Annotated in this window: 111 protein-coding genes, 7 tRNA genes and 2 pseudogenes (2 of these 120 cut by a window edge); 65 read left to right on the top strand and 55 right to left on the bottom strand. The window is 58.3% G+C overall.

All coding sequences use genetic code 11. The features are described 5' to 3' along the window. Window positions 1-87: the 5' end (the start) of a Cof-type HAD-IIB family hydrolase gene (locus AC3YUO_RS01900; RefSeq protein ID WP_489961341.1), read on the bottom strand. 687 nt of this gene lie to the left of the window's left edge; only the first 87 of its 774 coding nucleotides appear in the window; the start codon lies at window positions 85-87; its stop codon lies off the left edge, out of view. 210 nt (window positions 88-297) lie between these two features. Between AC3YUO_RS01900 and yabP the strand changes: the two genes are divergently transcribed. Then, window positions 298-585 carry a sporulation protein YabP gene (gene yabP, locus AC3YUO_RS01895; RefSeq protein WP_489961340.1) on the top strand — a complete coding sequence of 96 codons (288 nt, stop codon included), beginning with the start codon at window positions 298-300 and terminating at the stop codon, window positions 583-585. After that, window positions 582-842, top strand: a pseudogene (gene yabQ / locus AC3YUO_RS01890) (spore cortex biosynthesis protein YabQ); the annotation flags it as partial. The gene yabP and the pseudogene yabQ, both read left to right, overlap by 4 nt. Before the next feature lie 72 nt (window positions 843-914). Here yabQ and AC3YUO_RS01885 read toward each other — a convergent pair. After that, window positions 915-1,085: a hypothetical protein gene (locus tag AC3YUO_RS01885; RefSeq protein ID WP_489961495.1), complete on the bottom strand. Its 171-nt coding sequence runs from the start codon at window positions 1,083-1,085 to the stop codon at window positions 915-917. Here AC3YUO_RS01885 and AC3YUO_RS01880 point away from each other — a divergent pair. The 5 genes from AC3YUO_RS01880 (at window position 1,075) to AC3YUO_RS01860 (ending at window position 5,001) form a co-directional block, all read left to right on the top strand. Continuing rightward, entirely contained in the window at window positions 1,075-1,350 is a 276-nt protein-coding gene (locus tag AC3YUO_RS01880; RefSeq protein WP_489961339.1) for an FtsB family cell division protein, read from the top strand. The two genes, AC3YUO_RS01885 and AC3YUO_RS01880, sit on opposite strands and share 11 nt — an antisense overlap. 69 nt (window positions 1,351-1,419) lie before the next feature. Continuing rightward, window positions 1,420-1,869 carry a S1 RNA-binding domain-containing protein gene (locus AC3YUO_RS01875; protein ID WP_489961338.1) on the top strand — a complete coding sequence of 150 codons (450 nt, stop codon included), beginning with the start codon at window positions 1,420-1,422 and terminating at the stop codon, window positions 1,867-1,869. Window positions 1,870-2,070: 201 nt separating this feature from the next. Beyond that, window positions 2,071-3,231, top strand: a complete 1,161-nt coding sequence (locus AC3YUO_RS01870; RefSeq protein ID WP_489961337.1) for an amidohydrolase — start codon at window positions 2,071-2,073, stop codon at window positions 3,229-3,231. Between the two features lie 138 nt (window positions 3,232-3,369). Further along, window positions 3,370-3,921 carry a ribosome hibernation-promoting factor, HPF/YfiA family gene (gene hpf / locus AC3YUO_RS01865; protein WP_118644247.1) on the top strand — a complete coding sequence of 184 codons (552 nt, stop codon included), beginning with the start codon at window positions 3,370-3,372 and terminating at the stop codon, window positions 3,919-3,921. 87 nt (window positions 3,922-4,008) lie between these two features. Then, on the top strand, window positions 4,009-5,001 hold the full coding sequence (locus AC3YUO_RS01860) for a biotin--[acetyl-CoA-carboxylase] ligase (RefSeq protein WP_489961336.1): 993 nt from the start codon (window positions 4,009-4,011) through the stop codon (window positions 4,999-5,001). Between the two features lie 69 nt (window positions 5,002-5,070). Here the strand turns inward: AC3YUO_RS01860 and prfB are convergent, their stop codons facing one another. After that, window positions 5,071-6,192: a peptide chain release factor 2 gene (gene prfB, locus AC3YUO_RS01855; RefSeq protein ID WP_489961335.1), complete on the bottom strand. Its 1,122-nt coding sequence runs from the start codon at window positions 6,190-6,192 to the stop codon at window positions 5,071-5,073. A gap of 484 nt (window positions 6,193-6,676) precedes the next feature. Here prfB and AC3YUO_RS01850 point away from each other — a divergent pair. Continuing rightward, window positions 6,677-6,763: transfer RNA gene (locus AC3YUO_RS01850), tRNA-Leu, on the top strand. 4 nt (window positions 6,764-6,767) lie between these two features. Beyond that, window positions 6,768-6,843: transfer RNA gene (locus AC3YUO_RS01845), tRNA-Met, on the top strand. A gap of 110 nt (window positions 6,844-6,953) precedes the next feature. Here AC3YUO_RS01845 and AC3YUO_RS01840 read toward each other — a convergent pair. From AC3YUO_RS01840 to AC3YUO_RS01830, 3 genes and pseudogenes are all read right to left on the bottom strand, one after another. After that, window positions 6,954-8,339 carry a tyrosine-type recombinase/integrase gene (locus tag AC3YUO_RS01840; protein ID WP_489961334.1) on the bottom strand — a complete coding sequence of 462 codons (1,386 nt, stop codon included), beginning with the start codon at window positions 8,337-8,339 and terminating at the stop codon, window positions 6,954-6,956. After that, window positions 8,332-8,616 (bottom strand): hypothetical protein, encoded by a 285-nt coding sequence (locus AC3YUO_RS01835; RefSeq protein WP_489961494.1) that lies wholly within the window; start codon window positions 8,614-8,616, stop codon window positions 8,332-8,334. Before AC3YUO_RS01835 ends, AC3YUO_RS01840 begins: the two co-directional genes overlap by 8 nt. A gap of 51 nt (window positions 8,617-8,667) precedes the next feature. Next, a pseudogene (locus AC3YUO_RS01830) lies at window positions 8,668-8,871 on the bottom strand (helix-turn-helix domain-containing protein); the annotation flags it as partial. A gap of 135 nt (window positions 8,872-9,006) precedes the next feature. Between AC3YUO_RS01830 and AC3YUO_RS01825 the strand changes: the two are divergent. From AC3YUO_RS01825 to AC3YUO_RS01815, 3 genes are all read left to right on the top strand, one after another. Continuing rightward, window positions 9,007-9,219 (top strand): hypothetical protein, encoded by a 213-nt coding sequence (locus tag AC3YUO_RS01825; RefSeq protein WP_489961333.1) that lies wholly within the window; start codon window positions 9,007-9,009, stop codon window positions 9,217-9,219. 392 nt (window positions 9,220-9,611) lie between these two features. Beyond that, window positions 9,612-9,881 (top strand): DUF6291 domain-containing protein, encoded by a 270-nt coding sequence (locus AC3YUO_RS01820; RefSeq protein WP_489961332.1) that lies wholly within the window; start codon window positions 9,612-9,614, stop codon window positions 9,879-9,881. 569 nt (window positions 9,882-10,450) lie between these two features. Further along, window positions 10,451-10,795: a PDDEXK family nuclease gene (locus AC3YUO_RS01815; protein ID WP_489961493.1), complete on the top strand. Its 345-nt coding sequence runs from the start codon at window positions 10,451-10,453 to the stop codon at window positions 10,793-10,795. Window positions 10,796-10,929: 134 nt separating this feature from the next. On the opposite strand, the gene AC3YUO_RS01810 is transcribed toward AC3YUO_RS01815, so the two are convergent. Further along, window positions 10,930-11,319, bottom strand: a complete 390-nt coding sequence (locus AC3YUO_RS01810; protein WP_489961331.1) for a hypothetical protein — start codon at window positions 11,317-11,319, stop codon at window positions 10,930-10,932. Window positions 11,320-11,708: 389 nt separating this feature from the next. Between AC3YUO_RS01810 and AC3YUO_RS01805 the strand changes: the two genes are divergently transcribed. The 6 genes from AC3YUO_RS01805 (at window position 11,709) to AC3YUO_RS01780 (ending at window position 14,013) form a co-directional block, all read left to right on the top strand. Continuing rightward, the gene (locus tag AC3YUO_RS01805; RefSeq protein WP_489961330.1) at window positions 11,709-11,867 is read left to right on the top strand and encodes a hypothetical protein; all 159 of its coding nucleotides are present in this window, start codon (window positions 11,709-11,711) and stop codon (window positions 11,865-11,867) included. A 99-nt stretch (window positions 11,868-11,966) separates the two neighbouring features. Continuing rightward, window positions 11,967-12,101 carry a hypothetical protein gene (locus AC3YUO_RS01800; RefSeq protein ID WP_489961329.1) on the top strand — a complete coding sequence of 45 codons (135 nt, stop codon included), beginning with the start codon at window positions 11,967-11,969 and terminating at the stop codon, window positions 12,099-12,101. Window positions 12,102-12,469: 368 nt separating this feature from the next. Continuing rightward, window positions 12,470-13,069, top strand: coding sequence for a hypothetical protein (locus AC3YUO_RS01795; RefSeq protein WP_489961328.1), 600 nt, complete (start codon window positions 12,470-12,472; stop codon window positions 13,067-13,069). A gap of 2 nt (window positions 13,070-13,071) precedes the next feature. Further along, window positions 13,072-13,242: a hypothetical protein gene (locus AC3YUO_RS01790; RefSeq protein ID WP_489961327.1), complete on the top strand. Its 171-nt coding sequence runs from the start codon at window positions 13,072-13,074 to the stop codon at window positions 13,240-13,242. A 147-nt stretch (window positions 13,243-13,389) separates the two neighbouring features. Continuing rightward, window positions 13,390-13,587: a hypothetical protein gene (locus AC3YUO_RS01785; protein WP_489961326.1), complete on the top strand. Its 198-nt coding sequence runs from the start codon at window positions 13,390-13,392 to the stop codon at window positions 13,585-13,587. A gap of 90 nt (window positions 13,588-13,677) precedes the next feature. Further along, entirely contained in the window at window positions 13,678-14,013 is a 336-nt protein-coding gene (locus tag AC3YUO_RS01780; RefSeq protein ID WP_489961325.1) for a hypothetical protein, read from the top strand. A 210-nt stretch (window positions 14,014-14,223) separates the two neighbouring features. Here the strand turns inward: AC3YUO_RS01780 and AC3YUO_RS01775 are convergent, their stop codons facing one another. The 4 genes from AC3YUO_RS01775 to AC3YUO_RS01760 all read right to left on the bottom strand — a co-directional run bounded on the left by AC3YUO_RS01775 (window position 14,224) and on the right by AC3YUO_RS01760 (window position 18,185). After that, window positions 14,224-15,375, bottom strand: coding sequence for a tyrosine-type recombinase/integrase (locus AC3YUO_RS01775; RefSeq protein ID WP_489961324.1), 1,152 nt, complete (start codon window positions 15,373-15,375; stop codon window positions 14,224-14,226). Next, entirely contained in the window at window positions 15,368-15,592 is a 225-nt protein-coding gene (locus AC3YUO_RS01770) for a hypothetical protein (RefSeq protein ID WP_489961323.1), read from the bottom strand. Before AC3YUO_RS01770 ends, AC3YUO_RS01775 begins: the two co-directional genes overlap by 8 nt. Before the next feature lie 809 nt (window positions 15,593-16,401). After that, complete coding sequence (locus AC3YUO_RS01765) at window positions 16,402-17,805, bottom strand: catabolite control protein A (protein WP_489961322.1); 1,404 nt, start codon at window positions 17,803-17,805, stop codon at window positions 16,402-16,404. Window positions 17,806-17,858: 53 nt separating this feature from the next. Next, a complete protein-coding gene (locus AC3YUO_RS01760; protein ID WP_489961321.1) occupies window positions 17,859-18,185 on the bottom strand; it encodes a MerR family transcriptional regulator in 327 nt (108 codons plus the stop codon). A gap of 363 nt (window positions 18,186-18,548) precedes the next feature. Here AC3YUO_RS01760 and AC3YUO_RS01755 point away from each other — a divergent pair, with 363 nt between their 5' ends. The 3 genes from AC3YUO_RS01755 to AC3YUO_RS01745 are packed head-to-tail and all read left to right on the top strand — an operon-like array spanning window position 18,549 to window position 21,470. Continuing rightward, window positions 18,549-19,952: a hypothetical protein gene (locus AC3YUO_RS01755; RefSeq protein ID WP_489961320.1), complete on the top strand. Its 1,404-nt coding sequence runs from the start codon at window positions 18,549-18,551 to the stop codon at window positions 19,950-19,952. Between the two features lies 1 nt (window position 19,953). Continuing rightward, window positions 19,954-20,670, top strand: a complete 717-nt coding sequence (locus tag AC3YUO_RS01750) for a DUF4230 domain-containing protein (protein WP_489961319.1) — start codon at window positions 19,954-19,956, stop codon at window positions 20,668-20,670. Then, window positions 20,667-21,470, top strand: coding sequence for a DUF4230 domain-containing protein (locus AC3YUO_RS01745; protein ID WP_489961318.1), 804 nt, complete (start codon window positions 20,667-20,669; stop codon window positions 21,468-21,470). Before AC3YUO_RS01750 ends, AC3YUO_RS01745 begins: the two co-directional genes overlap by 4 nt. Before the next feature lie 647 nt (window positions 21,471-22,117). On the opposite strand, the gene AC3YUO_RS01740 is transcribed toward AC3YUO_RS01745, so the two are convergent. Genes AC3YUO_RS01740 through AC3YUO_RS01730 form a run of 3 tightly spaced genes read right to left on the bottom strand, consistent with a single transcriptional unit; the run spans window position 22,118 to window position 25,011 of the window. Next, entirely contained in the window at window positions 22,118-22,834 is a 717-nt protein-coding gene (locus AC3YUO_RS01740) for a hypothetical protein (protein WP_489961317.1), read from the bottom strand. 13 nt (window positions 22,835-22,847) lie between these two features. Continuing rightward, the gene (locus tag AC3YUO_RS01735) at window positions 22,848-23,564 is read right to left on the bottom strand and encodes a DUF5058 family protein (protein WP_489961316.1); all 717 of its coding nucleotides are present in this window, start codon (window positions 23,562-23,564) and stop codon (window positions 22,848-22,850) included. Window positions 23,565-23,577: 13 nt separating this feature from the next. Then, window positions 23,578-25,011: an amidohydrolase gene (locus AC3YUO_RS01730; protein ID WP_489961315.1), complete on the bottom strand. Its 1,434-nt coding sequence runs from the start codon at window positions 25,009-25,011 to the stop codon at window positions 23,578-23,580. A 293-nt stretch (window positions 25,012-25,304) separates the two neighbouring features. Here AC3YUO_RS01730 and AC3YUO_RS01725 point away from each other — a divergent pair, with 293 nt between their 5' ends. Beyond that, on the top strand, window positions 25,305-26,654 hold the full coding sequence (locus AC3YUO_RS01725; protein ID WP_489961314.1) for a winged helix-turn-helix transcriptional regulator: 1,350 nt from the start codon (window positions 25,305-25,307) through the stop codon (window positions 26,652-26,654). Window positions 26,655-26,763: 109 nt separating this feature from the next. Here the strand turns inward: AC3YUO_RS01725 and AC3YUO_RS01720 are convergent, their stop codons facing one another. Beyond that, a complete protein-coding gene (locus AC3YUO_RS01720) occupies window positions 26,764-27,315 on the bottom strand; it encodes a TspO/MBR family protein (RefSeq protein ID WP_489961313.1) in 552 nt (183 codons plus the stop codon). Window positions 27,316-27,370: 55 nt separating this feature from the next. Between AC3YUO_RS01720 and AC3YUO_RS01715 the strand changes: the two genes are divergently transcribed. Further along, window positions 27,371-28,669 carry an FAD-dependent oxidoreductase gene (locus tag AC3YUO_RS01715; RefSeq protein ID WP_489961312.1) on the top strand — a complete coding sequence of 433 codons (1,299 nt, stop codon included), beginning with the start codon at window positions 27,371-27,373 and terminating at the stop codon, window positions 28,667-28,669. 77 nt (window positions 28,670-28,746) lie between these two features. Here the strand turns inward: AC3YUO_RS01715 and AC3YUO_RS01710 are convergent, their stop codons facing one another. Genes AC3YUO_RS01710 through AC3YUO_RS01700 form a run of 3 tightly spaced genes read right to left on the bottom strand, consistent with a single transcriptional unit; the run spans window position 28,747 to window position 30,804 of the window. After that, a complete protein-coding gene (locus AC3YUO_RS01710; protein ID WP_489961311.1) occupies window positions 28,747-29,154 on the bottom strand; it encodes an RbsD/FucU domain-containing protein in 408 nt (135 codons plus the stop codon). A gap of 18 nt (window positions 29,155-29,172) precedes the next feature. After that, the gene (locus AC3YUO_RS01705) at window positions 29,173-29,787 is read right to left on the bottom strand and encodes an SIS domain-containing protein (protein ID WP_489961310.1); all 615 of its coding nucleotides are present in this window, start codon (window positions 29,785-29,787) and stop codon (window positions 29,173-29,175) included. Between the two features lie 21 nt (window positions 29,788-29,808). After that, entirely contained in the window at window positions 29,809-30,804 is a 996-nt protein-coding gene (locus AC3YUO_RS01700) for a ribokinase (protein WP_489961309.1), read from the bottom strand. A 331-nt stretch (window positions 30,805-31,135) separates the two neighbouring features. Between AC3YUO_RS01700 and AC3YUO_RS01695 the strand changes: the two genes are divergently transcribed. Together AC3YUO_RS01695 and AC3YUO_RS01690 are read left to right on the top strand one after the other, a co-directional pair. After that, window positions 31,136-31,597 (top strand): NanQ anomerase/TabA/YiaL family protein, encoded by a 462-nt coding sequence (locus AC3YUO_RS01695; protein ID WP_489961308.1) that lies wholly within the window; start codon window positions 31,136-31,138, stop codon window positions 31,595-31,597. After that, window positions 31,594-31,791, top strand: coding sequence for a hypothetical protein (locus tag AC3YUO_RS01690; RefSeq protein ID WP_489961307.1), 198 nt, complete (start codon window positions 31,594-31,596; stop codon window positions 31,789-31,791). The genes AC3YUO_RS01695 and AC3YUO_RS01690 overlap by 4 nt, the downstream gene beginning before the upstream one ends. Here AC3YUO_RS01690 and AC3YUO_RS01685 read toward each other — a convergent pair. Next, entirely contained in the window at window positions 31,782-32,510 is a 729-nt protein-coding gene (locus AC3YUO_RS01685) for a helix-turn-helix transcriptional regulator (protein ID WP_489961306.1), read from the bottom strand. The two genes, AC3YUO_RS01690 and AC3YUO_RS01685, sit on opposite strands and share 10 nt — an antisense overlap. 664 nt (window positions 32,511-33,174) lie before the next feature. Here AC3YUO_RS01685 and AC3YUO_RS01680 point away from each other — a divergent pair. The 6 genes from AC3YUO_RS01680 to AC3YUO_RS01655 all read left to right on the top strand — a co-directional run bounded on the left by AC3YUO_RS01680 (window position 33,175) and on the right by AC3YUO_RS01655 (window position 41,064). Continuing rightward, window positions 33,175-34,131: a dihydrodipicolinate synthase family protein gene (locus AC3YUO_RS01680; RefSeq protein ID WP_489961305.1), complete on the top strand. Its 957-nt coding sequence runs from the start codon at window positions 33,175-33,177 to the stop codon at window positions 34,129-34,131. A gap of 61 nt (window positions 34,132-34,192) precedes the next feature. Then, window positions 34,193-35,305 (top strand): TRAP transporter substrate-binding protein DctP, encoded by a 1,113-nt coding sequence (dctP, locus tag AC3YUO_RS01675; protein WP_489961304.1) that lies wholly within the window; start codon window positions 34,193-34,195, stop codon window positions 35,303-35,305. Window positions 35,306-35,405: 100 nt separating this feature from the next. After that, a complete protein-coding gene (locus tag AC3YUO_RS01670) occupies window positions 35,406-35,921 on the top strand; it encodes a TRAP transporter small permease (protein WP_489961303.1) in 516 nt (171 codons plus the stop codon). Next, the gene (locus AC3YUO_RS01665) at window positions 35,918-37,207 is read left to right on the top strand and encodes a TRAP transporter large permease (protein ID WP_489961302.1); all 1,290 of its coding nucleotides are present in this window, start codon (window positions 35,918-35,920) and stop codon (window positions 37,205-37,207) included. Before AC3YUO_RS01670 ends, AC3YUO_RS01665 begins: the two co-directional genes overlap by 4 nt. A 99-nt stretch (window positions 37,208-37,306) precedes the next feature. Then, a complete protein-coding gene (locus tag AC3YUO_RS01660) occupies window positions 37,307-40,411 on the top strand; it encodes a glycosyl hydrolase (protein WP_489961301.1) in 3,105 nt (1,034 codons plus the stop codon). Further along, complete coding sequence (locus tag AC3YUO_RS01655; RefSeq protein ID WP_489961300.1) at window positions 40,408-41,064, top strand: GDSL-type esterase/lipase family protein; 657 nt, start codon at window positions 40,408-40,410, stop codon at window positions 41,062-41,064. The genes AC3YUO_RS01660 and AC3YUO_RS01655 overlap by 4 nt, the downstream gene beginning before the upstream one ends. A 65-nt stretch (window positions 41,065-41,129) precedes the next feature. Here AC3YUO_RS01655 and rhaD read toward each other — a convergent pair whose 3' ends face one another. Genes rhaD through AC3YUO_RS01640 form a run of 3 tightly spaced genes read right to left on the bottom strand, consistent with a single transcriptional unit; the run spans window position 41,130 to window position 44,481 of the window. Then, a complete protein-coding gene (gene rhaD / locus AC3YUO_RS01650) occupies window positions 41,130-41,942 on the bottom strand; it encodes a rhamnulose-1-phosphate aldolase (RefSeq protein WP_489961299.1) in 813 nt (270 codons plus the stop codon). Then, complete coding sequence (locus AC3YUO_RS01645; RefSeq protein WP_489961298.1) at window positions 41,939-43,201, bottom strand: L-rhamnose isomerase; 1,263 nt, start codon at window positions 43,199-43,201, stop codon at window positions 41,939-41,941. The genes rhaD and AC3YUO_RS01645 overlap by 4 nt, the downstream gene beginning before the upstream one ends. Beyond that, window positions 43,198-44,481 (bottom strand): rhamnulokinase, encoded by a 1,284-nt coding sequence (locus tag AC3YUO_RS01640; protein WP_489961297.1) that lies wholly within the window; start codon window positions 44,479-44,481, stop codon window positions 43,198-43,200. Before AC3YUO_RS01640 ends, AC3YUO_RS01645 begins: the two co-directional genes overlap by 4 nt. A 205-nt stretch (window positions 44,482-44,686) precedes the next feature. On the opposite strand from AC3YUO_RS01640, the gene AC3YUO_RS01635 reads away from it, so the two are divergent. Continuing rightward, a complete protein-coding gene (locus AC3YUO_RS01635; RefSeq protein WP_489961296.1) occupies window positions 44,687-45,640 on the top strand; it encodes an AraC family transcriptional regulator in 954 nt (317 codons plus the stop codon). A gap of 13 nt (window positions 45,641-45,653) precedes the next feature. Here the strand turns inward: AC3YUO_RS01635 and AC3YUO_RS01630 are convergent, their stop codons facing one another. The 5 genes from AC3YUO_RS01630 to AC3YUO_RS01610 are packed head-to-tail and all read right to left on the bottom strand — an operon-like array spanning window position 45,654 to window position 50,579. Beyond that, complete coding sequence (locus tag AC3YUO_RS01630) at window positions 45,654-46,424, bottom strand: HAD family hydrolase (protein ID WP_489961295.1); 771 nt, start codon at window positions 46,422-46,424, stop codon at window positions 45,654-45,656. After that, the gene (gene pgmB, locus AC3YUO_RS01625; protein WP_489961294.1) at window positions 46,421-47,080 is read right to left on the bottom strand and encodes a beta-phosphoglucomutase; all 660 of its coding nucleotides are present in this window, start codon (window positions 47,078-47,080) and stop codon (window positions 46,421-46,423) included. The genes AC3YUO_RS01630 and pgmB overlap by 4 nt, the downstream gene beginning before the upstream one ends. Window positions 47,081-47,092: 12 nt before the next feature. After that, window positions 47,093-47,839, bottom strand: coding sequence for a response regulator transcription factor (locus AC3YUO_RS01620; protein WP_489961293.1), 747 nt, complete (start codon window positions 47,837-47,839; stop codon window positions 47,093-47,095). Then, window positions 47,833-49,542 (bottom strand): sensor histidine kinase, encoded by a 1,710-nt coding sequence (locus tag AC3YUO_RS01615; RefSeq protein WP_489961292.1) that lies wholly within the window; start codon window positions 49,540-49,542, stop codon window positions 47,833-47,835. Before AC3YUO_RS01615 ends, AC3YUO_RS01620 begins: the two co-directional genes overlap by 7 nt. Beyond that, window positions 49,539-50,579: an ABC transporter substrate-binding protein gene (locus AC3YUO_RS01610; RefSeq protein WP_489961291.1), complete on the bottom strand. Its 1,041-nt coding sequence runs from the start codon at window positions 50,577-50,579 to the stop codon at window positions 49,539-49,541. The genes AC3YUO_RS01615 and AC3YUO_RS01610 overlap by 4 nt, the downstream gene beginning before the upstream one ends. A gap of 224 nt (window positions 50,580-50,803) precedes the next feature. Between AC3YUO_RS01610 and AC3YUO_RS01605 the strand changes: the two genes are divergently transcribed. From AC3YUO_RS01605 to AC3YUO_RS01585, 5 genes are all read left to right on the top strand, one after another. Continuing rightward, entirely contained in the window at window positions 50,804-52,195 is a 1,392-nt protein-coding gene (locus tag AC3YUO_RS01605) for a hypothetical protein (protein ID WP_489961290.1), read from the top strand. A gap of 138 nt (window positions 52,196-52,333) precedes the next feature. Next, window positions 52,334-54,163, top strand: a complete 1,830-nt coding sequence (locus AC3YUO_RS01600; RefSeq protein ID WP_489961289.1) for an ABC transporter permease — start codon at window positions 52,334-52,336, stop codon at window positions 54,161-54,163. A 4-nt stretch (window positions 54,164-54,167) separates the two neighbouring features. After that, complete coding sequence (locus tag AC3YUO_RS01595; RefSeq protein WP_489961288.1) at window positions 54,168-55,802, top strand: ABC transporter ATP-binding protein; 1,635 nt, start codon at window positions 54,168-54,170, stop codon at window positions 55,800-55,802. 137 nt (window positions 55,803-55,939) lie between these two features. Continuing rightward, entirely contained in the window at window positions 55,940-56,602 is a 663-nt protein-coding gene (locus AC3YUO_RS01590; RefSeq protein WP_489961287.1) for a response regulator transcription factor, read from the top strand. 3 nt (window positions 56,603-56,605) lie between these two features. Further along, complete coding sequence (locus tag AC3YUO_RS01585) at window positions 56,606-58,399, top strand: sensor histidine kinase (protein WP_489961286.1); 1,794 nt, start codon at window positions 56,606-56,608, stop codon at window positions 58,397-58,399. Between the two features lie 61 nt (window positions 58,400-58,460). Here AC3YUO_RS01585 and ftsH read toward each other — a convergent pair whose 3' ends face one another. From ftsH to AC3YUO_RS01550, 7 genes are all read right to left on the bottom strand, one after another. Further along, entirely contained in the window at window positions 58,461-60,341 is a 1,881-nt protein-coding gene (gene ftsH, locus AC3YUO_RS01580; protein ID WP_489961285.1) for an ATP-dependent zinc metalloprotease FtsH, read from the bottom strand. 76 nt (window positions 60,342-60,417) lie between these two features. Beyond that, the gene (gene hpt, locus AC3YUO_RS01575) at window positions 60,418-60,960 is read right to left on the bottom strand and encodes a hypoxanthine phosphoribosyltransferase (protein WP_489961284.1); all 543 of its coding nucleotides are present in this window, start codon (window positions 60,958-60,960) and stop codon (window positions 60,418-60,420) included. Next, the gene (tilS, locus tag AC3YUO_RS01570) at window positions 60,954-62,402 is read right to left on the bottom strand and encodes a tRNA lysidine(34) synthetase TilS (RefSeq protein WP_489961283.1); all 1,449 of its coding nucleotides are present in this window, start codon (window positions 62,400-62,402) and stop codon (window positions 60,954-60,956) included. The genes hpt and tilS overlap by 7 nt, the downstream gene beginning before the upstream one ends. A gap of 60 nt (window positions 62,403-62,462) precedes the next feature. After that, window positions 62,463-63,818, bottom strand: coding sequence for a replicative DNA helicase (gene dnaB, locus AC3YUO_RS01565; protein ID WP_118641531.1), 1,356 nt, complete (start codon window positions 63,816-63,818; stop codon window positions 62,463-62,465). A 54-nt stretch (window positions 63,819-63,872) separates the two neighbouring features. After that, window positions 63,873-64,214 carry a four helix bundle protein gene (locus AC3YUO_RS01560; RefSeq protein WP_489961282.1) on the bottom strand — a complete coding sequence of 114 codons (342 nt, stop codon included), beginning with the start codon at window positions 64,212-64,214 and terminating at the stop codon, window positions 63,873-63,875. Window positions 64,215-64,363: 149 nt separating this feature from the next. After that, entirely contained in the window at window positions 64,364-64,813 is a 450-nt protein-coding gene (gene rplI / locus AC3YUO_RS01555) for a 50S ribosomal protein L9 (RefSeq protein WP_118641530.1), read from the bottom strand. 86 nt (window positions 64,814-64,899) lie between these two features. Next, window positions 64,900-66,882 (bottom strand): DHH family phosphoesterase, encoded by a 1,983-nt coding sequence (locus tag AC3YUO_RS01550; protein WP_489961281.1) that lies wholly within the window; start codon window positions 66,880-66,882, stop codon window positions 64,900-64,902. A 329-nt stretch (window positions 66,883-67,211) separates the two neighbouring features. Here AC3YUO_RS01550 and AC3YUO_RS01545 point away from each other — a divergent pair, with 329 nt between their 5' ends. Then, the gene (locus AC3YUO_RS01545) at window positions 67,212-68,279 is read left to right on the top strand and encodes a branched-chain amino acid aminotransferase (protein WP_118641528.1); all 1,068 of its coding nucleotides are present in this window, start codon (window positions 67,212-67,214) and stop codon (window positions 68,277-68,279) included. 73 nt (window positions 68,280-68,352) lie between these two features. On the opposite strand, the gene AC3YUO_RS01540 is transcribed toward AC3YUO_RS01545, so the two are convergent. Then, window positions 68,353-69,552: an ATP-binding protein gene (locus AC3YUO_RS01540; RefSeq protein ID WP_489961280.1), complete on the bottom strand. Its 1,200-nt coding sequence runs from the start codon at window positions 69,550-69,552 to the stop codon at window positions 68,353-68,355. A gap of 168 nt (window positions 69,553-69,720) precedes the next feature. Between AC3YUO_RS01540 and dusB the strand changes: the two genes are divergently transcribed. The 4 genes from dusB to AC3YUO_RS01520 all read left to right on the top strand — a co-directional run bounded on the left by dusB (window position 69,721) and on the right by AC3YUO_RS01520 (window position 74,621). Beyond that, window positions 69,721-70,692: a tRNA dihydrouridine synthase DusB gene (gene dusB / locus AC3YUO_RS01535; RefSeq protein WP_489961279.1), complete on the top strand. Its 972-nt coding sequence runs from the start codon at window positions 69,721-69,723 to the stop codon at window positions 70,690-70,692. A gap of 48 nt (window positions 70,693-70,740) precedes the next feature. Then, on the top strand, window positions 70,741-71,376 hold the full coding sequence (locus tag AC3YUO_RS01530; protein WP_489961278.1) for a sigma-70 family RNA polymerase sigma factor: 636 nt from the start codon (window positions 70,741-70,743) through the stop codon (window positions 71,374-71,376). Window positions 71,377-71,382: 6 nt separating this feature from the next. Beyond that, window positions 71,383-72,270 carry an anti-sigma factor family protein gene (locus AC3YUO_RS01525; RefSeq protein ID WP_489961276.1) on the top strand — a complete coding sequence of 296 codons (888 nt, stop codon included), beginning with the start codon at window positions 71,383-71,385 and terminating at the stop codon, window positions 72,268-72,270. A 278-nt stretch (window positions 72,271-72,548) separates the two neighbouring features. Next, on the top strand, window positions 72,549-74,621 hold the full coding sequence (locus AC3YUO_RS01520) for an elongation factor G (RefSeq protein WP_489961274.1): 2,073 nt from the start codon (window positions 72,549-72,551) through the stop codon (window positions 74,619-74,621). A 126-nt stretch (window positions 74,622-74,747) separates the two neighbouring features. Here the strand turns inward: AC3YUO_RS01520 and AC3YUO_RS01515 are convergent, their stop codons facing one another. The 3 genes from AC3YUO_RS01515 to AC3YUO_RS01505 form a co-directional block, all read right to left on the bottom strand. Beyond that, the gene (locus tag AC3YUO_RS01515) at window positions 74,748-76,394 is read right to left on the bottom strand and encodes a WG repeat-containing protein (RefSeq protein ID WP_489961273.1); all 1,647 of its coding nucleotides are present in this window, start codon (window positions 76,392-76,394) and stop codon (window positions 74,748-74,750) included. A gap of 41 nt (window positions 76,395-76,435) precedes the next feature. Beyond that, window positions 76,436-77,011, bottom strand: coding sequence for a Crp/Fnr family transcriptional regulator (locus AC3YUO_RS01510; RefSeq protein ID WP_489961272.1), 576 nt, complete (start codon window positions 77,009-77,011; stop codon window positions 76,436-76,438). Window positions 77,012-77,193: 182 nt separating this feature from the next. Then, a complete protein-coding gene (locus AC3YUO_RS01505) occupies window positions 77,194-77,688 on the bottom strand; it encodes a GNAT family N-acetyltransferase (protein WP_489961271.1) in 495 nt (164 codons plus the stop codon). 268 nt (window positions 77,689-77,956) lie between these two features. On the opposite strand from AC3YUO_RS01505, the gene AC3YUO_RS01500 reads away from it, so the two are divergent. The 16 genes from AC3YUO_RS01500 to AC3YUO_RS01425 all read left to right on the top strand — a co-directional run bounded on the left by AC3YUO_RS01500 (window position 77,957) and on the right by AC3YUO_RS01425 (window position 94,180). After that, complete coding sequence (locus tag AC3YUO_RS01500; RefSeq protein WP_489961270.1) at window positions 77,957-78,499, top strand: NUDIX domain-containing protein; 543 nt, start codon at window positions 77,957-77,959, stop codon at window positions 78,497-78,499. 34 nt (window positions 78,500-78,533) lie between these two features. Further along, window positions 78,534-79,238, top strand: coding sequence for a response regulator (locus AC3YUO_RS01495; protein ID WP_489961269.1), 705 nt, complete (start codon window positions 78,534-78,536; stop codon window positions 79,236-79,238). Window positions 79,239-79,314: 76 nt separating this feature from the next. Then, window positions 79,315-81,099: an ATP-binding protein gene (locus tag AC3YUO_RS01490; RefSeq protein ID WP_489961268.1), complete on the top strand. Its 1,785-nt coding sequence runs from the start codon at window positions 79,315-79,317 to the stop codon at window positions 81,097-81,099. Next, window positions 81,092-82,405, top strand: coding sequence for a hypothetical protein (locus AC3YUO_RS01485; protein WP_489961267.1), 1,314 nt, complete (start codon window positions 81,092-81,094; stop codon window positions 82,403-82,405). Before AC3YUO_RS01490 ends, AC3YUO_RS01485 begins: the two co-directional genes overlap by 8 nt. Before the next feature lie 15 nt (window positions 82,406-82,420). Beyond that, the gene (gene yycI, locus AC3YUO_RS01480; RefSeq protein WP_489961266.1) at window positions 82,421-83,236 is read left to right on the top strand and encodes a two-component system regulatory protein YycI; all 816 of its coding nucleotides are present in this window, start codon (window positions 82,421-82,423) and stop codon (window positions 83,234-83,236) included. 107 nt (window positions 83,237-83,343) lie between these two features. Then, window positions 83,344-84,165 carry a glutamate racemase gene (gene murI / locus AC3YUO_RS01475; protein ID WP_489961265.1) on the top strand — a complete coding sequence of 274 codons (822 nt, stop codon included), beginning with the start codon at window positions 83,344-83,346 and terminating at the stop codon, window positions 84,163-84,165. 36 nt (window positions 84,166-84,201) lie between these two features. Further along, window positions 84,202-85,320 (top strand): THUMP domain-containing class I SAM-dependent RNA methyltransferase, encoded by a 1,119-nt coding sequence (locus tag AC3YUO_RS01470; protein WP_489961264.1) that lies wholly within the window; start codon window positions 84,202-84,204, stop codon window positions 85,318-85,320. 78 nt (window positions 85,321-85,398) lie between these two features. Further along, the gene (locus tag AC3YUO_RS01465) at window positions 85,399-86,307 is read left to right on the top strand and encodes a diacylglycerol/lipid kinase family protein (RefSeq protein WP_489961263.1); all 909 of its coding nucleotides are present in this window, start codon (window positions 85,399-85,401) and stop codon (window positions 86,305-86,307) included. A 211-nt stretch (window positions 86,308-86,518) separates the two neighbouring features. After that, the gene (locus AC3YUO_RS01460) at window positions 86,519-86,803 is read left to right on the top strand and encodes a co-chaperone GroES (RefSeq protein WP_489961262.1); all 285 of its coding nucleotides are present in this window, start codon (window positions 86,519-86,521) and stop codon (window positions 86,801-86,803) included. Window positions 86,804-86,865: 62 nt separating this feature from the next. After that, a complete protein-coding gene (gene groL / locus AC3YUO_RS01455) occupies window positions 86,866-88,494 on the top strand; it encodes a chaperonin GroEL (RefSeq protein WP_489961261.1) in 1,629 nt (542 codons plus the stop codon). 381 nt (window positions 88,495-88,875) lie between these two features. Next, complete coding sequence (locus AC3YUO_RS01450; RefSeq protein ID WP_489961260.1) at window positions 88,876-89,304, top strand: NfeD family protein; 429 nt, start codon at window positions 88,876-88,878, stop codon at window positions 89,302-89,304. 22 nt (window positions 89,305-89,326) lie between these two features. Further along, on the top strand, window positions 89,327-90,301 hold the full coding sequence (locus tag AC3YUO_RS01445; RefSeq protein ID WP_489961259.1) for an SPFH domain-containing protein: 975 nt from the start codon (window positions 89,327-89,329) through the stop codon (window positions 90,299-90,301). Between the two features lie 154 nt (window positions 90,302-90,455). Beyond that, window positions 90,456-91,871 (top strand): TraB/GumN family protein, encoded by a 1,416-nt coding sequence (locus AC3YUO_RS01440; protein ID WP_489961258.1) that lies wholly within the window; start codon window positions 90,456-90,458, stop codon window positions 91,869-91,871. A 171-nt stretch (window positions 91,872-92,042) separates the two neighbouring features. Then, window positions 92,043-93,098: a helix-turn-helix domain-containing protein gene (locus tag AC3YUO_RS01435; RefSeq protein ID WP_489961257.1), complete on the top strand. Its 1,056-nt coding sequence runs from the start codon at window positions 92,043-92,045 to the stop codon at window positions 93,096-93,098. A gap of 75 nt (window positions 93,099-93,173) precedes the next feature. After that, window positions 93,174-93,926 (top strand): polysaccharide deacetylase family protein, encoded by a 753-nt coding sequence (locus AC3YUO_RS01430; protein WP_489961256.1) that lies wholly within the window; start codon window positions 93,174-93,176, stop codon window positions 93,924-93,926. An 83-nt stretch (window positions 93,927-94,009) separates the two neighbouring features. Then, window positions 94,010-94,180 carry a hypothetical protein gene (locus tag AC3YUO_RS01425; RefSeq protein WP_489961255.1) on the top strand — a complete coding sequence of 57 codons (171 nt, stop codon included), beginning with the start codon at window positions 94,010-94,012 and terminating at the stop codon, window positions 94,178-94,180. A 40-nt stretch (window positions 94,181-94,220) separates the two neighbouring features. Here AC3YUO_RS01425 and AC3YUO_RS01420 read toward each other — a convergent pair whose 3' ends face one another. The 3 genes from AC3YUO_RS01420 to AC3YUO_RS01410 form a co-directional block, all read right to left on the bottom strand. After that, a complete protein-coding gene (locus AC3YUO_RS01420; RefSeq protein ID WP_489961254.1) occupies window positions 94,221-94,739 on the bottom strand; it encodes a putative ABC transporter permease in 519 nt (172 codons plus the stop codon). Window positions 94,740-94,820: 81 nt separating this feature from the next. Then, entirely contained in the window at window positions 94,821-95,531 is a 711-nt protein-coding gene (locus tag AC3YUO_RS01415) for a permease prefix domain 1-containing protein (protein ID WP_489961253.1), read from the bottom strand. After that, complete coding sequence (locus AC3YUO_RS01410; protein WP_489961252.1) at window positions 95,528-95,860, bottom strand: PadR family transcriptional regulator; 333 nt, start codon at window positions 95,858-95,860, stop codon at window positions 95,528-95,530. The genes AC3YUO_RS01415 and AC3YUO_RS01410 overlap by 4 nt, the downstream gene beginning before the upstream one ends. A gap of 158 nt (window positions 95,861-96,018) precedes the next feature. On the opposite strand from AC3YUO_RS01410, the gene pyrB reads away from it, so the two are divergent. The 7 genes from pyrB (at window position 96,019) to AC3YUO_RS01375 (ending at window position 99,310) form a co-directional block, all read left to right on the top strand. After that, window positions 96,019-97,080, top strand: a complete 1,062-nt coding sequence (gene pyrB, locus AC3YUO_RS01405) for an aspartate carbamoyltransferase (RefSeq protein WP_489961251.1) — start codon at window positions 96,019-96,021, stop codon at window positions 97,078-97,080. 124 nt (window positions 97,081-97,204) lie between these two features. Further along, window positions 97,205-97,278, top strand: a tRNA-Gly gene (locus AC3YUO_RS01400). 3 nt (window positions 97,279-97,281) lie between these two features. Then, a tRNA-Arg gene (locus tag AC3YUO_RS01395) sits at window positions 97,282-97,358 on the top strand. 51 nt (window positions 97,359-97,409) lie between these two features. Further along, window positions 97,410-97,486 (top strand) — tRNA-His (locus AC3YUO_RS01390). Between the two features lie 62 nt (window positions 97,487-97,548). Continuing rightward, window positions 97,549-97,623 (top strand) — tRNA-Gln (locus tag AC3YUO_RS01385). A gap of 36 nt (window positions 97,624-97,659) precedes the next feature. Continuing rightward, a tRNA-Lys gene (locus AC3YUO_RS01380) sits at window positions 97,660-97,735 on the top strand. Window positions 97,736-98,110: 375 nt separating this feature from the next. Continuing rightward, a complete protein-coding gene (locus tag AC3YUO_RS01375; RefSeq protein ID WP_489961250.1) occupies window positions 98,111-99,310 on the top strand; it encodes a GIY-YIG nuclease family protein in 1,200 nt (399 codons plus the stop codon). A 139-nt stretch (window positions 99,311-99,449) separates the two neighbouring features. On the opposite strand, the gene AC3YUO_RS01370 is transcribed toward AC3YUO_RS01375, so the two are convergent. The 14 genes from AC3YUO_RS01370 to AC3YUO_RS01305 form a co-directional block, all read right to left on the bottom strand. Further along, window positions 99,450-100,889 (bottom strand): aminoacyl-histidine dipeptidase, encoded by a 1,440-nt coding sequence (locus tag AC3YUO_RS01370; protein WP_489961249.1) that lies wholly within the window; start codon window positions 100,887-100,889, stop codon window positions 99,450-99,452. A gap of 27 nt (window positions 100,890-100,916) precedes the next feature. After that, on the bottom strand, window positions 100,917-101,258 hold the full coding sequence (locus AC3YUO_RS01365; protein WP_489961248.1) for a hypothetical protein: 342 nt from the start codon (window positions 101,256-101,258) through the stop codon (window positions 100,917-100,919). After that, window positions 101,255-101,617, bottom strand: coding sequence for a PqqD family protein (locus AC3YUO_RS01360; protein ID WP_489961247.1), 363 nt, complete (start codon window positions 101,615-101,617; stop codon window positions 101,255-101,257). The genes AC3YUO_RS01365 and AC3YUO_RS01360 overlap by 4 nt, the downstream gene beginning before the upstream one ends. An 81-nt stretch (window positions 101,618-101,698) precedes the next feature. After that, window positions 101,699-103,636 carry an OPT family oligopeptide transporter gene (locus AC3YUO_RS01355; RefSeq protein WP_489961246.1) on the bottom strand — a complete coding sequence of 646 codons (1,938 nt, stop codon included), beginning with the start codon at window positions 103,634-103,636 and terminating at the stop codon, window positions 101,699-101,701. Between the two features lie 153 nt (window positions 103,637-103,789). Beyond that, entirely contained in the window at window positions 103,790-104,749 is a 960-nt protein-coding gene (locus AC3YUO_RS01350; RefSeq protein ID WP_489961245.1) for a tRNA dihydrouridine synthase, read from the bottom strand. Between the two features lie 21 nt (window positions 104,750-104,770). Continuing rightward, window positions 104,771-105,313, bottom strand: a complete 543-nt coding sequence (locus AC3YUO_RS01345) for a hypothetical protein (RefSeq protein WP_489961244.1) — start codon at window positions 105,311-105,313, stop codon at window positions 104,771-104,773. Then, window positions 105,297-106,214 carry an NAD(P)/FAD-dependent oxidoreductase gene (locus AC3YUO_RS01340; protein ID WP_489961243.1) on the bottom strand — a complete coding sequence of 306 codons (918 nt, stop codon included), beginning with the start codon at window positions 106,212-106,214 and terminating at the stop codon, window positions 105,297-105,299. The genes AC3YUO_RS01345 and AC3YUO_RS01340 overlap by 17 nt, the downstream gene beginning before the upstream one ends. Before the next feature lie 103 nt (window positions 106,215-106,317). Continuing rightward, window positions 106,318-108,705, bottom strand: a complete 2,388-nt coding sequence (locus AC3YUO_RS01335; protein WP_489961242.1) for a ribonucleoside triphosphate reductase — start codon at window positions 108,703-108,705, stop codon at window positions 106,318-106,320. A 209-nt stretch (window positions 108,706-108,914) separates the two neighbouring features. Further along, window positions 108,915-109,607, bottom strand: a complete 693-nt coding sequence (locus AC3YUO_RS01330; protein WP_489961241.1) for an anaerobic ribonucleoside-triphosphate reductase activating protein — start codon at window positions 109,605-109,607, stop codon at window positions 108,915-108,917. Window positions 109,608-109,701: 94 nt separating this feature from the next. Beyond that, window positions 109,702-109,797 carry a sporulation transcriptional regulator SpoIIID gene (locus AC3YUO_RS01325; protein WP_489961491.1) on the bottom strand — a complete coding sequence of 32 codons (96 nt, stop codon included), beginning with the start codon at window positions 109,795-109,797 and terminating at the stop codon, window positions 109,702-109,704. Further along, window positions 109,760-111,463, bottom strand: a complete 1,704-nt coding sequence (locus AC3YUO_RS01320; RefSeq protein ID WP_489961240.1) for a recombinase family protein — start codon at window positions 111,461-111,463, stop codon at window positions 109,760-109,762. The genes AC3YUO_RS01325 and AC3YUO_RS01320 overlap by 38 nt, the downstream gene beginning before the upstream one ends. A gap of 83 nt (window positions 111,464-111,546) precedes the next feature. Beyond that, window positions 111,547-111,684: a hypothetical protein gene (locus tag AC3YUO_RS01315; RefSeq protein ID WP_489961239.1), complete on the bottom strand. Its 138-nt coding sequence runs from the start codon at window positions 111,682-111,684 to the stop codon at window positions 111,547-111,549. Between the two features lie 71 nt (window positions 111,685-111,755). Next, window positions 111,756-112,280 carry an antirestriction protein ArdA gene (locus tag AC3YUO_RS01310; RefSeq protein ID WP_489961238.1) on the bottom strand — a complete coding sequence of 175 codons (525 nt, stop codon included), beginning with the start codon at window positions 112,278-112,280 and terminating at the stop codon, window positions 111,756-111,758. 126 nt (window positions 112,281-112,406) lie between these two features. Further along, window positions 112,407-112,493 carry the end of a hypothetical protein gene (locus AC3YUO_RS01305; protein ID WP_489961237.1) on the bottom strand. It continues 186 nt past the right edge of the window, so only the last 87 of its 273 coding nucleotides appear in the window; its start codon lies off the right edge, out of view — the gene reads right to left on this strand; its stop codon occupies window positions 112,407-112,409.

The following is a 112,493-nucleotide window of genomic DNA, read 5'->3' as shown; positions in this document are numbered from 1 at the left end:
AAGGGCGTCCACCACGGTGGGAGAGATGGTGTGGGTTTGGAAGCTGACCAGGGTGCCGTCCACATCGAAAAAAATTGCTTTTGTCATAGTGTTCCTCCTGGGCCATGAGGGCCGTGCCTGTTTGGCGGAATTCGCCTCTATTTTACAACACAGCCCGGGGTATTTCCATGTGCGAATTGGACAATCCCGCCCCAAAGGGGGACATTCCACTCATAAAACCTGCTGTGAGGAAAAAGTTTCAAGTCTTTTCCGCCTGCCTCGTCCATACAATGGAAGCAGACAGAAGGGGGGAAAACCATGGCATATGAGGAAATGCGGGTCCCGGCCGGGGAGCACCGGATTGTGCTGGAGGACCGGGAGCAGCTGACGATTTCCGGCGTGGAGGAGGTGGAGAGCTTTGACGAGAGCTCCATCCTGCTCACCACCGCCCAGGGGGGACTGGAGATCCAGGGCGAGGGGCTGCACATTGAAAAGCTGTCTCTGGACGGAGGCGACTTGAAGGTGGAGGGGCTGGTCAGCGCCCTGATCTACCAGTCCGAGAGCCGGGAGCGGGGCGGTCTGCTCAGCCGCCTGCTGGGCGGATGACCATCGATGTGGCGGCCCAGGGGCTGGCCCTGTGTCAGGCCCTGGGGATTGGGGCGGCCTTGGGCGTGCTCTATGATCTGTTCCGGATTTTGCGGGTGCGGGTGCGCCGGAAGCTGCTGGAGCCGGTGCTGGACCTGCTGTTCTGGCTGGTGGTGGGGGCGGCGCTGTTTCTCTGGTCCCAGCAGGCTTGGGGCGGGGAGGTGCGGGCCTACGGCGCGCTGTTCTGCCTGCTGGGCGGGGCGGCGTATTTTTGGCTGCTCAGCCCGATTTTCCTGTGGGTGGGCTACCGGCTGGCCGATCTGACCACCCTGCTTTTGGGAATTTTGACCTTACCGCTGCGGATTTTTCGGGGCATTTTGAAAAAAATCAGAAAACTTATGAAAAACACCTTCCTTTCTGCGGGCAAATGGTATAAAATAAAGCGGAAAACCAAGGCGATGGAACAGGCCGTCGTGCGCCGCAGCGCCAGAGAAAGGAGCGAACGGGACCATGCGCTTCAAACGCGCCAGCTTTTTAACCAAAATTGTCGTGCTGGTCCTGCTGATTTATCTGGCCACTTCTCTGCTGGACCTGCGGGGACAAATTCAGAACCTCCAGGGCCAGTTGGACGGGAAGGAGCAGCAGGTGGCCGACCTGCGGCAGGAAAACGAAGAAAAGTCCTACGCCATCGAAAACAGCGATGACCCCGAGGTCATTGAGGAGGTCGCCCGGGAAAAGGGCTACCAGGATAAAGACGCGGTGCTATACATCGACGTGGCAAACTGAGGAAAAAACCCGGACGGCGGATGTGTGTGCGTCGGCGGGAGAAATTAACAAGGGAGGATACAGCGCTCAGTGAGTGAGATCAGTGTTGGGTCCATTTTGGACGGGAAGGTTACGGGAATTACGAAATTTGGCGCCTTTGTGGCCCTGCCGGAGGGAAAGTCCGGTCTGGTCCACATCTCGGAGATCGCCTATTCCTATGTCAATCAGGTCTCCGATCACCTCAAGGAGGGACAGGAAGTCAAGGTAAAGGTCATTGGCATCGACCAGGCCAACCGCATCAATCTGTCCATTAAGCAGGTTACTCCGCCCCCGCAGCGGCCCGCCCGGCCTGCCGGCGGAGGACGGCCCCACCAGGGCGGCGGGCCCAGACCCATGGGCTATGTCCGTCCCGCGCCCAAGGAGCCCACTGACTTTGAGGACCGGCTCAAGCAGTTTATGCAGTCCTCCGACAGCAAGCTGTCTGAGCTGCGTTACATTGAAAAGAAGGGCGGCAACCGCCGGGGCGGCGGCCGTCGGTAAATCCCAGACTGAAAAGAGCTGCCGCCATGAGCGCGCAGCTCTTTTTTTGCAAAAAAAAGACGCCCGGAGGGCGTCCGCGCCCAAGGGCGCACAGAAAGCATATTGGTTGAGCTGCCCTGTTACCATACCACAAAGCTTCGTCCGAGGCAATGGGAACCTTTGTCGAGAAGCGGCGAAGGACAATATTTAGGAGGAAAAACCATGCTCATCACAAACGTGACCGTACACACCATGGAGGGTGTGACCATTCCCAACGGCTACGTGGCCGTGTCGGGGGACAAGATTGCCAAGGTGGGCCCCATGGAGGAGTGTCCCGGCCACTGGGAGGGAGAGACTCTGGACGGGGAGCAGGGCCATGTGCTGCCCGGCTTCGTGGACGCCCACAGCCACCTGGGCATGTTTGGGGACGCCCAGGGCTTCGAGGCCGACGACGGCAACGAGGCCACCGACCCCTGTACCCCCCACCTGCGGGCCATTGACGCCATCAATCCCCTGGACCGCTGCTTCCAGGAGGCGCGGGCGGCGGGGGTGACCACCGTCCTCACCGGCCCCGGTTCCGCCAACCCCATCAGCGGACAGTTTGCCGCCATCAAGACGGCGGGGCGCTGGGTGGATGAGATGGTGATCAAGGCCCCGGCGGCCATGAAGCTGGCCCTGGGGGAGAATCCCAAGTGCGTCTACAACGAGCGTCATGAAACTCCTGTCACCCGCATGGCCACCGCCGCCATCATCCGGGAGAACCTGCGCAAGACGCTGGAGTACGCGGAAAAGCTGGAGAAGGCGGAGGCGGACGAGGAGGAGGACAAGCCCGACTACGACGCCAAGCTGGAGGCCCTGCTGCCTGTGGTGCGGGGGGAGCTGCCCGTCCACATCCACGCCCACCGGGCCGACGACATCGCCACCGGCGTGCGTATTGCCAAGGAGTTCGGACTCAAGTGCGTCATCGTCCACGGCACCGAGGCCCACCTCATTCACGAGCTTTTGGAGCAGGAGGGGATTCCTGTCATCACCGGCCCTGCCCTGGGGGACCGCTCCAAGCCGGAGCTGGCCAACATGACCATTGAGTCTCCAGCGGTGCTCACCTTGCGGGGGGTGAAGACGGCCATCTGCACCGACCACCCCGAGGTGCCCATTCAGTACCTTCCTCTGTGCGCCGCCCTGGCGGTGAAGGGGGGGATGAACCCGGAGGCCGCCCTGGCCGCCATCACCATCAACGCCGCCAAAATTGCGGGGATTGATGACCGGGTGGGCTCCCTGGCCCCGGGGAAGGATGCCGACCTGGTGCTTACCACCGGCCATCCCATCAACCTCCTCAGCCGGGTCAAAGCCGTGTTTATCAACGGCTGCCGGGTGAATGGATAAAATTCCAAGGAGCGAATTTAGAAAAAATTCACAAAAGCCTCTGGTAATTTCCCTCCTGTATGGTATAATAAGTTAACGGAGGGGGAACCCTCCCCCTCCCCCATACCAGCCCTTCGGGGCGAAAGGAGCGGAACAAGTATGAAGTATGTGTTTACGGACAAGAAAGTGAACCTGCCGGGCTCCATCCACGCTTATGCGGAGAAGAAGGTAGGAAAGCTGGACCGTTTTTTCAGAGAGGATGCGACCGCCGCAATCACGTTCAGTGTGGAGAAGGATCGGCTCAATAAGGTGGAGATCACCATCCGGTCCAACGGCACCATCTTCCGGGTGTCCGAGAGCACCTCTGATATGCACGCCTCCATCGACGCCGCCGTCACCACGCTGGAGCGCCAGATCCGCAAGAACAAGACCCGTCTGGAGAAGCGGCTGCGCCAGGGCGCCTTTGAGCGGGCCCTGGATGTGGAGGAATTCTCCTCCTTCGCACCCGATGAGCCCGAGGAAGGCGAGTACCGCATTGTGCGCAGCAAGACCTTCCCCCTCAAGCCCATGACCCGGGACGAGGCCATCCTGCAGATGAATCTGCTGGGCCACAGCTTCTTCGCCTTTAAGGACGAGGAGGCGGGCGGCGCCTTTGCGGTGGTCTACCGCCGCTACGACGGGGATTACGGCCTGATTGAAGACGAGCAGTAAACAGCCATGCAAAGGGGGCGGCGCAGCCGCCCCCTTTTTCCGCTCTCAAAGGGCGGCAAAGACGAGAGATAAAGGAGCGAAACAGCCATGAGCCGGGAACGCGTTTTGTCCCTGCTGCGGGAGAGCGGCGAGGAATATCTGTCCGGGGAGGCCATGAGCCGTCAGCTGGGCATCAGCCGGGCGGCGGTGTGGAAGGCCATCGAGGCCCTGCGCCAGGAGGGATATGAGATTGCCTCCGCCCCCAACCGGGGCTACCGGCTGCAGGCTGCCCCCGACCGCCTGCGGGAAGGGGAGCTGGCCGGACCGCTGGAGGGTTGTCTGGTGGGACGGAAGCTGCTGTGCCTGGACACGGTGGACTCCACCAACACCGAGTGCAAGCGCCAGGCCATGGCCGGCGCGGAGGAGGGGCTGGTGGTCATCTCCGACGAGCAGACCGGGGGTCGGGGACGGCTGGGCCGCACCTTCCAGTCCCCCAAGGGCTGCGGGCTGTACCTGTCCGCTCTCCTTCGGCCCAAGCTGGAGCCCGCCCAGGTGACCGACTTTACCGCCTGGGTGGCGGTGGCGGTGTGCGACGGCATTGAGGCCGTCTGTGGCATCCGCCCCAAAATCAAGTGGACCAATGATATCATTCTGGGGGGCAAAAAGCTGGTGGGTATTCTCACCGAAATGGGACTGGAGAGCGAGAGCAACGCCCTGGAGTACCTGGTGCCCGGCATCGGTATCAACGCCAACCACCGCCCAGAGGACTTTACCCCGGAGATCCGGGACATGGCCACCTCCCTGGCCCAGCAGCTGGGCCACCCGGTGCGCCGCACGGAGCTGGCCATCCAGCTGGTCCGGGCGCTGGACCGGATGTATGCCGGATTCCCGGAGAATAAGGCGGAGTATCTGGCCAAATACCGGGCCGACTGTATTACCCCCGGCAACCAGGTGCAGCTCATTACCCCCGTCTCCCGCCAGGAGGCCTACGCTGTGGAGGTGGATGACGAGTTCCGTCTAGTGGTGGAGCTGCCCGACGGCAGCCGGAAGGCCCTGTCCGCCGGCGAGGTGTCCGTACGGGGTATGTACGGCTACGTGTGAGCGCTGATGACTTTAGAACAGAAAAAGCCCCTGCCCGAACATTCGGGCAGGGGCTTTTTGAAGCAAAGATTACTTGGTGGCCCAGTTGCCGGTGGCCTCACAGGTGAGGTAGGCGTTGACAAAGCCGTCCAGGTCGCCGTCCATGACGGAGTTGATGTTGCTGGTCTCGTAGCCGGTGCGGTTGTCCTTTACCAGCTGGTAGGGCATGAAGACGTAGGAGCGGATCTGGCTGCCCCATTCAATCTTCAGCTGTACGCCCTTCAAATCGGAGATCTTCTCTGCCTTCTCCTGCATCTGCAGCTCCACCAGCTTGGCGCGCAGCATCTTCATACAGTTGTCCTTGTTCTGGAACTGGGAGCGCTCCTGCTGGGAGGCCACCACAATGCCGGTGGGCTTGTGGATCAGACGCACGGCAGAGGAGGTCTTGTTGACGTGCTGGCCGCCGGCACCGGAGGCGCGGTAGACCTGCATTTCAATGTCCTCGGGGCGGATTTCAATCTCCACGTCCTCGGGCAGGTCAGGCATGACCTCCACGGAAGCGAAGGAGGTCTGCCGACGGGCGTTGGCGTCGAAGGGGGAGACACGCACCAGACGGTGCACGCCGTGCTCGCCCCGGAGGAAGCCATAGGCGTTTTCACCCTCGATCATGATGGTGGCGGATTTGATGCCGGCCTCGTCCCCCTCCTGGTAGTCCATGATCTGGTAGGTGAAGCCATGGCGCTCGGTCCAGCGGGTATACATGCGGTAGAGCATCTGGGCCCAGTCCTGGGCCTCGGTGCCGCCGGCACCGGGGTGGATGGTAAGAATCACATTGGAGCTGTCGTACTCGCCGGACAGAAGGGTCTGGAGCCGGGCGGACTCCATGTCCGCCTCCAGGGCGGCGAAGCCCTCTTCCAGCTCGGGAACCAGGGACTCGTCCTCAAACTCGTTGCCCATTTCGCACAGGGCCATTAAATCGTCCCACTGGCGCTGGCGCTTGGCCTGGTGGTCCACCTTATCCTGAAGGTTCTTGATGCGCTGCTGTACCTTCTGCGCCTTGGCCAGATTGTCCCAAAAGCCGTCGGCGGCAGATTCGGCCTGGAGCATGTCCAGCTCCCGGGCTGCCCCGTCCAAATCCAGGGCATCGGCCAGCTCCTTCAGGGTGGGGGCCAGATTATTCAGCTTGACTTTGTACTCGTCAAATTGGAGCATAGGGTCCTCACTCTTTCTTCTAAACTCCCGAAATCGGGGTATTTGATGTCTTAAGCCAAACTATTATATATGAGAAGAGGACAAAAGTAAAGGGAAACCTATTGACGCGGGGCAGCAAAAGGCCGTCTCCCCAGAGGGAGACGGCGCTCAGCGATCGCTGGCCAGCCAGCCCTCTTCCCGAAAGATCAGATCATCCAAATCGTCCCGGGGAGCGGGGCGGCTGGGCAGATTTAAAATGGGCTTGTCGTGTTCGTTCATATCGTTTTAAACCTCCTGGAATAAAAAACTCCGCCGTCAGGCGGTAAGGATAGGTAAAAAGGGATTTACATATCAGTATATGTGGGACAGGCCGCGATATGTTCCGCTTTTTGTGCATCCAAGCAAAAAATTTCTTTGCCGCCAGGATGAAAAAATTCCTTGACAATAGGAGGGAAGTATGGTAATATTAAAAAACCGTCAGGAAAGAGACCGGAAAGCCACCCATGCCGGAGTGGCGGAATTGGCAGACGCCCGGGACTTAAAATCCCGTGGGAGAAATCCCGTGCCGGTTCGACCCCGGTCTCCGGCACCAATATCGCGGGGTAGAGCAGTTGGCAGCTCGTCGGGCTCATAACCCGGAGGTCGCAGGTTCAAATCCTGCCCCCGCAACCAGAAAAACAGCCGTTTTCATTACGAAAGCGGCTGTTTTTATTGCTTTTTTGCAGTTTTTAAAAATGAGGCGGTTTGAAAAATTCAACTTTAGTTCAACTCGCCTCTCAAATTCAAGCCTTTTTTAAAAAGATACTGGATAGAATGTCGGCGTTGCGCTGGTCGGCCTCCTCCATTACATGGGCGTAAATATTAGCCGTGGTACTGACCTGGGCGTGACCCAGCCGTTTGGAAATGCTCACACTGTCCACCCCATTGAAGTACAGCATAGAGGCCATTGTATGCCGGAAGGCATGGGCGTTAATGTGTGGGAGATCGTGACGCTTGCTGAACTTTTTGAGATAGTCGGTCACACTGTCCGGGTGCATGGGCTTACCGTTGTCCTGGGAGAATACGAAATCCTGATTCTGGTAGTATTCCCCAAGCCTCAGCCGCTCCTCCATTTGCCAGGCCCGATACCGCTTTAGCAGTTGCATTGTCTCAGCGGGTAGGGTGATATACCGCCGGGAGCGTTCTGTTTTTGGTGTGCTCTCATAGATTCCAATATCCGGGGAATAGAGGACGCTGTTACAGATGTAAATGCGGCTCCCCTCAAAGTCTACCTTGTCCCATTTCAGTCCCAGCACTTCCCCGCGCCGTGCGCCGGTGATAAGCAGAAGGTGGACAAGCGTTTTCCATTTCATGGGTTCCCGCTCCAGTGCGTCACGGATTGCCGCCACCTGTTCCGGCTGGAAGTAGTTTACTTCCTTGTGCTCTGCTTTTGGCAGTGTGGCACGGCTGGCGACATTGAACGGGACAAGGCCCTCCCTCACCGCCTGCTCCAGCACTGTGGAGATCAGCCGGTGATGCTCCAGAATCGTCTTTGCGGACAGGGTGCGGGTGTTTTCCTCCACCTTGAAAGCACTTACACCCAGGGCGACAGATATGGCCTCTGCTGTCTCTTTACTGACCTGCTCACCCTTCACGGCGGAGTAAACAGCACGGAGCGGGACACCGGTCTGCTGAGATAATTCCGAGCGGGTGAGTTTCTTTTCTTTCAGCAGCACCACAAGGTCAACTTTGGCCATGGCTCTGCTACTTCCCTTCCCCGCTCCTGGTTTGGCAAGCTGGGTATAGAGATCATTCAGATGGTCAGCCCGCAGCTCGCGCAGCTTTATGTGGCCTATCTGCGGATAAATCCGGCTTGTCAGCTCCTTGTACCTCACAATGGTGGAGTGCTTTACGCCCCGTTTCTCCTTTAGCTCAATTACATAATCGCAGTAGGCGGCAAACTTCTGGCGGCTGTCAGAGGTCACGCCCTCTTTGCACTCCTTTTCAAAGGTCGCGGCGAAAGCCTCGGCCTTTTTTCTTGCGCTTTTTTCTGTCCAGGTGGGTGATACCTCAAAAGTGGCTGTCCAGGGCTTGAGCTGCTTACCGTCAGACCCCCGGCCCCGGTGTACCCGGATGGAGTAGGAGATCAGCTTGCCGGCCTTGTCCCGGCGCTCTTGGATGTTAGCCATCTTCACGCACCTCCCGGAGATAGCTTTTGATGCGCTGCTCCACCAACTCCTGGCAGTCCAGGGCCAGCAGTTCAAAGCGCTTTCGGGTGCAGGAAGCAAGCAGCTCGCCATTCTTCCATATCTTGCACCACTCCATTTCCAACTCAGAAAATTCTTGCAAGGTTGTTATAGAACTCAGCTTATCTAAATCAGGAATCTCCAGGGTGTACCCGCACAGGTCAGCCAGCAGTCTTAATGCGTGTACCCGCATATCAACCTTCACCTTATCTTCTGCCAACCCATACAGTGTCTCCTCGGTGCTGGTAGGATAGTCGTTAAAACACAGCAGATAGCCAGGCCGTACCCCCAATGCTATTGCCAGCTTTTCCGCCATTCTGTTTGTCAGGGGTCGCTCTCCCCGCTCCACCTTGCTAATTCCTTCCGTAGAACAACCCGCCTTTTCTGCAAGCTCCGCCTGGGTAAGAGCGCGCTTTCTCCGTATCTCTCTCACACGCTCTGCTGGTGTCTGTGCGGGTTTCTCCCATTTCTCCATCTGTTACTTCCCCTTCTAAAATGAGATTCGTACAAATATTCGTGCGAGTGTACCCTTAAAATTCGCCCATATTGTACTATAATATGGGCGGAAAGTCAACGAACTATTTTGAATTTTGATGAACGGAGGACGCTTATGACTAACTTTAAAACCATTCGACAGACTGCCGCCCTGGGTTTAATCTCAGAGAACCGCCTGCGTATCATGGTAGCCCAGCAACTTGTCCCCGGTATTTGGTCAGGGAACCGGTTCATGGTGAATGTGGATGCTCTGGCGGAGCAGTTGGATCGAGAGAGCCGGGCCAATGTGGGGAAACCTTGTGATGCAGGAACCGGACTGGCAAAGTAAACGGAGGTGATGAAAGAATGGACTCAAAAAGAGAAGCCCGCCGGGATGCTGCAACATCCGAGCGGGCAAAGGCGGAGATCGGCCAAGCGGGCAAAGATCCCCACACCAATTCTACAACATGGAGCGGGCCTATTTCAAGGTTCTTGTCTGAAGGACAGCAAAATGCAGTCCCGCTCCGGGCTCTGGAAGGCTTGGTGGGGGAAAGTGGTCGGGCTGTCCGGCTCTTGATTGAGCGGGAGCGGCGGGCTGGTGTGCCTATTTTATCAGACAATCGGACAGGGTATTTTTTACCGGCAAACGATGAGGAGCGGGACAGGTTTGTACGCTCTATGCTCAATCGTTCCAGGGAAATTGAAAGAACCGCACACGCAGTGGAAAATGGGGGCGATTGAGTGGCGAAGGAAAGACGTGCTACATGGTGGAAAATGTTTTACCATCAGCGGGCGGCAATCGAAAGCGTGTCCGATGAAGACGCAGGAAAAGGCTTAAAGGCCGCTTTCCGCTACTTTGACGGAGAGCCGATAAGTGAAGAAGATCTTACCCAGGCGGCATTTGTCGTTTTCTGTGTTATGCGACCCTACATAGACGAAAGCAAACAGGACTATGCCGCAGCTGTTGAGAGCGGAAAAAGGGGCGGAGATAAACGGTGGGGAAATCCATAGGCCCCCTATACCCCCCCTATACCCCCCTTTAGGGTAGTCTACAGAAGCAGAAGCAGATGCAGAAGCAAGATACAGACACAGAAAAAAGAAGAAACAGACTCTTTTAAAATGGCGGCGGCGACGACGCGCGGCCCCGCCGCGCCATTATAGTGGACGCTGGGGCGCCGTCTTCAGAAAGAAGTGGTTTTTTGTTTGACTTTAGGACCTTTGAAACGCTGGTTGCTCAGTGTTATGAGCCCGGCCCGTACACGCTGGAAGAGGTGCTTTCTGTATTCAAGTGCTATTTCTCCCTCTATGAGCAAAAGACAGGGCACCCACACCCCAACATAAAGATGGACCAGATACGGCGGATCATTCAGAAGATGCCGTATCTTACCCAGAAAGAGGAGCGGGAGCTAAGAGGCACCGGCTTTTCCGGTGTCTTTCCCATACAGTACAAGTACATTATCGCCCAGCATTTCAATACACCATACACGGCTTGTGATTTCAACATAAACCACTTTTTTGCTGGGAGGATCAGAGAACTTAGGTATCATGAGATTGTGCGATAGAAAAGGAGGTAAAAGACCATCGGAAGGTCATCACAGCGAAAAGGCCGCGCCGGAGAGATCGAGCTTGCCAACATTCTCCGGGAACACGGTTACAACGTGGAACCAGGCCGCTCTCAGAGCTATGGGGATGTGCCGGATCTGTCCGGCCTCCCCGGCGTTCACATCGAATGCAAGCGGGTGGAGCGGCTGAACATATCCCAGGCAATGGCTCAGGCTGCCCGGGATGCTGAGAGATTCCAGGACGGCGTGCCCACAGTGTTTCACCGCAGGAACCGGGAAGAATGGCTTGTAACCATGTCCCTGAAGGATTGGCTGGCTCTTTTTAGCGGGATGCCGCCCGGAGAGTCTGTTGAAGAATGTTGAAATTCATTCCGTCGCGCACGAAAAAGGCAACGAAATCTCCGGACAAGATAAAAATCCCTCACTTATCAGAGTGGGGGATTTTCTATGGAACAAGCTGGAACAAATATGACACAAAATCCGCCCAAAAAAGCGACTCACTTCCCGGCCTTCTCCCCGGTTGCTGGATTGATACCCAAGCGCCATGACCGTTTGTCCCGCTCTGCTTGATCAACTACGGCCCGCTCCACAAACTGTTCCAGGGTTTCCCCTGTGGCCTCTGCGGCAGCTGTGGCAGCGTTTCTGGCGTTTTCTGTGATAGGGGACGCATTGGGCAAGACGGCTTCTGCGGGCCTCTCAGGGGGCTTTATGGGGTTTTCTGCCTCCGCCTCCATCGTGTCCACGATGAACTGATTGAGGGACTTCCCCTGTGCCTCTGCGGCAGCTTTCCAGCGGCCTTTGGTGCCACATTTGGCCCGTACCCGGATTTCGTCAAGCCCTTCAAGGTATTTTCTAGTGGCTTTCTTTTGAGCAGCACTTACTGGCATTTTATTCCCTCCTTCCCAGGTTGTTGGGAAATTCCGACACCTTCCCCAGTATGGCTTAATTATACCATGCACGTCTATATGTGTCCATATAAAAACAGCGCAAATATATGTACCCATATTTATACCGTCTGTCAATAGATATATATGGGAACATATATTATAATAAGACCATAGCAAGGGGGAACACCGGCGAAGGTGGACGGGAGTACCGAAAGGGAAAGCAAGACTACCACAGAAGAGCCGCCAGGCCTCCCGATAAAATGGAGGGAGCATCTACAATGAGTACTAACGAACTGGAGATTAAGGTGAGGGAGCTACGGTAGCTCCAGAGTCTGATCGAGGAGCCTCAGGCTGAGGCGGAGTCCATCAAGGATGCTATCAAAGCCCACATGGGCGACGCAGAGGAACTGCGGGCCAGGGAGTACAAGGACACCTGGAAGCCCGTAACATCCACCAGACTGGACAGCAAGGCCCTAAAGGCCGCAGCCCCTGAACTGGTGGAGCGCTTCATCAGAACTACCACAATCCGCCGCTTCTGCGTGGCATGAGAAAAGCCCCTTGTATCAGCACGGACCAAAGCGAGATACAAGAGGCCCAGACACCCTCGAAGGGGTCGAGGTCATTCCAATATGTAAGGAGGAGAACCTGTGATTGACGAAAAGGCGTTGTCTGTGATGGCCAGCATCGTGGACAGGATTGAGCAGACAAACCAATGGGAGGCCCTTCAACCGTCAGAAATAATCCGCTTCTGCCTGGAGCGGCAGAAGGAGGTGATAGTATGACACAGGAGCGGGAGATCCTGATTGAGAACATTTTCCGTATGCTGGCCCAGGCCAACGAGGAGCAGCTGCGGACAATTTATACTTACATTCTTCACCTGACAAAGTGAGAAGGCGGGGGTACCGAGATGGTGCCCCTGCTTTTCATTGACAGCCTTGATAGTAAAGGTATGATGTTGAGCTGCTGATTCGTAACGCCTCCGACGGGAAAAAGGACCTCTACGACATTGTGAATATAAAAGAAAACACCGCCGCCCTGATTGACCTCACCGAACGGGAGGCCAGGTCGGCGGCCCATAAGGCCGCCACAGGACGTGGTGTTTCTGATACTAGTATAGCCGATACCGAAGGATATCAACACCAGGCTCTCCATGAAGTCCTCTTTTGACGAGATGCAGGAAAACTATGACAGCAAGGGACGGCAGCTGACCGCCGAGCAGCAGGAGTATTTCAAGTACAGAAAGGTGCGGGACGATCAAGCGGCTGGCAATATGACCTCGGAACGTGGTACAATGGATGCAAGATACTCTGAAAAGGAGGATAAACGGTATGACCAATCTGGAGGTTCAAGAACTCAAGAGACTTTCCAGCAAAGCAGAGTCACTGAACAAAGAGGAGACGGCGAGATACAGGGAGCTTCTGGCAAAAGAGATGGAGGAGGACCTGTATATGGGAGACCAAACCTCTTAACAGCATGCTTTGGAGAATCCTCTGTTGTCGAATGGGCGAAAAATTCCGTGATAGTACCTGGAACGGGAAGTGTTTCATATTCTGAACAGCAGACCGCACAGGAATACCGTGTACCAAGTTTTGTAATAAGCGAACAGGCAGGGCGTAACAGCGGCAAAAAAGCTCCTTCTTTTTCCAGAAACGGACAAATATTTTTCAGAGAAACGCTGGACGGGAAACATTCCGGTGCGTATGCAACGCATGAGCTCACACATGTGATGAATCTGGAAAGGATGGGATAAAAATGGAGGAGAAAATCAAGCAGAACAGTTCCCGGAAGGAGCAGGACCAAAAAGAGCGGTTTATCAATTCAATGAAGAAGCTGTCCGAAGAGGGCAGACTGTCAGAGTATTTCAGAGAGACGGAAAAGGCGGCGAAGGAACAAGGCCAAGACTTGGACGTTTTACTTCGGTAAAGGATGACGCTGCCTCTGAGACAGCGAAGCAGACAAGTGCAGAGCTGAAAATGGGCATCCCTTCTTTTGTTTACAGAGGGGATCTGGGGGTATCAAGCGGGAACGGGGATATATTGTGCGCCTATTCTGAAAAGGGGGATAACAGCAATGGACGAGCGCGAAGTGATAACCAGGAGCTATTATCACGGGAAGGACAAAAAGAAGGAGTTTACCCCGGAAGAGAGCAAGCGGATCGAGGAGAAGCTGCGTTTATACTCGGAAGCGTATAAAAAGATGCTGCATGCCAAAGACAGCAAGCCGGTAACCGAGAGAACGGCAGATCTGACGAAAGCCGCTGAGAAGTAGAACCGCCCCCGCAGAATCGTTTCCCCACGCCTGAGTACGGGAAAATGAAACCTGGGAAGTTGTAAGGAAAGACATTCCGCAAAGGAGGATATGGGGCATGGACGCGAAGGAACTGAGCAGACAGATGAAGGAAACATTAGAAAAAATTACGCCGGAGGAAAGAAGGAAAGCGGAGGAAACGATGCAGAAGCTGGAGGAGCAGGGGTTCTTTCTTCTATGCGGATGCTCAGTCGGGGAGAAAGACCGGCCCACCAATGGGCAGAAAGGGCTGGAGCAGAGCTCCGAAAACTAGGAGCAGCCGCTTTGAGTTCAACAAAAATTCAACTCCATTATGAAAAGTTCAACTATTTTACCAGACGATACAAAACAGAGAAACCCTTAAAAGCCTTGTGCTGCAATACTTTGACCGATTTTATAAAACAATAAAAAACATCTGAATTTGAACTCATAACCCGGAGGTCGGAGGTTCGAGTCCTCCTCCCGCAACCAACAAACCGCTGAAATCGCACGATTTCAGCGGTTTTCTTCATTTTTCATCACTTTTCTGGCAAGTTTGTTTTCCGTCATTCATTTTGACCCAGATTCTGACCCATACGGGAAATTTTAGCGGAAAGGGCTGGATCACTTTAGAGAGGCTCAGAGACTGCAGGAGAGCACATTCCCCATGGTTTGGGCCGCTTGTCGCTGAGCGGCACTGGTTACATGAGCGTAGGTGTCCAGGGTAAACCCCGCCGAGAAGTGCCCCAGCATGCCGGACACCGTCTTGATGTCCACTCCGTTTTGAAGGGCCAGAGTGGCGAAGGTATGACGGAGATCGTGGAACCTTACCTTGGGCAGTCCCGCCCGCTTCAGCACCCGGTGGAGCATGTGGAGGACACTGTCCGGCGAGATTGGCCCGCCGTTTGGTGAAGGAAAGACCCACGGGCTGCTCCCAACTTTTTTCTTCTGTTCTAACAGAACGCTTACTGTATCCTCTGCCAGCGGCAGGGTACGGTAGGCGTTCTTTGTTTTCAACGGTGCCTCCACTACCTCTCCATTGATTCGAGATATCTGCCGCCGAACCCGGAGGTCGCCTCGTTCCAAATCAATGTCCTCCCACTTGATGCCCAGAAGTTCTCCCCTTCTCAGCCCAGTGGCCAGCTCCAGATAGTAGAGTTCAAATACGCCGCTCTCTCTGGCTTCCCGCAGGAAGGATTGGAGCTGCTCCACCGGCAGTGTTTTCATCTCCCGATGCTCTACCTTTGGCAGGGCACAGCCCTCGGCAGGGTTGGCGAGGATGATCCTCTGCTCCTGGGCCAGCTTTAGGGCAGAGGATAGAATTTGGTGGATGTTCCGCACTGTCTTGGCACTGAGCCCCTTGGGCTGTTCTTTGGCCTCCAGCCGGTCTACCCGACCTTTGGTCAGCAGCTTCTTGTAAAGTTTCTGCAATTCCAGAGAGGTGAGCTTTTCCAGCGGGATGTCCCCTATATTGGGCTTGATATGGTTGTCCATGTAGCCCCGGTAGGTCTGGTGGGAGGAGGGCCGGACTTTTATTTTGGCGTAGTCCTCAAACCATACCTCCATCCACTCCCCTACCGTGTACTTCCCGATCTTGCTCTGATCCAGAGATTGCGTCTCCTTGATGGCAGCCTTCAGCTTTTCCTTGACCTCCGCCTGAGTTCTGCCCAACACATTCTTGTAGATAGCCTTACCGGTCTCCGGGTCATGTCCCGCCGTATACCGGCCTTCCCAGCGGCCGTCCTTTCGCTTGCGGATACTTCCTTCGCCGTTGGCTCGCTTCTTAGCCATCCCTATTCACCTCCCGTTCCATAATCTCACAGGCTCGCCGCTCTTCCTCCTTTGGGAAGGAATACAGGCCATCCGTCTCCAGTTCTTTCGCAATCCCCCAGGCCAGCTTGAATCCAGCGGTGAAGCTGGCCAAAGAAGTTTCCTCCCGCAGCAGGTTTTGGGTATCCACCAGATGCATCAGTCTGCGCCGCTGCATCTTGTCCAGGCAATCCCGCACGTCCTAACGAGTCTGCTCGATTTCCTCCTCCAGTTCTGAGAAGTCTAGCTCTCGGCAGAATCGCTGGTGCAGAGCGGTCATGTAGTCATTCATCGTGTGTCGCCTCCTTTTCAGCAACACACAATACCCTAACTGACAGGCAATAGCCAGGGCAAACGAGCAGAGTTATCAGAACCTTAACAATTCGCTCTTAAACTCTCGGCCTTATCATTGTTAACACCGTACTATTTTCTACAGCCCTTTTCTTTTGTTTTGCGGCGCAATTTTTGAGGTCTCTCCGCACCAACCCCGGAGCAAATCCCTCTGACACTAAGGGCGCAGGGAATCACGACCCCGGAAGAGCAAAATTTTGTCCTTTACGACCCCGCCCCGCAGGACTTGAAACTGCCCGCACTGCGGGCAGAAGTGGACGAGCCGGGGCGTTTACGACCCCGGCTCTTTCTCCTGCTTTTTTTCACACCGGCCCTGCGCCCTCATCCAAGCCCGCCGCCGTCCCAAATTTGCCTCGAAAACCCTTGTTGGGGCAGCTACTCTACCCAGCCCTTCAAGCGGCCACACAGCGGCCCACAGGGGCAACAATAGGGAAATTACTGGTCTTGTGCATCTGGCCGCAACTGTGCGTTGTCGGATTGTTGTTGCCAATAAGTCCTGTGCCAACACCTTGAGCCGCTAAAAGGAAAGTTGACAAAGCCGAATGAGGGCCACAGAAAATCTTGCCCACAGTATGATAGCAAAAAACATCCTGCATGATGCTTTTTGCACCACACAGGATGTTTTTATACAGCGCGAGGTACAAAATCCGTTTCCCCTCAGCTTTGCTCTCCGAACAAGATCGTTAGCGTTGGCTCATCAATGACCGTGTATCCTTCTGCAATCTCAAAGCTCACTTCGATTTCCTCTATATCCGAAGGGGAGGAAATCCTATTTTCTTCCAGCGAGGATTCTCGCAACTTGATTGTAAGCACTGCAGATTCTCCACCTTTTACATCCTGACTATAGTACGAATAGTCGGTCATAAATCCGTTTACGGAAAGAGAATCATATACATCACGGATCGTAAAAAGGTTTCCGCTGTTGTTTTCCGCCAACAGCATTACATAGAAATCGGCGCTATATTCCGAAGCCTCTTCCAACACGGTCTTGGCTACAATTCGCAGTCCATTATCATTGTATATCTCATTACCTGACACATCGAATTGGGCACTTGTTCCGGGTACGGCAATCTCAACAGGGGTTTCCGCCGCAAGCTCATCACCGTCCTCACCGTATTGTCCCAAGTACAGTGAAACGGTCCCGACATCACGAATACCATACACACCCCAGTAGGCAGTGTCAAAAACAGAGGAAAGCTGTACATCTAAAATACAGCGTTTGCCAGGATTGATCGTACTGCTGGACCAGATAGAACTGTTCACCACCAATCCATTTATTCCAATATTAGAGGTGGAAATATATACCACATATTCGTTGGTATTTTCCAGTTCCAGCAGCAGGATACTATCCCCATCTTGATTTGTCATGACTCCACTGGAAAGCAGCTTCACACCGTTTTTATCATAGAGTGCTTCCTTTGAAAAGCAGGACATGTCATACCCATAGGTACTCATGGCCGCATTGCTTGTGATTGCATCCTGGTAAGGGTCTGTTTTATAGTCATGGAGATTGAAGGCAGAGGTTTTTAGCTGTCTGGGGCCGGAATAAGTGTGGTTGTATTCATCATCCGCTATGTCAAAGCCAATCTCAATATCTGCGATTTCATGGATGCCGTAAAGCATCAAGGTATCATAGTTAAACTGAATGACAGCGTTGGCCTTCTTTCCATCGGCTACATCGCAATTCAGATAGCCTTCCCTTATCATATATCCATTAATTGAGTTACAGTTATATCCGACCGAACCACTGATAAATGATAAATCTTTGCCGCTGTTATTTTCAATTAAAAGCTCCAAATTTGCGTAGTACTCGTCGTAAGTCAACCCTTTAGCAGTAATCTTTACGCCATTTTCGTCTACCATTACCGTCTCAGGAAGGACAGGGTCTTTGTTGAACGGTTCCATCTCTTCCTCATTCTTTTCCAGCGGCGTGTAGGAGAATGTGCTTTCGGTAAACGACTGGTTTCCCGCTGATGTGCTATCTAAAGCAGAGGGACCGCCGCAGGCAGCCAGAAGGGCCAATGATATGGCAAGTAGTGTGGATAAAAACTTTGTTTTCACGAGTATGTCCTCCTCTAGTTTTTGTTGGGATGCGATGTTGCGAAAGCCAGCCTTTATAGCGCAGCGATGTATTCGTTTGCTTTCTGGATTAACTCCCGCAGACGGGTGTGTTCTGCCTCTAATTCTGTCACTTTTCTTAGAAGCGCCGCTTTTTGATTAAACTTGTCGGTCTCCAAAAGCACCTTGATTTCTTTCAGATGAAACCCTAACTGCTGATAAAATTGAATGAGCCGAACGCGTTCTTGCTCCGGCTGCCCATAGAGCAGATGTCCATATTTATTTCTCCCGGAAGGAGCTACAAGCCCTGCTTTTTCATATCCCTGGACGGCTCGCCGGGACAGTCCCAGTTGCGTACACATCTGGCGTAGCGTTTGTTCCATCTTCATCTCCTCCTCACCGTAAAACTGCACGTTCCGTGCAGTCAAGGACTTTGCGAAACATCACATCCCGTAACAGGAGTTGTAATTTTCGCGTGGCGGGGAGAATCAGGCGCGCAGGACGCCTTCCAGCCCAAGAAGGTTCTCAGGAATTCTAATGCAATTCCCGGTAACTGCTTGGCGCATTTTCTATTATAAAAGTCATAACACTCGGCTTTTGACCAATAACTGGCGCAGGCCGGAAAAACAGCAGATTCTGAAAAAATGGTTGCCTCCTCTTCTCTTTTTGCAATCCATATGATATAACACCTATAAACGCCCGTTTGGGACAAAATCTCCCAAACGATAAAGGAAGGGAGAAAGTCCATGAAACAGAAGCTACTGCTGCTCTTTGCGGGAGCGACACTGTTTCTCACCAGCTGCGCCCCTTTGGACAAAGCACTGGAGGGACAGTTACTAAAATTTTCACATGTAAAAGAAGAGTCTGATTATCAGCAGTATGCCCAGCTTTTGGAGCAGGGGAAACTAGATGAGGATGGACGATTTACTGCCGAATCAAGTACAGAATCTCCCCCTGAGGGCAGTGTCTATGTCACCTTCGGCCGCAACGCCTACTTGGATGCCAGTTATTACAGTGATGAAAACCTCACCCACCTTTTGTCCGAGGAGGGGTGCTTTCTCTTTCCTGGAGACAGCATCTATGCAGGTGAAGCGATCATCAAAAATCCCAACAGCAATCTCTATACGCTGAAGAATTACCGCGTCACTGTCTTTTACGAAACCGGCTTGTCCGAGGAAATTACTGTTTCAAAAGATGGTACAAATCCCCTGGTTTTTACCATCCCCGAGGATTTTACCGGAACGGGTCTTTCCATTTATCCTATCGGATTCTACCAGGATAGGACCCTGGATCTTTCAGTTTATTGCATGGATGAGGAAACCCGCATCTCACTTGCCAGCGCCGGCCAGTGGTACATAAATGATACCGCCTGTTCCGGGAACTCGGCCTCTATTTCTGCAACAGAAGCATATACCCTGCGTTTGGATTACGATACAGAGGAGTATTTTTTTGTCAGCAGCACCCCACAGTGCTTTACACAAAATCCAAATGCAGATGGCCGGGTTGAGTTTTGGGAGGCAGCATCTACCGATGAGGATTGCCTCTACGAAGTAGAACTTCACCACTATCTAAGCCTTACCTTGCAGTGTGACGACGCCGCAACCATCACCGTCAATGATGAGGAACCGGTAAAACTCTCCAAAAACAAATCCTTTACCAGAGACGACCTGAAATTCGGAGACATACTAATCATTGACACCACCGGGACCTGTTCCATCAAAGAGGGGGATTATCGCTATGTTGCCGCTTCCAAGGATCCCCTTACCAACGGGAATCGGTATCGGCTCACCATCGTTTCTCAGCCGCAGGATGCCGCCGCTGAGGAACTTACTAAGGTGATGCCCGTCACCAGAACATTTCAGTTAAATTTACTGCCAGAAGGCACCTACGGTGAGAGTGTATACGAGATAAATGGTACTACTGTAAACGGGACCGTTGAAGCCGACGAAGGTGATACGCTCACTATTACTTACACACTAACAAATGATTTGTACGCCTTCAAAGCGGAAAACAAGGGCATTATCGGCTTTTTCTCTAACTTCTTCCATAAAAATGTCAAGACAATTACCATTCCCATTACGGCGGATATGAATGGCAGTGTCATTCAGGGCGAGACATATGTAGAACTTGTGAAAAAGGAGGATGCTTAGGATGCAAGTTCTGAAAAAGATTGGTCTTTCCGGTGTATGGACGGCTATCATGATCCTACTTTTCGTGGGAGCAGCAGTCTCCGCCTATTGGCGGTATCATGCTGCGGGCATTGGTACTACCATCGGTTCTACCACCGGAAATATTGTCGGTACTGCAATCGGCTCCTTTCACGGTGCGACGCAAGAAGTACCACAGGGTTATGCAGATGGCGCAGCGGCAGGCCTGAGCGCAGAGGATACCACTACCACGATTCTGGATACTCTGGAGTCTGTGGGTACGCTGGAGGTAATGACCGCAAATGTCACGATCAAGCAGCAACTGAAGATCGGGGACGCCTATCAGGGGTTATTTCTCCTCAACGGTGATTTAAAATTTACCGTGGACTTATCGAAAGGAAATATCATTCTCCCCAAAGACGGTAGTTACCTTTGCCTTGTACTTCCAAATCCCGAGCCAACGCTCATCCTTAACCATGAAAAGACGCAAAAACTTGCAGAGACAGATGCATTTAACTGGAATCTCAGCGCAAAGGATGGTATGACCGCATACCTAAACGCCATCCGGACATTGGACAGCAGTGCACTTAGCAGCATCTCAAACTATGATACACTAAAAAAACTTGCCGAAGAGGCTGCCATCACCCAAGCAAGCCAACTTATTGAAGCATTGCAGGAAAGTGGCAAAAAAATTGAGGTACAATTGGAGGGGCGGCCATGACCAAAAAAAAGAAGTTATTCCACCCATTCAAATGTATACAGCACCAGCAAAACCCGCATAAAAACAAAAGCAAGGCTTTCCGGATCGCTTTATTGGTATCTTTTCTTCTGGTCAGCATCATTTATCTTCAGCTTGAGACATTTCGGATTGGGGTTGCCTCCCTGGAAGAATCCTATACTGCCTCCATCCAGCAGACTTCACAGGAGATTTCTGACAACATGTACCAGGATGCCTTTGCTTACGCCAAGGAAAATCACTATGTGGTCAATCGGGGAGCCATTTCCATTGGCAACTTACAGGAAAAGCAAAATTTGGAGGTACTGCGCGTCAGTGAAACAACCTATCAAATTTCAGAGAAAGAGGAAGGCTTCTTGTCTTCTTTGAGCAGCACTCTGGGATTTGGATCGCTTGACAGTTGGATTGAAGTTCCTGCCACTGGTACCTTTCTGGTCAACCTCCAGCTTGCTGAATTTATCGTAGACAACCAGCGCAACAGTGTGGTGGTAAGAATACCAAATCCTGTACTTTCCGATGTGACAATAGATCACGAAAATGTACAGATTCTTTTTGCGGAAGACGGCAGTCTCGTGCCGCACTCCACTAAAGAGGGAGTAAACCAAGCTGCCAGTGAGCTTCAACAAGCGCAATCAGAGTTACTGAAAAGTATGCGGGAAAACCAGGAATATTATCAAATTGCAAGAACATCTGCCAAAACACTTTTGGAAACCCTCATCCGACAATGGAATCCTGGAGTAGATAACTTGACCGTCACTGTGGAGTTTTTTTCGGACAACATATAAGTATGAAACAGGAAATTCATCAACTGTAAAGTAGTAAGACCTGAAAATGTACCACTATTCTCAAATATTGGCATGGGTACAGTCGTTGAGATAAACTGTAATTCGGGCAAACTCAACATTCCAGGTACTCTGACCCAAACCGTGACCCATACGGGATTTGGAACACACGGAACCAACGGAGCAAAGAGGCTCAAATCGTATTTCCGGTCCCAGCAGAAATGGCACAAAAGCCCTCAAAGGAGCGGAAAGCCTATCCAGACCGCAGCTCATAACCCGGAGGTCGCAGGTTCAAATCCTGCCCCCGCAACCAGAAAGCCGCTGGAATCGTAAGATTCCAGCGGTTTTATTTTGTGTTTGGGACGTCTGTCGCAGCCTTTGCGGAAAGCGGGGCGCAACAGGCGTTTTATTTTCGAGCGTGGGTCTGACTAAATACCCCCACTGTTTGCGGTTTGTTTGGAGGTCGCTGCGGATTTTGCGGGAAAATACACGCGCTATAAATACTTACTCCTCAAAGGCAAGTCATCAGACTGCCTTTGAGGAGTAAGTCCAACCCCGTCAAACTGTTCAGAAGGGAGGAACAGTTTGAACATCTGAATGGAACATATCTTTCCAGGATGAGAAGAGAAGGGAGAAGGTTCCGGGAAAGATTATGTTTCGTTTTTCGATGCCGATACCATTTTTACAATGCCTTTTTTGTAGAGGAGATACGCCCAGCCGATGGCGATGGGAATGGCGCCCAGGACGGCGAAGCCCTGATAACCGGACATGCCGGGGATAAACAGCAGTGCCAGTACCGTGGCTACCGCGGGAGCAAGAACGATGAGATTCTTGTTCTTCACATAGTGGTCGCCGGAGCCCTTGGCAAAGAGGCCGAGGAGCAGGGAACCGAACAGAGCGGGAATGACATACTGGGTGGCGGTCTTCACGGCGGGCAGGGCAAACACCGGCTCCAGAGGCTTCAGCAGGAGCACGCCCAGTGCGATGATGATAATGGTCTCGATGGAGGAGATGGCCACCGCGTAAGAGGAGACGGCGTCCGATTCCTCCGTGTTGGCGTCCACCCCGGCAATCTGCTGGGCGGAAATGACCACGGGCAGCTTCAGGTTCATGACGTTTCCGGTGATGAAGGTGATGTAAGAGGAAGAGCCGAGGATGGGAGCGAAACCGATGATCTCGGAGAAGTCAATGGGGAGCATCATGGCCAGAATACCGATGGCAGCCTGTGCAATCATGGCAAAGCTGGGGAAACAGTCATAAATTGCACACATGATAATGGGAATGCCAACCATAAGAGCCAGAGCAATGAGAGAACCGATTCGGCCTACTCTGTGCACACTGTCCATGTAACTGCTGTTCTTTTTCATGTCAGCCCCTCCTTTAGAGCACCTGAGTCCAGAACACGGCGGAGGCCATGCCCAGAATCAGAGTGAATGCCATATTGAAATCGCCCAGCCAAGTCCAGCCGGTCTTTTCCACGATCTTCTTCAGAATAAACGCAATGATCAAGCTGGTTATCAGGACCAGAGTGCTGATAACGCCCTGGAAAATCTGGAAGATAGCTAGAACGGGCATAAGTGCCAGCATGAAGCAGGAGTTTACAATGGTGCCGAAGCCGGACTTATTCTGCCCCAGCTTGTTGACGCCGCCGATGATCTGTTTGCCGAAGAGAGCGTTGATAAATACGCCGGCAATAATACCGGTGCTCATGACCAGCATGACAGCGCCGAATGTGTCAGCGCCGGAGGCCATGGCCTGGGTCATGTCGGTGAAGCCCAGAGCGGAGGTTGCAAGCTGCGCCGCAATCAGCTCATAGCTGACGGAGCCGACCACGCTCAGACGGAACCAGGCCCAAGGGATACCGATGACGGCGGACAGAGTGATGAGTCCGGCCACAATGGCGACAGAAGGGATGACCGATGCGGAGAGTGCGTTTTTGCGGATTTTCTTCAGGGTTTCCTCCGAGATCCCCAGCTCCAGCGCCCGGGTACGGGATTTTTTCCAGAACACGAGGCAAAGACCAATCATGAACAGAAGTGCGATGATAACCAGAAGATATAGGGTTCCGCTGTTGGCTAACTCAGAAAAACTTTTCATGTTTTACTCTCCTTTAGCTTCGATTCAGCATGGGCTTTACATCGTCAGGAATGGGGCATTCATACCGTTCGCCCACTTCTTTCCGGTGCTCTTCCTTGGCTTTCTCAATCAAATCGGGATGTTCCAACAGCGTGGCCGCGGTGTAGGCCAGAACCTTGCCCGCATAGATAAGGCCTTCGTGGGCAATGGGGCTTTTCGCCTGGGCGGTCTGCTGCCAAGAGTGGGCGGGCGTACCCTGAACGCTGGTGGTTGCCACCATTTGGGCGGTGGGCACCACATGGGACACGTCGCCCACATCGGTGGAACCGGACATGACCAGTGAGCTGGGAATATAGTCAAAGGCGGTACCCAAAAGCTTTTCGTTTGCAAAGGACTCCACATCGGAAAGTCCGGTCTGGACCTTCAGTGTGCTTGCGATGGAGGCGCGGTCCGTCTCGCTGATTGTCTCGTAAATTTCGTCCGCATATTTCTTGGCTTCCTCAGAGAATTGGATGCCGCCCAACTCCACATTGCACCGGCCCATAACCTCGGAGATGGTCCGGTTGGGGGTGAAGTCCGAAATACCGGTATCGATTTCCACAGAGACGGAGGTCTCGGTCATCAGAGCTGCGCCCTGGGCAATTTTCAGGACACGGGGATAAATCTCATCCACCTGGTGCTTCTTGGGGGCGCGCACGTAGTAGTAAAGCGCCGCGGTGTCCTGCACCACGTTGGGAGCCTGGCCCCCCACATCCAAAAACGCGTAGTGGATTCTGGCCTGATCGATGATATGCTCACGCAGGAAGTTGACGCCCACATTCATGAGTTCGGCGGCGTCCAGAGCGCTTCTGCCCAGTTCGGGACAGGCAGCCGCGTGGGCGGTTTTGCCCTTGAAGCGGAACACCACATCAATTTCGGACAGGGAGGAGGGGGCCCAAACAGCATTCATGGTGTTGGGGTGCCAGGTCAGAGCCACATCCATGCAGTCAAAGACGCCGTCCCGGGCCATGAAGGTCTTGCCGCAGCCAGCCTCTTCGGCGGGGCAGCCAAAGTAGACCACGGTGCCCTCCATGCTGCGCTCCTTCAGGAAATCCTTGGTGGCAACCGCTGCCGCCAGGGCGCCCGCACCCAGATTGCAGTGCCCGCAGCCATGGCCGGGAGCGCCCTCTTTCACCGGTTCCTTGTTGCAGACGTATGCCTTCTGGCTCATGGAAGCCAGCGCGTCATATTCGCCCAGAAAACCGATGACCGGTTTTCCTGAGCCATACACCGCTTTGAATGCAGTGGGGATGCCGGCGAGGCCTTCTTCCACTTCAAAGCCCTCCTGCTTCAGAGCCCGGATCAACGTGGCGGCCGACTGAAATTCCTTAAATCCCACCTCAGGGTTTTCCCAGAGAGAATCGCTGACGCCGATGAAAAGATCTTTTTTTGCCTCCACCAGCTGGCTGATCAAATCTTTGCTGTTCATAACCCACTCCTCTTCCTCTGTTTTTATTTAAAGAATACATTAAAGAATAGTCTTTAATGTATGGCTTTATTATACTACCTTTTTAACGAGGATCAATTGTTTTATATTCCAAAATGTTTTTTCACATTTTAGACAGAACGCACAAGTACAAACAGGTGTTCCTGAATTTGATTGGCGGATTCTTCAGGATGTTGACAACGCCTCGTTTCTGACTTATGATGAATAAAATCGATTCATTTGTGCACATTACAGCACCTTCTTTGGTGCTATACTTTATATTGCGGAGGCTTGTTATGAAGGCCAGAATTGCGTTATTGGTAAAAGAACATTTTGCGGAATACTGCCGCAATACCTTCTTAACCGAGACAGAAGATATGGTCCTTTCGTTTTTTACCTATGTAACGCTGGAGCAGATGGTGGCGACTTATCAGGAGCTGGTGGGGAAATACGACGCTGTGATTACCAGCGGTCTGCTGCCCCATACCATACTGCATAACGCTGCGGAGCCGGGGCATCCCATTCTCGAGTGCTTCCGTTACGACGTTGAAAATACGTACCGGCTCGTTTTGCGGGAGAGTGTACGCCGTAATCACCTGGATCTCTCACGGGTGGGGATGGAGGCCCTTCCTTCCGGTGTCTCCCTCCAGCAGGCCATTGAGGAAAATACGTTTCCCCACTATGCAAGGCTCTTTGAAGGACAATTTTTCTCCCTGGATATGGAAGCGCTGAAACAACAAGAGGCGGCTGTCTCTGAACGTTATAAAAAACTGTATCAGGATGGGAAAATTGACTATATTCTCACCTACTTTTACAGCGCGGTGGAAGCGATGAAAGACGTGGGGATTGACTGCTACTACCTCTATCCCAGTGAGAAGGAATTTTACCGGGTCATTGACCTTGTGTGCAGCAAGATTTCGCTTCGGCAGGCGGAAAAACGAGCTCCGGCTGTCATCCATCTCACCCTGCGGCCCGCTCAGGCCGGTGCAGTGGGAAACGAGCTGAAGATAGCGGAGCTCTACACTGCACTGCTGGAATATATTAAGCTCCATCAGTACGACATTTCCGTCAAGCAGGGGGGTCAGTATTTCCAGCTCTATACCGATGCGGAAACCCTGGAACAAATGACCAGTGGGTTCCTTCACTGTCCCTTGTCCCAGCACATTCCGCTGGTAAATCGGCTTTGTTCCTCGGTGGGATACGGCGTGGGAAACAGCTTCTTCCAGGCCACCCAAAATGCTTTGGAGGCGGCGCAATACGCATTGGAATTGAACAGTGCCGATAAAGCCAGCTACTACATTGACAATAACGGCACCATCACCGCCCTTTCCCACAGAGGTCCCTCCCAGCAGTCCTGGATTGCCCAGCTGCCGAAGGAGAGACTGGTATCCCTTGCGGAGCAAGCCAGCCTGTCTGTGGATACCATTGCGAAAATTCTCTCGGTTCTGCACGCCATGGGAAGCCGCCAGCTCACTTCTCAAGACCTGATTGAGCGGCTGGGGCTCTCCCTGCGGACGGCCAATCGCTATCTTGCCAACCTGACAAAAGCCGGTTTGGCCCAGCCCATTGGACAAAAGGCCCTGGTAAAGAAAGGGCGGCCGGTCAACATTTATTCCCTGGAGGAGCTTGCAGAGGGACTGTTTTAAAGCATGAGAACACTGCCCCGGTAAGCCAGACCTTGAACATAAAGAGCCGCCGGAATCCTAGGATTCCGGCGGCTCTTGTTCTATATAATTAGTTCTTTTATCCAATGGATTACCGATTGAGCATCCATACCCCCAGATTTAAATAGGCGGCAAAGGTTACCCACAGGAAATAGGGCAGCTGCAGCCATGCGGCCAAGCGGTCGACCCGGAGGAAAGTGCTGATCATCCACAGGATCATGCCCCACAGTGCCACCAGCCAGAAAAAGGCGAGGCCAAATCGCTGTAAATTGAAGAAAATAATGCTCCAGAAGAAATTGAACGCCAACTGCACAAAGAAGATCCGCAGGCTCTTCGTGCGGTGGGCGGAGGGGGGAGCGAGATAGATTCGCGCAGCGCCGATGCCCAGCAGCAGGAACAAAATTCCCCAAACGATGGGAAACACAGAGCCGGGGGGAGACAGGGGCGGCTTCCGCATCGACTCGCGGTAAAATTCCGCGCCCTCCCGCGTCAGAAATCCGGAAAGAGCGCCCACCGCCTCCACGCCCAGGACCCAGAATACGTACGGCTTCCATGTGGTTTTATGCATCTGAACCTCACCCCCAATAGAATATGCGCACCAGGTGTCCGCTATGCGCAGCCTGCCGGGGAATTCGAGAGGCATACTTTCCTCCAATTGAAAGACACTAATGCCAGAACAATATGTTGGAGGAACTGGTATGGCGTCATTATGGGAGAAGACCTGGAAACACCCCGCTTTTCCGCCTCTGGACGGAGATGCGGACACCGATGTGCTGATTATCGGGGGAGGCATGGCGGGGATTCTGTGCGCCTATCGGCTGCATCAGGCTGGAGTGCCGTACCTGCTGGCGGAGGCGGAGACCATCGGCAGCGGAACCACAAAAAACACCACCGCCAAACTGACCAGTCAGCATGGGCTGATTTATGAACGGCTGATCCGCCTCTTTGGAACAGAGTGGGCAAAGCAGTATTTGACAGCCAACCAGGAGGCGTTGGAGGCGTACCGGGAGCTGTGCCGCGGCATCCGCTGCGGATTTGAGGAGAAGGATGCCTATGTCTATTCCCGGAACGACCGGAAAAAGCTGGAGCGGGAGCTGGCCGCGTTGGAGAAACTGGGGTTTCACGCAGAATTTTCGGAACACCTGCCCTTGCCGTTCCCCGTGGCGGGAGCAGTAAAGTTTCCTCATCAGGCGCAGTTTCACCCGCTGGAGTTCCTTTCGGCCCTCACCAAAGACCTGCACATCTGTGAGCATACCCCAGTACAGGAATTGGTGGGTACCACAGCGGTAACACCCCGGGGCCGCATTACGGCGAAAAAGATTATTGTGACCACACATTTTCCCTTTCTCAACAAGCATGGCAGCTATTTTCTGAAACTGTACCAGCACCGTTCTTATGTTATCGCCCTGGAGCATGCCCAGAATGTGGACGGCATGTATGTGGACGAGGCGCAGAAAGGAATGTCCTTCCGGAATTATGGCAGCCAGCTGCTGGTGGGCGGCGGCGATCACCGTACTGGGAAGCAAGGCGGGGGATGGAGAGAACTGCGGGAATTTGCAGGGCGATATTATCCCCGAGCGGTGGAAACGGCGCACTGGGCGGCCCAGGACTGCATGAGCCTGGACGGTGCGCCCTATATTGGCCCCTATTCCGCGTCCACCGACCATTTGTATGTAGCGTCGGGGTTTAACAAGTGGGGAATGACTTCCTCCATGGTGGCCGCTCGCATTCTCAGCGCCCTGGTTCAGGAGAAGGAAAACCCCTATGGGGATGTGTTTTCCCCCTCCCGGACGATTCTGCGTCCCCAGCTGGTGGTCAATGGATTGGAAGTGGCGGCCGGGCTGCTTACGCCCACCGCCAGACGCTGCCCGCATCTGGGGTGCGCGTTGAAATGGAACCCCCATGAGCACTCCTGGGACTGCCCCTGTCACGGTTCCCGCTTTACGGAGGACGGAGCACTGATCGACAATCCGGCCACGGGAGATTTGAAGGAGTAATTCTCCAAAAGGACAAAAAATCCAGCCGCACCAAAGGCGCGGCTGGATTTTTTACTTTGAATGGTCGGAAGGCTCCCTTACGCCACACCCACCGTGATGAGAATGTTGGCAAAGGTGCGTTTCTCGCCGGTGGAGATGGCCAGGCGAACAGCGGGCTCACAGCAGGCGTCATAAAACTCATAGCGGCCCAGCTTTTCCAGTTCCAGGTCGGGCAGCATAGTCTTGAATTCTTCAAAGATTTCCGGGGTGGTGCCGTCGCCGGTCTCCATGACCTCGGCTCTCTCGATGTTGATCACACTCTGGAGAGCGGCCAGTACATCGGTTACAGTGGGAAGACCGGGGGTCAGGCCCAGATAGACCAGCTCCGCGTCGCCGGTTTTGGAATCCAGAGGATAGTTTCCGTCGGCAATCAGCACCTTATCGCCGTGGCCGCAGAGTGCCAGGGCAGCAATCAGGTCCGGATGAATCAGTTTTCCTTTCAGCATAATAAATTCCTCCTGTTCTTATTTCTCATTCTCACGCAGCTGGCCCAGCTTTCCGCCGGGATGGCAGCGGACGTATTTAACGGGATCCCAGTCCTTTTCTACCTGGAGTGCTACAGACAGAGCCTGCAGAGTGAGCAGTTCAGCCAACACGGAATTCCGGGGAGCTCGGTTCAGCGGACCACCTTCAGCCTTGACACCGGCAAACAGGAAGGCGTCGGTGTTCTTGGCCAGCCAGCTGTCCGCGTTGCCGGACACGCCAATGACCTTGCAGCCATTGTTCTTGATAGCCAGTACGGTGGCCTTCAGCTCGGCCGTCTCACCGGAATTGGAGATGGCGATGACCACATCTCCCTCTACCAGCTGGCCGCAGGAGCCGTGGACGGCCTCAGTGCCGTGGAGATAGTAGGCGGGATTTCCGGTGGAGGAGAACAGAGAGGCGGCGTAGGTGGAGACATGGCTGCACTTGCCGATACCGGTGATATGGAGCCGGCCGCCCTTGGACTGGGAGTCCAGAATCAGCTGAGCTGCGGCCTCATACTCCTCCGGGGAGCGGGCCTTCAAAAAGGCGTTGAATTCGGTGTCAACAGCAGCAAAGAAATTGCTGACAGCCTGCTTGCTTTCTGCTTTCAACATATTCATTACTCCTTCGTGTTTTTATTTCAGATCGTCCAGCAGCGCCGGGTCGAAGCCGGTGTAGCCGCGCTCACGCAGCAGCTCCTGTACCTCACTGACTGTGGGTAAGCTGGGCATGGCACCCATGCGGGATACAGTGATGGCGGCGGTGTGGCTGGCAAACGCCAGGGCTTCGCCCTGAGGCAGACCGGCGGTAAGACCGGTGCAGAATGCGGCAACGAAGGAGTCGCCTGCGGCGGTGGGATCGGCCACATGCTCCATCTTTACACAATGGGTGTGGTGAATGCCGTTCTTGCCGGCCACCACGGAACCGTTCTCACCCATGGTGATGATGAGATTCTCCACACCGCGGGCCTGGAAGGCCTTGGAGACGATGTCCACATCCTCGAAGTTGATGCCGTTGGAGACGTCGATGGAATGGTTGGCCAGGATGGCGGCCTCATGCTCGTTGGGGGAGATGTAGGTGGCGCAGGAAAGCAGCTGATCGGACATGGGAGCGGCAGGTGCGGGGTTAATCATGACGATGACGCCGGCGTCGTGGGCCCACTGGGCCACTGCCTCGATGACCGGCATAGGCAGCTCGAACTGCATCATGACCAGATCGTATTTGCCAATTTCGTCCTTCAGCCAGGCCACGTCCTCCACTGTCAGGGTAAAGTTGGCACCAGGACAGACGGTAATCCGGTTCTGAGCACCGTGCTCTGTGACCTCCAGGGTGATATGACCTACGCCGGAGGACTCATTTTTGTCCACAGAGACGTGGGATACGTCCACACCAGCGGCCGCAGCCGTGTCGGTCATGATTTTGCCGAAGGCATCGTCGCCCACCTGGCCCACCATGGTGACGTGGGCGCCCAGCCGGGCACACTGCACGGCTTGATTGGCGCCCTTTCCGCCGGGAGCTGTCTGGAATTTAAGGCCGATTACGGTCTCACCTGAGTTGGGTGCCCGTTTGGTGGAGGCAATCAGATCCATCATGAAACTGCCTACCACTAGAATATTTGGCTTTTTTAGCATTATTGGAAGCCCCTCCTTCTACAATTCGTGCTTGAGGAAGGTGGATATAGCCGGATAGAGCCGGTGTTCTCCGCGGTCCGGAAGCACAGGTTGCGCATTCGGAATATTTTAATTATATAAAATGCAGTCAGGTAATGCAACAGCGAAAGATTCGGCGTTTTCACGAATCCGGTCTGAAACCGGATGCCGCTGTTCCTGGAATAACTTCTGCATCGGAAAAGAAAAACTGTGCGTCCGGCTTGTCAGTGCTCCGTCCGGTGTGTATAATCATGTATAGACTTGTATAGGAATGGGGCGGCTATGTACGCCAACCGGGAAAGGAGTTATGGTTATGATTTACGATACGCTGGAACATCTGGAGGCCTACCGGGGGATCCATCCCGGCGTCATGCGGGGCCTGGAACTTCTGCGGGATACGGACTTCTCCCAGTGGGAGGTGGGCCGCCACGAAATTGACGGTGACAAGCTTTTTGTACTGGTACAGAGCTACGACTCCAAGGTAGAGAACAATACTCCGGAGGCTCATAAGAAGTACATCGACATCCAGTATCTCGTTTCCGGGCAGGAACTGATGGGCGTTGCGCCCCTGGAGGAGATGACGGAGGAAGTTGAGGCCCGTCCCGAGGGGGATATCTGGTTTTATCATGGTCCCATGAGCAATATTCTGTTGAGTGGGAGACGTTTTGTGGCTCTCTGGCCGGGGGATGCCCACGCACCCTGCATTGCGGTGGATGGAGTACCCATGCCCTGCGTGAAATGTGTGGTAAAGGTTCAGGTGGACTGGGAAGAATGAAACTGGAACTCAAAGAGAATGGCTTCCTTGCAAAGTACATCAAGAAGACGGTGGAGTGGGAAAAAAAGCGAAATCGTGAGAAACCCATGGTACCCTTTGTCAGCGAGAAAAAGCAGATGTGGTACTACCTTATGAATCAAATTGACAAGACTCCTCCGGAGGAGAACGAGAAAAAGGGTGAGACTCAGGAATGAGTCTCACCCTTTGTTTTGCGCAGCTTGCGGTATTGCAGGGGGGACACCCCAGCGTATTTTTTGAACACAGTGCAGAAGTAGTTGCTGGAGGACCAGCCCATCCGGTAAGCCAGGTCTGTAATGGGTTCATCAGTGGTGACCAATAGCTCCTTGGCCTTTTCCACCTTATATTTGTTTACATAGCTTTTCAGGGTGATGCCCATCTCTTTTAAAAACTTGGATTCGAAATAGGACAGGGAGTAGCCGGCCTCCTGAGCCAGGCGCTCCAGGCTGATGGGTTCCCGATAGTTCTCCTCAATGTATTTCAGAGCAAACCAGATACGGCTGTCACTCTGCTCCTCCACAGTGCTTGAAGAGTCCTCTGCCACTGGATTCATCTGAGGAAACTGAAAGAGAAAGCAGGTCAGATATTGTACGCCGATTCTGCGCTGCATGGGGTCTTGAGAAGAAAACAGGTCGAAGGCCTGTTGTACCAGGGAAATGTAGGTAAATGGAACCTTCACATGCCGGTGCTCCATGTTCATCAGCTGCTCCCGAAGCAGATGGGAATATTCCTCATCCAGGCCTAAAAAGCCGTGTTCACCGGACACGCGTACCTGCAGGGCATAAAACTCGCTGAACCCCTGCTGGATAACACCATTATTATGGGCTTCATTTGGAAAGACGACAATTCCTTCTCCACCCGACAGCAGATAATGCTCGGTTCGATTGCCTGTCATGATGTTGGTCAGCCGCGTCCCCTTTAGAATACAGTGAATTTCCAAAAGATCGCTGTGGTAGTGCGTTCTGGATGGGGGCTCAGAGGACAGCTGCTTTTGGTGGGTAAAATTTCCTAATCCTGAAATTCCGTGCACATCCTCGGTGATAATGTGTTTGTTTTTTTCCCAGATATAGTGGTCCTTAATTTCAGTAATGGGAGCATTCTGTATTTTTTTCCATTCTTCCGTTTTGGCGTCCGTAGTGATCACCTCCCAGAACTGTTAAGATATGTTAAGATGATTTAAGAAATTATAAAAAATCACTACGTATAATTTTGAATGCATCGCATTAAAAAATGATGGTATTATTAACAAAAAGATAAAAATAAATGGGTATGAGTTGTCAAAATATACAAAATAAGCATACTAAAAGTTGTGAGATAAGTCAAGAACTTTTTTAAGACCGTTCATTTTCGACAAAAATAGGCAAGAAATTGCGAAGAACCGGTAAAGATTTGCGCTCTGCTCGCTAAAGTATTGTTAAAAATTGCGCTGGATCTCAAAAAGTTCCGCAGTAATTTTTATAATTCTCAGCTTGATGGAATCATAAGGCTGCCGTTTGGTTCCTCAGACCGCGAGAGTCAATTGTTCTGTCAAAAATTTGTTCGTTGTGGAGGTAGAAGCAATGAAGGAAATCAAAAATGGCGTATGGCCGGTGATGATCACGCCCTTTACCGAGGACAACAAAATTGACTATGTTGCGGTACAGGGAATCATCGACTGGTATGCGGCGCATGGCGTGACCGGCATTTTTGCCGTCTGCCAGTCCAGTGAGATGTTCTTCCTGAGTAAGGAGGAGCGGCTTGAGCTTGCCAAGTATGTCATTGAGCACGGCCATGAGAAGGGAATGGGCGTGGTCGTCTCTGGACATGTGGCAGAGAAGGTAGAGGACCAGATTGCCGAGGCTCAGGCGATCATCGATATGGGCCCCGACTCCTATGTGTTCATCTCTAACCAGTTCGCGGCTCAGGATGAGAGCGAGGAGGTTGCCAAGGAGCGCATCTCTTACCTGCTGGAGCACATTCACGCGGATAGTTTCGGTATTTATGAGTGCCCTTATCCCTACAAGCGGGTGCTGAGTCCCGAGTTGCTGAAGTGGTGTGCTGATACCGGCAAGTTTGCCTTCCTGAAGGACACCTGCTGCGACCTGGATCAGCTGAAAGCCAAGTGCGAAGCTGTGAAGGGCACGCCTCTGAAGATTTTCAACGCCAACGCGGCAACCCTGCTGGAGAGCATGCGTTACGGCGTGGCCGGCTATTCTGGTGTCATGGCCAACTTCCATGCCGACTTGTACGCCTGGTTGGTGGAGCACTTCAATGACGCCGACAAGCAGGACAAGGTGGAGCAGATGATGGCCTTCCTGGGCGCCACTTCCATGGTGGAGTGTCAGATTTATCCTGTTAACTGCAAGTACCATATGAATTTGGTCGGTGTACCCATGTCTCTGGTTACCCGTACCCGGGATCCGCAGGAGCTGCTCATGGGTAAGAAGGTCAATGAAGGCCTTCCCAGCAGCAAGCTTATGGAAATTCAGCAGTTCAAAGTCTGCGAGGATATGTTCCGGAAGGCATTTTTTGGTTAATTTCGTACATATTCCCTGAGAGGTAAGGGATATGAAATAAATTGGTTTAGGAGGAAATAAAGTGAAAAAGATTCTTGCTTTGACACTGGCCCTGTGTATGGCCCTGTCCCTGTGCGCCTGCGGCAACTCCAGCTCCAGCTCTGGCTCTACTTCCCAGAGTGGAAGTTCTGCCGGCTCCGATGCATCTTCTGCTACCAGTGAGTACACCAAGACCAGCGACTATGATGCCTCTGGTGACCCCGCCATTGACCTGATCTTTACTGCCAATGCTCTGGGTACCGACTGGCACGGCATGGCCATGACCACCTTCGCCGACGCGGTGAAGGAGCTCTCCGGCGGATCTGTGACCTGCTCTGTGTATTCTGACAGCACCCTGTTCTCCTCTGAGAACGAGTGGGATGCCATTAACCAGGGTCAGAACGGCGGCGGCGCCGACCTCGCTTACATCTCCTTCCCCACCCTGGCCACTCAGCCCGGCCTGGAGTGGTGCGCCATGATCAACACCGCTTACTTCTGGACCGACTATGACCACATGACCAGCGTTCTGAACGGTGAGCTGGGCCAGGAGATGTATGACAGAATCGCTGCTGAGAGCAACATCATTCCCTTGAACGGTTTCTATCTGGGCTCCCGCGTCATCAACACCCGCACCGTCCAGGTGGATTCTCAGGCTGACATGAACGGCCTGCTGCTGCGTATGCCCTCTTCCGAGGCTTGGCTGAACCTGGGCCGCGCTCTGGGTGCTGAGCCCACCTCCATGGCCTTCTCCGAGCTGTATACCGCTCTGCAGACCGGCGCTATCGAGGGTCAGGACAACCCCCTGCCCTCCGACATTAACGGCGCTTTCTATGAGGTCGCTCCCTACTTCGCCATCACCAACCACGTGGTGGACTCCATCCTGCCCTGCATCAACGCCGACACCTGGAACAGCCTGACCGAGGCCCAGCAGCTGGCGGTGAAGGACGCCATCGAGTACGCCCGCGACTTCAACGACACCAACCGTATCGCTCAGGAAGAGGAGTGTGTGGACTTCCTGCTGGAGCAGGGCTGCACCGTCACCTATCCTGACATCAACGAGTTCAAGACCTATGCCTCCAACTGGTATGCCGATCACCCCGACGTGACCGCGGATTGGGACATGGATCTCTATAACCGGATCCAGGAAGCTGCCTGATTAGCCTGACCCTTCGCGTCTGAAATTTCACAGCACGGACCCAGGGAACCGGGTCCAAAGCCCGGTTCCCTGGTCATTTTACTTAAGGGGAGGGAAGTTCATGAAAACATTTAAAACCGTTGTGTGCAAAATCAATGATTTTCTGGGCGTTATATTTCCTTGCATTCTGTTCCTGATCCTGTTTTTCAGCTTTATCGCCACGATTTTTGCTCGCTATTTCTTTGGAAAATCCATTGCCTGGGGCAATGAGGTAGCCATTTTGGCTTATATATGGATCATGTTCTTTGGCTGCGGAAAGGCCATGGAAGCCGACGAGCACGTGGTGTTCGGCTTGGTTTACGACGTGGTGCCCCGGGCCGTGCAGTTTGCCATGAAGGTTGTATATAACGTAGTGCTGGTCGCGCTCATGGTAATCTGCTTCAAGCCCTGCCTGGGCGCTCTGATGAAGAGTACGCAGATCACGGGTGTTTTGAAGCTGCCCTATTCGGTGGTCTTCGCCCCGTTTTTCTGGATGATGCTGAATATCGTGATCTATTCCATTATCAACATCAAGAAGGCCTATTGCGAGTACAAGAGCGGCCATGTGGAAGAAAGTAAGGGGGTAAGAAGCGTATGAACTTAGGAATATTGGTTCTGTTTGTCACCCTGGCAGTATGCTTTATTATCCGCATGCCCATCGCTTTCTCCATGATGTCGGCAGCCATTGTTTACTTCCTGGTCGCAAACCCCAACCGTCTGAATTCCGTTTATACTGTTATTACCGGTAACATGATTGCCGGCTTCACCATGCTGGCCGCACCTCTGTTTGTGTTCATGGCCAACGTGCTCAATGAGTCCGAGATTACGGACAAGATGTTCAACTTCTGCAACGGACTGTTGGGCAGAATGAAGGGCGGCACCGCTGAGGTTAACGTGTTGCTGTCCCTGATCTTTTCCGGTATGACCGGATCCGCCATTGCGGACGCCTCCGGCATCGGCGTGATGGAGATCCAGCAGATGAAGAAGGAGGGCTATGACGCGGAGTTCAGCTGCGCCATTACCGCCGCCTCCGCCACCATCGGCCCCATCTTCCCGCCCTCCATCCCCATGGTTATTTACGGCATGCTCTCCGGCGCGTCCGTGGGCAAGCTGTTTATTGGCGGCATGGTTCCCGGCATCCTGCTGGCTGCCCTGCTGGCTGTGTACTGCTTCTTCATTTCCCGTAAGCGCAACTACCCCGCCGGCGTTATCATGACGGTGCGGGAGTTCCTGCGGGCCACCCTGGTGGCTCTGCCCGCCCTTCTGACCGTGGTCCTGCTGCTGGGCGGCATTTATGGCGGCGTTTGCACCCCCACTGAGGCCGGCGCTCTGGCTTCCGCCTACGCCCTGCTCATTGGTTTCCTGGTGTACCGCTCCCTGGGCTGGGAGAAGCTGAAGGTTATCCTGAAGAAGACCGCGGCCAACACCGCCACCCTGGCTCTGCTGACCGGTACCGCCTATCTGTTCTCCTTCGTGGTTGCCCTGGAGAAGGTGCCCGCTACCGTGGCCACCTTCGTTACCGGCATCTGCCCCAGCAAGGAGATCTTCCTGCTGGTGGTCAACATCGTGTTCCTGCTGCTGGGCTGTGTGCTGGACGTGTCCTGCATCCAGCTGGTGTTTGTACCCATGGTGCTCCCTCTGGTCAATGCCTTCGGCATCGACCTGGTGCACTTCGGCGTCATCATCTGCCTGAACATGATGATCGGCCTGTCCACTCCTCCCTTCGGTATGCTGCTGTTCATCGTTGCCGGTCTGGGCAAGACCAAGATAGCAGGCGTCATTAAGGAAATCCTACCCATGGTACTTATTATGATTGCACTGCTCTTTGCTTGTACCTATATTCCCAGCCTGGTGATGTTCCTGCCCAACATGATGGCGGGATAACATCCACGTAACTTTATCCGGTTATAAACCATGAAAAGCCCTTTTCTGCGGCACATTGTCCATGAAAAGGGCTTTTCTTTATCATTATGGAGAATTTTTATGGAACATCATGAACTTGAGGAATTGTATCGGTGTCTGAAGGCACCAGAAGCATCTCTGCGCAGCGCCCCCTTCTGGGGGTGGAACAGCAAGATGGATCCCAAGGAAATTGCCCTTCAGATTCAGGACATGAAGGAGAAGGGGCTGGGGGGCTGTTTTGTCCATTCCCGGGAGGGATTGGAGACTCCCTATCTCTCTGAGGAGTGGATGGCCGATGTGGATGCCGCTGTGGCTGCCGCCGAGGAGGCGGGACTGGAGCTGTGGATCTACGACGAGGACAAGTGGCCCTCTGGCAGCGCGGGCGGCAAAGTGGCTGCCGCCAACCCGGAGGCCTTTACCGCCAAAGGCCTGACCCTGGAGGTTCGCCCTGTTACCAGCGCCCCGGCAGACGTGGAAGCGGATGACGTGGTGCAGAGCTGCCGCGTAGAGCTGGAGGGCAAGCGAATCCGTGCCTTTGGCCGGGGAGACACCCTGCTGGTGTTGCGTCGGGAACGTTCCGCCGCCAGTGAATGGTATAATGGCTCCGCGCCCAGTGACAACCTGAATGGGGAAGCGGTCAAGACCTTCCTGAACCTGACCCACGAGAAGTATAAGGAACGCTTCGGGGAGAAGTTCGGCGCCGCGATTAAGGGATTCTTTACCGATGAGCCGGATTTCTGCGACTTTTACAGTAGCTTCACCCCCGGCCGGCCCTGGCTGCCCTGGACAGACGACTTTGTGGAGGCGTTTCAGGCCCGCCGGGGCTACGATCCCCGGGTGTACCTGCCTCTGCTGTTCTTTGACGGGGCGGACAGCGCCATGATCCGCCACGACTACTGGCGCACCCTGTCCGAGCTCTTCAGTGAACGGTACATGAAGCAGCTCTATGACTGGTGCCAGGAGCAGAACCTGGCGCTCACCGGCCACATGCTCTATGAAAACGACCTGGGCTACAACATCCGGGTGTGCGGCGCGGCCATGCCCCAGTACCGCTACCTCCACTGCCCGGGCATTGACATCCTGGGGGAGCAGTGCCGGGAGTACCTCACGGTGAAGCAGTGCACCAGCGTGGCCAACCAGTACGGGCGGAAGAGCGTGGTGTCCGAGACCTACGGCTGCACCGGCTGGGAGTTTGATTTTGAAGGCCAGAAGTGGCTGGGCGACTGGCAGTTTGTCATGGGAGTCACCCGGCGGTGCCAGCACATGATGCTCTACTCCATCGCCGGCTGCCGGAAGCGGGACTATCCCCCGGTGTTCAATTACCAGAGCCCCTGGTGGCAGTATAACCGCCGCATGGAGGACTACTTTGCCCGCGTGACCGCCTGCACCACCACCGGAAAGCCGGTGCGGGACATCCTGGTTCTCCATCCCATCTCCTCCCTGTGGACCAAGTGCGCCTGCGCCCCCGACGAGGATCTGGGCCGGGTGGACATGAACACCGGCTGGAGCGATCCCCACATCACGGCGCTGAACGTGGAAGGAGACCAATATAACCGTCTGGCGGAGCTGCTGATGCGGGCCCACCGGGATTTCGACTTCGGCGACGAGACCATCCTGGCCGAACAGGGCAGAGTGAGCGGCAGCGCCCTTACCGTGGGGGAGGCAGAGTACCACACCATCATCGTGCCCCGGGTGTGCTCCCTGTTCCGTTCCACTCTGGAACTGCTGGAGGAGTACCGGAAGCAGGGCGGACAGCTCATCTGGGTGGGCGAGCTGCCCGAGATGATTGAGGGACGGCCGGACCGCGGCGCCCAGACCCTCTGGGAGACCTATGGCTTTGACCGGGTGGAGCGGGATGAGGACCTGGCCGGGGAACTGAACCGCCTGTGTCCCCGGGCGCTCTCCGTCAAAGACCTGCTGGGTAATGAGGCGACGGACATTCTTACTATGCTCCGGAAGGCGGGTGAGGATGAAATCCTCTTTGCCGTCAACCACGACCGGAAAGAGGAGCACTGGGTCAAATTTGCCCTCCCGGCCGCTTATCAGGTGATGGCCTACGACCCCTGGACGGGGGAGTCCCGGCCTGTATCGGTGGAAACAACCGAGGAGGGTATCGCCTTTGCCGACACCCTGCCGCCGACATACAGCAAGGTCTACTTCCTGCGGGCCGGACAGGCGGAAGAGAGCGTGCCCTGCACCTATCCCTATGCCCATCCCCACCGCAGCGAGCCCCTCTTCGGGGTATTGGGCCCCGTCGCCCCCTTTACCCGCACTGCCCCCAACGCCTTGGTGCTGGACAAGTGCGCATACAGCCTCAACGGCGCTCCGTTCTCTGAGGAGACCGACCTGTGGCGGGCCCAGAAGGAGATTCGGACGGCCCTGGGGATGCAGCAAATCTATTATAACGGCGCCCCCATGCGCTACCTGTGGACAGAGGCCGAGCGGAAAAAGCCGGGAACGCCCTTTGAACTGAAGCTGACCTTCACGGTGCGGGACGTGCCCCAGGGCATGTGCAGCCTGGCCATGGAGAAGCCGGGGGATCTGGAGGTGCTGTGCAACGGCCAGTCCTGCCAAATGGACGGCGGCTGGTACGTGGACAAGGCCATCCGGACCATTCCCCTGCCTCCGCTGGTCCAGGGGGAGAACACCATCCTCATCCGGGGCCTGTACCGGGGAGACATGGAGCTGGAGGACCTCTTTGTCATAGGCGATTTTGCCGTGAATCCCGCCCGGGAGCTGGTCCGGGAGCCGGACACGCTCCACTTCGGCGACTGGTGCATGCAGGGCTACTACCACTACGCGGGGGATATGATCTATCACTTCACCGCCCCTGCCTACTGCCCCAAGGACGGACAGGTGTTGCTGACCCTGGGGGACTACTCCGCCGCACTGGCTGAGATCACCGTCAACGGACAGACCGCTGGCCATCTCTTCGGCAAGGGGTACAACACCCTGGACATTACCGCCTTCCTCAAGGAAACGGAAAATTCCATTGACATCCGCCTGGTGGGCACAAACCGGAATTTGTTTGGACCCTTCCACCAGAAGTACACCGACTGCACCCGCATCAGCTGGGCGGACTTCCGCACCGAGGGTATCCTTTATACCCCCGACTATGTGCTCCAGCCCTATGGTCTGGTGAGCCAGGTGAAGCTCATTCAAAACACAGGAGGCGACCGGGGATGAAACGGCACATCGTCTGCTTTGGAGATTCCAATACCCATGGCTTCTGTTTTGACCCCACCGACTGCGCCGATGGAGGCAATCGCTTCAACGAGGAGGAGCGGTGGACCTGCCTGCTGCAGAAAGCCCTGGGGGAGGAATGCCTGGTGCTGGAGGAGGGACTATCTGGCCGCACAACCGCCTTCCCGGATCCCCTCAATGAGGGAATGTGCGGACTGGACGCCATCGGTCCCTGTCTTATGAGCCACGAGCCGGTGGATTTGCTCATCCTCATGCTGGGCACTAACGACACCAAGGAGCGGATGGGAGCTAACGCCGCCTGTATCGCCCTGGGCATGGAGCGGGTGATCGCCAAGGCCAAAACCGTTCCCGCTTGGCGGAACGGCCGTCCCAACATCCTGCTCATCGCTCCGCCCCATATCGAGGAAGGGATGTACCTGCGGCCGGAGTGTGCCGCCATGGGCCGGGGGTGCGTGGAAAAATCCCGGGAGCTGGCGTCTTATTATGCCGCTGTGGCTCAGCGGCAGGGCTGCGCCTTTCTGGACGCCCAGGGTCAGGCGGAGTTTAACCGGCTGGACTGCATGCACCTCTCCCGCCTGGGCCACTGCCAGCTGGCGGAGAAGCTGGCCGGTCTGGTGCCCGGTCTGCTCCGCTGAACGCAATATAAAAGCAAAAAATCCTGCCCCTTATGGGGCAGGATTTTTTATGTGTGAAAAGAAGCTCAGTCCAGAAAGCCGGGACGGGCCTGAATGCCGAAGCGCTTCTCCAGCTGGTGCATCTGCTCGTCGGTGATGGTGTTGACCAGGGGCAGGTGGGCAATCTTCATGTAGATTTCCGCTGCCTTCTCCGCTGTCTCGATGAGGCCGAAGGTCTCGTCCAGGTCCTTGCCGGCGCCGTAGATGCCGTGCTGGGCCCAAACCACCAGGCGGGCGGTGGCCATCTTCTCCGCGGTGGCCTCGCCGATCTCATTGGTGCCGCAGAGCATCCAAGGCAGCACGTTCACGCCCTCGGGGAAGACCACCACGCACTCGGTGCACATCTGCCACAGGGTGCGGGTGAAGGCTCGCTCGCTGAGGTCGTGGACGTAGGTCATGGCCAGCAGGTTGGCGGGGTGGCAGTGCATGACCACCCGGTTCTCCGGGTCCACCTTCAGACGGGCCACATGGCTCATCATGTGGGGTGGGAACTCGGAGGTGAATTTGCCGCCGTCGGAGAAGCCCCACAGCAGCTCCGCCTGGCGGCCACCGTCAGTGAGGCGGATGAGACCCAGGTTGACCTCGGGGGCGTACTGGATGTTCTTGAAGTACTTACCGGTGCCGGTGACCAGGAAATACTTGCCCTCCAGCTCCGGGGCGGAGAAGCCAGTGGGGATGGTGCGCAGGACGTGATGGATGTCCAGATATTCGCTCACCTGCTCCTCGTTGAGCATCAGGCTGATGTTGCCGCCGTTGCGCTCGTCCCAGCCGTGCTGGTACATATTGGTGGCGGTGCGGATCGTCTCTACCATAAAGGGAGCGTTCAAAATGTTATTCATACTCTTGCCTCCAAAACTTTGGTTTCATATTCCTTGACCATGGGGAACCAGTTTCCGTCCTCGGGCTTGCCGCAGCGGCGGCAGTACTCGGCCCAGATTTCGCCGAAGGGCAGCGTTTTGCTCTCCTCCTGGCGGACCATCAGCTCAGTGAACTGTCCAGCGTCCTGGAGGGACTTCCAGTCCTCCACGGGCTGCAGCAGGGCGAACAGCAGGGCCTTCTCCGCATTGCGGTAGCCCGTCACCCAGGCGGAAATGCGGTTGATGGAGGCGTCAAAGTAGTCCAGGGCAATGTGGACCCGGCCGTCGAGACCGCCGCAGCGGACGATCTCCCGGGCGATCTCCCGGGTTTCGTCATCGAAGAGCACCACGTGGTCACTGTCCCAGCGGATGGGGCGGGTGACGTGGAGGGCGATTTCGGGGAAGAAGGCCAGCAGGGCGGGGATCTTGTCGCTGACCACCTCGGTGGGGTGGTAGTGGCCGTTGTCCAGAAGGGGGATGCACTTGTCCTTGTTCATGGCGGCGTAGCTCAGGGCGAACTCGGCACTGCCCACGGTGTAGGCCTCCACGCCAATGCCGAAGACCTTGCTCTCCACACAGGGCTTGACCTTGGAGAAGTCGAAGGGTTCGGAGAGAATCTCGTCAATGGACTGGCGGTAGCGTACCCGGGGACCCATGCGGTCGGCGGGAATGTCCTTGAAGCCGTCGCCGGTCCAGATGTTCATGGTACAGCTCTGGCCCAGCTCCTCGGCCAGGTACTGGCTGATGCGGATGCAGGCCTTGCCATGGTCAATCCAGAACCGGCGGGTCTCCTCATTGGGAGAGGCCAGAGTGAGGGGATCGCACTTGGGGTGGGAGAAGAAGGTTGGGTTGAAGTCGCAGCCCAGCCCCCGGGCCTTGCAGAAGTCCACCCAGGGCTTGAAGTGCTTGGGCTCCAGCTTGTCCCGGTCCACCCAGCCGCCGTTTTCGTCGTTGAAGATGGCGTAGCTGGCGTGGAGGTTCAGCTTGGGCTTGCCGGGGATAAGGCGGAGCACCTGGTCGATGTCGGCCATCAGCTCCTCAGGGGTACGGGCCCGGCCGGGGTAGTTGCCGGTGGTCTGGATGCCGCCGGTGAGGGGCTTGGTGGGGTCGGTATCAAAGCCGCGCACGTCGTCCCCCTGCCAGCAGTGCAGGGAGATGGGGACATTTTTCAGCGTCTCCATGGCGGCCTCGGTGTCCACGCCCCAGGCGGCGTAGGCTTCTCTAGCTTCGGTGTAGCTCATGGGTTTCCCTCCTGACGATTGAGTTGAATGGTTAAGTTTCCAAGGGCGGTGGCCTCAATGGGCAGGGCGATGACCTCCTTGCCCGTGGCCTGAGCGGTGAGGCGGTTGAGAAATTGATTTTTTGCCCCGCCGCCTACGATGTATAGCTTGTTGTAGTGGGTGCCGGTGTTATGTTCCAGCTCCTCAATGGCGGTCTGGTAGCAGAGGGCCAGGGAGCGGTAGGCACAGCGGAAGTAGTCGGCCCGTCCGGCGGGACGGCAAGAGAGGTGCTGGTCAAAGGCCTCTTTCATGCTGGAAGGTGCCATAAAGTCAGGGGCGTTGGCATCCACTGTCTCGTCGAAGGTGCTTGCCTCGGCCTCCCGGACAAGGGTGGGAAAATCTAAGCCCGGGCAGAGCTCCTTCTGAAGCTGGTTGACCAGCCACATGCCCATGATGTTTTTCTGGTAGCGGTTGTAACCAACACCACCCTCGTTGGACCAGTTGGCCCGCTGGCTGTCCTCGTCGGTGAGAGGACGGGGGGTTTTGACGCCTAGCAGGCTCCAGGTGCCGGAGGAGATATAGGGGGCATTTTCCTCCATGGGAATGCCCTCCACCGCAGAGCCGGTGTCGTGGGTGGCGCACAGCACCACGTCAATGCCCTCATATTGGCCGATGACCTGACCGGGCTTTTGCAGCTTGGGGAAGAGGTGTTCCGGCAGCCCCAGCGCCCGGATAAGCTCCAGGTCGTACTCCCCGCTTTCGGCGTTTACCAGACCTCCGGTGGTGGCGTTGGTGTACTCGTGGGCCTTGCTCCCGCACAGGCGGTACATGAGCCAGCAGGGGAGCATGAGAAAGTCGGTGACTCCCTCCAGACGCCCCGCCAACCGGTCGGCATACAGCTGATAGAGGGTGTTAAAGGGCTGGAACTGGATTCCGGTGCGGCGGTAGAGCTGGGAGAAGGGGACCAGCTCATGGACCTGAGGGATGACCGCCTTTGTCCGGTCGTCCCGGTAGCAGTAGCAGGGAAATCGCTCCCGGTCGCCCTCCATGAGCACATAGTCCACCCCCCAGGTGTCGATGGACAGGCTGGAAATCCGGGGGAACTGGGCTCGGGCCTCCTCAATGCCCGCCTTCACCGAGGCCAGCAGTCCCTCTGCGTCCCAGACCAGGTGTCCGTCCTTGCGCTGGGCGCCGTTGGGAAACCGGTAGACCTCTTTGGTTTTCAGCGCGCCGTCCTCCCGCCAGCCCACAATGTGGCGGCCAGAGGAGGCTCCGATGTCAATGGCAAGACAGTACTTCAAGGGCATACCACCTCCATATATGCCTCCATTATAGCGAAAAACACCGCCTGGAAAAAGAGCGGTGTTTGTGTAAGAAAAGTATCCTTATTTGCATTGTGGACAGAGGGGCTCTCTGCTATACTGGAGACAGAGAAATCTGCCGCCTTACAACGAGTGGGGCTGCGGGGAAAGGGGGAGAGACCGGGCCCTGCGCCCGGAGAGGACTATGATTGACCAGACCATTCTAGACTGGCTCCGGACCATTACCCAGGAGGAGCATGCCATTCTGAACGGTGACGCCTCCGTGGATTGGGGGCTCTATATTGAGCAGAGCGGCAACATCATTAACGCCAAAAAGCTGCTGGACAGCGGAAAGCTCATCACCATCCGCCCCCATACCCGTTTCATCCACTTTCCGCCCCACACCCATGACTACGTGGAGCTGGTGTATATGTGCCAGGGGAGCACCACCCACATCGCCAACGGCACCCGGATTGAGCTCCGGCAGGGGGAGCTGCTGTTCTTTGGCCAGGGGGCCAGCCAGGAGATCCTGCCCGCGGGGGAGGAGGACCTGGCGGTCAACTTCATCATCCAGCCCCCTTTTTTTGACCGGGCGCTGGAGATGATGGACGAGGAGGAGACCCCCCTGCGCAAATTCATTGTGGACAGCCTGAACCGGCAGAACTCCAACTATCTGTACTTCAAGGTGGCCGATGTGCTGCCCGTTCAGAATCTGGTGGAAAATCTCCTGTGGACCCTCATCCAGAACGTGCCCAACAAGCGCAATCTGAACCAGACCACCATGGGCCTTCTGCTGATGCAGCTGATGAACCACACCGACTGCCTCATCTATGAGCGGGAGGAGGACGAGGCCCTGGTGCGGGTGCTGCGGTACATTGAGGAGAACTACCGGGACGGCAGCCTCACCGAGCTGGCGGAGCTGATGCACTACGACCTGGCCTGGCTCTCCCGGCAGATCAAGCGCCGGACGGGCAAGTCCTATACGGAGCACCTCCAGGAAAAGCGGATGAGCCAGGCCGCCTATCTGCTGAAAAACACGGCCATGCATGTGGACCGCATCGGCGAGGCGGTGGGGTACAGCAACCTGCGGTATTTCCACCAGCTGTTCCGCCAGCGGTACGGGCTCTCCCCCAAAAAGTATCGGGACAGCGCGCGGTGACCGGACCCCGGCGTTACAGTCCGGCCAACAGCTCCTCCACCCGCAGGCAGCGGTTGGAAAAGCGGCGGCGCAGGTCCTCCACGGCGTTTTCCATGATGTAGGGGGCACCTACTACCTCCAGCATGGGAAGGTCGTTGTAGTTGTCTCCGATGGCCATGACCTCAGAGAGGGTGACCCCTGTGGCGGCACATAGAGCGCGGATGCCTGTCCCCTTGTCCGCCAGGGTGAAGTCCAGCCACTTTTCCCCGGCCACCGCCACCTGGAAATGGGTGCGCCACTTGGGTGCCAGCAGAGGTTCCACGGCCAGAGCGCCCTGGCGGCAGTAAGCGGATACCTTGACCATGTCCTCCGGAATCTCCTCCGGGCGGCGGGACTCCACCACATGGTTGCCCACAAAATACCGGACGTGGTCCACCACGTCCTGCTCTTTCGGGCACAGATAGCTGGTATTCACGCCGGACACCAGCACCTCGCACTGGTCCACCGCCAGAATATCCCGGCACAGCTCCTCGGCCAGGGTGCGGTCCATGGACGTCTTGGCCAGAAGGGGACCGGGATTGCCCGGGCCGAAGACCACCGCTCCGTTTTCACACACATAGTAGAGCTGATCCGCCACTGGCTTGAACAGACGCCGCAGGCTGCTGTACTGCCGCCCGCTGGCGGGACAAAAGCGGATTCCCTTGGCAGCCAGCCGGTCAATCTCCGCAAAGACACGGGGATCGATCTCCGTCTGATCCCCGTGGAGCAGGGTGCCGTCAATATCACTTGCAATCAGTCGAATCATAGATGTGCTGCTTCCTCCAATTCCGGACACTGCGCCAACAGCTGGGACAGTGTCTCCAGATTCCAGTCTCCCTCGCCGGCCTGGGCCGCCGGGCCCATGGCGGCAGCGGGCATTCCCGCCGCGTGAATGGCCTGCACGCCGGCGGAGGCATCGTCCACTCCCATACAGTCTGTGGGCTCCAGGCCCAGGGACTGCGCCGCCTTCAAAAATACCTCCGGGTCAGGCTTGGAGCGGGTGACGTTGTTTCCGTCCGCCCCGCCGTCCAAGAGAAGACCCAGCCCGGTTTTCTCCAGAATGAGGGGGGCGTTTTTGCTGGCGGAGGCCAGACCAAGCCGGTAGCCCCGCTCCCGCAGGGCGGTGAGCACCACCACCGTCTCCTCCGGTAGGTCCGCCGGGGTCAGGTCCCGGAGCATGGCGCGGTAGTGATTGTTTTTTTCCTCCGCCAGGCGGAGCTTTTCCTCCGGGGAGTAGGACCGGGGGCTGCGCTCCAGCACAATTTCCAGGCTGTCCATGCGGGACACCCCGCGGCACCGGTCCCCCTGGGCCTGGTCAAAGGGGATGCCCAGCCGGTCGGCCAGGGCCTTCCAGGCCTGAAAATGAAATTGCTCCGTGGACAGGAGCACCCCGTCCAGGTCAAACAAAATTCCCTTGATCATGAAGCTGCCTCCTCAGTGACAGGTATCCTGAAATTCCGACGGGCTCATGCCCACCACTTTCTTGAAGGTGGAGGAGAAGTAGGTGATGTCCCGGTAGCCCACCTGCTCAGCGATCTCATAGACCTTCAGCCGGCAGTCCCGCAGCAGCTCCATGGCCTTGTGGATGCGGTAACGGGTGAGGTAATTCAAAATGGTGTAGTCCGTCTCTTTGCGGAACAGATGGCTCAGATGGCTCTCACTGAGCCCCAGGTGCTGGGCAATGGCGCTGACGGAGATGTTCTGATCCCCGTAGTGCTCCCCGATGTAGTCCATGGCCTGGAGGACATACTTGCTCTTGTCCCCCTTCTTAAGCCCGGGCAGGGCGGGCTCCTGCAGCCGCTGCCCGGCCTCCATGCGGCGGCGCAGGTTGGTCACGGCCTGCTCCAACTCCCCGTCGTGGAAGGGCTTGAGCAGGAAGTCCACCGCCCCCAGGCGCAGGGCGCTCTGGGCGTAGGAGAAGCTGTCGTAGGCAGTGAGAATGATGACGTAGGCCTGATTGCCCCGCTCCCGCAGCTGTTCCAGCATCTGAATGCCGTCCATTTTGGGCATTTTCAGATCGGTGATGATGAGGGAGGGGTGGTAGCGCTCCACCGCCTCCAGCGCCTCTTCGCCGTCGGCAGCCTCGCCCACCACCACACAGTCCAGGGCGGCCCAGTCCACGGCAAGAACGATGCCCTTGCGGATCATCTCCTCGTCCTCTACGACCAGTACCTTCAGCATGGGTCCTCCTCCTTTCGAAGCGGCAGAGTAGCCGTCACTTCCGTGCCCGGCCCGTCCCGCCGGCGGTCCAGATAAAGCCCGTAATCCGGGCCATAGTGCTTTTTCAGAATGGTGTCCACGTTGTAGAGCCCCAGATGGCTCCGTCCGGCGGGCTCGCTGCTCCGCACATAGGGCCCCACCAGCTCTGGGGGCAGGCCCCGGCCGTTGTCTGTGACGGAGATGCGCAGGGTATTGCCCTCCAAAGCCCGCACCTGAACCCGAACCACGCCGTCCTCCACGCCGTCCAGACCGTGGAGGACGGCGTTTTCCACAATGGGCTGGAGAATCATCTTGGGCACCAGGCAGTCCTCCAGATCCGGGGGCAAATCCACCTCAAACCGGCACCGGGCGGACAGGCGGATGGACTGGATCTCCATGTAACGGCGGAGAATTTCCACCTCCCGGCGCAGTGGAACGAACTCATCGGGGGAGATGCAGAAGCGGAGAATGTCCGCCAGGTCAGTGGACATGAGGGCCACCTGGGGCACCTGATTGATTTTGCTGATCCACTTCATGGTGTCCAGGGTGTTGCACAGGAAGTGGGGATTGAGCTGGGCCTGGAGCATGCGGATCTGGGCCTCGTTGAGCTCCCGCTGGTTTTCCACCAGCTGCTCCTGGTTTCGCTTGAGGGCGGCCACCATGCCGTTGAAGCGCTGAGCCAGCTGGCCCAGCTCATCGTTCTGGCCGGGGGGCACGTATACGTTCAGGTTGTTCTGAACCACCTGGCCGATGGCCCCGTGCAGCCGCTGAATGGGGCGGAACATCTGCCGACTCAGGCGCAGACTCATAAGAATGGAGAGGGCCACGCACACCAGGGCGCTGCCGCCGGTGACGGTGGTCAGCAGCCGCCGGGTGTCCGGCGTCAGGGACTGGGGCCGCTGGAGCACCACATAGAGCCCCAGTTCCTCCTGAAAGGCCACCCCGTAGGAAAAGCCGTCCCCCGCCTGGCTCAGGGAGGTGCCGGAGAGCAGATGCTCCCGCAGCAGGGGGGCCAGGTCGTCGGCCAGGGAGGTCCGGGAGGCATACACCGGCCGCCAATAGGAGTTAAGGAGGAGCAGATTGCTCTGGCTGCCGTACTGGCCCTCCAGAAGGCGGCTGAAGTCCCCGCGGGTCATGGTGATGACCAGATAGCCCGCGGTCTTGCCCTCATCGTCGGAGATCTGGGCGGCGCCCTGAAAGAGCACGGATGCGTTTCCCTCCCCGCCGTCCACTTGGGAGAAGGCCAGCCCCCGAGTCTGCCGGGCGGCGTAAAGCACCCCCCAGTTGGGGGAGAGGGGGGTCTCCAGAGGGGTGCTGCCGGTGGAGTAGAGGCTGGTGCCCTGACTGTCGCACAGGTCAAAGCGGGCGGCAGAGCGGCTGCCCTCGGTGGCGCCGTACAGCTCGCTGTATACCATGCCGCTGGCCTCCTGCCCGCTGGCCAGGGCGGGAGCCACATAGGGACTGGCCTGCAGGGCCAGGGCAGTCTGGCGGAAGCCCGCATACAGGCCGTTCAGGCTGGCCGTCACCCGGTTCAGCTGCCCGCGGCTCTCCTCGTCCGCCTGGCTGTCCAGCCGCAGGCGGAACACCTGCAGCAGCATGGCCGAACACAGCAGCACCGGCACCAGAGAGGCCACCAGAAAGCCCACAAAGAGCCGGGTGCGGAAGGAGTGCGTCAGCTTCTTCACGGCTCCTCACCCCCTCCGAAATAAAAGGCCCAGGACATGAGAATCTTATTGTGGTTTTCACTGGTCCAGGAGATGTCATAGTCCACCAGGGGGATATTCTCCATCGGCTGGAGTGTGGGGGCGAGATCCTGGATCCTGCGGATGGGGCGGCGGGAGAAGGAGGTCTCCATCTGCCGCTGCACGTCCAGGCCGGAGATGAAATCCAGAAACAGCTGGGCGTTTTCCTCGTGGGCCGCCCCCTTTACCAGAGCGCCCCCGTCGGGAACGCAGCTGGTTCCGTCGCTGGGGTAGACGATGCCCAGTTCGGCCCCATCCGCCACCCGTTTCAGGGCAGTCTCCTCCAGAGTAATACCCACCAGGTCCGTCCCGTCGGCCACGGAGTCCAGCACCTGGCCGGAGCTGTCCAGCTGCCGGCCGTCCAGGCTGACGGCAAAGTTTTTCAGCGTCTCGTCCACATCTCCGCCCACGGCCCGCAGCAGGGTCACAAGGCCGGTGAAGGAGGAGCCGGAGACGCTGGGGTCACAGAAGGCGATGCGGCCCTGAAAGGCGGGGGAAAAGAGGTCGCTCCAGGCGGTGAGCCGTCCGGGGGAGACCAGCTTGGTGTTGTAGATGAGCACCACCGGCAGGGCGGAGAAGGGAGTCCAGAGGCCGATGGGGGAGCGCATCTCCGGGTCCAGCAGCTCCCAGTCCTGGCAGAAGTAGGGGGTGAAGCAGTCGGCATAGGCCTCCAGGCTGTCCACGCCGCCTCCGAACATCACGTCGGCCTGAGGGTGCTCGCTCTCCTGCACCAGGCGGTCCAGAAGCTCGTTGGTGCCGCCCACCACCAGCTCCACCCAGATCCCCGTGCGTTCCTCAAACTCCTTGATAATGGGGCGGTATACCTCCTCCTTGTGGGAGGTGTAAATCACCAGGCGGTGCTCCTCGTCGGGGGCGAAGCGGGAGGCCGCCTGCTCCTCATCCCGGGCCGCGCAGCCCGTCAGGGCCAGAACGGCGGCCAGCAGCAGACAGAAGAGCCTGGACGCTCTGCGCACAGCCATGGTTGTTCCTCCTCTCGTCGCCCCAGGGGCTTGTTGATTTTCTCCAATTATAGCATAAGAGGTGTGGGCGGTTCACCCATATTTCACAATTTCGCAGTCTGACTCAAAAAACCACAGTTTTGTCCCCTGTTCAGCAGACCCTTCCCATCATACAATAAAAATGACCAGAGCGATTGGCTGATCCAATGCTCGTTTTCGTGAATTGTGATAAAGGAGGATATGAAATGATGAAACGATTGCTCTCTCTGCTTCTGGCCGCTTCCCTGTCCCTGGCGCTTGTGGCCTGCGGAAACACCAGCACCCCGTCCGGCGGCAGCTCCGCGTCCGGCTCCGGCGGCGACGCCAGCGGCGGTACCCCCGCTAACCTGACCGAGACCCAGAAGATCATCCAGGAGGCCCAGGGCATGACCCTGGAGGAGCTGGCCAAGAAGGCCATCGAGGAATCCAACGGCAAGATGTTCTACGGCGTGGGCAACTCCAGCCGCGGCAAGAGCGCCCTGCCCCTGTTCATCGAGTACCTGCAGACCATCGACCCCAATTATACCATGGAGTTTGAGTGGCAGCAGCCCAAAAACAACAAGATTTTTGATCAGCTCACCGCCGACTCCCTGAAGGACACCGGCACCTTCGCCATGACCCTCATTCAGGACGGCAACCAGATTGAGTCCAAGATGGTCCAGACCGGTATCCTGGACACCTTCATCCCCAAGGACTGGGCCGAGGCCAACGGCACCACCGCCGAGGAGTACGAAGGCTATCTGCCCCTCCAGACCCTGAACAAGATCTTCATGTATAACAACACCGGCTCCAAGACCTATGACAACTGCTGGGACTTCGTGGCCGAGGGCGAGCATGGCCTGTTCATGGACATCGACTCCGAGATCGTGGGCAAGAACTTCCTGTATATGCTGACCCGTGACGACTACTCCGCCATGCTGAAGGAGGCCTTTGAGGCCCTCAGCGCCGAGGAGCAGGCCTACTTCCAGCCCACCATCGACGAGATGGCCTCCGAGGCCGAGAGCCTGGGCCTGGGCGAGAACGGCAAGTACGCCCTGGCTTGGATCAAGCTGTGGGTGGGCAGCTACAACGCCCAGACCGACGACGGCCCCATCTGCAACACCCTGGTTGACAAGTCCGCCACCGACCAGTTTGGTCTCATCGTTTACTCCAAGCTGCGTTCCGTGGAGGAGTCCGCCTCCGTCTCCAAGAACAACATCAACGTGGCCGCTTACAACGACGGCTACACCGGTATGGGCGGCTTCGGCTACTGCCACTACCTGTTCGTCACCGACAACAGCCCCCTGCCCTGGACCGCCTGCGCCTTCATCGCCTACATGACCTGCACCGCCGACGGCTTCTCCGCCTGGGGCAAGGACATTGGCGGTTACTCCTCCAACCCCAACGTGGCTGCTGAGAACGAGGAGATCTATCACCACCAGACCGGCGGCATGGCCGAGGACGGCACCACCGTGGAGTTTGCCGCGCTGAACGACCACGGCTACGACTGGTGGGTGAACGACGGCAAGCTGGTGCTGGAGGATCCCGAGTACTGCGCCTCCGTCTCCTTCACCGTGGGCAGCTGGATCGAGATGCTGGACAAGTACAGCGCCGGCTGATTCGTCTCCAGCCCAAAGCCGCTTTGACCTTGGGACGCTGCTGAACGTTCATGAACCCTGAATGCTGACAGGGCGCCCTTGGAGCACCGTTCCCGTCTCCAAGGGCGCCCCTTTATTCCCGACGAGAGGAGTACCGCTATGAACCAATCAACCGCCCTGCGCCCCAGCCGGTCCGGGATTGTGTGGAACAAGATAAAAACCTTTCTCTCCAAGCCCCACAATGTGATTCTGCTGCTCATGGGCATCGTGGTCACCATCACCACCATCGCCCCGGTGGTGGCCATTGTGGAGGACACCTTCAAAATCCACCCCGGCACCATTGACGCCCATCTCACCGGCCAGGTCAGCGGCTACACCCTGGTCAACTACATTGACCTCTTTACCAGCAGCCTGGCCAAAACAAACCTCTGGACCCCCCTGCTGAATACCGTCTACCTGGCCGTAGGCACCTGCGTGGTGTCCATCCTGTTCGGCGGCTTGTTCGCCTTCCTGGTCACCCGCACCAACCTGGCCTGGCGGAAGTACCTCAGCTCTATCTTCATCTTCCCCTACATCATGCCCCAGTGGACCCTGGCCGTGGTGTGGCAGAACATGTTTAACTCCAACGCCGTCACCGGCACGTCCAACGGCCTGCTGGCCGCCACCCTGGGCATCAACATGCCCATCTGGTGGTGCAAGGGCCTGTTCCCCAGCCTGGTGGTGCTGGGCCTTCACTACGCCCCCTTCGCCTACATCCTCATCGGCGGCATCTTCCGCAATATGGATGCCAACCTGGAGGAGGCGGCCACCATTCTGGACACCCCCAAGTGGAAGACCATGTTTAAAATCACCCTGCCCATGGTCAAGCCCGCCATCCTGTCCACCATCCTGCTGGTCTTCGGCAGCTCCATGGGCTCTTACCCGGTGCCCCACTACCTGGGTCTCACCACCCTGTCCACCAAGTACGTGTCCATGAACTCCAAGTACACCGGCGAGGCCAGCATCCTGGCCATCATCATGATGATCTTCGGCGTGGCCATCATGCTGCTCAACCAGATGTCCCTCCACAGCCGGAAGAACTACACCACCGTCACCGGCAAGTCCGGTCAGATCTCCAAAATCAACCTGGGCCGGGTGGGGAAATATGTCATCGCCCTGGTGCTGGTCATTGTCACCTTCTTCACCAGCATTTTCCCCATCGTCTCCTTTGCCTTCGAAACCTTCCTGCCCAACCCCGGCGACTACTCCTTCCTTTACACCGGGGATACGGATAACCTCACCACCAAGTGGTGGACCACCGATGAGAACATCACCGAAAACGGTATGTACGGCCAGAAGGGTATCCTCCACAACGAGACCATCTGGAACGCCTTCAAGGGCACCATCCTGGTCAGCGTGGCCTGCTCCCTGCTGGCGGGCACCATCGGCACCCTCATCGGCTACGCAGTGGCCAAAAACAGGCGAAGTAAGGGGGCAAACTACGTAAACTCCATGGCCTTCCTTCCGTATCTCATGCCCTCCATCGCTGTGGGCGCCGCCTTCTTTGTGTTGTTCTCCAACGAACACGTCAACCTGTTCAACACTTATACGCTGCTTATTATTGCGGGCACCATCAAGTACATCCCCTTTGCCAGCCGCAGCTCCCTCAACTCCATGCTCCAGCTCTCCGGCGAGATCGAGGAGGCGGCCATCATCCAGGACATCCCCTGGATCAAGCGGATGACCCGCATTATCATCCCCATCCAGAAATCGTCCATCATCAGCGGCTACATGCTGCCCTTCATGACCTGCCTGCGTGAGCTGTCCCTGTTCATGCTGCTGTGTACCCAGGGCTTCATCCTGTCCACCACCCTGGACTACTTCGATGAGATGGGCCTGTACGCCTTCTCCAGCGGCATCAACCTGATTCTGATCGTCACCATTCTGGTGTGCAACACCGTCGTCAACAAGGTCACCGGGGCCAGCCTGGATAAGGGAATAGGAGGTTAAAACCATGCCTGAAATCAGATTAGAACATGTGACCAAGCGCTGGGGCAAATTCTACGCCGTGGATGACCTGGACCTGGTCATTGAAGACAACGCCTTTGTCACCCTGCTGGGCCCCTCCGGCTGCGGCAAGACCACCACTCTGCGCATGATCGCCGGCCTGGAGACTCCCACCTCCGGACGGATTACCATCGGGGACCAGGTGGTCTTCGACAGTGAGCTGGGCATCAACGTCCCTGCCAACAAGCGTAAGGTGGGCTTCCTCTTCCAGAACTACGCCCTGTGGCCCAACATGACCGTCTATGAGAACATCTCCTTCGGTCTGAAGAACATCAAGGAGCCCCTGCCCAAGATTGACTTTGAGGCCAAGAACGCCGCTCGCCTGGCGGAGATTCTCAAGCAGCCGGGCGAGGTGGTGAAGGTGCTGGAGGAGTGCCGGGACAAGAACGGCAAGCTGGACGAGAAGAAGGCCCAGCTGAAGCTCATTGACGCCTTTACCATCTCCCTCTACACCGCCAAGCAGCTCTTCTCCTACCACCTGGAGAAGAAGCCCGACCTGTCGGGCACCATCTCCTCCCTCCAGGCCAAGGCGGATGCCGCCCGGAAGGCGGCTGCCTCCGCCGGCGGGGAGCTGGACGAGGAGTTCCGGCTGGTGAAGGGCGGCCAGGTGGTCACCGAGACCCGGAAGCTCACCAAGGAGGAGATTGACCTCACCGTCCGCCGGGTGTCCCGCATCGTGAAGATCGGCATGTTCATGGACCGCTACCCCGCCGAGCTCTCCGGCGGCCAGCAGCAGCGCGTGGCCATCGCCCGCACCCTGGCCCCCGAGCCCTCCGTACTGTTCATGGATGAGCCCCTCTCCAACCTGGACGCCAAGCTGCGCCTGGAGATGCGCTACGAGCTGCAGCGCCTCCACGTGGAGACCGGATCCACCTTCGTCTACGTCACCCACGACCAGATGGAGGCCATGACCCTGGCCACCCAGATCTGCCTCATTGAAAACGGCGTCCTCCAGCAGTACGACGCCCCCCTCACCGTCTACAACCGGCCCAACAACCTCTTTGTGGCCGACTTTGTGGGCAACCCCTCCATCAACTTTGTGGAGGCCAAGGGAGCCCAGAAGGCCGGCGGCGCTCTGGAGCTCACCCTGTTCCAGGGCCGGAAGGCCACCTTCCGTCCCGCCGCTCCCCTGGACCTGAACGCCTGGTTCCAGAGCCGGGACAAGGCGGCGGAGGACAAGGCGGCGGCGCTGAAGGCCAAGGCCTCGGAGAAGGGCTATGTGGAGAAGGGCAACAAGGACGAAGTGTTCCGGTACCACATCGCCAAGGTGGTGGAGGACGACTACTCCCTCCAGGAGGAGCCCGTCATCACCAACGAGGACTTTGTGCTGGGCATCCGCCCGGAGGCCGTGGACATTGTGGACGGCGGCAACCTGGAAGGTGAAATTTACGGCGCCATGCCCACCGGTATGGAGTCCACTATCAAGGTGCGGGTGGACGACTTCCTGCTCACCGGTGTGGTCTTCGGCAGCACCCTCTTCACTATCGGCTCCAAGATCCATGTGGACATCTCCGGAGAGAACGTCATGCTCTTTGACCGGAAGAGCGGTCAGCGCATTGCGGTGGGCTCTCTGGAGCTCTGAGCCCTCTGACCTTAAACTGAAAAAGTAAAAAAGCAAAGCAAACGGCTGCCACTGGGCAGCCGTTTGTTTTATAATGGGAACAACATAATTCAGACACAAGTGTGGGGTATGCTGTGAGTGAAAGGAGGGAGAGGGCTATGGAGCGGGTGCTGCTGGTGGAGGATGAGAAGCGGATCCGGGACATTGTCCGGGACTACTTTGCCGCCCACGGTCTGGAGTGCGACCTGGCCCGGGATGGGGAGGAGGCCCTGGACCTTCTCCTGGACCACGACTACGACGCCATTTTGCTGGATGTGCTCATGCCCCGGCTGGATGGCTTTGGAGTGTGCCGGGCGGTGCGGGAAAAGAGCGCCGTGCCCATTTTGTTTCTCACCGCTCTGGGGGGCGAGGAGGAGATGCTCCGGGGCTACGCCATGGGCTGCGACGACTATGTGACCAAGCCCTTCTCCCTGGCGGTGCTGCTGGCCAAGACCCGGGCCCTCATCCGCCGGAGCCGGGGCGGCACGGAGGTGCTCATCTGCGGGGCCATCTCGTTGGACACCGCGGGGCGGAGCTGCACCGCGGCGGGCCGGGTGGTCAAGCTGTCCCCCCGGGAATATGACCTGCTGCTGTGCCTCATGCGCAACCGGGGGCAGGTGCTCACCCGGGCACAGCTTCTGGACAAGGTGTGGGGGCTGGACTTCGAGGGGGACGACCGGGCGGTGGATGTGCGCATCCGCAGCCTGCGGGCCGCCCTGGGGCAGGCCGGCGGGCAAATCAAGACGGTGTTCAAGGCGGGCTATCGGCTGGAGGAGGTGTAACCCGTGAAAAAGGAGAAGGCAAGGCCCCTGCGTTGGCGGCTGATGGTGCCCCTGACGGTGACCTTTGTCCTCTTGTGGCTAGGGGTGGTGGCCATGCTGTTCAGCGGTTCCCAGCAGGAGGCGGAGAGCCGGGTGAATATGGCACGGCAGAGGGCTCAGGACGACCTGGAGAAGGACTGGCAGGCCTATGAGGAGAACCGGGCGAGAGGCTCGGAGGACGCAGGCAGTGTCCTACGGGAGTGGCTGAGCAGTAAGACCACGGGGACGATTCTAAGCAATATGGACGGCGGGCTGGCCATGCTGGCCCGGGATGAGGACACCGGGGAGGTGTTCCGCAGCCAGCTCACCTGGGGGTACGGACATGAGGAGGGAATCGATCAGGGCCAGCGGTGGTATCTGACCTTTGACCAGGGGCTGGACCGGGAGGGACAGTTGGCCTTTGCCCAGTGGCTTATGGACCGCCGAGATGGATGGGCCTATGCCCTCTACCCCTATGATGAGGAGATGGGCGGGCAGCCTCCTTATGACGGCACTTGGGCCAGGGTAACAGGTGTTGAGGAGCCTGGGCACACCCTGGCGGTGCAGAAGATCGAGCTGGTCCACCCGGACGGCACCGAGGAGGTCATGGTGGAGACCAATACCCCGGGGGAGGACTCCATTACTCTGGAGCTGAAGTATCTGCAGGTACACAGCGTCCTTTTCACCTCCTGGAGCAGTGACGGAAAAAACGGCTACACCGACATGGAGCGGCGGCTGGACAACTACCTGGAGGCCCAGGCCATTCTGGATCGAGTTTTGGCGGGGGAGGAGAGAGCTGTGCTCCATAGAGGGGGCTTTGCCTCGGGGGGGCGCGATTCCAGCAGCTATATGCTACGCTATGTGGCCGGCCAGTACCAGACCGCCCCCTATGTCCTGCGGACCAACTGGGGGACCTATCTGACCCTGCTGGTCATTACCGCCCTGGCCGCCCTCATCCTCTCGGCCAAGCTGTCCAAAAAAGTAACCCAGCCCACGGAGGAGCTGTGCCGTCAGACGGAGGAAGGCCGCTGCCGGGCGGATGGGCCGGTGAAGGAGCTCAACACCCTGGCCGCCGCCTTCAACGCCGCCCAGGATAAGCTGGAGGGCCAGCTGGAGCGGGAGCGGGACTTCACCCGATCGGCGGCCCACGAGCTGAAAACGCCCCTGGCGGTGCTCCGGGCCCACGCCGAGTCTCTGCGGGAGGACATTGATCCGCAGAAACGGGGGGAGTACCTGGACGTGGTGCTGGAGGAGAGCGACCGCATGGCCGCCCTGGTGGGCAGCCTGCTGGAGCTGAGCCGCCTGGAGGCGGGGGTGCCCCTCAATGTTGAAGTGCTGGAGCTGTCCGCCCTGGCGGAGGAGGCCTTTGACCGCCTGGCCCTGCCCCTGGAGCAGAAGCACATCGCCCTCTCCCAGACCCTGGAGGAGACCTGGCTGGCGGGAGACCGGGAGAAGCTGCGGGAGATCCTGGACAATCTGGCCTCCAACGCCCTGCGCCACTGCAAACCCGGGGGGACCATCCGGGTGGAGCTGAGAAAAGAGGAGGGCCTTGCCCGCCTGACTGTGGAGAACGAGGGAGAGCCCATCCCGGAGGAGGACCTGCCCCAGCTGTGGGAGCCCTTCTACCGGGGAGACAAGTCCCGGAACCGGGACAGCGGCGGCACCGGCCTGGGTCTGACCATTGTCCGGGCGGCGGTGTTGGCCCACGGCGGAAGCTGCGGCGCGGAGAACCGCTCAAGCGGCCCGGCCTTCTGGATCACATTGCCCCTGGACACTTGATATAAACAAAAAAACAGCGCGAACCGGAAGGTTCGCGCTGCTTTTTTCTTGTGGAAAGAACTCAGGCTTCTGAGTCGGCGTAGGCGGCAAATTCCTCTGCCTGGGGGTCGGTAAAGACCTTGGCAAAGACCTGGGCGTCCATAGTCTCGTGGTCCAACAGATAGCGGGCGGTGAGCTCCAGCTGACTGCGGCAGCGGGTGAGGATTTCCTCGCAGCGGTGATAGGCGCCGTCCACAATGGACTTGACCTCCTGGTCAATCTGGCCGGCCACCTCTTCGGAGTAGCTGCGGGCCTGGGCCATGGAGCGGCCGATAAAAATCTCGTCGCTCTCGTTGCCGTAGGCGATGGTGCCCAGTTTCTCGCTCATGCCGTACTTGGTGACCATGTTCCGGGCAATCTGGGAGGCCTTCTGGATGTCGCTGGAGGCGCCGGTGGAGATATCCCCCAGAATGAGCTGCTCGGCCACCCGGCCGCCCAGACACACGGCAATGCGCTCCTCCAGCTCCTTCCGGGACAGGTAGGCCTTGTCCTCGCTGGGCAGGGAGATGGTCATGCCGCCCGCAGGGCCCCGGGGGATGATGGTGATCTGATGAACCGGGTCCTGAGAGGGCAGTTCGTGGATGACCACGGCGTGGCCCGCCTCGTGGTAGGCGGTGAGCTTCTTTGCGTGCTCGGTGACCACACGGCTCTTCTTTTCCGGGCCTGCGATGACCTTCATCATAGCCTCGTGGAGGTCCTCCATGGTGATGAACCGCTTGTCTGCCCGGGCAGCCAGCAGAGAGGCCTCATTGAGCAGGTTTTCCAGGTCGGCGCCGGTGAAGCCGGCGGTGGACTGGGCGATCTCCCGCAGGGACACATCCTCAGCCAAAGGCTTCTTTTTGGCGTGGACTTTGAGGATCTCCTCCCGGCCCTTGATGTCGGGCAGGCCCACATAAATCTGGCGGTCGAAGCGTCCGGGACGCAGCAGAGCGGGGTCCAGGATATCCTGGCGGTTGGTGGCGGCCAGAACAATGACGCCCTCGTTGGAGCCAAAGCCGTCCATCTCCACCAGCAGCTGGTTCAGGGTCTGCTCACGCTCGTCGTGACCGCCGCCCAGGCCGGCGCCGCGCTGGCGGCCGACGGCGTCAATCTCGTCGATGAAGACAATGGCCGGGGCCTCCTTCTTGGCCTGGTCAAAGAGGTCACGGACCCGGCTGGCACCCACGCCCACATAGAGCTCCACAAAGTCAGAGCCCGAGATGGACAGGAAGTGAACGCCCGCCTCGCCGGCCACTGCCTTGGCGATGAGAGTCTTACCGGTGCCCGGAGGGCCAACCAGCAGCACGCCCTTGGGGATGCGGGCGCCCAGGGCGGTAAATTTCTGGGGGTCCCGGAGGAACTGGACAATCTCCTGCAGCTCCTCCTTCTCCTCCTCAGCGCCTGCCACATCGTCAAAGGTGACCCGTTTGCCCTGGTCGGCCAGGGTGCGGGTGCGGGCGTGGCCAAAGCGGGAGGCACCGGGAGCGCCGCCTCCTCCGCCGCCCATGGCGGCCCGCTGGCGGTACATAAGGTACATGAAGAAGCCCACCAGCGCCAGCCCGATGAGGTAGGGCAGGTAGTTATACCACCAGGAGCTCTCCACCCCCGGGGGCAGGTCGTAGCTCAGGAGGCCGGCCTCCATCTGCTCCTCCCACAGCTGGTGCAGGTCCTGGTAGAGCCAGTCGGGGCGGGCCACCTGATAGGTGACGGTGGAGGTCTTGCCGTCCTCCTCCCGCAGGGTGAGGGTGAGGGTGTTGTCCTCCAGCTCGAAGTAGGACACCTTCTCCTGCACGAAGAGGGCGCGGATGTCGCTGTAAGTGGGGCCGTCGGCCTGGTTCATCTGCTGGAGGGAGGTGACGGCAAAGAGCATCAGCACAATCACCAGCAGATAGAGGGTCAGGTCCCGTGGGCTGAATCGTTTCATAGGAGTTCATCCTTTCCGGCGGCAGGGTAGCCCGGGGGAGGATCCGCCAATCGTCCCCCGTCAGGGTCCAGCCGGCTCAGCCGCCGTAGACCTGGGGCTTGAGAATGCCGATATAGGGCAGGTTGCGGTACTGTTCCGCGTAGTCCAAACCGTAACCAACCACGAAAGCGTCGGGGATGGTGAAGCCGCAGTAGTGGAGCTCCACCGGCTTGGTCCGCCGGTCCGGCTTGTCCAGCAGGGTGCACAGACGGATGGAGGCGGGGTGGCGGTGCTCCAGAATTTTCAGCAGGTAGCTCAGGGTGTTGCCGCTGTCCAGAATGTCCTCCACCACGATGATGTGGCGGCCGGAGATGTCCTCGGACAGGTCCTTGGTGATCTGCACCTGGCCGCTGGAGGAGGTGCCCTTCCCGTAGGAGGAGACAGCCATAAAGTCCAGGGTGCAGGGCAGGTCGATGGCACGGCACAGGTCGGCCATAAAGATGAAAGAGCCCCGCAGCACGCTGATGAGCATGATCTCCTTTCCGGCGTAATCCCGCTCGATTTCACGGGCAATCTCCTGTACCCGGGTCTTCAGCTGCTCTTCGCTGAACAGTACTTCCTGGATGTCCTTCTCTAGCATGATTCTGCTTCCTTTCCAGATGATAATTCCGTCCCGTCCCCGGTGGACCGGGTCAGGAGGGGGGTGATAATGATATGCCAGGCGGCCTGCCCCTCCCGGGGAAGAAAGGCCGCGTCAGGGCCCAGACCGGCGGCGGCGGCCACCTGACCGTCCCAGTCCAGAACGGGCAGGCAGTCCCGGCGGGACTGGGGTATTTTTTCGTCAATGAACCACTTTTTCAGAGTTTTCTCCGGGCGACCCCATAGCCTGAGCCGGTCGCCGGTGCGCCGGGGGCGGAGGGTTACCGCCTCTCCAGGCCGGGCGTCCAGCCAGAAGTCGAAGGGCCCCTGGCGCTGTCCTGCGTAGACGGCAGGAAAGCAGCGCACCAGAAAGGGGGGCACCTGGGTCTCCCCGGGCAGGGCCAGGGGGACGGGCTCCAGAACCTGGGGCGTGGTGTCCCGGGTGAGGACCAAGAGGTCGTATTCCCGCCGGGCCGCAAGACCGTAGGGCAGGCTCAGCCGGGCGGAGGGGTCCTCACTGCGGCACAGCCGCACCAGACTCTCCAGATGGGCTGCCCCGCAGTCCTGGTCGCCCCCGTTGAGGGCGCCGATGAGCTGCCGCACCGCCCGGACGGCCACAGGGCCGGGGGCGTCGGCAATGAGCCGGGCGGAAAGGGAGAGCCCCTGGGGCAGAACCTGGGCCAGGGAGGAGAGAGCTTCGGCCTGTTCCTCCAACAGCGCCTCGTCGGCCCGCAGCCGGCCCGCACAGCCGGCCAGCCGGGCAGAAAAGCCGGGGAACAGGTCCTCCAGCACGGGTACCACCTGGTGGCGGATGCGGTTTCGGGCGTAGGCGTCATCGGCGTTGGAGGAGTCCTCCCGCCAGGGCAGGCCGTAGTAGCGCAGGTATTCCTCAATCTCCCGGCGCTGGGTGGACAGCAGAGGACGGATCAGGTCGCCCCGCACGGGGGCGATGCCCGTCAATCCCCGCAGGCCGGAGCCCCGGGCCAGGTGAAAGAGAATGGTTTCACTGTTGTCGTCGGCGGTGTGAGCGGTGGCGATGAGGGTAGCTCCCGCCTCCCGGGCCGCCTGACGGAGAAAGGCGTAGCGCATGTCCCGGGCAGTCTCTTCAATGCCTTTTCCCAGCAGGGCGGCCTGGGAGGCCACGTCCCCGCTGCCGGAGAACAGGGGAACAGCGGGGAGCACCCGCCCGTCGGGCAGGCGGTCCGGGCCGCAGCATTCCGAGACAAACTGCTCCACAAACCGGGCGTCCCGGTCCGCCTCCTCCCCACGAAGCTGGTGGTTATAGTGGGCGGCGGCCAGGGAGAACCCCAGCCTGGGACGCAGGTGATAGAGGGCGTGGAGCAGGCACACGGAGTCCGCTCCGCCGGACACGGCGCACAGCACCGTGCAGCCCTTGGGGAGCATCCCATGCTCCCGGATCAGCGCTTCCATGGATTCCAGCATGGTACCTCCCAAATGGAAAACAGGTTGAGGGAGCGAAAGCGCACCCGTCCCTGCCGATCATCAGTATTCGCTGTGCTGCCACTCAATGTCGCTGAAGGTGGTGAAGTCGGGCAGCCACTGAAGCTCCACCGTGCGGGTCTCGCCGTGGCGGTTCTTGGCCACGATGCACTCGGCCAGGTTGGGGTTCTCCGTGTCCTTGTTGTAGTAGCCCTCCCGGTAGAGGAAGAGCACGATGTCGGCGTCCTGCTCGATGGCGCCCGATTCACGCAGGTCAGAGAGCATGGGACGCTTGTCGGTACGGGACTCGTTGGCACGGGAGAGCTGGCTGAGGCAGAGAACAGGGACGTTCAATTCCTTGGCCATGATTTTCAGGGACCGGGAAATGTCCGAGACGATCTGCTGCCGGTTGTCGCTGGAGCGGGTTTTGCCCCCGGCGGACTGCATCAGCTGCAGGTAGTCGATGACCACCAGGCCCAGATCCTCCACTCGGCGGCACTTGGCGTTGATATCGGCCACCGAAACGGAGGAGTCGTCGTCAATGAGAATTTTGGAGCGGGTGAGGGAGTCGGCGGCCACCGCCACCTTCTCCCAGTCCTCCTCGGTGAGCTTGCCGGTGACCAGCTTCTTATTGTCCACGAAACACTCGCTGGAGATAAGGCGGAGAGCCAGCTGCTCCCGGCTCATTTCCAAGGAGAAAAAGGCCACCGTCTTGCCCGACTTCTTGCCGGCCTCCAGCAGGATGTTCAAAGCCATAGAGGTCTTGCCCATACCGGGACGGGCGGCCAGAAGGATGAGGTCGGACTTGTTGAGGCCGGAGATGGCCCGGTCCAGGTCCCGCAGTCCGGTGGACATGCCCGGGATGGCGCTGTCACTGGCGGCCAGCTCGCTGAGCCGGTCGTACACGTCAATGAGTACGTCGGAGATGGGGGTCAGACCCCGGGCGGCGCGACCCTGGCGGATGGCGTAGATGCGCTGCTCCGCCGCCTCCAGAATGTCCTGGCCGGTGTCGGTGCCCTGCTGAATCATGGCGGTGAGATCGCCTGCGGTCTCGGCCACCCGGCGCAGCAGGGTCTTGTCCTTGAGAATGTCAATGTATTCCTTGACATTGGCGGCGGTGGGGGTGGTGTCCATGAGCTGGAGCATGTAGCTCCGGGACTGGTTCTCGTCGTAGACTCCGTTCTGCTTCATGTTCTCCAGCACCGTCACCGGGTCAATGGTGAGGGAGTAGTTGAACATGGAGTAGATGGTCTCGTAGATCTCCCGGTTCTGCCGCAGGTAGAAGTCGTCCGGGCGCAGCTTGTCGATGACCTCCGGCACGCACCGGGGGTCAATGAGCATGGAGCCCAGCACCGCCTGCTCCGCTTCCACGGAGTGGGGCAGCTGCTTCAAGAGCAGTTCTTCATCCTCCAGAGCCATGTTGTCACCTCCTGGGAAATGCAGAATGCAGAATGCAGAAATGCAGAATGACCGCTATGCCGAACCCTTGGCACTTTTCAAAATAGCGGTCAGAATCTGCTTCAGTTCCACACAGTCCGCCAGCAGGCTGCTGCCTTCTGCCTTGGTGAAATAGTCTGTCTCCGTCATCAAACGGATCCAATATTCCGTTTCCGTTGCCTCTTTATAGGCAATATATATTTTAGCAATAAAATCCTTTTTGCCGTGGGCGTTGTTGGCCTCGTGTACGTTGGCCCCAATACTGGTGGCAGAGCGCAGAAGCTGTTTGGACAGAATGTATTCCCGTCTTTCTGCGGACAGGTGCTGATAAGCGCGTACCATACGCACAGAAAACGCAAAGCTCTTATCCAGAATCACATTCTCCCGCATGACGCATTCACGTCCCTTGTCAGCAAAACATTCACCGGAAACCGCATGTTTCCATACGGCGCAAATGGGTCTCAGGTCCGGGAATCATTCTGCATTTCTGCATTCTGCCTTCTGCATTGGAAAAGTAAGCCAAAGGCTTACTTTTCCTCCACCACCATCACGTTGACGGTGCCCACCACTTCATAGCCCAGCTTGGCCTTGATCTGGTAGCCGCCGCAGGCCTTGATGGGCTCCTCCAGCACCAGCTTGGCCTTGGCGATGGTCACGCCGTGCTGAGCGGCCAGGGCCTCAGAGACCTCCTTGGCGGTGACAGCGCCGAAGAGCCGTCCGCCCTCGCCAGCCTTGGCGGGGATCTTCACCATCAGACCCTCCAGCTTCTTGGCGGTGGCCTCGGCCTCAGCCTTCTCAGCAGCCTCCTGGGCCTTGCGGGCCTTCTCCTGCTGCTTCATGGTGTTCAGGTTCTCGGCGGTGGCGATGACCGCCAGCTTCTTGGGCAGCAGAAAGTTGCGGGCGTAGCCGTCGGACACGTCCACCAGCTGGCCCTTCTTGCCCTGGCCTCTTACGTCTTGCTGTAAAATGACTTTCATAATGTGTTCCTCCAAATACAGTGAGTATTTTTAAATTACAATATTGCAAAAATGGGGGGTAAACGGGGGGAATCCCGCCGCCCCGGTCAGGAATCCAGATAGCGGTCGATGGCCTGGGCCAGCTCCACGGTGACCTGCTCCAGGGTCTTGCCGGACACCTGTCCGCCCGCCGCCGCGGCGTTGCCGCCGCCACCCAGCTGCTCCAGAATCACCTGGACGTTGGTGTCGCCCATGGAGCGGGCGGAGATGACCACCCGTTCCCCATCAGGGGCAAGGACGAAGGAGGTGTCGATGCCGATGATGTTCAGAAGCTCATCAGCGGCCTGGGCCGCAATGACCCGGCCCACGGGACGGTTGGCCACGGCGATGGCGATGTGGTCCCGATAGAGCTTGGCATTCTGGATGATGGAATACTTGGCGATGGTGCCGGACAGGTCGTTCTGGTAGAGCTTTTTCACCTCAGCGGTGTCGGCGCCGGAGCGGCGCAGGAAGGCGGCGGCCTCGAAGGTGCGTCCGCCGGTGCGCATGGTGAAGTTCTTGGTGTCCAGCACGATGCCCGCCAACAGAGCCTCAGCCTCGGTGCGCAGCAGCTGGTTGGGCTCCATAACGTACTGGAGAAGCTCGGTGACCAGCTCGGAGGCGGAGGAGGCATAGGGCTCGTGGTAGTTCAGGGCTGCGCCCTCGATGTAGGTGGCCGCACGGCGGTGGTGGTCGATGACCGCCACCCGGTTGCAGGACTTCAGCAGATCCTCCGCCTGGACCTGCTCGGGACGGTTGGTGTCCACCACCACCGCCAGGGAGCGGGTGTCGGCAATGAGCAGAGCCTCCTGGGGCGAAAGGAAGCAGTCCTGATACTCGGGCAGCTGGGCCAGCTTGTCGATGAGCTCCTGAGCCGGGGGAGTGCCCGCTTCCCGGATGATGTGCACCGGCACACCGTTTTTCCGGCACAGGGCAAACACGCCGGCCGCGGCGCCCAGACAGTCGTTGTCCGGGAAGCGGTGGCCCATGATGAACACCTGGGAGGAGTCGGAGATGAGGGAGGACAGAGCGTTGGCCATGACCCGGCTCTTGACCTTGGTGCGCTTCTCCGTCTCCTTGGAGCGTCCGCCGTAGAATTCAAAGGTGAACTTGTTGCGGATGACCGCCTGATCGCCGCCCCGGGACAGGGCCATGTCGATGGACAGGTTGGCAAACTGCAGAAGCTCCTGATAGTTCTCGCCGTCCTTGCCGATGCCGATGGACAGGGAGGCGTTGATGCCGCTGGGGTTGACCACCTGGTGGATGGTGTCCAGAATGTCGAATTTCTTCTCCACAAACTGGGACAGGTACTGCTCCTCAAAGATAAAGAGGTAGCGTTCCCGCTGGTAGCGGCGGAGAAGTCCGCCGGTGTGGGCCACCCAGGCATCCAGACGGGAGTCGATCTCCGAGACCAGGGCGGAGCGCTCGTTCTCCGTCAGGTTCTTCATCAGCTCCTCGTAGTTGTCCAGCAGCAGCACGGCGGCCACCGGACGGGTGGCGCGGTACTCGTCACGGACCAGACAGAACTCGGTGACGTCCACCCAGTAGAGGGTGGCCAGGAAGCCGCCGCTCCGTCCGCCGGTGCGCACCAGATGGCCGAAGACCAGGAAACGCCGGCTGCCGTAGCTTACCTCGCTGGGACAGGAGCTTTTTCCCTCCATGAGCCACCGGGTGTCAAAGCCGGGGATCAGGGTGGACAGCTTGGCATCGAAGAGGTGCTCCCGCTGCCCGGTGAGCTGGAGAAAACGGTCATTGGTCCAGATGATGTCGTCGCTCTCCGGACGGAAAATGATCATGGGCAGGGGTGAATTGGTCATGGTGTCCCGGGTGGCGGTGTCCACCGTGCCCGTGACGTTTTCCAGGTACTTGGAGATTTCACGCCGCCGCCGCCGGTTGCTGGCCCGGTTGTAAAGGCCCAGACAGGCAACCACCGCCAGCTCCGCCGCCGCCAGGGGCAGAGAGAACAGCGCGGAAATTCCGGCAAATAAAATCAGGCAGACGAAGTAGAGCTGGAAGCTGGGCTGAAACAGCTGGGCAATCTTCCGGTTCAACGGAACGTCCCCCTTTCCTGCGTGTCGCAAAAATTTTTGGAGATTGAATCCCAAAACAAAGGCATTTTATTATATCAAATCCCACCGGAAAAGACAATAGGGATAGGCGGGGACAGGGGGGACAAAAATTCTTTCTGTAAAGAGGAAAAGGACCGTTGCACCACAGAAAAAAGACTGCTATAATGTGGGGGAAAAGGCCGTATTCCGCACGGCCCCCCGCGGAAACGGGAGCAGGAATGGTACCCGCCGGACACCCTGAGTGTCCAGCGCACAGAGATATGCTTTTGTGTGGAATGTAAGCCAGTAAAGGAAATTAGGAGGCAACCGCAATGCAAGAGATCAAGATCACCCGCGCCGCCACTCTGAAGGAAAAGCCTGATTCCTCCACCCTGGTGTTTGGCAAGAATATGACCGACCACATGTTTATTGTGGATTATGATGAGGGACAGGGCTGGCACGACGCCCGCATCGTCCCCTACGGCCCGCTGCCCATTGACCCCGCCGCCAAGGTGCTGCACTACGCCGAGGAGATCTTTGAGGGCCTGAAGGCCTACCGCACCGCCGACGGAAGCATCCAGCTCTTCCGCCCCGACTGCAACATCGAGCGGATGAACAACTCCGCCTCCCGTATGTGCCTGCCCGAGATTCCTGCCGACCTGGCTCTGGCCGGCATTACCGAGCTGGTCAAGCTGGAGCGCGACTGGGTGCCCGCTGAGAAGGACACCTCCCTCTACATCCGTCCCTTCATGATCGGCCTGGATCCCGCTCTGGGCGTCCATGCTTCCCACCACGTGCAGTACATCGTCATTGTCTGCCCCGTGGGCGCCTACTATCCCGAGGGACTGAACCCCGTGAAGATTTACGTGGAGGACCAGGACGTCCGCGCGGTCCGCGGCGGCACCGGCATGGCCAAGACCGGCGGCAACTACGCCGCCTCCCTGCGGGCCGGCGACCGGGCCGAGAAGGCCGGTTACAGCCAGGTACTGTGGCTGGACGGCGTGCACCGCAAGTACATTGAAGAGGTTGGCTCCATGAACGTTATGTTCAAGGTGGCCGGCAAGATCATCACCCCCGACCTGAACGGCTCCGTGCTTCCCGGCATTACCCGCCGCTCCTGCATCCAGCTGCTGAAGGACTGGGGCTATGAGGTGGAGGAGCGCCGCATCTCCGCTGAGGAACTCTTCGAGGCCGCCGAGAAGGGCGAGCTGGAGGAGGCCTGGGGCACCGGCACCGCCGCCGTTGTCTCTCCCATCGGTGAGCTGGCCATGGGCGACAAGAAGGTCACCGTCAGCAACAACCAGATCGGTGAAATCACTCAGCGCCTGTATGACGAGCTCACTGGAATCCAGTGGGGCCGCGTGGCCGACACCCACGGCTGGACCATGAAGGTGTGCTGAGCCAGTCTCCACACAAACAAGACATAAAACGAGCCCCGGAGGCAATTGCCTCCGGGGCTTTTCTTTGTGGCGGTTATGGGTGCAGGCTGGCGATAAACTGCCGGGCCACCCGGGGGGTACGGCCGGAGTGACGGATCTCCCAGGTCATGGCCTGGGCGTGGAGCTCCTTGGGGTCCATGGAGATGCCCGCCTGCCGGGCCAGATAGTCCACCAGGGCCAGGTAGCCATCCTTGTTCATGGTCAGGTAGGGGATGCGCAGACCGAAGCGCTCGGCCAGGGCGGTCTTTTCCGAGATGGTCTCAAAGGTGTCCACCTCGTCCCCTGCCCGGTCGGTGAAGGTCTGGCGCACCAGGTGGCGGCGGTTGGAGGTGGCGTAGATAGCCACATTCACCGGCCGCTTCTCCAGACTGCCCTCCAGAATGGTCTTCAGGGAGGAGTAGGTCTTGTCGTCCTGGTCAAAGGCCAGATCGTCAATGAACAGGATGAACTTCTGCCGCCGCCCGTTGAGAGAGCGCATCAGCCGGGGCAGGCCGGTGAGGTTCTCCTTCTGAATTTCGATGAGGCGCAGGTCCTCCATCCCCGGCAGGTAGAGCATGGACTTCACCGTGGCCGACTTGCCGGTGCCGCCGTCTCCGAAGAGGAGGACGTTGTTGGCCGCCCGGCCTGCCACCAGCTGGCGGGTGTTCTGCTCCACCTGGCCCCGCTGCAGCTCGTAGCCCAGCAGGTCCTCCGGCTTGGGGCAGTCGGGGTCGGCCACGGGAATGAGCGCCCCCTCCTCCCACAGGAAGGCCCGGTACCGGGCGTACAGACCGCAGCCGTGGGCGCGGTAAAAATCGGTGAGCTTGGCAAAATCAAAGGGAGCCCCCGACTTCCACCGGGGCAGCCCGGCCAGCACCGGGGCGTAGTCGGCGGACAGGGCGCTTTTCATGGCGTCGATGTACCGGTCGCAGTCGGTCTCAGCCAGCAGCACCAGGGTCTCCACATCCCGCCGGGCGCCCTCCTCCAGGGCGGGGTCCTTCTCGCCCCGCTCGGCCAGAGCGCCGTAAGGACTGTCGGAGTAGCGCAGGTAGTCCCACAGCCAGTCTCCCAGGCCCTGGAAGCCCTCCGCCCGCAGCAGGTAAAAGACCTGGCCGTACAGATCCAGGGCGCGCTCCCCGTTACCGAAGCCGCAGGTGAGCAGCAGTTGGGACACTGCCTGCATGAGGGGGGTGTCCATCAGAGGACGATAGGTACAGATACCGCCCAGAGCGGTATGTAATGCGTTCAGATTCATGGCCCATTCTCCCTTTTTGTGGTGTTCCGGTTCCATTTTAATGTCTGCCTCCGCCCTTGTCAACCAAAGGGGGGTGTGATAGAATAAGGTCCGCAAGTGGGCGGCGAAGGGAAAAATCCCGGCTTTGTTGGGGGTTGCCGCCCTCATTTTTACGGCAGCGAGGTTTTTATGGTATCCATCGGAGGAATTACAATTGAGACGCCCCTGGCCCTGGCCCCCATGGCGGGGGTGACGGATGTGGCTTTCCGTACCATCTGCCGGGAGCAGGGAGCGGGGCTCACCTGTACGGAGATGGTGAGTGCAAAGGCCCTGTGCTACCAGGACAAGAAGTCCATCCCGCTCCTGAAATTGGGGGAGGGGGAGCACCCCGCTGCCGCCCAGATCTTCGGCAGCGACCCCGCGTGCATGGAGCAGGCGGCCGGCATCGCCCATGAGGTGTCCGGGGCCGACTTCATTGACATCAACATGGGCTGTCCCGTGCCCAAGGTGGCCAACTCCGGAGACGGGTCGGGTCTTATGCGGGACCCGGACAAGGCGGTGAAGGTGCTGGAGGCGGTGGTCCGCGGCGCGGGCTGTCCGGTGACGGTGAAGTTTCGCCTGGGCTGGGACAAGGGCTCCATCAACTGCGTGGAGTTTGCCAAGGCCATGGAAGAGGCGGGCGCCGCCGCTGTGGCCGTCCATGGCCGTACCCGCAACCAGATGTATGCCGGAACAGCCAACTGGGACTGGATTCGGGAGGTCAAGAAGGCGGTGAGCATCCCCGTCATCGCCAACGGGGACGTGTTCAAGCCCACCGACGCCCCCAGGATTCTGAAGTACACCGGGGCGGATATGGCCATGATTGGCCGGGGCGTGTTTGGGAATCCCTGGCTCTTTGCCCAGTGCAAGGCCGCCCTGGAGGGCCGCCCCATTCCGGACATGCCGCCCCTGGCGGAGCGCTGCGACACTGCCGTGCGGCAGTTTGAGATCTCCGCCGCCAACAAGGGGGAGAAGATTGCCTGCCTGGAGGCCCGGCGGCACTACGCCTGGTACCTGAAGGGGGTACCTCACGCGGGCTATTATAAGGAACAGATTGTGAAAATCACCACCCTGGAGGACGTGTATCGGGTCACCAGGGGGATTAAGCGGGACTTGTGCTGAACGAGGAACGGAAGACTTGAAGCCGGGGCGGAGGGGGTCCCGGTTTGGATGGACCGAAGAGGAGTGAGCGCGGTGACGGAGCAGGAGCTGGTAGCCCGGGCCAAGGCGGGGGACCAGCAGGCCTTTGAACAGCTGGTGCTGGACAATCAAAACCGGATCTATTCCCTGGCCGTACGGCTGACGGGGGACAAGGAGGAGGGGGCGGACCTGGCCCAGGAGGCCTTTGTGAAGGCCTGGCAGGGGCTGCCCTCCTTCCAGGGAGAGAGCAGCTTTGCCACCTGGATTTACCGTCTGGCCACCAACGTGTGCATCGACTACCTGAGAAAGCAGAAGCGGAGGCGGCAGGTGGAGTCGGAGCTGTCCCTGGACGATGACGAGGCGGCCTGGAGCGAGCCGGCGGACTGGAGCCAGGACCCCCAGCGGCAGCTGGAGCGCTCTGAGATGGGCCGGACGCTGGAGCGGGGGCTCCAGGCGCTGCCGGAGCAGCAGCGGCAGATTCTGGTGCTGCGGGAGCTGTCCGGCCTGAGCTATCAGGAGATTGCCCAGAAGCTGGAGCTGGATTTGGGGACGGTGAAGTCCCGGATTGCCCGGGCCCGGCTGGCGCTGCGAAAAATTTTGCTGGCGGATGGGAACTTTTTTGCGCCGCCGCCGTCTAACTCTGCGAAGAACGAACAAAGGAGGTGAACCGGTATGGATGGCTGTGAAACCATGGAGGTCTGGCTCAGCCTGCGGCTGGACGGAATGCTGGAGCCCGAGGAGGAGCGGGAGCTGGAGGCCCACCTGGCCGTCTGTCCCCGCTGCCGCGCCCTGGCGCAGGAGCTGGAGGCCGTGCATACCGCCTTCCCTCAGCTGGAGGACTGCTCCGCCCCGGAGGGCTTTGCCCAGGGTGTGATGGAGCGCATCGGCGCGCTGGAGCAGAAGCCCAAGGTGGTCCCCCTGTTCCGCCGTCCCCAGGTGCGGGCGCTGGCGGGCCTGGCGGCCTGCGCCGTGCTGTGTATCGGCCTTTACCGGGGCGGTATGCTGAATCAGGGCGTGGACTCTCTGGAGGTGGAGAGCACCGGAGCGAGTCTCGATGCCGCCACCTATGAGCAGGCGGATCGCTCTGCGGCGGACCAGAATGACCAGAATACAGTGGCCACGGAGACGGAGGAGCCAACCACGTCTTTGGAGGAGCAAAAGGATACGGCGGTTCGGGTCGCCCCTGATCCGGCACCGGCCGATGGAAGCGGGGATGCCTCTTCCAGTGACGGCAGCCTGAGCGTGCCCCAGACACAGGACAGTGTCCAGCCCTCTCAATTTCAGATTACCGCCCAGATGACGCAGGGCTATACCGTGGCCGGTCAGACGGTGTGGGCGGTGCTGACTTTGGACCGTCTGCCCCAGGGCTGGGAGGATGTGCTGGGTCAGTCCCCCGAGTGGCTTACCGACGAGGCGGGCCGGACCTGCTGCATGATTACCGCCGGGCAGCTTCAGCAGCTGCAGACCCTGGCGCAGCAGGAGGGGACCATCTCTTCGAGCATTCAGGGCCAGGCGGAGGAGGATCAGTCCTGCGCGCTGGTGCTGCTGGAGACCCCCTGATTGGCATGCGAGAATAACCTTCGGCTTTTTGCCGAAGGTTATTTTTTTGTCTTTCCGGCGAATCCGTGGGAATTTGCAGAGTTTTTGATGGTTTGGGCACTTTATACGAAAAAATAGTGAAGTATCCTGGGTTGAGTTGGGGAAAGGACTGTGGCGGTGCCAAAAAAGGAGTTGTCACAGGAGGAATTTTAATGTATAATAACCAACAGCATGTAACGTCTCCCGACCTTGGACCGGGAGCGTCGCAATAGCCCAAACATAAGGAGTGGAACCAAGATATGAGATATTCTGTACAAAACATCCGCAACATCTGCCTGCTGGGCCACGGTGGCAGCGGCAAGACCGCTTTGGCAGAGAGCCTTCTCTATATGACCGGCGCCATTGACCGTATGGGCAAGGCCGCGGACGGCAACACCGTGTGCGACTATGACCCCGAGGAGGTCAAGCGTCAGATTTCCATCTCCCTGTCTGTCGCCCCCGTGGAGTTCAAGGGCTGTAACATCAACGTGCTGGACACCCCGGGCGGCTTTGACTTCTCCGGCGAAGTGATGGAGGCCCTGCGTGCCGCCGACGCCGCCATTATCGTCTGCTCCGCCAAGGACGGCATCTCCGTTGGCCTGGAGAAGGCCTGGAAGTACTGCGAAGAGCGGAATATGCCCCGCTTTATCTATATCTCCAAGACCGATGAGGACAACTCCGACTACAACGCCACCTTCGATGCTCTGCGTGCCAAGTACGGCAACAAGATCGCTCCTCTGGTGGTGCCCATCTGGGACGAGAACAAGAAGGTCATCGGCATCATCGACGTCCTGAACAAGCGCGCCTATGAGATGCGCAACGGCAAGCGGGAAGAGATTGAGATTCCCGAGGGCAAGGAGGACGTCATCACTCAGTTCAACGACGCCCTGAAGGAGTCCGTGGCTGAGACCAGCGAGGAGTTCATGGACAAGTTCTTCTCCGGTGAGGACTTCACCTACGCCGAGATGATCCAGGGCCTGCGCCAGGGCGTGCGGGAGCTGTCCCTGTTCCCGGTGCTGTGCGGCTCCGCCGTCAACACCATGGGTTCCCTGATGCTCATGGACTACATTGTGGAGCTGCTGCCCACTCCCATGGAGGGCAACTACCACAAGGCTACCCGCCAGGACGGCGAGACCGAGGAGTTCGTGGTCTCCCCCGGCGGCGTGCCCACTGCTTTCGTTTTCAAGACCGTCTCCGACCAGTACGGCAAGTACTCCTATATCAAGGTTCTCTCCGGCGTCATCACCTCTGACCTGACTCTGGTCAACGCCCGCACCGGCAACACCGAGAAGCTGGGCCGCCTGTACGTCATGCGGGGCAAGAAGGCTGAGGAGGTCAAGGAGCTGGGCTGCGGCGACATCGGCGCCATCGGCAAGATGGAGAAGGTGAAGACCGGCGACACCCTGTGTGACCCCCGTAAGGTGGTAGCCCTTAAGCAGATTCCCTTTGCTGAGCCCTGCTACTCCGTGGCCATCGCTCCCAAGACCCGCGGCCAGGAGGACAAGGTGGCCCAGGGCCTCAACCGCCTCAACGAGGAGGATCCCTCCTTCACCGTGGTCAACAATTCCGAGACCCACCAGATGGTCATCTACGCCGCCGGCGACATCCAGGTGGACGTGCTGGTGGCCAAGCTGAAGAGCCGCTTCAATGTGGAAGTGGAGCTGAAGACGCCCCGCGTTCCCTACCGTGAGAAGATCCGCAAGACCGTCCAGAAGCAGGGCCGTCATAAGAAGCAGACCGGCGGTTCCGGCCAGTTCGGCGACGTGTGGATTCGCTTCGAGCCCAACCCCGAGGAGGAGCAGATGGCCTTTGCCGAGGAGGTCTTCGGCGGATCCGTGCCCAAGAACTTCTTCCCCGCGGTGGAAAAGGGCCTGCGGGAGGCCTGCCTCCACGGTCCTCTGGCCGGCTATCCGGTGGTCAACCTGAAGGCCGTGCTGTATGACGGAAGCTACCACCCCGTGGACTCCTCGGAAATCGCCTTCAAGACGGCCGCTCAGCTGGCCTACAAGGCCGCCATGCCCGAGGCCAACCCCGTGCTGCTGGAGCCCGTGGGCGAGCTGAAGGTCACCGTGCCCGACAGCTACATGGGCGACGTCATCGGCGATCTGAATAAGCGCCGCGGCCGCGTCATGGGTATGACTCCCACCGGCGACGGCGACCAGGTCATTGAGGCTGAGGTGCCCATGGCTGAGATGGCCTCCTATGCCATCGACCTGCGGGCCATGACCCAGTCCCGCGGCTCCTACACCTTCCACTTCGTCCGCTATGAGGATTGTCCTCCTGCGGCCCAGGAGAAGGCCATTGCCGCTGCCAAGGCCCTGGCTGAGGAATAAGAAATACGAAAACAGCCCGCCCCAATCGGGGCGGGCTGTTTTTTATAGGAATGCTCCGGGGAGGCCCATTGAGACGTCCCTGGTGGGGGATAGGCGCTTTCCCAAAAGAGTTGCGGCAAGAAGGATTCAGCGCTGGACCAGCAGCTGGACCTGCCACTGACCGCCGTTGTCCGTTACCGCGTAGAGCCGAGTGTCGTCTGCGCTGGCCAGCAGAGTTGCGGTCTCATCCAGCAGAGCGCTGGTCAGGGTGTCGTCCAGCTCAGCCAGCAGCAGGGAGTTGTCCCGGTCCACCAGCAGGTTGGTTCCGGTCAGGATGGCGCTGTGGAAGCTGCCGTCCTCCCAGTCGGAGGAGTACAGCACGTCCAGGTCGGTGAGACCGTCTTCCGCGCTGATCAGCATATTGCCGCCGGCATCCACGCACTCCAGCATGCCCTCCGCTGTACGCAGGCAAAGGATGCCTTTGTCCAGCACGCCGGTATAACCGTCGGGATTGGCGATGGTGTTGCCCTCTTTGTCAATGACATAGACGTAGCCGTTGTTGTTCAGCACCGCGCAGTCGCCCAGCAGGCGGCACTGGGCCGGATCGGAGAAGGGAACAGTCAGCTCCCGCACCACAGAGCCTGCCTCATCCACCACAATGAGCCGCTCATCCTCGGTCATGGCAAACGCAGTGCCGTTATAGTAGGGACCCATGCCATACTTGGCGGAGCCGCTCAGCACATTCACCGCCAGGGAGAGGGAGCCCTGGTCAAAGAACTGGACGGTGTCACCCAGGCTGAAGCGGAAGAACTGGTTTTCGGTAAACTTGTCATTCTGGTAATAGGATATCAGCACCAGGGCGTGGACTGTTCCGGTGGACAGGTCCCGGGAAACCTCAAAGTCCAGGAGGACAGGAGTGCCCAACTGGGTGTTCAGGTCCTGGGTGACCAGTGTTTCACCGGTGGAGGCGTCAACCACCAAGAGCTGGCTGTCAGTCACATAATAGAAATAAGGGGGCACCAGGTCAGCAGAGGTGTCCAGGATGTAGTTGGTGGTAAACATTCCGCCGATGAGGGAACGCTCTTCCCCGGACAGGGTATACCAGCCGCCGCCCTGCAGCTGAGTGCCGTAACCATAGAAGGAATAGGTATCGTCGCCGCCCTTGGCCGGCCAGGATTGGGACAAGGAACCGTCTTTGTTGTAGAGATCCACCGTATAACCGTCGTCGGCCTGCTTGGTTCCGGCCACCATTCCCTGGGCGGAGCAGGAGATCCCCGTGTAATCCAGGGGGATGATTTCCTGTCCGGTCAGGTCCACGACCCCGTACCGGTCGTGATAACAGACCACAAAGCCGTCGGAGAAATCGGCTCCGCGGATGCTGTCGTAGCTGGGAGCTACCACTTGGCTGCCGGTCAGATCATATACGCCGTAGGAGCCCTTCTCCTGGACGGCCACATAGAACTTGGGGTCCAGCTTGTTCACTGTGAGGTAGGCCATGTCGCCGTACTGGCAGGAGAGAATTTCCTTGCCGGTGCTGTCCACCAGACCGTAGTAGTCGGTGGCAGGGTCCTGGACAATGAAGGTGTCTCCGGCGGCAGAGACGGGGGTGTAGGCGACCGTAAAGCCCTCCGGGGCGGCCTGAGGAGCAGAGGAGGACGCCGAACCTGTTCCGGTGGGCTGAGAGGCGGAAGCGGAGGAGGAGCTGCTTGCGCTGTTCTGGGAGCCGCAGCCTGTCAAACTGGCCAGCAGTCCGGCGGCCACCGCAAAAGAGAGCAGTCGTTTGCCGAGGTTCATGATACAACATCCTTTCTTTCCATGCGCGGAAAGCCTGCCCGTTATTCCCCCTGTTTCAGCGCGGCCCGCAGGCGGCTGAGGGTGACGGGAGACATCTCCAGAAAGGAGGCGATGTACCGGTGGGGGACCTGGTCGATGAGGCCTGGGTAGGCCTGCAGAAACCACTGATAGCGTTCCATGGAGGTGCGTTTGTGCAGGACGGTCTTAATCTGCCAGTGTTCCAGCAGAGAATTGCGCAGCAGGCTGTTGTAGATGTGGACGGTGCGGACATCGTTTTGCAGGAGAGTCATTGCGTCTGCCACCGGGATACACAGCAGCTGAGAGTCAGTGAGTGCCTCAATGGAGATGCAGGAAGGGGCGTCCAGTTGAAAAACGGGAATCGCCGGGACACCGCACTTGGCGCCAAAGCAATCGGTAATATCCCGGCCGTTGTAGTCAAAGAAAAAGCCCCGGAGAATACCGGAAAGCAGGAAGGAGAGCTGGTTTATGGTTTCTCCCTCCCGAACCAGAAGCTCCCCCTTGGACAGGTGCCGGAACTGGGCCAGAGATACAAGCTGTGCCCGCAATGCTTCATCTGGAATGGGCAGAATATCGGTAAAAAAGGTTTGGGCATCCATGAAATTGCCTCCCGCGCATAAGATAAATTCATTATACCCCGGTCAGAAAAAGCGACGCAATATCACAGGATAACGCAGCGGAGGGCTTTACAGAATTCACCAGACCGCCCCGGATGCAGAAAGGGGCTGCCGCAGCAGACAGACGGCAGCCCCATGTTATGTGGGAAATAAGAGGGAAAATACTAAGAGTTTGCGGGAACAATATGCCTCTGATAGGCGATGCGGGGCGACCCGCTGAGGGTCCAGATGCGGCCGCAGCGGACAAAGCCGTTTTTCTCCAGCACGTGCTGCATGGGACGATTGTCGTCGTGGGTGTCAATACGCACGTTGGGATGCTGGGCCAGCACCCAGCGGAAAATCTCGGTAGCCAGGCCTGGTACCTCACCCCGGCTGGCTACCCGGTGGACTGCACAGTAGGGGCTGTCGTCCAGCCAGGCCCCCTCAATGACCTTGTAGGTGGGGTCCTCCCCGGGGATCATGGCAAAGACGGCCTGGAGCCGTCCCTCCAGCTCCACCACATAGCTCTGCCTCAGGCGGATGTCCTCCAGCACCCGCACCTCACTGGGCTCGGTGTCGCCCCACTGGGTGGGATTGCCCGAGGCCTTCATGAAACGGCGGGCGGCGGCATAAATTTCCAGAATTTGGTCGAAATCAGAGGGGCGTGCGGGTCGAATCATAAAGACGGCTCCTTTCATGGGACAGCAGAAAAAACTGGAGTATGTGACTGATTATACCCTGTTTCGCCCCCTTCGTACAGACGAAACAGGAAATTTTCCCGGGATGGAGCCTTTCGCCTTTACCCCGGCGGCGCCATGTGCTATACTAAAACAACATGGAACAGCAGGCGTTTTCGGCGCATCGGGGCCATTTCGCTCCCAATGCGCCGGATTTTCTCGTGGCGGGGGACCGGTTCCCGCCGGTGAAGAGACGGAAGGAGTCATTGCAATGGATTTGACCGAGCGCATGGTGGAGAGCAAAACCATTTTTGAGGGCCACATCATCAAGGTGACCCTGGACCAGGCCATGCTGCCGGACGGCAAGCTGGCCAGCCGGGAAGTGGTCTATCATCCCGGCGGCGTGGCCGTGCTGGCGCTGGACGAGGAGAACCGGGTTACCCTGGTGCGGCAGTACCGCTATCCCATTGGGCGGGAGCTGCTGGAGCTGCCGGCGGGCAAGCTGGACCACGGCGCGGAGGAGGACCGGCTGCTGGGCGCCCAGCGGGAGCTGAGCGAGGAGACCGGCCTGGAGGCGGAGGAGTGGACCTATCTGGGGTACATGCTGGCCTCGCCGGGCTTCTGCGACGAGGCGCTTCACATGTACCTGGCCCGGGGCCTGCGCCGCCGGGAACAGCACCTGGACGAGGACGAGTTCCTGGACGTGGTAACCATGTCCTTCCAGCAGCTGGTGGACCAGGTGATGGACGGCTCCATCACCGATGCCAAGACCATTGCCACAACTCTGAAGGTGAAAACGCTGCTGGGGCTGTAAGCTCCCGCGGCTGTGGAGAGACAAGGAGGCACCCATGGGAAAGACCATTCTCATTGTAGAGGATGAACAGAACATTGTGGACATCCTGTCCTTTAATCTGAGCCGGGAGGGCTATGATACCCTGGAGGCCTATGACGGCCCTACTGGGCTTCAGCTGGCCCTAGAGCAGAATCCCGACCTCATCCTGTTGGATCTGATGCTGCCGGGCATGAACGGCTTTGACGTGTGCCGCAAGGTGCGCGAGTCGGGCAGCTCCACCCCCATCCTGATGCTGACGGCCCGGGAGGAAGAGGCGGACAAGGTGCTGGGCCTGGAGCTGGGGGCCGACGACTATATCACCAAGCCCTTCTCCATGCGGGAGCTGCTGGCCCGGGTCAAGGCCAACATCCGCCGGGTGGAGATGGCGCCTGCCGCTGCCCAGCCCGAGGAGAGCGGAGATGTGCTGCGCCTGGGCCGGGTGACCATTGACCGGGAGAAGGCGGTGGTGACCAAGGACGGCCGAGCTTTGGATTTGACCCAGCGGGAGTATGACCTTATCTGCTACCTGGCCGCCCAGCCGGGGAAGGTGTTCTCCCGGGAGGCCCTCATGGAGCATGTGTGGAACTACGAGGGCTATGTAGGCGACGTGCGGGCGGTGGACGTGGCCGTGCGCCGGCTGCGGGAGAAAATTGAGGACGATCCTGCTTCGCCCAAGTTCATTGTGACCAAGCGGGGGATGGGGTACCTGTTCGGAGGCTGAGAAGCCTGCCGGAACCGCACCGCAATCCGCCTGACGCGAAAAGACCGCGGCTCTCAGCCGCCTCGGAGGTGAACCCATGCGCAGTGTGCATATGAAGCTGGTGATGATTCTGGTCCTGCTCATTCTGTCTCTGATGACAGTGGTAGGAGCCTTCCTCATCAACTCGGTGACAGCCTTCTATCTGGAGGAATTCTACACTCAGATGGCGGACGTATTTGGGGATGAGGACCTCTACGAGGATCTGACCACCCAGGCGCAGGGCGAAGAGGGCGGAAAAACCGGCGACGCGGAGCAGATGGCCGAGGTGCTCAAGGCCTACTCCGGCGCGCTGGGCGTGGACAACATCAACCGCAAGCTGTATATCCTGGACAGCAACGGGAATTGCCTCGTCCATCCCGACGGGGAGACGGGGCAGCTGGAGTACACCAAGAATCTGTCCTTTGCCCTGACCACCGGGCTGGAGACCAACCAGTCCGGCGATGAGAGCAACCCCGCCCTGAACTACATGGATGTGGCCGTGCCCATTCAGCGTGGGGACCAGTCCTACATCATCTATATTTACGACAACAAGGCCACCGCCAACAACCTAACCGACCAGATGTTCACCCTCATTGTGGAGGCTTTGCTGTTCGGTGTGGTCATCTCGGTGCTCCTGTCCTTCCTGCTGTCCAAGACCATGGTCACCCCCATCCAGCGACTGACGGAGGGAGCCATGCGGGTGGCCGAGGGGGACTTCTCCCGAAAAATTGAGGTGACATCCCGGGACGAGATCGGCGTGCTCACCGATACCTTCAACGACATGGCGGGCCAGCTTCAGGACACCCTGCGCCAGGTGGAGAACGAGCGCAACAAGCTGGACACCCTGTTCCTCCACATGACCGACGGCGTGGTGGCTTTCTCCCGGGAAGGGACGGTCATTCACTCCAACCCCGCCGCCGCCCGGATGCTCCGCCAGAGCATCGGGGAGGAGACCTCCTACGACCAGCTCTTTGGCGATATCGCCTCGTTGGAGCAGGTGCTTGAGGCCCCCGACCACCTGGAGGGTGAGCGGCAGGTGCGGGACAGCTTCCTGCAGCTGCTGCTGGCTCCCTTTGACCGCGGACGGGAGGGGGGCGGCGCCCTGGTGGTCATTCACGACGTCACCGAGCAGCGCAAGAACCAGGAGATGCAGCGGGAATTTGTGGCCAATGTGTCCCACGAATTGCGGACGCCTCTGACCAACATCCGCTCCTACGCCGAGACCCTCACCGAGGGAGCGGGAGACATCCCGCCCGCCATGGAGAAGAAATTCCTGGGCGTGATTCTGAACGAGAGCGACCGGATGACCCACATTGTCCAGGACCTGCTCACCCTGTCCCGGTTCGACTCGGGACGGGACGATTTGAAGCTGGCCCGATTCTCCTTCGGGGCAGCGCTGCAGGATCTGTATAACGCCGTCTACATGGAGGCCCAGCGCCACAACCATGTTCTGCGCCTGGTGGAGGGAGAGGACCTGCCCGATATCGTGGCCGACCGGGAGCGGATCCTGCAGGTCATGATGAACATCGTCTCCAATTCCATTAAATATACCCCCGACGGGGGCGAGATTACCATTTCCGCGGGACGGACCGAGGACAAGGTGTGGATGATCGTGGATGACAACGGCATCGGCATCCCGGAGGAGGACCGCCCCCGGATCTTTGAGCGCTTCTACCGGGTGGATAAGGCCCGCTCCCGCCAGTCCGGCGGCACCGGCCTGGGCCTGTCCATTGCCAAGGAGATTGTGGACCGGCACAAGGGAACCCTGGAGCTGCTGGACAAGGAAGGGCCGGGCCTGGCGGTGCGGCTGGAGCTGAACATTGAGGGACCGGACCATGGATAAGGGAAGAAAAAGACGGCGTGCCATTGAGCTTGCCAAGGATGTGCTCATTGTACTGCTGACCTGTTCGGCCCTGTGGCTGGTCACCCGCAGCCAGATTATGAGCTCTATCAACGGGCTTCTGCAGGAGGAGACGCCTGCGGGCGGGACCCATGAGACCCAGGGCGGCACGCGGGCCGACGCCCGACCGCTGCGCATTGTGGCCAGCCTGCCCGGGGAGACCCGGACCGGCCGCTGCGCCCTGCAATACGATCAGGTGGCGGTGGACGGCCTGTTTCAGCAGGTGGTCGGCCTGCTGGTGGAGACGCTGTCCAGCGCCGGGGCGCCGGAGGAGGTCACCCGCAGCCAGTGGGAGCAGGCGCTGACCACTCCGCCCAGCCTTTGCCTGGATTTTCAGGGGGAAATTCCCCTGACGGTGCTCTCCGGCTGGCTGGCCGGGGAGGAGATAGACAATACCGCCACGGTGCGCCGGTTGGTGCTCACCGTCTGGGAGAAGTCGGTGGCTCTGTACTACCAGGACCGGAACGACGGAAGCTACTACCGCTGCCTGTCCGAGGTGGCCAACGGCCAGCATCTCACCGAGGCGCTGGTGTCTCTCCAGGATAACGGGGCCTACTATGCCTTTGAATCGGGACAGTATGACTGGCTGGATCCGGATACTCTGCTGACGGACAGCGTGCCCACTCCCGACGTCTATCAGGTGAAGAATCCGCTCTCCGGCGACCAGAGTGCCCTGGAGCAGATTATGACGGCCCTGGATTTGCCCGTGAACTCCAGCAGCTTCTACTCCGTAGGGGATGAGCGGGTGGCCCGTATCGGAGGAGATAACCTGCGCCTTTCGGGAAACGGAGTGGTGGAGTACCACGCCGAGGAGGGCAGCAGCCTCTTCACGGCGGCTGCCCAGCCGGAGGACGCCACCCTGTTTCAGGTGGTGGAGGCCTGCCGGAAGCTGGCCGCGGCGACGGTGGGCAGCAATGCAGGGCAGGCCAGATTGTATTTCTCCGGGGTTCGGGAGAGCGAGGAGGGGCTGGAGGTATCCTTCAACTACTGCCTCAACGGCATCCCGGTGCGGCTGGAGGACGGAACGGCGGCCTGGTTCCAGGTGGAAAACGGGCGCATTACCCGGTTTGTGCTGCGCTACCGCAGCTATACAGACAGCGGAGAGACCTCGGTGGTTCTGCCCATTCCCCAGGCGGCGGCGGCCATGGAGGCCATGGGCCTGGAGGGCGAGGAGCTGCTGCTGGTCTACTCCGACAACGGAGGAGAGACGGTGAGCGCCTCCTGGGCGGCCACCGGGAACGGAGCTTAAAGCGGAGGTGAGACGATGGAATGGCCAAAGCTGAAAAACATCATTCTGATCATTCTGATCCTCACCAATTTGTGCCTGCTGGTCTTCGTGGCCCAGGGAGAGCTGCGCAACAGTCAGCTGCAGCGGCAGGCCCGGGAGGAAGCCATCCAATTTTTGGCGGACCGGGGAATCACGGTGGATGAGAAGCAGGTGCCTCAGACCATGGAACTGCTGCCCCAGACGGTGGAGCGGAACCTGGAGGAGGAGAGCCAGCTGGCTGCCGCCCTGCTGGGACAGGGGGTAACCGTGGAGGACCGGGGAGCGGGTGTGTACCGCTACTCCAACTCCACCGGCTCCATCCAGTTTCACAGCGATGGGTCCTTCAGTGCGGAGTTCTCTTCCGGCGCCTTCCCTATGGGGGAGGACCGGGTGAAGGACTGCACGGAGCTGCTGGAGAAGCTGAACTTTCGGGGCGAAGTGCTGAGTGAGAAGGAGGATGCGCTGGTGTTCCGCCAGACCTGGAACGGGTATCCCCTCTTTACCCAGCAGGTCACCCTGGAGATTTCCGACGGCTGCCTGACAGCCATGACCTCCGGGCGGCGCCTCATCGGCGAGCCGGTGGAGGACACCACCCGGCAGCCCATCACGGTGGTCACCGCGCTCATCAACTTTTGGAACGGGCTCAACGCCCTGGGCGACGTGTGCAGCCGGATTGATACCATTACTCCCGGCTATGTGTCGGTGACCGCCTTGTCCGGCCCCATGACCCTGACCCCCGTGTGGCAGATCACCACGGATACCGGGGCCTATCAGCTGGACACCCTGACGGGGGAGCTGAGCCGGGTGGTCTGAGAAACGCGGCGTTTTCGCCCCTTCCCGCACAGCCGGTGTGCTATGCTGGGCGGGGCGGCCCCGGGAATGGGCATCGGCCCAAACGGAGAGATTGAGGAAGTGTGTCAATGCAATTGAGCAAGGACAGCCCCATCGGGGTCATTGACTCGGGAATTGGGGGCTTCAGTGTGGCCCGGCAGGTGCAGAAGCTGCTGCCGGGGGAGAATCTGATTTATCTGGGGGACGGGGCCCACATTCCCTACGGGAATCATCCCCGGGAGACCATCGTGGCCATGGCCCGGTACATGTTCCGCTTCATGGAGCGGAGGAAGGTGAAGGCTCTGCTGGTGGCCTGTAATACCATCTCCTGTGTGGTGGAGCAGTGCCAGGACGCGGTGTCCTGCCCCACCATCAACGCGGTGCAGGCGGGAGCGGACGCGGTGTCCCGCATGGATGTGGAGAAGGTGGGGGTCATCTCCACCGTCTTTACCCACCAGTCCCGGTGCTACCCCAGCCGTATCCGGGCCCAGAGCCCCAAAAAGGTTGTGGTGCTCAGCTGCGGCTGCCCCGATCTGGCCCGGCTGGTGGAGCACAACCTGGGCGATCCGGCCGGTATGGCCCAGGTGGAGGATAACCTGCATAAGGAGCTGGACCACATGGTGCTGGTGGACAAAATCCAGTGCTGTGTGCTGGGCTGTACCCACTACCCCCTGGTGGCCGACAGCATCCACAAGCTGTACCCGGACCTGCCTCTGGTAGACCCGGCGGAGCAGATGGCTCTGGAGCTGCGGGACTACCTGGACCGGGAGGGGCTGCGCCGGGAGGCGGGTATTCCCGGCCGGCTGGACATTTTTACCACCGGAGACGTGAAGGAGTACGCCCTGCGGGCCAAGCAGGTGGGGCTGGAGCGGCTGGGCTCGGTGGCCTTTTACCCGCCCATGGAGCTGTAAGGCGGGAACAGACAGAGAAAGAACGAGGTGTTGCCTGTGGATAAGGGACTGACCTATGCGGTGCCCACGCTGTTTGGGCTGGAGGGGCTGTGCGCCGATGAAATGCGCCGCCTGGGCCTGCCGGAGGTGCGGGCGGAAAACGGACGGGTGCTGTGCGGCGGAACGGAGGCCGATCTGCCCCGGCTCAATCTGAATCTGCGCACCGGAGAGCGGGTGCTGCTGGTGCTGGGGACCTTCCACGCCGGCGACTTTGATGCCCTGTATGAGAAGACACGGGCCCTGCCCTGGGAGCGGTTTATCCCTCGGGAGGGACAGTTCCCGGTGAAGGGGCACAGCCTCAATTCCACCCTCCACTCGGTGCCCGCCTGCCAGTCCATTGTGAAGAAGGCGGTGGCCGCCCGGCTGGGGGAGAAGTACGGCCTCAGTACCTTGCCGGAGACGGGAGCTCTCTACCAGATTCAGTTTTCCATCATGAAGGACACTGCCACCCTGATGCTGGACACCAGCGGGGCGGGCCTTCACAAGCGGGGCTATCGGGCCCAGGGCGTGGCCGCGCCCCTGCGGGAGACTTTGGCTGCCGCCATGGTGATGCTCTCCCGGTACAAGGGGCGGGATCCCCTGTGTGACCCCTTCTGCGGCAGCGGCACCATTCCCATCGAGGCCGCACTCATCGCCAAAAACCGGGCCCCCGGCCTCAACCGCACCTTCTCCGCCCAGAAGTGGACCTGCGTGGACAAGAAGCTGTGGCTGGAGGCGGCGGACGAGGCCATGGACAAGGAGTTTGACGGGGACTACGAGATATGGGGCGGCGATTTGGATCCCCAGGCCGTGGAGCTGGCCCGGCACAACGCCCAGCTGGCTGAGGTGGACGACCTGGTGCGCTTTGACGTGGACGACGCCCGCACCTTCCACTGGGGCGGCATCCGGGGGCGGGTGGTGACCAATCCCCCCTATGGCGAACGAATTATGGAGCGGCGGGAGGCCGAGGAGCTGTACCGGGCCTTCGGAAAGGCCTGGGCCAAGTTCCCGGAGGGCTGGAAGCTCTTTCTCCTCTCCTCCCACACCGAGTTTGAGCGTACCTTCGGCAAGCCGGCCGATAAAAAGCGCAAGCTCTATAACGGCATGCTGAAGTGCGATCTCTTCATGTACCTCTGAGCAGGAGTGGGGCATGCGCCGTTTCGCATGGCCGACTTTGCCGGAGGGCGGAGAGATGGTTTAGAAAGAGATAAGAGGGTGGCGGGTATCCGACATATTTTTATAATTAACCCGGCGGCGGGGAAGAAGGAGAGCAACGCCCATCTGGAGGGCCTTTTGGACCAGCTGAGCTTTCCCCATGAGCGGCTCTATACCACCGGGGAGGGGGACGCCTGCCGTCTGGTCCGTCAGGCTGCGGAATCCGGAGAGGACGTGCGCATTTACGCCTGCGGCGGGGATGGAACCCTCAACGAGGTGGTCAACGGGGCGGCGGGATATCCCAACGCCGCCATTACCTGTGTGCCCAAGGGGACGGGCAATGACTTTTTAAAGATCTTCGGGCCGGACTACCGGACAATTTTCTATGACCTGGAGGCCTTGGCTGTGGGGCCGCAGGCCTCTCTGGACCTGATGGACTGCAACGGCAAGCTGGGGCTGGACGTGGTGTGTGCCGGGGTGGACGCCCGCATCGCCGCCGACGTCCACCGCTACAAGGACTGGCGGTTTCTCTCCGGCAAGGGGGCGTACATCGTCTCCCTGGTGGAAAATATCCTGTTCAAGGGGATCACCCGGCCTATGGAGGTCAAAATGGGAGACCTGGACTGGCGTGGAGACACGGCCATCGTGTGCATCTGCAACGGACGGCACTACGGCGGCGGCTTCATGCCGGTGGCTGACGCCATGCCGGACGACGGAGTGCTGGATATGCTGATGGTGCCCAAGGTCAGCCTCTTTACCTTTGTCCGGCTGGTGGGCAAGTACGCCAAGGGACTATATAAGAACTATCCCCAGCTGATCCGGGACTACCACGGGCAGAGCATCACCTACTCCTCCAACCAGACCATTACCACGGTGGTGGACGGCGAGGTGATGCGGGATACCTCGTTCACCGTGCGGCTGTCGGAGAAGAAGGTGAACTTCTTCTACCCCCAGGGGGCCCACTGGTGAGGGGCGAGGAAATGGGGATTAGCACTCCCATCAAAACTTTGTGAACGAAACGTAAACTTTAAAAAAATCAACCCCAATTTTTTGAAAAAAGGGGTTGATTTTTTTGCTGGAAACAGGTATCATCATACTTGGATTTGGCACTCGGACAAAATGAGTGCTAAACCAACTTGAATTTGTTAATACCAAATATCAATATAAGGAGGAACCCGTTATGAAACTCAAGCCTTTGGCTGACCGCGTGGTTGTGAAGCTGGTGGAGGCCGAGGAGACCACCAAGGGCGGCATTATCCTCACTGGCGCCGCCAAGGAGAAGCCCGAAGTGGCTGAGGTGCTGGCTGTCGGTCCCGGCGGACTGGTGGACGGCAAGGAGGTCCAGATGACCGTGAAGGTGGGCGACAAGGTGATTACCAGCAAGTACGCCGGCACCCAGGTGAAGCTGGACGGCGAGGAAGTTACCATCGTCCGTCAGAACGACATTCTGGCCATTGTCGAGTAAGCTGCTCAGACGCCATCATTTTATCGTTGTAAATCCATTCTCATATATTGGAGGTTTTTGTTATGGCTAAGATTATTTGCTACGGCGAGGAAGCCCGCAAGGCCCTGGAGAAGGGCGTCAATCAGCTGGCTGACACCGTAAAGATCACCATGGGCCCCAAGGGCCGCAACGTGGTGCTGGACAAGAAGTTCGGCGCTCCCCTCATCACCAACGACGGTGTGACCATCGCCAAGGAGATCGAGCTGGAGGACCCCTTTGAGAACATGGGCGCCCAGCTGGTGAAGGAAGTTTCCACCAAGACCAATGACGTGGCCGGCGACGGTACCACCACCGCCACCCTGCTGGCTCAGGCCATCATCCGCGAGGGCCTGAAGAATCTGGCTGCCGGTGCCAACCCCATGGTCATGAAGAAGGGCATCTCCAAGGCTACCGATGCTGCCATCGAGGCCATCAAGGCCAACAGCCAGAAGGTCAACGGTTCTGCTGACATCGCCCGTGTCGGCACTGTCTCCTCCGGCGATGAGGCCATCGGCGCTCTGATTGCCGAGGCTATGGAGAAGGTGGGCCACGACGGCGTCATTACCATCGAGGAGTCCAAGACCGCCGAGACCTACTCCGAGGTCGTGGAAGGCATGCAGTTTGACCGGGGCTACATCACCCCCTACATGGTCACTGACACCGAGAAGATGGAGGCCAACCTGGACGACGCCCTCATCCTCATCACCGACAAGAAGATCTCCAACATCCAGGAGCTGCTGCCCCTGCTGGAGCAGGTGGTTCAGTCCGGCAAGAAGCTGCTGATTATCGCTGAGGACGTGGAGGGCGACGCCCTGTCCACCCTGATTGTGAACCGTCTGCGCGGCACCCTGAACGTGGTGTGCGTCAAGGCACCCGGCTTCGGCGACCGCCGCAAGGAGATGCTGCAGGATATCGCCATCCTGACCGGCGGCCAGGTCATCTCCGCCGATGTGGGTCTGGAGCTGAAGGAGGCTCAGCTGAGCCAGCTGGGCCAGGCCCGTCAGGTGAAGGTCACCAAGGAGAACACCACCATCGTCAACGGCGCTGGTTCCTCCGAGGAGATCAAGGCCCGCGTGGGTCAGATCAAGAGCCAGATCGAGGTTACCACCTCCGACTATGACCGTGAGAAGCTGCAGGAGCGCCTGGCCAAGCTGGCCGGCGGCGTGGCTGTCATCAAGGTCGGCGCTGCCACCGAGGTGGAGATGAAGGAGAAGAAGCTGCGCATCGAGGACGCCCTGAACGCCACCCGCGCCGCCGTGGAAGAGGGCATCGTGGCCGGCGGCGGTACCGCTTACCTGAATGCCATCCCCGCTGTGGAGAAGCTGTATGCTGAGGCTGAGGGCGACGAGAAGACCGGCGTGCAGATTATTGCCCGCGCTCTGACCGCTCCTGTGAAGCAGATTGCCGCCAACGCCGGCATCGACGGCTCCGTGGTTCTGGAGAAGATCAAGGAGTCCGGCAAGATCGGCTATGGCTTCGACGCCTACAAGGAAGAGTACTGCGATATGATTCCCGCTGGCATCGTGGATCCCACCAAGGTGACCCGCTCCGCTCTGGAGAACGCTGCCTCCATCGCCAGCACCCTGCTGACCACCGAGGCTCTGGTCGCCGACAAGCCCCAGCCCCCCGCACCCGCTGCCCCTGCTGCCCCTGACATGGGCGGCATGTACTAAGCCAAACGATTCCAAAGCCCGCGGCCTCGTGCCGCGGGCTTTTTTGTGGGCTGGGGCTTGTCGGCGAAGCCGACCTGGGGACCCGGCCAAAGCCCAGCAGAGCGGGTTTGGCCGGGAGAGGAGGAGTGGCGGAATGAGCAAGACCTGCCGTCTGGACGGCAGGGTGAGGGATAAGAATCTTACGACGAAGGCGAGCGGAGAGCGCCCACGGATAAGCGGGAACGGCCCCTGAACGGAGCCCGAGAACGAAAGAACAACCTGAAATTTTAAGAGAAATTTAATGGAACTGAATATCTTTTGGTGGCATTCCTTGTGGCAATGTGCTATGATGAAGACACCAGTAAGCTCCGGGTAGATCGGCCCGGGGGGAAAGGAGTTCATATGCTTCCAAGCACGATTTGGCTCATTGCCCTCGTTGTCCTGGTGATTGGCGAGGCCCTGACGGTGGGACTCACCTTCATCTGGTTTGCGGTGGGTGCGTTGGGCGGACTGATTGCTGCGGTGCTGGGAGGAAATATCTGGATTCAGATCGTGGTATTCCTGGTGCTGTCCGGTCTGTCTCTGGCGCTGATTCGCCCCTTTGCCGCACGGCTTCTGAAGACCAGCCGTACCCCCACCAACGCTGACCGGGTGATCGGAAAGACCGCTGTGGTCACCGAGGCCATCGACAATGTGGAGGGGAAGGGACAGGTCAATGTCTCCGGTCAGGTTTGGTCTGCCCGCAGCGAACACGATGTGGTCATTTCCGTGGGCACAGAGGTGCGGGTGCTGCGTATTGAGGGAGTAAAGCTGTTTGTGGAAGCGCTGTAACCGGCGCGGAAAAGGAGTACATATGGAACTGATATTGAAGATTATCCCCTGGGTTATTCTGGCGCTGTTTATTTTGATTCTCCTGGGTTCCTGCATCAAGGTAGTGCCCCAGTCCCGGGCCTTCGTCATCGAGCGCCTGGGTGCGTTCCGCACGGTCTGGGGTGTGGGTCTGCACTTCAAGATGCCCCTTTTTGAGCGCGTGGCCAAGAATGTGTCCCTGAAGGAGCAGGTTGTGGACTTCCCGCCCCAGCCGGTTATTACCAAGGACAACGTGACCATGCAGATTGACACGGTCATCTACTTCCAGATTACCGACCCCAAGCTGTACGCCTACGGCGTAGAAAATCCCATGTCCGCCATTGAGAATCTGACTGCCACCACTCTGCGCAATATCATCGGCGACCTGGAGCTGGACCAGTCTCTCACCAGCCGCGACCACATCAACGGTCAGATGCGGGCCATCTTGGACGAGGCCACCGACAACTGGGGCATCAAAGTCAACCGGGTGGAGCTGAAGAACATCATGCCGCCCCGCGACATCCAGGAGTCCATGGAGAAGCAGATGCGGGCTGAGCGTGAACGCCGTGAGGCCATCCTCCAGGCTGAGGGCCAGAAGCAGTCCCAGATCCTGGTGGCAGAAGGCGAGAAGCAGAGCGCCATCCTCCGGGCAGACGCCGCCAAGCAGGCCGCCATTCTCCAGGCTGAGGGTGCCAAGCAGGCCAAGATTCTGGAGGCCGAGGCCGAAGCTGAGGCCATCCTGAAGGTGCAGCAGGCTACCGCTGACGCTATCAAGCTCATCAACGAGGCGCAGCCTGGCGAGGGCGTCATCAAGATCAAGGCTCTGGAGGCCTTCGAGGCGGCTGCCAACGGCAAGGCCACCAAGATCATCATTCCCAGCGAGATTCAGGGCCTGGCCGGTCTGGCCGCCGCAGCCAAGACGGTCTTTGACACGGAGGACCCCAAGGCAACCATTACCAAAACGGTACCCAAGACCTGATTCATCACCGCCCCCGCCGGCTGTTCCGGCGGGGGCATTGTGTTGTTCCGGGACCGGTTCAAACCTTAATTCTATTTTAATTTGACTTTGCCGGGGCGTATGATATGATGGAAAAAACCGGATGTTTCAAATGAAATGAGAGGAGAGAGGAAAAATGAAACGACTGCTTGCGTTCCTGCTTACCCTGGGGCTGATGGCGGGTACCCTCGCCCCTGCGTCCGCGGAGGAGGCTTCTGTAACTGCGGAACCCCTTCCCCTGTGGGCCTATGGGATGCTGGCCGACAGCTATGCCATGGGCTTGGTGGGCGATGAAATCTATACCCAGCACAACCAGGTAGTGACCCAGGAACAGGTGACCGCCATGACGGAAGTAGTTTCCGACAAGCTGGCCCTGCTGGGTGTGGAGCAGCGGACGGCGGATACCGAGGGCCTGGTGCTGGACACCACCCGCGGCGGCGTGGTCAATGCCTTCTATCAGGCGGCTGCCGACTATGCGTTCCCTGGCGTGGAGGAGGGCCCTGAGGCGTTTATGGTCTCCGTGGGCGCCCTGTGCGGCGATGGGACCGGGCTCCATCTGGACCGGCCCTGCACCCTGCTGGAGGCGGCTACCATGGCCAACAGCCTGATTCTGGCCCTGTATGACGGGCAGAACGCCGGTTCCCTGGGCCTTCTGTGGAAGGCTACCGGAAACGGCAACACGCTGTACCTGCTGGGCTCCATCCATACTGACCGGAACAACGTCTACCCCTTCCATAAGCAGCTGCGGGACATTATCCTCAATTCTGAGCAGGTGTCCTTTGAGCTGGACTTCAACGATGTGCAGCAGGTGATGGAGTTTACCGCCATGCAGGTCTACTCCGACGGCACCACCCTGGCCGACCACATCTCTCCGGAGCTCTATCAGGCGGTGGTGAAGACCCTGGGTCAGATGGGCATGGAGGAGGAGCTGGTGTCCCAGTACAAGGCCTGGGCCCTGGCCACCAGCCTGCAGTCCCTGGCTACCACCGACGAGACCACCAGCAGCAACGCCATGGCCATTGACCTGTACGTCAACGCCAAGGCGGTGAACGCGGGCATCGACATCGGCGCCGTGGAGACCTACGCCTTCCAGGGCGGCATCTTTGACAGCCTGTCTCCGGAGTACCAGGAGGTCTATCTGGCTTCCTCTCTGCTGATGGTGCTGGATGTGGACACCATGGACGAGGCTACCAAGAAAGCCATCACCGATGTGCTGGGTGAGGAGGCCCTCACCGCCGACACCCAGGCCGCGCTGGAGGAGGAGATGGCCCAGATCGGCATTTGGATGGACCAGTGGAAGGCCCGGGACACCCAGGGCTTTGCCCAGGCCTATCCCAAGGATGAGGTCATCAACAGCGACGATGAGCTCAACAGCAAGCTCTTTACCGACCGGGACCCCGGCATGATCGCCTATGCCGACGCCTATCTGGAGCAGGACGGTGCCCACACCGGCCTTCTGGTGGTGGGCGCGGGCCACATGATTGGCTCGGGTGGCATCGTCCAGGGCCTGAAGGATCTGGGCTACACCGTGGAAGTGGTTGAAAAGCCCTAATAAGAAGCGGGAAAAAGGTCCCCGGCCACAGGCCGGGGACCTTTTTTGTCCTCAAATTAACCAGCAGTTAAAAGAACACCCATTTTCTGTCGCACCCCTCCGTTGCGGGAGGGAAGGGAGCTCTGCTATCATAGGGACAGAAGAAACGCTGCAAATGAGGAGGAAGGGCACATGAATTTAAATGAAATCATCCGGCAGCGGCGGCAGGCGATGGGGCTCACTCAGGAGGGACTGGCGGAGCGGTTGGGGGTGAGCGCCCCGGCGGTGAACAAGTGGGAGCGGGGACTCAACTACCCGGACATTACCCTCCTGCCCACCCTGGCCCGGACCCTGGGGGTAGATTTGAACACCCTGCTCTCCTTCCAGGAGAATTTGACCCAGGAGGAGATTGGGCAGTTTCTCAATGCGCTCTATGAGACATCCCGGCAGGAGGGGGCCCCGGCGGCCTTCCGGATGGCCCGGGAAAAGCTGCGGGAATTTCCCAACAACGACAATTTGGCTTACAGTGTGGCCGGGCTGCTGGAGGGGATTTTGGTCCTGCAGCCGGAGGAGCCCGGCGAGGAGCGGGAGAAGCTGGAGGGGGAGATTGCCGCCCTCTACGAGCGCTGCGTTGGCAGCACCGACTCCAGGGCGGCGGAGTGGGCTACCTATACTTTGGCCTCCAGGTGCATTGGCCGGGGCGAGCTGGAGCGGGGGGAGGAGCTGCTGGAGCGCCTGTCCGACACCCACCGGGACAAACGGGAGCTGCTGGCCGCCCTGCGGCGGAAGCAGGGACGGACGGAGGAGGCCTGGATGCTGCTGGAGCGGGAGCTCTTTGACCGGGCCCACGGGATACAGACCACCCTGCTCCATCTCATTGACCTGGCCCTGAAGGAGGGGGAGCAGGAGCGAGCCGAGCAGTATTCCGATGTGGCGGAGCGGGTGGGAAAGGTGATGGGGCTTTCCGACTACGCGGTGCTCTCCGCACCGCTCCAGCTGGCCATTGCCAGGGAGGACGGGCCGGGGACACTGGCGCTGCTGGAGCGCCTGTTCCACAGTCTTACCGTGCCCTGGGACCTGAGCCAATCCCTTCTTTATGCTCATCTGCCCACCAAGGAGGCCGCGGGGGAATGCCAGTCGGTGCTGCTTCAGCCAATGCTGGAGCAGGTGGAGCGGGACCCCGACTGCGCCTTCCTGCGGGCGGAACCGGGGTGGGAGGAGCTGCGCCAGCGCTATTCAAAAAACTAACAGAAATTTCAAGACAAAAAGAGCCGCCCTTTTCACATACTGAATCTGAATGGCGATGAAAGGGGCGCGGCGGGTGTGAGACGATATGGACTTCGGGGCGTGGGACTGGGGCTTTTCAGCCTGTGCGTGGCGCTGGCGCTGGGGCCGGGCACGCCGGAGGAGATTCAGATGGCGGGCGGCGGCGCCCAGGTGGAGATTGAAACCGGCCCGGCCAAGCTGGTGGCCCTCACCTTTGATGATGGCCCACGTCTGTCCACCACCCGGCGCCTTCTGGACGGGCTGGAGCTGCGGGAGGTCAATGCCACGTTTTTCCTGGTGGGGGAACGGATTGAGGGCTGTGAGGACCTGATTGAGGAGATGGCGGAGGCGGGACACCAGGTGGGCGTCCATACCTTTGACCACGTCATGGTGACCGACCTGTCCCGGGAGGACTTCGATTTGCAGGTGGGCAAGACCCGGGCTCTGCTGACGGATATCCTGGGGGAGGGAGAATTCTGGCTGCGCCCGCCCTACGGAATTGTAGATGAATCGGTGGAGTGCTGGGCGGATGGCCCTCTGATTTTGTGGTCTGTGGATCCGGAGGACTGGAAGGACCGGGATACCGACCGGATTGTAGCTGCGGTGCTGGAGCACGTGCAGGACGGAGATATTATTCTTATGCACGATATTTATGAGAGCTCCGTGGATGCCGCTCTGCGGATTGTGGACGCCCTTACCAGCCAGGGTTATGTCTTTGTCACCGTGGAGCAGCTGATGGACCTGCGGGGGGTGGAGCCGGAGTGCGGCGTGTGCTACCGCTCTTGCCCGCTCCCGGAGGGAGAACCATAAAATTTACAAAAACGATTGTAATTTTCCCCGAAATCATGTAAACTAGGTTCAACCATTCGAATCGTGGAAGGAGGACTTAGAACATGAAGATTGCCCGGTTCGTACTGAAGATTGTTGCCCTGTCCCTGGCGGCTGCGGCTGTTGTGTGCGCCGTGGTGGCCTATTGGGATAAGCTGGCCGAGCTGTGCGGCTGTGCCAAGGGAAAGATTAAGAGCGCCGCCTGCACTTCGGAGTATGACGACTACGAGGAATAAGAGATAAAAAGCAGCCGCCCATTGGGCGGCTGTTTTTTTATCAGGCATACCAGCGCAGACAGCTTATGTTCCCGGTCCGCTTGAGCAGAGCGGAAGAGACCAGAAAATCCAGGACCACAGTGCCGGCGGCCATCCAAGTGACCAGCGGAGAGATTGCGGCCAGGTAGGGAGCGAACATGGGCTGGAGCCAGTAAACCATGGGCAGGGACAGGCAGCCCCAGGCCAGGGAAAAGGGAAGGCAAACCCGCCCGTGAATGTTCCAGTGCAGCTGGCGGTAGTCCCAGAAGGACACGCCCAGCAGCTTTTCGTAAAAGACCGCTGTGGCATATTCCACACCCGTGGCGGCTGCGGCAGAGAGAACAAACAACAGGGGGGAGAAGTTCTTGGCCCATGGGGACAGCCATAGGATGGCACAGGCCCCCAATCCGTACACGGGACAAAGGGGGAGTACCAGCAGGCATTTTCGGTTGCAGCGGCCGCCGGTTGCCCGGGCGTAGGCCACCTCCAACAAGAAGCCCAGAAAGCTGTAAAGGGTAAAATTCCAAAACCATACGGTCATTCCATCGGATACCTCCTCCAATCCTGTCTTTAGGGTGGAGAAGGGGACGGGAATTCATGTATGGAAAATTTCCCTACCGAATTAAAATTCTTGGTTTCTCTGGAACAGGGGAGGAGCCAGCAGACTCAAAAACCCGCATCCGGCCAGGGTAAGCAGCAGGTAGCCGGGCGTAAACCAGGGGGCGATGGGGTCTCCGCCCCCTGAAATCCGCGCCAGCAGGGATGCGGGCTCGTATAGGGAAATGCCGTAGAGGAGCGTTCCCAGCAGGAGGAGAAGGCACAGCTGCCCCAGCCAGGCCAGCAGAAGTCCCAACAGTACCATACGGCGGGGGGAGGTATGCCCCTGAAACCGCCTGGTCAGCCAAAAGGCCCCCAGGGAAAAGGGGAGAAGGAAGAGAAGAACGCCCGCCGCGCCGGTGAGAAGCGGATTGCCTGCCATAGATAGGCCAGGGGCGGCATCATAGGTCAGGCCCGCCGCCCCAAGGGTCAGGTAGACCAGGAGAACAGACAGACCGATGATACAGCAGGTCAGAGCCAGCTGGCTGAACACATAGCGGGGAGAGCGGATGTGCTGACGCCAGCGGCCATAGAGCTGTCGGGACAGCTCCTCCGGGCTGCCCATGCGCTCCAGAGCCAGCGCCTGAGCCTGCCCGGCAGGCAGTCCCTCCGCCTCCAGGTCCTCGGACAGGGAGGCCAGATGGTCCGACAGCTCTGCCGTCAGGCGCTTTCGGTACAGGAGGTCGGGGATTTTGGCCAGACACAGGTGGATAAAGTCCTCCATCCAGGGCTTCATTCTGCGGCACCTCCTAAAATGCGGGACATGGCCCGGACGAAAATCCCCCACTGCTCCTCTTTCTCCTCCAGCAGGGCCCGGCCGGAGGGGGTAAGATGGTAAAACCGCCGCGCCCGGCCGCCCTCCGTCTGCTCGTAGGACTGGATGTAGCCCTTGTCCTCCAATGTGTGGAGGAAGGGGTACAGGCTGCCCTGGCTCATACAGAAGACGTCTTCCGACAGCAGGGCCATCTGCTGGATCAGCTGATAGCCGTACATGTCCTGGCGGCTGAGCAGCTTCAGAATAATCAGCTCGTGGCTGCCCTTGGACAGCTCTTTGTTTACCCTCATATAGACACCTCTATTCAAGAGGCATTATATACCTCTTTATCAGAGGCGTCAAGAGGCGGGAAAAAGTTTCTGCCCCACCTTGCGTAAAGGGTCGGATTGTGATATGATTTTTCGACGGTAATTAGGGTATTAGGAAGAATGCAGGAGGAGGAGCGCATATGCGGCATTTGATTGATTTCGGCGACCTGCCCCGGGAGGAATGGGACAGCCTTTACGCCCGGGCCAGTGAGATCATAGACAACCCCGGAAAGTTTATTGATGTGTGCCGGGGAAAGGTATCGGCCAACCTGTTTTACGAGCCCTCCACCCGCACTAATTTTTCCTTTCAGACCGCTATGCTTCGCCTGGGCGGAACGGTGTTCGGCTTTGCCGACCCCAATTCCTCCTCGGTAGCCAAGGGCGAGACCCTGAAGGACACCATTAAAATGGTTTCCGGCTATGCCGACGTGATTGTGATGCGTACCCCCTGGGAGGGAGCGGCCAAGGCGGCCTCTCTCTACTCCCATGTGCCGGTGGTCAATGCGGGAGACGGGGGACACATGCACCCCACCCAGACCATGGCTGACCTGACCACCATGACCCGCCTGCTGGGCGGCGTGGACGGCCTGTCCCTGGGCCTGTGCGGCGACTTGAAAAACGGCCGGACTGTCCACTCCCTCATCAAGGCCATGGCCAAGTTCCAGAATATCCAGTTTTTCCTCATCGCACCCCGGGAGCTGGCCATTCCCGATTACATGAGGGCCTTCATGCGGGAGAATGGAATGCGCTTTACCGAGGTCACTGGCCTGGAGGCGGTGATTCCTCAGCTGGATGTGCTGTATATGACCCGCATCCAGAAGGAGCGATTTGTGGATCCCCTGGAGTATGAGCGCAACAAGGGCATCTATATCCTGACCCGGCGCAAGCTGGACCGGGCCAAGAAGAATATGCTGGTTATGCACCCGCTGCCCCGGGTAGACGAGATTACGGTGGATGTGGATGACGACCCCCGGGCGGTCTACTTCCAGCAGGCCCGGTACGGCATGTTTGCCCGTATGGCTCTGCTGGAGCATCTGGCCCTTCAGCCCCGGCAGGAGACGGTGCCCCCGGTGGAGATTGGAACCAAGCCGGTTTGTTCCAACCCCAGGTGCATTACCCAGACCCAGCCCTATCTGCCTCCTCTGGTGAAGAAGATCGGCGGCGTGGACTGCTGCGGCTTCTGCGACGCGGCGCTGCGGTGACATTGGACTGCCCGGAGGCACCTTCAAGGCCTCCGGGCAGAAAGAAATGAAAAAAAGGATTGACAATTAGCCCTGCACTGTGGTATCATTTTGAAGCTGACATGAGAGACATGGCGGCGTCTGTGCGGGTGTAGTTCAATGGTAGAATCCCAGCCTTCCAAGCTGGTCGCGTGGGTTCGATTCCCATCACCCGCTCCATATGCGCCTGTAGCTCAGGTGGATAGAGCAACTGCCTTCTAAGCAGTGGGTCAGGGGTTCGAGTCCCTTCAGGCGTGCCATTTCGAATTAATGGCGATGATTTTGGTTTTCCGTCATGCCGTTGCTATATGGTGGGTGTAGCTCAGTTGGTTAGAGCACCGGATTGTGGTTCCGGGTGTCGAGGGTTCGAGTCCCTTTACCCACCCCACATTTAGGCGGAAGGGCCGGAGCTTCGGCTCCGGCCCTAACCCTTTTTTCTGATGAATATACAGGGGTGTAGCCAAGTGGTAAGGCAAGGGACTTTGACTCCCTCACTCGCTGGTTCGAGTCCAGCCATCCCTGCCAGCTTTTTTCATGCCTCTGCATGTTTGAATAGAATATGACCCAGTAGCTCAGTCGGCAGAGCACCTGCCTTTTAAGCAGGGTGTCCGGAGTTCGAATCTCCGCTGGGTCACCAAAAAGAAAGACACGCCTAGGCGTGTCTTTCTTTTTGGTTTCGGCCGAGAGTTTATGGTGTTGTAGTATTAAATGTGACCGAAAGTTGAGCCTTTGTTGTATTGCCAAAGGGTTGGTGCCCCAAGAGATTTGTGACGATGTGAAATCTGTAGAAGTCTGGGACGTTAAACACGAAAAACATTGAAAATATTAGTGAGCGTAGCAAAAATAAGGAGTCTAAAACCTGTGAGTATGAAAAGATTTCTTTTGAGTGCAAAACTTTTAAGTTGTATATAAACAATAGGTACACTGTTTTAGATTGATAGGGTTATCATTGTTTGATATACTTTAATTAAAGCCAACAATGACACTATTACCGGGGTTAAAGGATGAGAGCATGGAATTCTCGATCGGCGAAAACATAATAGTGTGGCAAAAGTATAATCCTTTGGAATTAGGTATGATTTTTGCTTCACAGGACTATGTGAATTGCACTTCAGAGCTTACGATGGCACGAGTGTTGGGATATAATCCAACCAGAATTTGGATTAGAAACCTTTGGTACGACGTTATTCCTTTGCATGAACTGTACTACAAAAGAAATGAGGATGGTTATTTTAGATTTATATATATACAGATTAATGTGGATACTTTTGAGTACTATGTTGGAAAGGTAAATAGAAAACGATGGGGTGAACTGAGACGATATCAAGGTTCTGGGATAAAGTTTAAGAAGAAATACGCAAAACACTCAAAAGAATTTATTCGATATTATATTGTTGCTTGTAAAAGTGCTACTGAGACAGAGGAGGTTGAAGCTTCTATTGTTAATGAGGATTTGCTAAAAGATCCGTTTTGCTTAAACCTTGTTTGTGGCGGAGGTGGTACGGCTACTCACAACAATAGGAATGAGCAGCAAGCGAGAAAGAGAAAATATATGGCGGAGCATCCTGAACAATATCAGGCTATGATACAAACTGCCAAAAAGTTATATTCTTCAGGCGATACTTATGCGCTGACCGAAAGAAATCAAAAAATAAAAGAAACAATGAATACAGCCGTATATAAAAAGATGACAAGTGCACGGATAAAAAGATGGCGATTAGAACACCCCGAAGAGTATGAAAAGGCGAGAGAAAATAATTGTATGGCAAATCAAACGGAAGCATCTAAAGAGAAAAGAAAGCAATCGTACAAAAGGTGGGCTCAAAACCATCCAGAAGAATATGAAAAACAAACGTTACATAGGATTGCAGCCTGTCAAACAAATTTGGCGAAAGAAAAGCGTAAACGGTCTTTGAGAGAGTGGAATACTTCTCATCCAGAGGAAGCAAAAGCAAATTCGTTGAAAAGAACTGCGGCATCTGTCCAGAAATGCCAAAAGGCAGTGAATATGCTCGATTTGCAAACTGGAGAAATAATACACTCCTTTGAAAGTCAACACGCTGCGGCGGAGTGGCTTGTTTCGCAGGGAATTGCTAAAAACCGGAATTGTGTGAGTTCTATAAGTGCTGTTTGTCTGAAACGGCCGTGCTCGACCGGCTATGGATATAGGAAAAAGGCGTATGGGTTTGGATGGGAGTTCAAGGAAGAATAACAGAGTTATTCACTATGTGTCGGCTTTTGGTTTGAGCCCTAACAATATAGCAATAGCAGTATCTTTAGATAGATGTGATATTACCAAAGAAGAAGGACACGACAACGTCGTGTCCTTCTTCTTGTTTTTATGATAAAACTTACTTGGAGCGCTTCAGAACCTCCAGCAGGAAGTTCCAGACCCGCTGAACAGAGGAGATGCTCATTCTCTCTCTGGGGGTGTGGACCTCCAGCAGGTTGGGGCCAAGAGAGACGCAATCCAGACCGGGCATCATTCCGGCAAAGATGCCGCACTCCAGTCCGGCGTGGATGGCCTCGATTTTCGGGTCCTTGCCGTACTGATCGCGGAACACCTCCACCAGCAGCTCACGCAGAGGAGATTCCTCCTGATACTGCCAGCCGGCATATTCTCCGGTAAACTCCACCCGGCCGCCCAGCTGCTCCATCAGGCAGCTGAGACGCTCCTTGAGCATCTGCTTCTGGGAGTCGATGGAGCTGCGCACGCTGTAAGAAGTCCGCACGGTATCTTCACTGGTGGCCAGAATTCCCATATTAAGAGAAGTCTGGACCAAGCCGTGAATTTCGGCGCTCATGGCCTCAATTCCGTTGGGCAGGCACTGGAGCATGCAGATGACCTTTGCCGTAGAGGAGGGATCCAGAGGGAGTTCGGCTGCTTCCGCCGCTTCCGACTTGACAAACAGGGCGGGATCGGTGGTGTGGTACTCGTTCTGCAGAATGTGCTCCATATCCCGGACCACTTGCTGGGCAGCCTGAGCATCGGATACAACCACGACCGCACGGGTTTCCACGGGGATAGCGTTGTCCTTCAGACCGCCGTCCACGCGCTGGATGCACATTTGGGTCTTCTGCGACAGGGTGCGGAGCACCCGGCCCATGAGCTTGTTGGCGTTGGCACGGCCCTTGTGAATCTCCATACCGGAGTGTCCGCCGGTGAGACCTCCCACGGTAATCAGGAGAGCAGTGCCCGCAAAGGGGGCACGGACAACGGGAAGAATGCAGGAGGTGGTGTTGCCTCCGGCGCAGCTGACGGTAAAGATTTCCTCTGTCTCGGAGTCCAGGTTAATCATTTTTCTTCCCTTCAGAGGGGAGACATCCATAGCAACGGCACCCAGCAGGCCGATTTCCTCGTCGGTGGTGAATACGGCCTCGATCCGGGGAGCGGGCAGAGTCTTGTCATCCAAAACAGCCATGGCCATGGCTACGGCGATGCCGTCGTCGCTGCCCAGAGTGGTACCCTTGGCATAGACATAGTCTCCGTCAATGGCCAGATCCAGGCCCTCACGCTCCATATCCTTGGTGCAATCTGCAGCCTTTTCACACACCATGTCCAGATGGCCCTGGAGAATGATGGGCTGAGCGTCCTCATAGCCGGGAGCAGCCGGCTTGATGATGATCACGTTGTTGCTGGCATCCTGATGGTACTCCAGTCCGCGCTCCTTGGCGAAAGCTACACACCAATCGCTGATTGCCTTCGTGTTCCGGGAGCCATGGGGAATGGCGCACATGGCCTCAAACAACGAAAATACCTTCTTGGGTTCCAGATGTTCCAAAACCTGCATTATTGTTTTGCTCCTTTCAAAAACTGCTTATCTTAGACAAAAGCGGCCGCCGGGCAGCTCCTTGACCAGCAGCTGCTCCGTCATATACTGGGCCAGCTTGGGGGCAAATAGCCGAGGGCTTTGTACGGCAGCCTTTTTCCTGGACCAGAATTGTCCTGCCTTTACGTCCTTGCACAGCCGGCCCATCTCCTCCAGGGAAATGCTTTCGTGCTTTTTCAGATAGTTTACCACCTTCCGGGCGCTTTTGCTCAGCAAAATCCGCTCCAGGTCCTCCTGCTGGGTCATGCTTTTATGAAGACCCCAGGTATACAGCACAGCGGTGACCAGGGCGAAGGCCAAAATGCCCAGAATGATCTGCGGCGTACTCAAGACTTCACCCGATCCTTTCCCTGAAACAAGATAAACTTGTTGTTGTGCAAAATCTGCATATAGTGTACCAGCCGGTCATAGAGAGGCTCGGCCTTGTCGCCGAATTGCTCCTTCATCCGCTGGGCCAGCTGGCCCACGGTGCGCCGGCCATCCAGCTCCTTCCAGAGAAAGCTGCCGTACTCGTCCAACTTGATGTGGCTGACCCGGGGCGTGTGGAAGAACTTCTGCGCGATGGCAGCGTAGAAGCCGCGGTGGACCATATGGATGGTGACAATGCCCTCCTCGTCCTCGCTCCAGTCGTTTTGGGGATTTATGATGGGGATGAAATCCAAATAGTTGTTGTTCTTTTTACTGGCCATATCGGTTTCTCCTCATGGATAAATAGCCCAAGCCGGGCCGCATACACAAGTATACAGCCCGGCTTGAAAAAAGACAATGTTTTATTTCTTCTTGCTGTCCTTGGTGGCGAAGAAGTAAATGGAGAGCAGAATCAGGGCAAAGCACACCAGGCCGCCGATGTTGCCGATGGAGAACAGCTCGCTGATGTTGATCTTGTCGCTGAGGTAGAGGGTCTTGCCCTCGGCGTTCAGACCCATGGGGATGACCGCCAGCACAGCCAGCAGGATGCCTACGATACCCTCGCCGGCGATGAGGCCGGAGGAGTACAGAACACCGGACTGAACCACGTTGTCCTTGGCCTTCTCAGAGGCGTACTTGCGCTTCTCCAGGTACCAGCGCAGCAGGCCGCCCAGCACCATGGGCACGGACAGGTAGATGGGCAGATAGAGGCCGATGGCGAAGGGCAGTACCGGGATGCCCAGCACCTCCACCACCAGGGCGATGAACACGCCCACGAACACCAGGTTCCAGGGCAGGTTGCCGCCCATAACACCCTCGACGATCATCTTCATCAGGACTGCCTGGGGAGCGGGCAGGTCCTCAGTGCCGTAGCCGCCCCACGCGTTGCTCAGCAGGTACAGGATGGCACCGATGGCCACGGCGGACACCGCCACGCCGATCAGCTCGCCGATCTGCTGCTTCTTGGGAGTGGCGCCCACCAGGAAGCCGGTCTTCAGGTCCTGGGAGGTATCGCCGGCGATGGCGGCAATGACGCAGATGATACCGCCGATGACAATGGCGGCGATCATGCCGTTGATGCCGTCGTTGCCGGTGGCCTTCAGCAGCAGGGTGGAGATGAGCAGGGTGGCGATGGCCATGCCGGAGACGGGGTTATTGGAGGAACCAATGAGACCCACCATCCGGGAGGACACGGTGGCAAAGAAGAAGCCGAAGACGATGACAATCAGGGCGGTGAACAGGTTCAGGGGGATGACGGGCAGCAGCCACATCACCACGGCCACCACCAGGATGCCCAGCAGAACGATCTTCATGGAGATGTCCTGCTCAGTGCGCAGGGTGCTGTTGCTCCGGCCCTTGCCGTAGTCGCCCATGGCATCCTTGAAGGTGCGCACGATGAGGGGCAGGGACTTGATGAGGCTGAGCACACCGCCGCAGGCCACGGCGCCGGCGCCGATATAGCGCAGGAAGTTGCTCCACAGGTTGGACACGCCGCCGGGGGCAGCGATCAGCTCGTTGATGGTCTTGTCCGCGGGGAACAGAACCAGGTCGCCGCCGAACAGGGCCATCAGAGGCATGATGACGAACCAGCCCAGCACGCCGCCGGCGAACAGATAGGAGGACACCTTCACGCCGCAGATATAGCCCACACCGGCCAGAGCGGGCAGCACGTCAATGCCGACGCCGGAACCCTTGTAGGGGGCGATGTCGTAGGTGATCTCGCTGGGGAACAGCTTCAGACCATCGGCAATGAACTTGTAGAGGGCAGCGATGCCCAGACCGGAGAACACGGTGGAGGCCTTGGCGCCGCCCTCTTCACCGGCAATGAGCACCTCGGCACAGGCCTGTCCTTCGGGGTAGGCCAGCACGCCGTGCTCCTTGACGATCAGAGCGCTGCGCAGGGGGATCATCATCAGAACGCCCAGCACACCGCCGCACAGGGCGATGAGACCGATCTCCACCAGGGAGGGTACATCGCAAAGACCATCCTTTGCCCACATGAACAGGGCAGGCAGAGTGAAGATGGCACCGGCGGCCACGGACTCACCGGCGGAACCGATGGTCTGGACCATGTTGTTCTCCAGAATGGAGTCGCGGCGCAGGATCTTGCGGATAACTCCCATGGAGATGACCGCGGCGGGGATGGAGGCAGACACCGTCATACCCACGCGCAGGCCAAGGTACGCGTTTGCTCCGCCGAAGACAATGGCCAGAATAGCGCCCAGGACGATGGAGACCACCGTGAACTCAGGCATGACCTTGTCTGCCGGAACATAAGGTTGGAATTTTTTCTCTTCCACGATATTCGTTCCCTTCTGTCTATTTGCTGTGCGGAGGACGCTCCATACTCACTTCTGCGACAGGAACATAACACACAACCTCACCATTTTATTAAAATATCTTTGGCTCGTCAAGTTTTCTCGGAAATTTCTCCGAATGTATCCAGTGGAAGATTATACACCGCTGTCCGCCGGGGTGCAGCGGATGGGCAGAGTACGGAAGATTTGCTCCACCGCGCCCTCATAGTGGGCGGTGTCCTGAGCCTTGCGGATCTGCTTGAGAAGCTTTTCACTTCCCTCAAACAGGGTGCCCAGGTAGCTCCACAGCTCCTTCATATGGAAGATGGTGTTGCGCCCGCTGCGGAAGGCCTCCAGATAGCTGTGATAGAGCTCGTCGTGGAAAGCCCGCAGCTCCTCCACGGTGGGAGGCGGGCCGCCCTTGGCCTGACGGATGAGGGCGGGGTTTCGCAGCAGCCCTTGACCCAGCATAAGGGACTGTACCCTGGGATAGTCCCGGAGAAGGGCTTCACAGTCCTCCGGGGTGAACAGCCCACCGTTGTAGCACAGAAGACCGGGGTAGTCCCGGTGGGCCAGTGAAAATTCTTTCCGGCGCACCGGCTCCTTATAAAAATCCTTCCGCACCCGGGGGTGGACAATGAGCAGGGAGATGGGGTAGCGGGACAGGAGCTCCAGCAGGGGTCCGAACTCCTCCGGGGATTCCAGGCCCAGCCGGGTCTTTACCGACACCGGCCCCTGAACCCCGGCGAAGATGCCGTCCAGCAGTTCCTCCAGGGCGGAGAGGTCGGAAAGCAGCCCGGCCCCCTTGCCCTTGGCCACCACGGTGCCGGAGGGACAGCCCAGGTTCAGGTTGACCTCGTCATAGCCCATATCAAAGAGGGCATTGGCCGCCCAGCAGAAATCCCCGCTGTCCCGGGTCAGGAGCTGGGGCACCGCCCGGAAGCCCTGGTTGTGCTCGGGAGCGGTCTCCCGCAGGTCCCGGGGGGTGAACACACGGTCCCGGGTGGGGGTGAGAAAGGGCATGTAGTAGGCGTCCACGCCGGGGAAGTATTTGTGGTGGATGCGGCGGTACAGAGCGCCGGTAACTCCCTCCATGGGGGCAAAGTAATATTCCAAGTGGGTGTTCCCTCCTGTGGGTTATGGATGAAAAAGGACGCATCCCAGCCGCCGCTCCAGCCCGGGAGCCAGGCGCAGCAGGGCCGTGTCGTAGAGGGCCAGGGTGCCCACGCCCATGAGCCAGAGCAGCAGGTTTTCCCACGCCGGGCCCAGGCCCAGGGCGTCCAGGCCCATGAGGGCCAGCAGGGCGGCGTAGAGGAGCAGCAGGGCCGCGCCGAAGCAGGCCCCCTTGGCCAGGCGGCGTACCAGACTGGGCAGACGGTCCAGTGTGGGCTTGACCGCCGGGTACCAGCCCACAAGACCCAGAAACAGGGCAGCCATCTCCCGGTCGGGCACCAGCATCAGCCCTAAAAGGCCCGAAGCCGCCCACAGGCACAGGGCGGTACGGGTCCCCCAGGCCCGGCGCACCAGATAGACCGGGATGCCCGCCAGCATGGGGCACACATAGGTCAGCACGCCGAAGGCGCTGCCCACCGCCATCAGCACCACGGACAGCCCGGCGCACAGCCCGCACACTGCCGTCCGGCGGCACAGGCTGCGGATGGACTCACTTCTGCCGGCCATCCACGTAGGCGCTGGCGGCCAGACCGGCCACGGCCCCGTCGCCAACGGCAGTGGTGAGCTGCCGCACCGACTTGACCCGGCAGTCCCCGGCGGCAAAGACGCCGGGCAGGCTGGTGGCGCAGTTCTCCCCGGCCAGGAAGTAGCCCTGGTCGTCGGTCATCACCAGGTTGGCAAAGACCTGGCTGTGGGGCTCCTGGCCCACGGCCACGAAGAGACCGTCCACAGGGAGGTCCAGGGTCTTGTCCTGCTTCAAATCCCGCAAGGTCAGGCCGGTGAGGCCCTCGGGGCCGCTTTGGAGCGTCTCCACCGTGCAGCTGAGCCGGAACTCCACATTGTTTTTCTCCCGCAGCTGCTGCACCAGGCGGCTCTCTCCCCGGAACAGGTCCCGGCGGTGGATGACGGTCACCTTGGAGCACCGGGCGGAGAGGAACAGGGCCTCCTGGAGGGCGGTGTCCCCACCGCCTACCACGGCCACAGGCCGCCCCTGGTAGAAGGCTCCGTCGCACACGGCGCAGTAGGACACACCCAGCCCGATGAGGTCGTCCTCCCCCTGAAGGCCCAGCTTCCGGTGGCTCACGCCCGTGGCCAGCACCAGGGCGGTGGCGGAATAGCGCCCCTGGGGGGTGGTCAGCTCAAAAAGACCGTTCTGGGTGCGCAGGAAGGTGACCTCCTCCATGCGCACATGGACCCCCAGGGCCTGGACCTGCTCCGTCAGGGCCTGGGCAAACTGGGCGCCGCTCATGCCGGGCAGACCGGGGTAGTTGTCCACCAGGGGGGAGTACTGGATCTGGCCTCCGGTGCTCTCGCCCTCCAACACCAGCACGTCCTTGCCCGCCCGGGCGGCATACAGGGCGGCAGTCAGGCCCGCAGGGCCTCCGCCCACTACAATTACGTCATACATGGTGAAACTCCTCCCTTGTGGATGTAAGGTTGATGGAAAAAGGCGGCCCCGGAAGAACCGGGGCCGCCTTCATTGTACCGCAGACAGGGGGAAAATGCAACGCTCAGCCCACGCTGGCGGGACGAATCTCGTCCAGGAAGGTGCGGATGGCGCCCAGGCCAACCAGCTTCACGGGGGCCTTGCCGTCCTCCACCACCAGAGTGGGGGCCTGGCGTACGCCATAGCGTACGGTGAGGTCGGGGTTCTCCTCGGCCAGCACCTTCCGGTAGGGAACCCCGGCCTGACCCAGCAGCTTTTCCGCCTGGGCACAGTTGGGGCAGGTGCGGGTGGCAAAGAGCATCAGCTCTCCGGAGAGGGTGGGGGCGGCAGGCCGGGCTTCCACCGTAACCTGACTTCCGGCAATGCCGGCCCGGCGCAGGTGGGAGCGGCCGATGTCGTACACCTTCCGGTCCTTGAACTCCTGGGTCTTGCCGTCGTTCCAGTTCTTCACCGGACGGTAGTAGCCGGTGATGCGGCTGTATACCTCGGCCTCCTTGCCGCAGTAGGGGCAGACGTGCTGCTCGCCGGTGAGGTAGCCGTGGTCGGCGCAGACGGAGTAGGTGGGGGACATGGTGTAGTAGGGGAGCCGGTAATTCTCCGCAATCTTCCGTACCAGGTTGGCCGCCGCCTTCCAGTCGGGCAGCTTCTCACCCAGGAAGGCGTGGAACACGGTGCCCGAGGTGTAGAGAGTCTGCAGCTCGTCCTGGATGTCCAGGGCGGAGAAGATGTCCTCGGTGTAGCCCACAGGCAGGTGAGAGGAGTTGGTGTAGTAGGGGGTGCCGTTTTCGTTGGCGGTGATGATATCGGGGAACTGGGCCTTGTCGTGCTTGGCAAAGCGGTAGGTGGTGGACTCGGCGGGGGTGGCCTCCAGGTTGTAGAGGTCACCGTAGGCCTCCTGATAGTCGGAGAGGCGCTCACGCATGTGGTTGAGCACGTCCTTGGCAAAGGCCTGGGTGGCGGGATGGGTGAGGTCCTGCTGGAGCCACTTGGCGTTGAGGCCCACCTCGTTCATGCCGATGAGGCCGATGGTGGAGAAATGGTTATCAAAGGTGCCGAGATAACGCTTTGTATAGGGATAGAGGCCCGCGTCCAGCAGCTTGGTGATGACGGTGCGCTTGGTTTTCAGGCTGCGGGCGGCGATGTCCATGAGCTTGTCCAGGCGCTTATAGAAGTCGGCCTCGTCGCTGGCCTGATAGGCGATGCGGGGCAGGTTGATGGTGACCACGCCCACAGAGCCGGTGGACTCGCCGGAGCCAAAGAAGCCGCCGGACTTTTTGCGCAGCTCACGGAGGTCCAGGCGCAGGCGGCAGCACATGGACCGCACGTCGGAGGGCTCCATGTCGGAGTTGATGTAGTTGGAGAAATAGGGGGTGCCGTACTTGGCGGTCATCTCAAAGAGGAGCTTGTTGTTCTCCGTCTCGGACCAGTCGAAGTCCCGGGTGATGGAGTAGGTGGGGATGGGGTACTGGAAGCCGCGGCCGTTGGCGTCGCCCTCGATCATGATCTCGATGAAGGCGCGGTTGACCATGTCCATTTCCTTCTTGCAGTCCCCGTAGGTAAAGTCCATCTCCTTGCCGCCCACGATGGCAGGCTGGTTCGCAAGGTCCTTGGGTACCGTCCAGTCCAGGGTGATGTTGGAGAAGGGAGCCTGGGTGCCCCAGCGGGAGGGAGTGTTCACGCCGTAGACAAAGCACTGGATGCACTGCTTGACTTCCTTCTGGGTCAGGTTGTCCACCTTGACGAAGGGGGCCAGGTAGGTGTCGAAGGAGGAGAAGGCCTGGGCGCCCGCCCACTCGTTCTGCATGATGCCCAGGAAGTTCACCATCTGGTTGCAGAGGGTGGACAGGTGCTTGGCGGGAGCGGAGGTGATTTTTCCGGGAATGCCCCCCAGTCCCTCCTGGATGAGCTGCTTTAAAGACCAGCCGGCGCAGTAGCCGGTGAGCATGGAGAGGTCATGGATGTGGATGTCGGCGCTGCGGTGGGCGTCGGCCACCTCCTGGTCGTAGATCTCACTGAGCCAGTAGTTGGCGGTGATGGCGCCGGAGTTGGAGAGAATGAGGCCGCCCACGGAGTAGGTGACGGTGGAGTTCTCCTTCACCCGCCAGTCGTTGATCTGGAGGTAGTCATCCACCAGGTCCTTGTAGTTGAGCAGAGCGGAGTTGACGTTGCGGATCTTCTCCCGCTGCTTGCGGTAGAGAATGTAGGCCTTGGCCACATCGGCGTAGCCCGCCTCGGACAATACCTTCTCCACGCTGTCCTGAATATCCTCCACGGCGATGCGGCCGTCCTTGATCTTGGGCTCAAAGTCGGCGGTCACCCGCAGGGCCAGCATGTCAATGACGCTGGGGTGAAACTGCTTGTTGACGGCCTGAAAGGCCTTGGTGATGGCCGCGCTGATTTTTGAAAGCTCAAATTCGGCGGCGGCGCCGTCCCGTTTGGTTACCTGGTACATGACAATCCCTCCACCTTGTCTTTGGTATCTTTTCTGGTATTATGGCAAGAAAAGCCGGGAATCATCCCGGCGGTACTGCGCCCCTTAACTATAGCACGCAGCCCCGTTTGCGTCAATATATGGTTTTCCTTTTTTGGAATAAACACAATATATTGTTTTGGTGCACAAAAAGGCGAGGATGGTTTTTGTCATCCTCGCCAAAAGAAAAATTAGTCAACCCCCCGCAGCTCCACCTGGGGGATGAAGGGCCGGACCAGGGCGGCAAAGCCCTCCATTTCTTCCCGGGAGCAGGGGCGCAGACCGGGAGAGAGCACCGTGTCCCGGTCCACAAAGGCCTGGAGGAAGTACCGCCTGGCCCCCTTCAGCCAGGGGCCGATGGCCCGGAAGGAGTCCTCATTGTGGAGTTCCCGCACCACCGTGGTGCGGAACTCGTAGTCCACCCTGCCCTCCAGCAGCAGGGCCGCGCTCTCCCGGTAGGGTTCCACATCCAGACCGGGCACTCCGGCGGTCTCGGGGTAGCGGTCGGGGCTGTTTTTGATGTCCATGGCCACGTAGTCCACAAGGCCCCGGCGGATCACGTCCTCCAGAGCCCGGGGAAAGCCGCCGTTGGTGTCCAGCTTCAGGAGGAAGCCCTTTTCCTTCACAGCCTCCAGCAGCCGGGGCAGTTCGGGCCGCAGCAGAGGCTCGCCCCCGGTGATGCACACGCCGTCCAAAAGGCCCCGGCGCCGGTCCAGGAAGGTGAGCAGCTCCTCCAGATTCATCAGGGCGGGGCCAGGCGTGAGCACCAGCTCTCCGTTGTGGCAGAAGGGGCAGCGCAGGTTGCAGCCCCCCAGAAATACGGTGCAGGCCACCTTGCCCGGGTAGTCCAGCAGCGTCAGCTTCTGAAGACCCTGAATGTCCATGTGGGAGCCTCCCTCTCCGCCCGGGGCGGTGTCGATTCTCTCCCATTGTAGTCCCGGTGTCCGCCCCTGTCAACGGCCCGTTTTCCCGAAAAATTCACTCCCCTTTGTATTTTCTCCTGGTTGCGATTCCTCCTCGTATATGCCGCTCGGCCTTATTTTCCTCCAGCACCTGCTTTACCTGGAGGTACAGCGTGCGGTTGAAGGCGGGCAGGCGCTCGGCCAGATCCTTGTGTGCCGTGGTGGTAATCGGTGTCGTCAACGAAGGTGTCTGTGAGGGAAAATGGAATATCAATTCCGTTCTCTCCCATATTGAAATAGACATAGATTTCTTCCTTGGAAACAACCCGAATTTCACGGACAATTTTCTTGAGGCGGATATTATCCAGATTCTTGGTGAAGTCCTCTGCCGTAAAATTTTTGATAAATTCCTTCACACTGGCCTTGACCCGCTTCGTCAGTTCCTCTGTTTTGTCCGCAGCGGAAAGGGCAACCCTAATGCGTTTCAGTTCTTCGTTAATGGGTATCATATCCTGCTCGGCTTCGTCCATTTCAATCAGGCCCCGCTTTACCATATCTTTGATACGGGTTCGCTGCTTATTCAATTCTTCGGCCTGCTGCTTGAGCTTGTCCACATCAACGCCAGACTGTTCGGCAATATACAGCTTGACATATTCGTTGCATTTCTTTTCAATGCTGGAAAAGAACTCCTCACGCCGACTGATAATATGACTGAATAAGTTCGTGAGTCCAGACAACAGCCAATCCTCATCTATTCTTACATGGTCAGCCTGGCAGCTGTCCTTCCCATAGGCCGCACGGCGCGAACAAGTCCACCATGCGTACTCATTGACATATCGGTTGTTAGGGCCTGGCTTTCGTGTCCACCTGCGGAAGGAGAAGCCGCAGCTGCCACATTTGATGATGTTGGAAAACAGGTGCTTGTTGCTGGAGCGGCCTTTACTCATATTGCTTTTCAGCTGTCTGCCAGATTCTTCTGCAATCTTCTTTGCTTTTTCAAACTGTTCATCCGAGATAATGCGCAGCTCCGGGCGGTCATGGACAACCCATTTTTCTTCCGGTATTTCTACTCGCTCATTATTGTAGAGGTTCTTCATGGACTGCTTGCCAGAAACCAATTTCCCGGTATAGATTTCATGCCGCAGGATGTGTCCGACTGTGGTTGTAGACCACACAAAATTGGGTTCCCCGTCTTTTAGCTTCTTTGTCTGTACCTTATTCTTGAACAGCTCCTCCGCAATCCTGCATTGCCCCCATCCATGCTCGGTATAGAGGTCAAAAATGCGCTTGACCCAAAACGCCTCCTTGGGGTTGATTTTCAATGTGGTACGGTCAATCTTGTCATACCCAAACACAAAATTGGGGACAACACCCTCCTCCCGTCCAATGGCCTTTCCAAATTTGACCCGCTCAGACATCTTTCTGCTCTCTTGTTCGGCCACCATTGCCATGAGATTCAGGATAAACTCGTCTACATCTTTCCCACTGTCACCCATCCCCAGGATGTGAAAAACAACTCCGTGTTGTGACAGCTCACGGGAAACACTGATGAAATCAAATGTGTTACGAAATGCACGGGAAATGTCTTTGATATACACACGCTTGAACTTTCCGGCCTTGGCGTCTTTTATCAGGCGCTGCAACTCTGGCCGGTTCATCATTTTTGTGGCTGACTTTCCTTTTTCGGCATAAATCTCTACCAGCGTATCACCACGCTTACCGACATACTCACTGAAAAAGGCAATCTGGTTCTCTAAGCTCAACTCCTGCTCTGTTTTATTGGTAGAAACCCGGCAATACGCCGTAGCTCGCTCGCCGCTGGAAACAGTTCTATTCATAAATGCTGTGCATCCTTTCTGAATATAATCATGAGTTTCATTTATATAAACAGGGGGGTGCAGCGGCACCCCCCTGTTATGTATCAACCTGCGGTAACAGCGTTGATAATACTTGTTGCTATGGCCTGAGCCACAGCGTCAGCCAATACATCAGTCACTTTGCGTCTTAATTCTTCGTTATCTTTCGTGCCGATGGCCGCGTGAGCCACGGCTTGTCCCATACACACGCCTCCTCTCTTTGGTAGTATTCTATGATATGGGTATATCCGTTATGACGGCGAAACTGACTGCTTCATGGGGTGAACAGAAAACCGCCAGCTGCAAAACCGCCAGAGCTTTCCAGACGAATGTCACGCCCGTATGCCTCGTAATCAATGTAGTTTCTAAGATGGTCGGGGACATTCAAGGCTCCCAGCTCGTCCACACAGTAGCGGCCCAAGTCCTCGTCAGTGTGAATATCCGGCCAAAAATCGTAATCGTCCAATACCTCCAAAATCATCATCAGCTGTGGAAGGGAGGGGCTTTCCAGGTCTAAAATCGCCTCCACCTTTTGAAGGTCGCTTTCATCCAGGAGAACCAAGGCACGGGCCAGAGCGTTGATTTGCCCCAGGCTTTCATACTCACCGATAACGGAAGTCAGGCCGTCCAGTTCGCTTTCCGCCGCCGGGGTGAAATATTCGTCTGCTACACCTACGCCGATTTCATCCAGGGTCTTGTTCAGAACAGACGGCTTTGCGGGGAAGGACACCCACACGCCGTCATGCGCTGCGCCGGAGAGATACCTTTCTATATTGGCAACATACACATCAATCATCATACAACATCCTTTCTGCCTGCGCTTTTCGGGCGATACACTGTGAGAATATAGATGTTGTATTATAGATTTTCGGGGCGAAGATTATCAGAAAAACCCGCCTGGGGCAAAACATCCTCCGAATGAAAGTTACTCTATAAATGGGCCAAAATTTCTTTCCAGAATTTCACAGCCCACATCAAAACAGCTGTCCTCAGCGGCCAGCGTCCCTGGTCT

Source organism: Pseudoflavonifractor sp. HNCC25GI2 (genome assembly GCF_058136395.1).
Note: the sequence above shows the minus strand (reverse complement) of the source record. Positions and strands in the feature narration are given on the sequence as shown.

Coding starts and splice junctions, on each gene's coding strand:
- yabP (WP_489961340.1), top strand. CDS start 298: ATGGCATATGAGGAAATGCGGGTCCCGGCCGGGGAGCACCGGATTGTG.
- AC3YUO_RS01880 (WP_489961339.1), top strand. CDS start 1,075: ATGCGCTTCAAACGCGCCAGCTTTTTAACCAAAATTGTCGTGCTGGTC.
- AC3YUO_RS01870 (WP_489961337.1), top strand. CDS start 2,071: ATGCTCATCACAAACGTGACCGTACACACCATGGAGGGTGTGACCATT.
- hpf (WP_118644247.1), top strand. CDS start 3,370: ATGAAGTATGTGTTTACGGACAAGAAAGTGAACCTGCCGGGCTCCATC.
- AC3YUO_RS01860 (WP_489961336.1), top strand. CDS start 4,009: ATGAGCCGGGAACGCGTTTTGTCCCTGCTGCGGGAGAGCGGCGAGGAA.
- prfB (WP_489961335.1), bottom strand. CDS start 6,192: ATGCTCCAATTTGACGAGTACAAAGTCAAGCTGAATAATCTGGCCCCC.
- AC3YUO_RS01840 (WP_489961334.1), bottom strand. CDS start 8,339: ATGGCTAACATCCAAGAGCGCCGGGACAAGGCCGGCAAGCTGATCTCC.
- AC3YUO_RS01825 (WP_489961333.1), top strand. CDS start 9,007: ATGACTAACTTTAAAACCATTCGACAGACTGCCGCCCTGGGTTTAATC.
- AC3YUO_RS01810 (WP_489961331.1), bottom strand. CDS start 11,319: ATGCCAGTAAGTGCTGCTCAAAAGAAAGCCACTAGAAAATACCTTGAA.
- AC3YUO_RS01805 (WP_489961330.1), top strand. CDS start 11,709: ATGGGCGACGCAGAGGAACTGCGGGCCAGGGAGTACAAGGACACCTGG.
- AC3YUO_RS01795 (WP_489961328.1), top strand. CDS start 12,470: ATGAAGTCCTCTTTTGACGAGATGCAGGAAAACTATGACAGCAAGGGA.
- AC3YUO_RS01790 (WP_489961327.1), top strand. CDS start 13,072: ATGGAGGAGAAAATCAAGCAGAACAGTTCCCGGAAGGAGCAGGACCAA.
- AC3YUO_RS01785 (WP_489961326.1), top strand. CDS start 13,390: ATGGACGAGCGCGAAGTGATAACCAGGAGCTATTATCACGGGAAGGAC.
- AC3YUO_RS01780 (WP_489961325.1), top strand. CDS start 13,678: ATGGGGCATGGACGCGAAGGAACTGAGCAGACAGATGAAGGAAACATT.
- AC3YUO_RS01775 (WP_489961324.1), bottom strand. CDS start 15,375: ATGGCTAAGAAGCGAGCCAACGGCGAAGGAAGTATCCGCAAGCGAAAG.
- AC3YUO_RS01760 (WP_489961321.1), bottom strand. CDS start 18,185: ATGGAACAAACGCTACGCCAGATGTGTACGCAACTGGGACTGTCCCGG.
- AC3YUO_RS01755 (WP_489961320.1), top strand. CDS start 18,549: ATGAAACAGAAGCTACTGCTGCTCTTTGCGGGAGCGACACTGTTTCTC.
- AC3YUO_RS01750 (WP_489961319.1), top strand. CDS start 19,954: ATGCAAGTTCTGAAAAAGATTGGTCTTTCCGGTGTATGGACGGCTATC.
- AC3YUO_RS01745 (WP_489961318.1), top strand. CDS start 20,667: ATGACCAAAAAAAAGAAGTTATTCCACCCATTCAAATGTATACAGCAC.
- AC3YUO_RS01740 (WP_489961317.1), bottom strand. CDS start 22,834: ATGAAAAAGAACAGCAGTTACATGGACAGTGTGCACAGAGTAGGCCGA.
- AC3YUO_RS01735 (WP_489961316.1), bottom strand. CDS start 23,564: ATGAAAAGTTTTTCTGAGTTAGCCAACAGCGGAACCCTATATCTTCTG.
- AC3YUO_RS01730 (WP_489961315.1), bottom strand. CDS start 25,011: ATGAACAGCAAAGATTTGATCAGCCAGCTGGTGGAGGCAAAAAAAGAT.
- AC3YUO_RS01725 (WP_489961314.1), top strand. CDS start 25,305: ATGAAGGCCAGAATTGCGTTATTGGTAAAAGAACATTTTGCGGAATAC.
- AC3YUO_RS01720 (WP_489961313.1), bottom strand. CDS start 27,315: ATGCCTCTCGAATTCCCCGGCAGGCTGCGCATAGCGGACACCTGGTGC.
- AC3YUO_RS01715 (WP_489961312.1), top strand. CDS start 27,371: ATGGCGTCATTATGGGAGAAGACCTGGAAACACCCCGCTTTTCCGCCT.
- AC3YUO_RS01710 (WP_489961311.1), bottom strand. CDS start 29,154: ATGCTGAAAGGAAAACTGATTCATCCGGACCTGATTGCTGCCCTGGCA.
- AC3YUO_RS01705 (WP_489961310.1), bottom strand. CDS start 29,787: ATGTTGAAAGCAGAAAGCAAGCAGGCTGTCAGCAATTTCTTTGCTGCT.
- AC3YUO_RS01700 (WP_489961309.1), bottom strand. CDS start 30,804: ATGCTAAAAAAGCCAAATATTCTAGTGGTAGGCAGTTTCATGATGGAT.
- AC3YUO_RS01695 (WP_489961308.1), top strand. CDS start 31,136: ATGATTTACGATACGCTGGAACATCTGGAGGCCTACCGGGGGATCCAT.
- AC3YUO_RS01690 (WP_489961307.1), top strand. CDS start 31,594: ATGAAACTGGAACTCAAAGAGAATGGCTTCCTTGCAAAGTACATCAAG.
- AC3YUO_RS01685 (WP_489961306.1), bottom strand. CDS start 32,510: ATGACAGGCAATCGAACCGAGCATTATCTGCTGTCGGGTGGAGAAGGA.
- AC3YUO_RS01680 (WP_489961305.1), top strand. CDS start 33,175: ATGAAGGAAATCAAAAATGGCGTATGGCCGGTGATGATCACGCCCTTT.
- AC3YUO_RS01670 (WP_489961303.1), top strand. CDS start 35,406: ATGAAAACATTTAAAACCGTTGTGTGCAAAATCAATGATTTTCTGGGC.
- AC3YUO_RS01665 (WP_489961302.1), top strand. CDS start 35,918: ATGAACTTAGGAATATTGGTTCTGTTTGTCACCCTGGCAGTATGCTTT.
- AC3YUO_RS01660 (WP_489961301.1), top strand. CDS start 37,307: ATGGAACATCATGAACTTGAGGAATTGTATCGGTGTCTGAAGGCACCA.
- AC3YUO_RS01655 (WP_489961300.1), top strand. CDS start 40,408: ATGAAACGGCACATCGTCTGCTTTGGAGATTCCAATACCCATGGCTTC.
- rhaD (WP_489961299.1), bottom strand. CDS start 41,942: ATGAATAACATTTTGAACGCTCCCTTTATGGTAGAGACGATCCGCACC.
- AC3YUO_RS01645 (WP_489961298.1), bottom strand. CDS start 43,201: ATGAGCTACACCGAAGCTAGAGAAGCCTACGCCGCCTGGGGCGTGGAC.
- AC3YUO_RS01635 (WP_489961296.1), top strand. CDS start 44,687: ATGATTGACCAGACCATTCTAGACTGGCTCCGGACCATTACCCAGGAG.
- AC3YUO_RS01630 (WP_489961295.1), bottom strand. CDS start 46,424: ATGATTCGACTGATTGCAAGTGATATTGACGGCACCCTGCTCCACGGG.
- pgmB (WP_489961294.1), bottom strand. CDS start 47,080: ATGATCAAGGGAATTTTGTTTGACCTGGACGGGGTGCTCCTGTCCACG.
- AC3YUO_RS01620 (WP_489961293.1), bottom strand. CDS start 47,839: ATGCTGAAGGTACTGGTCGTAGAGGACGAGGAGATGATCCGCAAGGGC.
- AC3YUO_RS01610 (WP_489961291.1), bottom strand. CDS start 50,579: ATGGCTGTGCGCAGAGCGTCCAGGCTCTTCTGTCTGCTGCTGGCCGCC.
- AC3YUO_RS01605 (WP_489961290.1), top strand. CDS start 50,804: ATGATGAAACGATTGCTCTCTCTGCTTCTGGCCGCTTCCCTGTCCCTG.
- AC3YUO_RS01600 (WP_489961289.1), top strand. CDS start 52,334: ATGAACCAATCAACCGCCCTGCGCCCCAGCCGGTCCGGGATTGTGTGG.
- AC3YUO_RS01595 (WP_489961288.1), top strand. CDS start 54,168: ATGCCTGAAATCAGATTAGAACATGTGACCAAGCGCTGGGGCAAATTC.
- AC3YUO_RS01590 (WP_489961287.1), top strand. CDS start 55,940: ATGGAGCGGGTGCTGCTGGTGGAGGATGAGAAGCGGATCCGGGACATT.
- ftsH (WP_489961285.1), bottom strand. CDS start 60,341: ATGAAACGATTCAGCCCACGGGACCTGACCCTCTATCTGCTGGTGATT.
- hpt (WP_489961284.1), bottom strand. CDS start 60,960: ATGCTAGAGAAGGACATCCAGGAAGTACTGTTCAGCGAAGAGCAGCTG.
- tilS (WP_489961283.1), bottom strand. CDS start 62,402: ATGCTGGAATCCATGGAAGCGCTGATCCGGGAGCATGGGATGCTCCCC.
- dnaB (WP_118641531.1), bottom strand. CDS start 63,818: ATGGCTCTGGAGGATGAAGAACTGCTCTTGAAGCAGCTGCCCCACTCC.
- rplI (WP_118641530.1), bottom strand. CDS start 64,813: ATGAAAGTCATTTTACAGCAAGACGTAAGAGGCCAGGGCAAGAAGGGC.
- AC3YUO_RS01545 (WP_118641528.1), top strand. CDS start 67,212: ATGCAAGAGATCAAGATCACCCGCGCCGCCACTCTGAAGGAAAAGCCT.
- AC3YUO_RS01540 (WP_489961280.1), bottom strand. CDS start 69,552: ATGAATCTGAACGCATTACATACCGCTCTGGGCGGTATCTGTACCTAT.
- dusB (WP_489961279.1), top strand. CDS start 69,721: ATGGTATCCATCGGAGGAATTACAATTGAGACGCCCCTGGCCCTGGCC.
- AC3YUO_RS01530 (WP_489961278.1), top strand. CDS start 70,741: ATGGACCGAAGAGGAGTGAGCGCGGTGACGGAGCAGGAGCTGGTAGCC.
- AC3YUO_RS01525 (WP_489961276.1), top strand. CDS start 71,383: ATGGATGGCTGTGAAACCATGGAGGTCTGGCTCAGCCTGCGGCTGGAC.
- AC3YUO_RS01520 (WP_489961274.1), top strand. CDS start 72,549: ATGAGATATTCTGTACAAAACATCCGCAACATCTGCCTGCTGGGCCAC.
- AC3YUO_RS01515 (WP_489961273.1), bottom strand. CDS start 76,394: ATGAACCTCGGCAAACGACTGCTCTCTTTTGCGGTGGCCGCCGGACTG.
- AC3YUO_RS01510 (WP_489961272.1), bottom strand. CDS start 77,011: ATGGATGCCCAAACCTTTTTTACCGATATTCTGCCCATTCCAGATGAA.
- AC3YUO_RS01505 (WP_489961271.1), bottom strand. CDS start 77,688: ATGATTCGACCCGCACGCCCCTCTGATTTCGACCAAATTCTGGAAATT.
- AC3YUO_RS01500 (WP_489961270.1), top strand. CDS start 77,957: ATGGATTTGACCGAGCGCATGGTGGAGAGCAAAACCATTTTTGAGGGC.
- AC3YUO_RS01495 (WP_489961269.1), top strand. CDS start 78,534: ATGGGAAAGACCATTCTCATTGTAGAGGATGAACAGAACATTGTGGAC.
- AC3YUO_RS01490 (WP_489961268.1), top strand. CDS start 79,315: ATGCGCAGTGTGCATATGAAGCTGGTGATGATTCTGGTCCTGCTCATT.
- AC3YUO_RS01485 (WP_489961267.1), top strand. CDS start 81,092: ATGGATAAGGGAAGAAAAAGACGGCGTGCCATTGAGCTTGCCAAGGAT.
- yycI (WP_489961266.1), top strand. CDS start 82,421: ATGGAATGGCCAAAGCTGAAAAACATCATTCTGATCATTCTGATCCTC.
- murI (WP_489961265.1), top strand. CDS start 83,344: ATGCAATTGAGCAAGGACAGCCCCATCGGGGTCATTGACTCGGGAATT.
- AC3YUO_RS01460 (WP_489961262.1), top strand. CDS start 86,519: ATGAAACTCAAGCCTTTGGCTGACCGCGTGGTTGTGAAGCTGGTGGAG.
- groL (WP_489961261.1), top strand. CDS start 86,866: ATGGCTAAGATTATTTGCTACGGCGAGGAAGCCCGCAAGGCCCTGGAG.
- AC3YUO_RS01450 (WP_489961260.1), top strand. CDS start 88,876: ATGCTTCCAAGCACGATTTGGCTCATTGCCCTCGTTGTCCTGGTGATT.
- AC3YUO_RS01445 (WP_489961259.1), top strand. CDS start 89,327: ATGGAACTGATATTGAAGATTATCCCCTGGGTTATTCTGGCGCTGTTT.
- AC3YUO_RS01440 (WP_489961258.1), top strand. CDS start 90,456: ATGAAACGACTGCTTGCGTTCCTGCTTACCCTGGGGCTGATGGCGGGT.
- AC3YUO_RS01435 (WP_489961257.1), top strand. CDS start 92,043: ATGAATTTAAATGAAATCATCCGGCAGCGGCGGCAGGCGATGGGGCTC.
- AC3YUO_RS01425 (WP_489961255.1), top strand. CDS start 94,010: ATGAAGATTGCCCGGTTCGTACTGAAGATTGTTGCCCTGTCCCTGGCG.
- AC3YUO_RS01420 (WP_489961254.1), bottom strand. CDS start 94,739: ATGACCGTATGGTTTTGGAATTTTACCCTTTACAGCTTTCTGGGCTTC.
- AC3YUO_RS01415 (WP_489961253.1), bottom strand. CDS start 95,531: ATGAAGCCCTGGATGGAGGACTTTATCCACCTGTGTCTGGCCAAAATC.
- AC3YUO_RS01410 (WP_489961252.1), bottom strand. CDS start 95,860: ATGAGGGTAAACAAAGAGCTGTCCAAGGGCAGCCACGAGCTGATTATT.
- pyrB (WP_489961251.1), top strand. CDS start 96,019: ATGCGGCATTTGATTGATTTCGGCGACCTGCCCCGGGAGGAATGGGAC.
- AC3YUO_RS01375 (WP_489961250.1), top strand. CDS start 98,111: ATGGAATTCTCGATCGGCGAAAACATAATAGTGTGGCAAAAGTATAAT.
- AC3YUO_RS01370 (WP_489961249.1), bottom strand. CDS start 100,889: ATGCAGGTTTTGGAACATCTGGAACCCAAGAAGGTATTTTCGTTGTTT.
- AC3YUO_RS01360 (WP_489961247.1), bottom strand. CDS start 101,617: ATGGCCAGTAAAAAGAACAACAACTATTTGGATTTCATCCCCATCATA.
- AC3YUO_RS01345 (WP_489961244.1), bottom strand. CDS start 105,313: ATGGCCGGCAGAAGTGAGTCCATCCGCAGCCTGTGCCGCCGGACGGCA.
- AC3YUO_RS01340 (WP_489961243.1), bottom strand. CDS start 106,214: ATGTATGACGTAATTGTAGTGGGCGGAGGCCCTGCGGGCCTGACTGCC.
- AC3YUO_RS01335 (WP_489961242.1), bottom strand. CDS start 108,705: ATGTACCAGGTAACCAAACGGGACGGCGCCGCCGCCGAATTTGAGCTT.
- AC3YUO_RS01330 (WP_489961241.1), bottom strand. CDS start 109,607: ATGGACATTCAGGGTCTTCAGAAGCTGACGCTGCTGGACTACCCGGGC.
- AC3YUO_RS01320 (WP_489961240.1), bottom strand. CDS start 111,463: ATGAATAGAACTGTTTCCAGCGGCGAGCGAGCTACGGCGTATTGCCGG.
- AC3YUO_RS01315 (WP_489961239.1), bottom strand. CDS start 111,684: ATGGGACAAGCCGTGGCTCACGCGGCCATCGGCACGAAAGATAACGAA.
- AC3YUO_RS01310 (WP_489961238.1), bottom strand. CDS start 112,280: ATGATGATTGATGTGTATGTTGCCAATATAGAAAGGTATCTCTCCGGC.